Source organism: Kribbella catacumbae DSM 19601 (assembly GCF_000372465.1).
Taxonomy (GTDB): Bacteria; Actinomycetota; Actinomycetes; order Propionibacteriales; family Kribbellaceae; genus Kribbella; species Kribbella catacumbae.
Window position 1 is genome coordinate 1 of the sequence record NZ_AQUZ01000015.1, and the last position, 109,656, is coordinate 109,656.

Consider the following 109,656-nt stretch of genomic DNA (forward strand, 5'->3'; position numbering starts at 1 on the left):
CCCCGCCGCTCCTTCGTCGCGGCTCGCACTCAGGCGCGGGTTTGCCTTGCCGGAGGGTTTACAGCCACATCGGCAGGCGCACCGCGTCGGCCCACGCCTGGCACGGAGAGCAGCACCCACCGGCCCCGCCAGAAACGGCAGAGCCCCCGGGCGTACCCAGGGGCTCTGAAGTACCGGAACCTCGGCAGTGTGGCCTGCCCGCAAAACGGGCTACCAGGGACTGACCCGAGTCTTCACGAGGCAGCTTAGACCCGCCTGGTCAGAGCCCTCGACGTCTCCCACATGCTGCCCCGCGATGCCCCGAAGCTGCCCTCATCCTCAGAGGTCCGAACCTGAGTTGAGGGTCCAGCGGAACCACCCTGCAGCCCACGTCGTCGAGCAGTGACGCGAGGGCTAAAACGGTGTATTTGAGACGAGAACGGTGTTCTATCAGGTTGGTTCGGGTTCGGGAAGCTGCACACTCGGCTACTCAGTGCCCATTCTTCGTGCGAGCCGGTGGAGCCTGGGCGAGGGGCGCGACGTGGGCGGCTTCGGCGAGGTGACTGCGTACGTCGGATTCGACCCAGAGCCTGTCTCGCCAGCTCAGTGGGGGGTGGAGTTGGCGGCGTTTTCACAACTCCAACTCGCCAGCGTAGCGTCGTCATGTCGCTTCGTTCGAGGGTGAGTAGCGCCTTCCGGGTCAGCTGTCTCGATCTCACGGACATGGGCGATGAGTCCGGCCGGCCCGACTTTGTCGAGTAGATCGAGGTACTCCGGCCAGCGGTACAAGCCCATCTGATCAACCGGACGCGTCGCGCCGTCTGAGAAGATTGCCAGCCTACGAACGGCGGAACGTGGATAGCTGTTCGCGACGGCGTGACGCGCGGCCTCCGGGTCCGCTGCGGCAACCCACCAACCGTCAGGGCGGTTGCGGGTTCGGGTCTGGTTGCTGACCAGCGCCGTTAAGGCGGCCTTGTGCTCAGGTGTGTTGAACAGGAGACCGGCGACGGCCTCCGGCTCAGTGCCGGAGATCTCCTCGATTCGGAGATCGCAGGTGATATGCGGGCCGTGGTCGTTCTCAACCATCACGGTTACGTCTGAGAGCGCGAGTGTGTCTACGGTGTCTGTGCCGAGCCGGAGAATTCCGACCGCCGCACAAGGAGTGCCAGGGTCGCTCAGATCGCACGTGTCGGCATGGGATGCGGCCACCGCCGCTAGGGCCTCGTACAGGCCCTCTGTCAGCAGAAGGTCGGGCCGACCGACCAGGGCTGCCAGGGCACCCGCGCCAAGTTGTTGCGCGTACCAGGCGACGCCATGGTGGCAACCACCCATCGGCACACCGGCGCCGTCTACAACGATCGCCAGGTCAGGCGTGGCTACGACGAAGTCTTCGTTCGGCCGGCCTGGTGCTGCGTCCGTGGAGAGTGAGAACACTTAGCTTCCGCCAATCTCTGGTTCGACCGCCGCGAGCATCGCACAAAACCGTCCGACCTCGGGAATGTGGGACCACGGGGCCAGCCCAGAGGGCATGGTCCTGCGGAGGTCTTCGAGGGTACGAGTCGAGCCTGTCGCGATCGCGATTCCGTACGCTTCTTCGGCAGTTGCGGCTGCCAACTCAGGTTGCTCCGCAAGGATGTGTGCGCGTGCCAAAGAGCCGAGGTACTGGCCACGGTCGCGGTGATAGTCACGTGGCAGGCTTTCCAGAACCTCACCACGGTCGCGGAAGTAGCCGAAGCGGTTGCCGCCTGCTGGGTGTCCTTCTACAGCCCGAGCGCCGTCGTCGCCCGGCTCCGGGTCGGAGACGGCGATCCCGGCCCCCGCATTGGAGTGATCGTCCAGCAGATGGTTGCTGCCGACCTGGCCGGGGTCGCCTTCACTCAGGAAGATCGGACTGTGGTCTGCGCAACGGTGGGGACCGGTGAGCACCTGGTTGCCGGCCTGACCGCCACGAGCAGCTACGACATCACCGATCAGACCCTCCCGCCCCCTCCCTACGACCAGATCGCTGCCCTGGCCAGCCGACTACGGATCCACCTAGGACACGAGGTCGACATCGAATGGGCGTGGCAGCCAGACGGGCTACGACTGCTTCAGGTCCGCCCGGTCACCGCCGCCCTGCCCCTCGCCGAGCCAACCGGGCCGGTCTTCACCGCGACCTCGCTTTACTGCAGCGACCGTCTGCCGGACGGCGTCAGATTGGGTGAATGTGCCGAGGTCTACCTGAGCGTCACCACCAAACGCAGCAGCGTCTTCCATCTCGCCTCCCGACACGGCGTGAAGGTCGACGACGGCTGGCTGATCACTCTCAATGGGGCTGGTCTGGCCGAGCCTGGGACAAGACCACAGTGGTGGCAGCAGCTCGACGGCGAGGTCATAGTGGACCTTGGCCCAACTGCCCGCCAGAACATCCTTCCCGCCGCTGACCTGCAGGCGTTCCTGGGAACTGTCCTGAATCTGGACGGCGATCCGCGATCCCGGCACACAATCCTTCTGCGGCCATTCATCCGCGGCAGCGCGGGCGCCGTCACCCGGGCCAACCCAGACGGCACGACCACGATTGAGCACTCCCCGGACGGCCTGCTGGCCATCAACCGAGGCCTGACCAACCCGGGCTCACTCATCTTGCCTTCCTCAACCGACGAGCAATCCTGGGCGGCGCTGCAGGCAGCCGCACCGTGGAGTGCCGAGAACCTGCGGCAGATGGGCGAGTTCACCCAGACACTCACCGACCTTTATCCAGGGACGTTCCTGGAGTGGGTTCTGGAGGCTGGTGTACCGCATTTCCTGGACTACTCGACCACCGAAGCCGGCTTGGTCAGCAGCGGCCGGGGTAGCACCCTCAGCGCAGGAACAGCGCGTGGCCCACTTCTGATCCTGCCGGACGACGCCCCTCTCGCCCGCCTCTCGGTCGCACCCATCGTTTCGATCAGCGGCGACGCCGACGTGCCCGAGAGCCGCTACATCTCCGCCTTGCTGGCCCGGATCGCAACGCTACGTTCGCCACCAATCGTTGCCGCCAGCCGCCCGTACGTGATCTTGTCGCGGCTGATAGGACACGTCGCCGGTTTCGTCTTCACCGGCGGGTCAGACCTATGCCACCTGGCGATCCTGCTGCGCGAGGACCGCGTACCCGCCATCGTCGCCGACCTCACCAGCGGCGCGGACAACGGCGACCTGACCATCATCGACAACGGCCGCCTCCACATCACCGTCCCTGCCCGGATCTGAGGCAGGAGCTTCTGCCGAGGCAGTAAGCAGGCGACGACGGAACTCGCACGGCGAAACCCCAGCCCAAGCGAACCCGCGCGGTCGCGAGGCGCGACGTAGGAGCGGCGGATTTGGGGTGGGTGGGAGCCGCGACGGAGGAGCGGCGTGGGGGCTGCTCCTCCGTCGTACGTGCCTAGAGCTTGAGGGAGGTTTCCACGATGGTGGCTAGGTCGTGGGCTACCTCGTGGGCCGTGTCGGAGGACTCGGCTTCGACCATGACTCGGACGAGGGGTTCTGTGCCGGACGGGCGGAGGAGGACGCGGCCGGTGTCGCCGAGGCGGGTGGTGGCGGCGGCTACTGCTGCCTGTACGGCGGGGTCGGTGCCGGCTCGGGTCTTGTCGACGTTCGGGACGTTGACGAGGACCTGCGGCAGGCGGGTCATCACCGAGGCCAGGTCGGCCAGGGACTTGCCGGTCTGGGCCATGCGGGCCAGCAGCATGACGGCGGTGAGGGTGCCGTCGCCGGTGGTCGCGTGGTCGGAGAGGATGACGTGGCCGGACTGTTCGCCGCCGAGCTTGTGGCCGCCGGCCTTCATCGACTCCAGCACATAGCGGTCGCCGACCTTGGTCTGCTCGACCGCGATCCGCTCCCGCACCATCGCCTGGACGAAGCCCAGGTTGCTCATCACGGTGGCCACCACGGTGTCGTTGGACAGCCGGCCCGAGTCGCGCATCGCCAGGGCGAGCACGGCCAGGATCTGGTCGCCGTCGACGAACTCGCCGTCGGCGTCCACGGCCAGGCAGCGGTCGGCGTCGCCGTCGAGCGCGATGCCGAGGTCGGCGCCGTGGCCGATCACCTCGCGGCGCAGACCCTCCATGTGGGTCGAACCGCAGTTGAGGTTGATGTTCAGGCCGTCGGGGGCGGCGGCGTACGTGATCACCTCGGCGCCCAGCCGGCGCAGCGCTTCCGGTGCCGTCAGCGAAGCCGCGCCGTTGGCGCAGTCGACGACCACCTTCACCCCGTCGAACCGGTTCGGAGCCGAGCGGACCAGGTGCGAGACGTACGTCTCGAAGCCCTGGCCGTCGTCGAGAACGCGGCCGACCTTGGCGCCGGTCGGGCGCTGCCACTCCTCGCCCACCCGGGCCTCGATCGCGTCCTCGATCACGTCGTCGAGCTTGATCCCGCCGCGGGCCAGGAACTTGATACCGTTGTCGGGCATCGGGTTGTGGCTCGCGGACAGCATCACGCCGAGATCGGAACCGGTCGAGCCGGTCAGGTAGGCGACGGCCGGGGTCGGCAGCACGCCGAGCCGGACGACATCGACGCCGGCGCTGGCCAGACCGGCCACCACGGCTGCTTCGAGGAACTCACCGCTGGCACGAGGATCCCGGCCCACAACGGCGCGTGGCCGGTGCCCTTCGAAGGCACCGGCCTCGCCGAGTACGTGAGCTGCCGCGACCGAGAGGTCGAGCGCCAGCTCCGCGGTGAGATCCACGTTCGCCAGACCACGGACTCCGTCCGTGCCGAACAAACGCGACATCAGGTGATCAGCGCTTGCTGTACTGCGGAGCCTTACGGGCCTTCTTGAGACCGGCCTTCTTGCGCTCCTTGATCCGCGCGTCGCGGCTGAGCAGACCGGCCTTCTTCAGACCCGGACGGTTCGCCTCCTCGTCCGCGGCGTTCAGGCAGCGGGCGATCCCGAGCTGCAGCGCACCGGCCTGGCCGGTGATGCCGCCGCCGTTGATCCGGGCGATGACGTCGTAGGAGCCCTCGAGGCCGGCCACCACGAACGGCTCGTTCACGTGCTGCTGGTGAACCTTGTTCGGGAAGTAGACGTCGATCGGCTTGCCGTTGACGGTGATGGTGCCCGTCCCCGGGATGAGCCGGACGCGAGCCACGGCTTCCTTGCGGCGGCCGGTCGCGCCGGCCGGGTTGATCACCGCGACGCGGCCGGACTCGGCACGCTGCTCCGGGCTCGGGTTCGTCTCGGAGGTGTAGGCAACCGGACCCTCGGTGTCGATCGGCACCTCGGTGTCGAGTTCTTCGGTCTCGGTGGTGATGTCGCTCACGCTGTGAATCCTCGTTTACCTGGCTCGGCGATCGCTACTACTGAGCGATCTGGGTGATCTCGAACGGCTTCGGCTGCTGGGCCGTGTGCGGGTGCTCCGGACCGGCGTACACCTTGAGCTTGCCAAGCAGCTGCCGGCTCAGGCGGTTCTTCGGGAGCATGCCCCAGACAGCCTTCTCGACGGCCTTGCGAGGGTCCTTCTCGAGGATCTCGCCGACCGGCGTGGCCGTCAGACCACCCGGGTGACCCGAGTGGCGGTACGCCAGCTTGTCGGTCCGCTTGTTGCCGGACAGGGCGATCTTGGAGGCGTTGATGACGACGACGAAGTCGCCACCGTCCATATGCGGTGCGAACGTCGGCTTGTGCTTGCCACGCAGCAGGGTGGCGATCTGGACGGCGAGCCGACCGAGCACGACGTCGGTGGCGTCGATCACATGCCACTCACGGGTGACGTCAGCAGGTTTCGGGCTGTACGTGCGCACGGTCGTTGACCTTCGTTTCTCAGAGGTTGACAAAACTAGAACTGGTACGTCGGCGAGCGGCCCGCAATCACACCGGCGAGGACCAGGAACGCACAACAGCAGCCCAGAATACCGGCGCGGACGCCTCGGGGTCAAAGCGAGCCCGCACCAGCAGAGCACCCCGGCTTGGAAGCAGCTGAGGACAGCACTAGTTTAGCGGTGAAGATTGCAGTCCGATCCGCGTCCCGCCGGCGACGATAACCCTCAAATCACCGGACGATGACGCCAGCTTCCGAAGAGGGCATTGTGACCGAACAGTCGCTCACCGTCCGGGACAACCGGACCGGCAAGGACTACGACCTTGCCATCACCGATGGCACCATCCGTGCCGCCGACCTCAAGCAGATCAGCGCGTCCGATGGGGACGGTGGCCTGGCCACCTACGACCCCGGCTTCGTCAACACGGCCTCGACCAGGTCGTCCGTCACCTTCATCGACGGTGACAAGGGCATCCTGGAGTACCGCGGCTACCCGATCGAGCAGCTCGCCGAGCAGTCGAACTACCTGGAGGTCGCGTACCTCCTGGTGAACGGCGCGCTGCCGAACAAGGCGGAGTACGAAGCCTGGGTCCATGACGTGACGTATCACACGTTCGTGCACGAGAACCTGAAGACCTTCATGCAGGGCTTCCGGTACGACGCGCACCCGATGGGCATGCTGCTCGCCTCGGTGGGCGCGCTGTCCACGTTCTACCCGGAGTCGCGCGACATCTTCGACGAGGAGTCGCGGGCGCTGCAGATCCGCCGGCTGATCGCCAAGATGCCGACGCTGGGCGCGTTCTCCTTCCGGCACGCGCAGGGCAAGCCGTACGTCTACCCGGACAACGAGCTGAGCTACGCGGCCAACTTCTTGTCGATGCTGTTCAAGATGAGCGAGCCGAAGTACGCGGCCGACGACCGGCTGGTGCGGGCGCTGGAGATCCTGTTCATCCTGCACGCCGACCACGAGCAGAACGCCTCCACCAACGCGGTCCGGGCGATCGGCTCCACCCAGGTCGACCCGTACTCCGCGGTCACCGGCGGCATCGCGGCGCTCTACGGCCCGCTGCACGGCGGCGCCAACGAGGCGGTGCTGAAGATGCTGCGCCGGATCGGCTCGGTCGACAACGTGCCGTCGTTCATCGAGGGCGTGAAGGCCGGCGAAGAGCGGCTGATGGGCTTCGGTCACCGGGTCTACAAGAACTACGACCCGCGCGCCAAGATCATCAAGAAGGCCGCCGACGACGTGTTCGAGGTGACGGGGATCAACCCGCTGCTGAAGATCGCCGTCGAGCTGGAGAAGATCGCGCTGGAGGACGAGTACTTCGTCTCCCGCAAGCTCTACCCGAACGTGGACTTCTACTCCGGCCTGATCTACGAGGCCCTGCAGTTCCCGCCGGAGATGTTCACCGTCCTGTTCGCCATCCCGCGGACGTCGGGCTGGCTGGCGCAGTGGCTGGAGTCGCTCGGCGACACCGACCAGAAGATCGCCCGGCCGAAGCAGATCTACACCGGCGCCCGTGGCGTCCAGTACGTCCCGATGGGCGATCGCTGACCCACCCGCTCCACCTGAACGGCCCTTCGACCGCCATGGTCGGGGGGCCGTTCGCTACTCCCGGCGGCATCAGGGGAACCCCTAGGGCTACGCCGAGCGGCCCAGTCCGGAGTACGGCGTACTACCGCCGCTGCGGTACTGCGAGTGCAGCCGTCGGCCCGACGCGGTAGAGGGGGTGTTCCCGGGAGGCTGAAGGGGTCATCAAGGACCGATCGGGAGAAGCCATCATGAACATGTCAATTGCCCAAGGCAACAAGATCGCCGGCTGGCTGGGCCGGAGCAGCGTCGACATCCTGCGCGTCAGTCTGGGGCTGGTGTTCCTGGCCTTCGGAGCGCTGAAGTTCTTCCCTGGCGCGAGCCCCGCCGAGGCGCTGGTGATCCGGACCATCGACACCCTCACGCTGGGGATGATCGACGGGCAGGCCGCGCTGCTGCTCACGGCGGTGATGGAGTGCTTCATCGGCATCACGCTGGTGACCGGGAAGTTCCTGCGCACCGGGCTGCTGGTGCTGGGAATGTCACTGGTCGGCATCATGTCGCCGCTGGTGCTGTTCTTCGGGGATCTGTTCCCCGGGACGCCGACCCTGGAGGCGCAGTACGTGTTCAAGGACATCGTGCTGGCCGCGGCGGGTCTCGTGATCGCGGCCAAGGCGCTGAGTGTGTCGCCCCTCGGTGCGCGAAGGGTCAACGCTTGAGCTGGGGAGATTGGGAACGACCCCGGTCCGGCTTCGCTGCCTGGGACCGGGGCCGTTTCTGCGCTTCTGGGTACTACGACGCGTCCTGCGCCGGCGCCGGTTCCCGCAGTACCGCGATCAGTTGGTCGAGCTGGCCGCGAGCCCGGGCCATCGCCACATGGTCGATGTAGTCGCGCGACTCGACGATCAGCCCGTCGCGCACCCGCAGGACGAAAACGCACGGCACCCGGAACGACTCCCCCGTCGCGATCACTGTGCCGGCGTAGTCGAACTCCGCGACGATCACCTCCGGATCCTGGGTCTGGTGAACCCGGATCGCGTCCGGCTGGAACCGGATCACCTCCGCCACCCGCGGCCCGGCGCCGTTGAAGTGCTCGCGCAGTGCGTCCCGGCTGAGCAGCGGGTGATCCCCGTACGGCGACATCGGGTGCCGGACGTCGGTTTGCTCGGCGTACAGGGCCGGCAGCGCGGCGAGATCGCGGCCAGCGACGCCTTGCACCAGGCGCCGAAAGACCTCTTCAGGAGTCATCGGGTGTGTTGTCCTCACTGGAGTAAACGGAGTATCGACTCCGAATATAGGGAGTCCTGACTCCGTTTACAACCTCCGGCGGCTTTCGGGCGTCTCCTAGGCTGTCGAGTGCCGACCACAGCTAGGAGTGCGATGAGGCCGTTGCGTGCGGATGCCCGGGACAACCGGGCCCGGATCCTGATCGCCGCCGAGGACGTCTTCGGCCAGGCGCCGAACGCCTCGACCGAGGAGGTCGCCAAACTCGCCGAAGTGGGGATCGCCACGGTCTTCCGGCACTTCCCGACCAAGGTCGAGTTGCTGGAGGCGGTACTGACGGTGCGGCTGGAGCGGCTCCGGGATCGCGCGATCGAGCTGGCCGGGCATGACGACGCCGGGTCCGCGTTCTTCGGCTTCTTCACCCAGGTGGTGTCCGAGTCGGCGTCGAAACTGGCCATCGCCGAGGCGCTCAGCGCTTCCGGATCGGCCGCCGGCGAGGCCGCGAAGGAGGCCGGCGCGGGGATGCGCGCGGCCTTCGGAGTACTGCTCGATCGCGCTCAGCAAGCGGGCGCAGTACGGCGTGATGCGGGGTTCGCTGAGGTCTATGCCCTGCTGGTCGGCGCCTCCCGGGGTGCCACCGCGGCTGGGCTCGAACCGGCCGTCCGCGATCGCATGCTCGAGCTCGTCTACGACGGCCTGCGCTCATGAAGCGCTGGTCGCGACGACGCAAAATCCTGGTCAGCCTCATCCTGGCGTTCGTGCTGCTGATCCCGTTGCCGCTGGGCGCATTGGCGGTCTCGCTGCGGCTGGCGTACACGGGCGAGCCGTCAGCTGAAGCCAAGACCCGCGGGAAGGACGCCATCTGGCTCGGGCATGCCTGGGTCGACGGGCGGAAGACGGACGCCGACATCGCGGCGCTGGCCAAGCAACTGGACGGCACGGGCATCCGCGACCTCTACGTCCACACCGGTCCACTCGAACACGACGGCACCCTGCCGCTGGCGAAGATCTCCCCCAAGGCCCGCTGGTTCACCGATGCCGTGCACAAGGCGATGCCGAAGATCCGCGTGCAGGCGTGGCTCGGTGACGTACTCCAGCCGGAGAAGAATCCCGGCATGGACATCGACGACGCGGAGGTCCGTAGCCGGGTGACCACCACCTCCGAGCAGGTCCTCGCGCAAGGCTTCGACGGCATCCACTTCGACCTGGAACCGGTCCGCTCCGGCTCCAAGGGCTTCCTGGCGTTGCTGGATCAGGTGCACGCGATGACGTCGAAGCGCGGCGTACCGCTCTCGGTCGCCGCCGCGCAGCTCAACCCGGCGCCGGGCATGAACGGAGTAGTGGCGGGCATCAGCGGGATGAGCAAGTGGTGGTCGAAGTCGTACTTCCGCGACGTCGCGAGCCGGGTCGAGCAGATCGCCGTCATGTCCTACGACACCTGGATGCCGCTGGAATCCCTGTACGGCGGTTACCTCGTCCAGCAGACCGAGATGGCCCTGGAGGTCACCCCGGACCATGTCGACCTCCTGATGGGCCTCCCGTTCTACTGGGAGGACAACTTCTCCCACCGCGGCTCAGCCGAAACCGTCGAAGCCGCCGTCCGCGGCGCCCAACTCGGCCTCGGCACCTCGAACCGCCAAAACTTCGGCCTGGCCCTGTACGTCGACTTCGCCGCCACCCCAGACCACTGGACCGCCTACCGCCAGGGCTGGTGCCGCGCCGACTAGCGGGCGCGTTGGACCCGGGTCTCGTCCCAGATCGGTTCTGGGGATTCGTAGACGGTGCCGTCGCTGCCGAAGACCAGGTAGCGGTCGAAGCCGCGGGAGAACCAGCGGTCGTGGGTGACCGCCAGAACCGTTCCGTCGAAGGAGTCCAGGCCTTCCTCGAGGGCCTCGGCGGACTCGACGTCCAGGTTGTCGGTCGGCTCGTCGAGCAGCAGCAGAGTGGCGCCGGACAGCTCCAGCAGGAGGATCTGGAACCGTGCCTGCTGGCCACCCGACAACGAGTCGAAGGTCTGTTCGGCGGCGTGCGCCAGCTCGTACCGGTCGAGTTTGCGCGAGGCCAGCTCGCGGCCCATCCCGTCGCGGTGGTCGTCGCCGCGATGCAGGATCTCCAGCAGCGTGCGGCCGGCCAGCTCAGGGTGCTCGTGCGTCTGCGCGAACCAGCCCGGCCGTACTCGCGCGCCGAGCTTGGCGTTGCCGGTGTGCGCGACCGAGGGGATCACGATCTCGCCGACCGGCTGATGCTCGATGTCGGGATCGGAGCCGCCGTTCGCGAGCAGCCGCAGGAAGTGTGACTTGCCTGAGCCGTTGGAGCCGAGGACGGCCACGCGTTCGCCGTACCAGACCTCGAGGTCGAAGGGCTTCATCAGCCCCGACAGTTCCAGGCCGGTGCAGACGACGGCGCGCTTGCCAGTCCGGCCGCCGGTCAGCCGCATGCTGACCTTCTGCTCGCGCGGGATCGCCTGCGGCGGTCCGGCCTCCTCGAACTTCGCCAGCCGGGTCTGTGCCGCCTTGTAGCGCGACGCGAGTCCGTCGTTGTAGGCCGCCTTGATCTTGTACATCTGCACCAGCGCCTTGAGCTTGGCGTGCTCCTCGTCCCAGCGGCGGCGCAGCTCCTCCAGCCGCTCGAACCGGTGCTTGCGTGCCTCGTGGTACGACGCGAAGCCCCCGCCGTGCGTCCAGATGCTGTTGCCTGCGGCCCCTAATTCGACGGTGACGATCCGGGTCGCGGTGTTGGCCAGCAGCTCCCGGTCGTGGCTGATGTAGAGCACGGTCTTCTGCGTCGTCTTGAGCTGCTCCTCGAGCCAGCGCTTGGCCGGTACGTCGAGGTAGTTGTCCGGCTCGTCCAGCATCAGTACTTCGTCCGGCCCGCGCAGCAGGGCCTCCAGCACCAGGCGCTTCTGCTCTCCACCCGACAGCGTCTTCACCTCACGCCACCGGCAGCTGTCGAACGGGATGCCGATGGCGGCCATCGTGCAGACGTCCCAGAGCACCTCGGCGTCGTAGCCGCCGACCTCGCCCCAGTCGGACACCGCCTGGGCGTAGCGCAGCTGGGTCTTCTCGTCGTCGGCCTCCATCATCGCCAGCTCGGCCTGGTCGAGCTTGGCCGCGGCCGCGCGGATCCGGTCCGGCGCGACGCCGAGCAGCAGGTCGCGCACGGTCGTCTCGTCCCGCACCGACCCGACGAACTGCCGCATCACGCCCAGCCCACCGGACCGCGCGACGCTGCCACTGTGCGCCTTCAGATCCCCCGCGATGATCTTGGTCAGCGTCGTCTTGCCCGAGCCGTTGGCCCCGACCAGGGCGACCTTGGCCCCGTCCCCGACCCGGAACGTGATGTCGTCCAGCAACACCCGTCCGTCCGGCAACTCGAACCCGATCCCCGCAACCTCGACGTGACCCATGCCCCCAGTCTGACCGGCACCCGATCCGGCCGCGAATTGTTATCGCCCGTAAGGTCGTCGCCGTGAGGATCGGATGGTGATCGCGAGAGGTATCCGCCCGGACACCTTCGAGTACCAGTGGGCCGCCGCTGTGGTCGACGCGGTCGCCCGGCGGACCGGCGTACCGTCGCGGTGGAACCGTGAGTTGTTCGAAGAGCCCCTCCCGGGCAACGCCGGATCGGCGTTGGAGAGCGGCGGCCTGACCGTCGACCGCGAGGCGCTCGACCTGGTGGTCAAGGCGTACCAGGGCCAGCAGCTCGACGACGACGAGCTGGAAACGCTGCGCCAGGCGGTCACGACGGTCAGCCACGAGGCCAAGCACCTGACCAGCTGGCCCGGCGATCTGAACGCGCCGGACGCCGTCGGGCTGTACGAGCCGGACAACGTCTCGCTCGAGGAAGGTCTCGTCGAGGACTGGGCGCAGAACAACGTCGACGACGTCATCCGGGACATCGGCATGGACCAGGTGGTCCCCGGTCTCACCGGTCACCAGCCGGACGACACCTCTCCGGCGTACACCGCGGGCACGGACGAGCTGATCAAAGGGGTGTCCGAGCTCACCGGCGCCTCACCCGAGTACCTGCGGCAGAACATCGCCGCCACTGGCCGGGCGCAACGCTGGTCGGCGACCGCGCAGTACCTGGTGGAGCAGCGCCTCGGCGACCTGGTGCCGGCCGAGCACCGCGACGCCGTACGGGGGCAGGTGATGGACGCCATGCGGACGCAGTTCGCTCCGCTGAAGGCGCTGCACGACAGTGAGCAGAGCGACATGAGCAAACTGATCGCCGGTCATCAGATCGGGCAGCAGACCGTTGCCTCGCTGACGACCACGCTCAACGGCATCGAGAACCACTACCGCGAGCACCAGCAGCAGGCGGCTCTGCAGATCGACCCCGAGGTAGCGCAGCTGCGCAAGTTCCTGGACCAGCCGTCCGCCAGCCACGCGCCGGTACAGGCCGTGGACTCGCCCGCGACCACGCCCGACAACGTGCGCCCCCTCCGGGCGAAGCCGGATGCCCAGAAGGGGCAGTCACCATCCCTTTAGGTGGTCGAGGTAGATGCCACCGACCGGCCGGACGCCGCCCTTCATGAAGAGATTGAGCGGCGCGGCGTAGAGCCCGTACGTGCGGGTGCCGGTGAAGAAGCCGGCCGACGCGCAGCCGTCGTACCCGACCCAGATCTCGCGGATGCCGGTCGCGGTGTCGAAGCGCAGCACGATCGCTTCCTTCGGCCGGGCCGTCTCGGCGGTGCACTTGAACACCGGCAGGCTCGGATTGCGCTCCGGCAGCACCTTGATCGCGTCGACGACCTGCCGGGCAGTGGTCGCAGTGAAGGTGGCTGAACCGAGTAGCAGCTGCTCGCCCTCGACCAGTCGGTACCGGCAGGCCTCGAAGCCGAAGACCGGGGTGTCCAGGTCCAGGCCCGTCCCGGGCGCCACTGCCTCGTGGCCGGCGGCCGTGAGGATCGGATGCTGTGCGGGACACGCGCTGGCCGCCGCTTCCGGTTGGTTCTTCGAGTCCGTGCCACCGCCGGAGTCCTGTGCGCTGCTCTGGTTGTCACCGGTACTCGTGGGGATCGGCGACGGAGCTCCGATGGCGCCCCACACCCCACCGATCGCTACTGCGACCACTACGGCCGCAGAGCCGGCGATCAGCGTCTGGCGGCGTTTGTGGACCCGCCTGCGCGCCTCACGGGCCAGGCCGCGGTCTCGCAGGCCCTGCACGGTGTGGGCCTTGCTCTGGAAGGCGTCCGCGAGCTGCGGGCCGAGCTCCTGCTCATCCGGCTCAGGCATCCTCGGCTCCTTCCTTGCTCAGCGTGTTCTTCAAGACTGCCAGGGCCCGGTGCACGTGCGACCTGGCCGTGGCCTCCGCGCAGTGCAGCAGTACTGCGATCTCGGCGTACGACAGCTCCTCGTAGAAGCGGAGCACGACTGCAGCGCGTTGCTTGTCCGGCAAGGTCGCACAGAGCGCCCAGACGGCTTCTGCATCGGCTCTGCTGGCTGTGCCGTCCGGTGCGGCTGCAGCGGTCCTGGTCGGCTCTGCGGCAGGCGCCTCACGGCGACGGAACCGCCGCCACCACGAGATGTGCGCATTGACCACCATCCGCTTCACGTACGCCTCGGGGTCGTCGGCCTGGCTGACCCGGCCCCAACGCGCACAAGCCGTCGTCAACGCGTCCTGGACGGCGTCCTCCGCCAGTTGGTGGTCGCCCGTCAGCACATAGGCGAACCGCAGCAGCGCGTCCGCCTTCTCGGTCACCCACGACTCGAAGTCGATCGCACTGGACTGCGCCTCTGCTTCCGCCAAGGCTGCCTCCATACCCTCAGGACGGCGCTGGATCCTCGTTCGTTGCAGTGACCCGCAATACTCTGAAGCCCTTCGCGCTGGCGGTCCGCTCACAGGGGTAGCCCTGTTCGGTCAGCCAGCGCTGCAGCGAGTCCGCACCGAGGTTCTTGCCGACGACGAACCATCCCACGCCACCGGGGGCAAGCCGGACCAGCCAGCGCAGCAGCATCTTGTGCAGCTCGGGCTTGCCGATGTGGATCGCCGGATTCGACCAGATCTGGTCGAACCGCAGATCCGCCGGTACGTCGTCCACCAGCGCGGGGTGGACCCTGGCGGCGACCCCGGCCGCCTTCGCGTTCTCCGCCGTGAGCTCCAGCGCCCTGGTGTTCACGTCGACCGCCCAGACCTGAGCCTTGGGGTCCTCAACTGCCAGGGCGCACGCGATCGGCCCGTAGCCGGTACCCAGGTCCAGATAGGTGCCGCCACCGGTCGGAGCAGGCGCCTCCCGCAGCAGGATCGACGTACCGCGGTCCAGGCGGTCCCGGGAGAAGACACCGGTCGCCGTGGTGAAGGTGTAGTCCTTCCCCCAGATCCGGCCCTCGACAGTACGCCGTACGTCGGCTGAGGTCGGCTCTGCCGAGAAGTAGTGGTCAGCCACGCGTGTGCACCTCTCCTCTGACATTGCGAGCCTCTATGGCCCGCGCTGCCAGTTGGTCATCTGCTGGGTACCGCACTTCCTCCAGGGTGAGCCCGTGGGCGGGCAGTACGGTAACTGCCGAGTCCCGGACTCGCCCGGCCAGCACAGTGGCCGGCCAATCCACCTGGCGGCGTCCGTCGCCCACCGGGACGATCGACCCCACCAAGGCTCGCACCATCGAGTGGCAGAAGGCGTCGGCGATCACAGTCGCCTCGACCAGCCCCGGCGCAGTACGGCGCCAGCTGAACTCCTGCAGGGCGCGAACCGTGCTCGCCCCCTCACGGCGCCTGCAGAAGGCGGCGAAGTCGTGCTCGCCGAGCAGGCGCGCGGAGGCCTCGTTCATCCGGTCCACGTCGAGCGGCTGGAGGACCCGCAGTACGTGGTTCCTGGTCAGTGGGTCCCGGGCGGCGGGGTCGTCACAGATCCGGTAGACGTAGCGGCGCCACAGCGCCGAGAAGCGGGCGTCGAAGCCCTCAGCGGCTTCCCCGGCACCGCTCACCCAGATGTCGTCCGGCAGTACGCCGTTGAGCCGGTGCACCAGGTTCCGGGCGACCAGGCCCTCGGGCAGCCAGACGTGCACGACCTGCCCCCTGGCGTGGACGCCAGTGTCGGTCCGGCCGGCGCAGGTCACCGTCGGTAGCTCGGGTTGCCGCAGGACGGTGGCCAGTGCCTGCTCAAACACCCCCTGGACGGTCCTGAGGGCCTCCTGACGGGCCCAGCCGTGGAATTCGGTGCCGTCATACCTGAGATCGATCCGCCAGCGCACAGGGCAATCTAACGCAGCAGCGCCCCTCCACCCGAAAGGTGGAGGGGCGCTGGGAGTTGCTGAGTGCTACTTGTCCTCGGTCTCGCCGGCCTTGGCGAAGCCGGCCGCCTCAGCGGCCTCCTCGGTCTTGAACCAGACCTCAGCCTCGGTCTGGTCGTACCAAGGGGACTCGGTGGTGTGGTACTTCATCGAGTTCTCGTTGCCCTTGATGTCGAAGCCCTCGGGCGCGGCGCCGCCGTCCAGAGGAGCCGCGGAGCCTTCGTACTTGCCCGCGACGACATCCTGAACCGCTGCGTCCTCGGCCTCGTCCTTGGCCGCCGCCTTCTTCGCGGGTGCCTTCTTGGCCGGGGCCTTCTTCGCCGCGGCCTTCTTGGCCTTCGGCGAGTCGGTCAGTGCCTCGACCAGCTCGATCCTCACCATCGGGGCGTTGTCGCCCTTGCGCGGGCCGAGCTTGGTGATCCGGGTGTAACCACCCGGACGGTCGGCGTACCGCTCACCGATCTCGGTGAACAGCACGTGCACGACGGACTTGTCGCGGATCCGCTTCATCACCTGACGACGCGAGTTCAGGTCGCCGCGCTTGGCCTTGGTGATCATCGACTCCGCCAGCGGCTGCAGGCGCTTGGCCTTGGTCGCGGTGGTGGTGATGGCACCGTGCTCGAACAGCGAGGTCGCCAGGTTGCTGAGGATCAGCTTCTGGTGCGCCGCGCTGCCACCGAGGCGGTATCCCTTGGTAGGGGTAGGCATCTCTCTTTACTCCAGGAAATTCTCAGGCCCGGGTGAGGGCCTTGGATGGGCCGTGCTAGCTCAGTACTGCTCGGTCTCGGCGAAGCTCTCGTCCTCGTCCTCGGCGTCGTCGCCATACGCCTCGGCGGCGGCGCGCAGGTCGAAGCCGGGGGGCGAGTCCTTCAGCGACAGGCCCATCTCGGCCAGCTTCAGCTTGACCTCGTCGATCGACTTGGAGCCGAAGTTGCGGATGTCCAGCAGGTCCTGCTCGCTGCGCGAGATCAGCTCACCCACGGTGTGGATGCCCTCACGCTTGAGGCAGTTGTAGGACCGGACGGTCAGCTGCAGGTCCTCGACCGGCAGGGCCAGGTCGGCCGCCATCTGCTCGTCGACCGGCGACGGGCCGATGTCGATGCCCTCAGCCTCGACGTTCAGCTCACGGGCCAGGCCGAACAGCTCGACCAGCGTCTTACCGGCCGACGCGACGGCGTCGCGGGGCAGCATCGACGGCTTGGTCTCGACGTCCACGACCAGGCGGTCGAAGTCGGTGCGCTGCTCAACACGGGTCGCCTCGACCTTGTAGGTGACCTTGAGGACCGGGGAGTAGATCGAGTCGACCGGCATCCGGCCGATCTCGGCGTCCGCGGACTTGTTCTGAACGGCGGAGACGTAACCGCGGCCCCGCTCGACGACCAGCTCCATCTCGAGCCGGCCCTTCTCGTTCAGGGTGGCGATCTTCAGGTCCGGGTTGTGCACCTCGACACCGGCCGGCGGCGCGATGTCGGCGGCGGTCACGTCACCGGGGCCCTGCTTGCGCAGGTACATGGTGACGGGCTCGTCGTGCTCGGAGGAGACGACCAGGTCCTTGAGGTTCAGGATCAGCTGGGTGGCGTCTTCCTTCACCCCGGCGACGGTGGAGAACTCGTGCAGTACCCCGTCGACCTTGATGCTGGTCACCGCCGCGCCCGGGATGGACGACAGCAGGGTACGGCGGATGGAGTTGCCGAGGGTGTAACCGAAGCCCGGCTCGAGCGGCTCGATCACGAACCGCGAGCGGTGCTCGTCGACGACCTCTTCGGCCAGGGTGGGACGCTGTGCGATCAGCACTGTTCTTACTTCCTTAACTCTCGCGACGACCACTATTTGAGGCCGCGAACCGTATTTCCTCGAAGCCCAGCCTTACCACCAACCGACTCATCATCGGTCCCTTGTGTCCCTCGAACCCTCATGGTCCACAGCTCGCCAATTGGCTGCGAGGGACACAAGGGACCGATGATGAGTCCGGCTGGGGGTAAAGCCAGCTTGTACTGCTAGTTCTTCGAGTAGAGCTCGACGATCAGGTGCTCTGCGACCTGGGTGTCGATCTGTGCCCGGGTGGGCAGCTGGTGCACGAGGATCCGCAGCCGCTCGGGCAGCGCCTCGAGCCAGGCCGGAACCACTCGCTCGGAGTGGGTCTCCCTGGCGATGATGAACGGCGTCATCTCGACCGACTTCGGCCGGACGTCGATCACGTCGTGCGCCGAAACGCGGTACGACGGGATGTTCACCTTGATGCCGTTCACGGTGAAGTGACCGTGCACGACGAGCTGACGCGCCTGACGACGGGTCCGGGCCAGTCCGGCGCGGTACACGACGTTGTCGAGACGGGACTCGAGGATAATCAGCAGGTTGTCACCGGTCTTACCAGGACGCCGCGAGGCCTCCTTGTAGTACAGGCTGAACTGCTTCTCGAGCACACCGTAGGCGTAACGAGCCTTCTGCTTCTCACGAAGCTGGAGCAGGTACTCGCTCTCCTTGGGACGGCCGCGGCCGTGCATACCCGGCGGGTACGGACGACGCTCGAACGCCTTGTCGCCGCCGACGAGGTCGACCCCGAGACGGCGCGACTTCTTGGTCATGGGTCCGGTGTAACGGGCCATTGTTAGCTACCTGCCTCTCTCTGGGATCAGACCCGGCGCCGCTTGGGCGGGCGGCATCCGTTGTGGGCGGTCGGGGTGACGTCCTGGATGGTGCCGACCTCGAGGCCGACCGCACCCAGCGAACGGATCGCGGTCTCACGGCCGGAGCCGGGGCCCTTGACGAAGACGTCGATCTTGCGCATGCCGTGCTCCATCGCGCGCCGGCCGGCAGCCTCGGCTGCCATCTGCGCGGCGAACGGGGTCGACTTGCGCGAACCCTTGAAGCCGACGGTGCCCGCGGAAGCCCACGAGATGACCGCGCCGGTCGGGTCGGTGATCGTCACGATCGTGTTGTTGAACGTGCTCTTGATGTGCGCGTGGCCGGCGGCCACGTTCTTCTTCTCCTTGCGGCGCACCTTCTTCGCGCCGGCCGCCGTGCGGCTCTTGGGAGGCATAAGTCAGTTACTCCTGGGAAGGTCGAGGCAGTGAATCATCCGGGTCACTTCTTCTTCTTGCCGGCGATCGCCTTGCGACGACCCTTACGGCTGCGGGCGTTGGTCCGCGTGCGCTGACCACGCACCGGCAGGCCGCTGCGGTGCCGGCGACCCTGGTACGACCCGATCTCGATCTTGCGGCGGATGTCCGCGGTCACCTCACGACGGAGGTCACCTTCGATCTTGTAGTTGCCTTCGATGAAGTCCCGGAGCTTGACCAGTTCTTCGTCGCCCAGCTCGTGGACGCGCTTGTCACCGGAGATGCCGGTGGCTTCGAGCGTCTTCAGGGCGCGAGTACGACCTACACCGAAGATGTAGGTGAGAGCGACCTCGATGCGCTTGTCGCGCGGAAGGTCAACTCCTACGAGGCGTGCCATGTGGCGGTGTTCCTTTCGTCGGCAGAGGTGTGGTGGCGCGCCGCGTCCTTGCCCGCCTCGGTGAGTTTGTTGTTCACCGGCAAGGCCCCGGCCTCTGTTCCGGGGGCAGCATCCGGCTTGGTGCGGTGCCGGATGAGCGTGCGCGCTGTGTGGTGCGAAAGTGCAGGAAACGCGAGTGGGGCTGAATCAGCCTTGCCGCTGCTTGTGCCGCGGGTTCTCGCAGATCACCATGACCCGGCCATGACGGCGGATCACCTTGCACTTGTCGCAGATCTTCTTGACGCTCGGATTGACCTTCATCGAGCTTCTTTCTTCGACAGGTGGCTTGGTTACTTGTACCGGTAGACGATGCGACCCCGGGTGAGGTCGTACGGCGACAGCTCCACGACGACCCGGTCCTCGGGGAGGATCCGGATGTAGTGCTGCCTCATCTTGCCGCTGATGTGCGCGAGCACCTTGTGCCCGTTGGACAGCTCAACACGGAACATCGCGTTCGGCAGGGCCTCGACGATGGTGCCCTCGAGTTCGATTACTCCCTCTTTTTTGGGCATGTCCTCGCACTTCTGTAGACGACAACTGAATGGTGGTACTACCGACCCGCACCGCACTGGGCAGCACGAGAAGAGGCCACGAAGGGCCAAGGAAAGAGTCTACGGCACTCACCCACCCAAAACCCAATCGGGCCCCGGTACCGCTCCTCAGCAGGGGCGGGAGGCCTCGATCTCGGTCATGTGGTCGGCGCCCCACTGATCCAGGGGCATCAACGCGATGTTGAGAGATTCACCAAGCTCAGTCAGAGAGTACTCGACCTTCGGCGGAACCTGGTGGAAAACCTCGCGGTGAACGATGTGGCGGCTCTCCAGCTCGCGCAGCTGCTGGATGAGCATCTTCTCGGTGACGCCGGTGACCTCCTTGCGCAACTCACCGAATCGCCGTGGCCCGTGGTGCAGCGCCCAGAGGATGCGCGGTTTCCACTTGCCGCCGATCACGTCCGCGGCGGCGTCGAGCCCGCAGGTGTACGGCCGGACGGCTGCCATCGCTCCACCTCACTGACTTTTTGGTAAGTACCTGACTATTTAGTCGGTACTTGTTCACTCTATAGCTCTCAGGACAGCCTGGACCACATGAAGACTCCTGTCACCGTCCTCGGCCTCGGCGCGATGGGCACCGCCCTCGCCCGGACCTTCCTGGTCGCCGGCCACCCGACCACCGTCTGGAACCGCACCCCCGGCCGCTCCCCCGAACTCGACGACCTCGGCGTCACCCGGGCCAAGACCGTCGGCGACGCGATCGCGGCGAGCCCGCTGATCGTCGCCTGCCTGCTCGACGACGCCTCCGTACGCAGTACCCTCCAGCCCGTCGCGTCCGAGTTGGCCCGGCGGACTCTGGTCAACCTCACCAACGGCACTCCCGAGCAGGCCCGGCGTGCTGCCGACTGGGCCGCGCAGCACGGCGCGCAGTACCTGGACGGCGGCATCATGGCCGTGCCCGCGATGATCGGCGGACCGGCCGCGTTCATCCTCTACAGCGGTTCGCCGGAGGCCATCGCGCAGTACCAGGACGACCTCGCAGTACTGGGCAAGCCGACGTACGTCGGTAGCGACGCCGGGCTTGCGGCGCTGCAGGATCTGGCCTTGCTCAGCGCGATGTACGGCATGTTCGGCGGCGCCGCGCACGCACTGGCGATGATCTCCAGCGAGAAGATCTCACCGACCGCGTTCACCGCCGACCTGCTCGTCCCCTGGCTCACCGCCATGATCGGCTCGGCCAGCGGCATCGCGAACGATCTCGAGTACGGCGCTGCGCCGGGCGCGGCCGCCTCCAACCTCGCCATGCAGGCGGCCGCGTTCGTCAACTTCATCGACGCCTCCGAGGCACAGGGCGTCGACCCGATGGTGCTGCTGCCGATCCGGACCCTCCTCGACCGAGCCGTCGCCGAGGGCCACGGCGACGAGGACATGGCCGTGCTCGTACGGCTACTCGCCAAGAACTAAAGGGGTCTGGTGGCGAGCCACTGCTCGCCGGCTTGCCAGACGTGTTCTGGCATCAGGTCGAGTAGGTCGCAGGCGGCGTCCAGTTGCGCGAGCGCAGTACTGGTGTCGCGGTAGGCGGGCAGGATGACGACGAAGCGCCGTCCTTCACAGCTGAAGCCGAAGGGCGGCACCTGCGCGAGCGCCTCGGCCGCACGCTGATGCAGCACCTCGGCGGCCAGATCCTCGCGACCGTTGAACAGCTGGTACGTGCCGGGAAGGCCGTCGATGGTGAGCCCGATCGGCAGCAGGCTTGCCGCCGCGACCTTGGCCAGCGCGGTCGGCAGTACCTGCAGTGGCGGCAGCGGCCGGTCGACGGCCAGCTCGAGAAAGTCGAAGCCCAGTTGACGTCTGCCGACCTTGTGCCGGAAGCGGCCGGTCAGGAACTCCCGGCCGCGATGCCTGCCCGAGGTGACGTCGACGATCTCGGCCCCAGGGTCAGTGCTGAACGGTGGGAACGGCCAGCGGTCCAGCATTCTGGGATCGTCCGCGTCGACCTGCCAGCCGAGCTGCTCGGCGACGTCACCCCAGGCGCGCCGCAACCGGCCGTCGGCCAGCCGCATCGCCAGTGTGAAGAGCACCAGGACGAGGAACCAGCTCAGTACCACCCAGCCGACCCACCGCGGTTCGAGCAGCAGTCCGGCGATCACCAGCGGGACCGCGACCACGAACCACAGAACGAAAACCAGGGCCGACCCCTGGCGCAGTTGCCACACCCAGTCCGGCCGCAGTCGCGGACGCCGGGTGTGGCGACTGACCGGGGCCGCCGTCAACGTCGCTTTCCGAGTTGGCCCATGACGATGATCGCCCACGGGATCAGCAGCCAGACGGGCCAGAAGTGCGGCCAGTGGCCGCCGTTGCCCAGACCGATGACGAACCAGATGACGACGTTGATCAAGACGACGCCAGTGAAGCCGCCACCCAGGTTGCGCAGCCCGTGCTGTTCGGCCTGCTTGTTCTTCTGCCGCTCGGGGAACTCACCGGGGGCGGGCGTGGGCTTCGTGTTCTGCACTATCGCCGGGGTCTGGTAGGTCCGTACCGGGGGCAGGTCACGCACCAGCGGTTCCAGCTCGCCGTACGTCTGGACGGAGTACAGCTGGTCGAGCCGCGAGCTGAACTCGGGCTGATCCAGCCGCCCGTCGGCGAAGGCGTCCCGCAACCGCCCGGCGATCTTGTCGCGGTCGGCCTCGGTGAAGCGCTGGTGTGGCTGGTACTGACTGGGCATGCCTCAAGTGTGCCTCAGCCCAGGACCCGCTGCGTCCCCCGATGGGCGGACGCCAGCGTCAGTCTGCGAGGGGACCGAAGGTGACGCCGAGCTCCTTGAGCTTGGCTTCGCCGCCGTCGAGGGCGGTCAGCACCCACGGGCCTTGCGGCGTCAGCGTGAAGGTGTGCTCGGTGTGGGCCGCGGCCAGGCCGTCGTCCGTGACGACCGTCCAGTCGTCCTCGAGCGTGTGGTTCTCCTGCTTGCCCAGCGTGAGCATCGGCTCGACCGCGAGCGCGAGACCCTCGATCAGCTTGGGGCCCTTGCCGGCCTTGCCGAAGTTCGGCACGTTCGGCGGCTGGTGCATCGCCGACCCGATCCCGTGCCCGACGAAGTCCTCGACGATCCCGTACGCCGAACTGGCGCGCACGTGACTCTCCACGGCCGCCGAGATGTCGGTCAGCCGGCCACCGAGCTTGGCGGCCGCGAAGCCGCGCCACATCGACTCTTCACAGATCCGGGCCAGCTCGAGCAGCTCCGGAGTGGCTTCGCCGACCGGCACCGTGATCGCCGCGTCGCCGTGCCAGCCGTTGACGATCGCACCGCAGTCGATCGAGATGAGGTCACCGTCGGCCAGCACCCGGCCGCCCGGGATGCCGTGCACGATCTCGTCGTTCACCGACGCGCAGATGGAGCCGGTGAAGCCGTGGTAGCCCTTGAACGAAGGCGTCGCGCCGGCCGACCGGATGGAGTCCTCGGCGATCGCGTCGAGGTCACCGGTGGTGAGGCCGGCCTTGACCTCGCCTCGGAGCAGTTCCAGCGTGCGGCCGACCACCAGGCCGGCCGCACGCATGGAGATGATCTGTTCGCGGGTCTTGATCTCGATCCCGCGGTCCTTAAAGATCACTGACTGCTCTTACCCTTCCAGGGTTTTCAGGGCCGTGAGCACGCGCTCGCTGACCTCTTCGATCTCGCCGACACCGTCCACCTCGACCAGCAGGCCGCGCTGGGCGTACACCCGCAGCAGCGGCTTGGTCTCGGCGGTGTAGACCTCCTGGCGATGCCGGATGACCTCTTCGGAGTCGTCGGATCGCCCGTCCACCTTGGCCCGGCGCAGCATCCGGTCGACCAGGACGTCGGTGTCCGCGACGAGCGCGACCACCGCGTCCAGCTGGTGGCCGTGCTCGGCCAGGATGTCGTCCAGCGTGCCGACCTGCGGCAACGTGCGCGGATACCCGTCGAGCAGGAAGCCCTCGCCCGCGTCCGCCTCCGACAACCGGTCGCGCACCATCGCGTTGGTGACCTCGTCGGGGACGTAGTTGCCCGCGTCCATGTACCGCTTCGCCTCGAGACCCAGCTCGGTCTCGTCCTTCACGTTCGCGCGGAAGATGTCGCCGGTGGATACGGCCGGGATCCCGAGCCGGTCCGCAAGCACCTTTGCCTGCGTACCCTTACCCGCTCCGGGCGGACCCATCAGCAACATTCTCATCAGCGCAGGAACCCTTCGTAATTACGTTGCTGCAGCTGCGACTCGATCTGCTTCACCGTGTCCAGACCAACGCCGACCATGATCAGGATCGACGTACCACCGAACGGGAAGTTCTGGCTGGCGTTGAGCAGAACGAGGGCGACCAGCGGGATCATCGAGACGACCGCCAGGTAGAGCGCGCCGGGCAACGTGATGCGGGACAGAACGTAGGAGAGGTACTCCTCGGTCGGCCGGCCCGCCCGGATCCCGGGGATGAAGCCGCCGTACTTCTTCATGTTGTCTGCAACTTCCTTCGGATTGAAGGTAATCGAGACGTAGAAGTACGTGAAGAAGATGATCAGGGCGACATACGTCACCATGTAGATCGGGTGATCACCCTTGACCAGGTTGCCCTGGATCCACTGCGCCCATTTCTCGTCCTGCCTGAACTGGCTGACCAGCACCGGCAGGTACATCAGGCTGGAGGCGAAGATGACCGGGATCACACCGGCCTGGTTCACCTTCAGCGGGATGTAGGTCGACGTACCGCCGAACATCTTGCGGCCGACCATCCGCTTGGCGTACTGCACCGGGATCCGGCGCTGCGCCTGTTCGATGAAGATGACCGCGGCCATGATCACCAGGCCGATGGCGAGTACGACGATGAAGGTGCCGACGCCCTTGGACTTGCGGATGCTCCACAGCTGCGACGGGAAGGTGGCGACGATCTGGGTGAAGATCAGGATCGACATGCCGTTGCCGACACCGCGATCGGTGATCAGCTCACCCAGCCACATCACTACGCCGGTACCGGCGGTCATGGTCAGCACCATGACGACGACCGGGAACCAGCCGTCCTTGTACAGCAGGGGCTCGTTGCAGCCCTGGAACAGCCGGCCGGGCGTCCGGGCGAGCGCGACGAACGCGGTCGCCTGCAGGACCGCCAGCCCGACGGTCAGGAACCGGGTGTACTGGGTGATCTTGGTCTGACCCGCCTGGCCCTCCTTCTTCAGCGACTCCAGCCGCGGGATGACCACGGTGAGCAGCTGCAGAATGATGCTGGCGGTGATGTACGGCATGATGCCGAGCGCGAAGATCGCGAGCTGCAGCAGTGCCCCGCCGGAGAACAGGTTGATCAGGTTGTAGAGGTTCGCGTTCGCGCCTGACTGGGACAGCTTCAGACAGGTGTCCAGCGACTTGACGTTGACGCCAGGTGCCGGTACGACGGAACCGATCCGGAAGATCACGACAATGAAGAGCACGAACAAGATCTTCCGGCGCAGGTCCGGAGTCTTGAACGCGTTGGCAAAGGCGCCTAACACCCTGTCCTCCCACAAGTTTCCCTCGCCCCGGGCAGGGCAGGGCCTAGCAAAGCAGCTGGGCAAGAGACGAACCAGGGCCCGTCCGACATCCAGCGCTCAATATACAAGCGCTGGCTCGCACGAGCCCTGGTTACTCACACCTCGGTGGTGGTTCCTCCGGCCGCCGCGATCTTCTCCTTGGCGGACTTCGAGAACTTGTGCACCGAAACTTGCAGAGCAACCGTGAGCTCGCCGTCTCCCAGCACCTTCACCGGGAGACTGTCACGGACCGCACCCTTGGCGACCAGGTCGGTGACACCGACCTCGCCTCCTTCGGGGAACAGCTGTCCGAGCTTGTCCAGGTTAACGACCTGGAACTCCACTCGGTTCCTGCTCTTGAAGCCCTTCAGCTTCGGCAGCCGCATGTGCAGCGGCATCTGGCCACCCTCGAAGTTCTCGGGGATGTTGTTGCGGGCCTTGCTGCCCTTGGTACCGCGGCCGGCCGTCTTGCCCTTGGAGCCTTCACCACGACCCACGCGGGTCTTGGCGGTCTTGGCCCCAGGCGCCGGACGCAGGTGATGAACCTTGAGCGCCATGTCAGTCAACCTCTTCGACGGTGATGAGGTGGCGAACCGCACGGACCATACCGCGGACCTCGGGCTTGTCCTCGTGGACGGCGGTGTCGCCGATCCGCTTGACGCCCAAGGTGCGCAGCGTGTCGCGCTGGTTCTGCTTGCCACCGATGCCGGAACGGGTCTGGGTCACCTTCAAGCGTGCCATCAGGAGATTCCCTCCGCCCGCGCCTTCAGCAGCGCCGCCGGGGCGACGTGCTCGACCGGCATGCCACGGCGCGCGGCCACGGCTTCCGGCGTCTCCAGGGCCTGCAGCGCGGCCACCGTGGCGTGAACCACGTTGATCGCGTTGGAGGAACCCAGCGACTTGCTCAGGATGTCGTGGATCCCGGCGCACTCCAGTACTGCGCGCGCCGAGCCACCCGCGATCACACCGGTACCAGGAGCGGCCGGACGCAGCATCACAACGCCTGCGGCCTTCTCGCCCTGCACCGGGTGCGGGATGGTGCCCTGGATCCTCGGCACCTTGAAGAACGACTTCTTGGCCTCCTCGACACCCTTGGCGATCGCCGCGGGCACCTCCTTGGCCTTTCCGTATCCCACACCGACGGTGCCTTCACCGTCGCCGACGACCACGAGGGCGGTGAAGCTGAAGCGACGACCACCCTTCACGACCTTGGCGACACGGTTGATGGCTACCACGCGCTCGATGTAGGCGGTCTTGTCAGCTGCCGCACCACGACCACCGTCGCGGTTACGGCGCTCACCACCGGCGCCGCCTCCGCGACGCTGCTGGCCTCCGCTCATTTCGAACTACCTTCTTCCTTTTGTGTCGCCATGTCAGAAGCCAAGGCCGCCCTCGCGGGCGGCGTCGGCCAGGGCCGCGATGCGGCCGTGGTACTTGTTCCCGGCGCGGTCGAAGACGACCTCGTCGATGCCCGCGGCCTTGGCGCGGTCGGCGATCAAGCCACCCACGGTCTTGGCCTTGTCCGTCTTGTTCGCCTCCGCACCGCGCAGGTCGGCCTCCATGGTGGAAGCAGACACCAGCGTGACGCCGGCGACGTCGTCGATGACCTGAGCGAACAGGTGCTTCGACGACTTGCTGACCACCAGCCGCGGCCGGTCGGCCGTGCCGTTGACCTTCTTGCGGACGCGGATCTGACGACGCAGCCGGGAAGAGGTCTTCTTGGCGGAGTGCTTGTTGTGACGCAATCCGATCGCCATGGTTACTTACCAGCCTTTCCGACCTTGCGGCGCACCTGCTCGCCCGCGTACCGCACACCCTTGCCCTTGTAGGGCTCGGGCTTGCGCAGCTTGCGGATGTTGGCGGCGACCTCGCCGACCGACTGCTTGTCGATTCCCTGCACCGAGAACTTGGTCGGCGCCTCGACCACGAAGGTGATGCCCTCAGGGGCGTCCACCGTGATCGTGTGGCTGTAGCCGAGCGAGAACTCCAGCTGGGTCGGTCCCTTGGCCAGGACGCGGTACCCGACGCCGACGATCTCGAGCTTCTTCTCGTAGCCGTCCGTCACGCCGGTCACCAGGTTGGCGAGCAGAGTGCGGGACAGACCGTGCAGTTCCTTGCTCTTGCGCTGGTCGTCCGGACGGGTGACGGCGATCGTGCCGTCCTCGTCGCGGTTGACCGCGATGGGCTCCGCGACGCTGTGCGTGAGCTGGCCCTTCGGGCCCTTCACGGTGACCGCCTGGCCGTCGATCGTGACGTCGACGCCGGCCGGGACCGTGATCGGGAGCTTACCGATGCGAGACATGAGAGTGGTCCTCCTTCCGGTTCTTCGTCACCAGACGTAGGCGAGGACTTCCCCGCCAACGCCCTTGTTCTTGGCCTGCCGGTCGGTCAGGAGTCCCTGCGACGTCGAGATGATCGCGACGCCGAGGCCACCGAGCACCTTGGGCAGATTGGTCGACTTCGCGTACACCCGCAGGCCGGGCTTGCTGATCCGGCGAACGCCTGCGATCGAGCGCTCCCGGCTCGGGCCGAACTTCAGATCAACGACCAGGGTCTTACCGACGGTGCCCTCTTTGGGCTCCTCCACCTTGTAGGAGGAGATGTAACCCTCCTGCTGGAGGATGTCGGCGATGCCCTGCTTGATCTTGCTGTACGGCATCTGGGTCGACTCGTGATACGCCTGGTTGGCGTTGCGCAGACGAGTAAGCATGTCTGCGATCGGGTCGGTCATCGTCATGGCCTGGGGCCTCTTTCCCGCCGTGGTTTCGCCTCATGGCGACCTACGGTGACTAGATTTTGAGTAGAGAAAAGAACGGTGCTGGCCGTGCGGATGGTCACCAGCTGGACTTGGTGACGCCGGGCAGCTCGCCCCGGTGCGCCATCTCGCGCAGGCAGATCCGGCACAGGCCGAACTTGCGGAAGACGGCCTTGGGCCGGCCGCAGCGCTGGCAGCGCGTGTAGCCACGCACCGCGAACTTCGGCTTGCGGGCCTGCTTGACCTTGAGTGCTGTCTTCGCCACGTCAGTTCTCCTTGAACGGGAAGCCGAGCTGCCGCAGCAGCGCGCGCCCCTCGTCGTCGTTCTTGGCGGTGGTCACCACGGTGATGTCCATCCCGCGAACCCGGTCGATCCGGTCCTGGTTGATCTCGTGGAACATCACCTGCTCGGTCAGGCCGAAGGTGTAGTTCCCGTTGCCGTCGAACTGCTTGGGCGACAGGCCGCGGAAGTCGCGGATCCGGGGCAGCGCGAGCGCCAGCAGCCGGTCCAGGAACTCCCACATCCGGTCACCGCGCAGCGTGACGTGCGCGCCGATCGGCATGCCCTCGCGCAGCTTGAACTGCGCGATCGACTTGCGGGCCTTGGTCACCGACGGCTTCTGGCCGGTGATCGCGGCCAGGTCCTTGATGGCACCGTCGATCAGCTTCGAGTCGCGAGCCGCTTCGCCGACACCCATGTTCACCACGATCTTGGTGAGGCCGGGCACCTGCATGACGTTGTCGAAGTTGAACTCCTCGTTCAGCTTCGCAACGATCTCTTCGCGGTACTTGGTCTTCATCCGCGGCTGAACCGCTTTGGTCACTGCTGTATCTGTGACGCTCATCAGATCTCCTCGCCGGTGCGGCGTGAGATGCGCACGCTGCGGAACCCGGTGTACGTCGAACCGTCGGGACGACGCTTCTGCACCTCGACGCGGTTGTAGCCGACGCGGGTGGTCACCTTCTGCTTCTTGCCGTCTTTCTCGACCTCGACCAGAAGCATCACGTTGGAGACGTGGATCGGGGCTTCCTGGGTGACGATGCCACCCGTGGTGCCGCCGCGCTGGGCCTGCTGCACCTTGGTGTGCTTCTTGACCCGGTTGACGCCTTCGACGATGACCTTCTCGGCCTCGGGCAGGACCGAGATGATCTTGCCCTCGAGGCCCTTGGACTTGCCGGCGATCACGCGAACGAGATCACCCTTCTTGACGTGCAGCGACCGCTGCACCTTCTGCTGGGGCTTGCCTGCCATCTCAGAGCACCTCCGGAGCGAGCGAGATGATCTTCATGAACTTCTTCTCGCGCAGCTCCCGGCCGACCGGCCCGAAGATGCGGGTGCCGCGCGGCTCACCGTCGGCCTTGAGGATCACGGCGGCGTTCTCGTCGAACCGGATGTAGGAGCCGTCCGGACGCCGGCGCTCCTTCACGGTGCGCACGATGACAGCCTTGACGACGTCGCCCTTCTTGACGCCGCCACCCGGGATCGCGTCCTTGACGGTGGCGACGATCGTGTCACCGACACCGGCGTAGCGCCGACCGGAGCCACCGAGAACGCGGATGCACAAGATCTCCTTGGCACCCGTGTTGTCGGCGACCTTCAGTCGCGACTCCTGCTGGATCATCTGTTGATCTCCTGGTTGTCTCGCTGGTTCTCACGCTCGGTGAGCCTTGCGGAACGAGTGATTTCGATTGGGTACTGCGAGGCGAGGCTGGTCACTTCGCCTTTTCGAGGATCTCCACGATGCGCCAGCGCTTCGTCGCCGACAGCGGCCTGGTCTCCATCAGGAGAACCCGGTCGCCGATACCGGCGGCGTTCTGCTCATCGTGGGCCTTGAGCTTGCGAGTGCGACGGATGACCTTGCCGTACAGCTTGTGCTTGACCCGGTCCTCGACCTCGACGGTGACGGTCTTGTCCATCTTGTCGCTCAGCACCAGGCCCTCACGGGTCTTGCGGCTGCTGCGCGCCTGCTGGGTCGTGCTCACGGTCTCGTCCTTCGCTGCGTTCTCGGTCATGCCTTGCTCCCGGCCTTTTCACTGTCGTCCGCGGTCTCGCCATCTGATACAACATCGGCCTCGACCTCGGCTTCAGCAGCGTCAGCTGCGGGTACCTCGACCTCTTCGGTGATGCCGAGCGCACGCTCGGTCAGCACCGTGTAGATGCGGGCGATGTCCTTGCGGACGGCGCGCAGCCGTCCGTGGGACTCCAGCTGACCCGTGGCAGCCTGGAACCGGAGGTTGAACAGCTCCTCCTTGGCGTTACCGAGCTTCTCCAGAAGCTCGTCCTTTCCCAGGTTCCGCAGCTCGGCGGCGGTCAGGGTAGCCATCAGTTCTCACCTGCCTCTCGGGAGATGAAGCGGCACTTCATCGGCAACTTGTGAATCGCGCGGCGCATCGCCTCGCGAGCGGTGTCCTCGTCGACACCGGACAGTTCGAACAACACCCGTCCGGACTTGACGTTCGCGATCCACCACTCGGGCGAACCCTTACCGGAACCCATCCGGGTCTCGGCCGGCTTCTTGGTCAGCGGGCGGTCCGGGTAGATGTTGATCCAGACCTTTCCGCCACGCTTGATGTGCCGGGTCATCGCGATACGAGCGGACTCGATCTGCCGGTTGGTGACGTAGTGGTTCTCCAGCGCCTGGATGCCGAACTCACCGAACGCCAGCGTCGTACCGCCCTTGGCAGCGCCGGAGCGCTTCGGGTGGTGCTGCTTGCGGTGCTTGACCTTACGGGGGATGAGCACGGTTCAGCTCTCCGTTCCGGTCGTCTCGGCCGGCTTGTCAGCGGCCGGGGCGTCGGCCTTGGGGGCCTCGGCCTTCGCGGCCTGCGCGCCACCGTCACGACGGTCGTCACGACGACCACCACGGTCACCGCCACGGCCACCACGATCACCGCGGTCGCCACCACCGTCACGGCGGGCCGGACGGCCACGCTGCTGCGTGGCGGCGCGGGCAGCTGCCTGCGCCTCCCGCTCGGCGCGGGTCCCGGCGACGTCGCCCTTGTAGATCCAGACCTTCACGCCGATCCGGCCGAAGGTCGTACGGGCCTCGTAGAAGCCGTAGTCGATGTCGGCGCGCAGCGTGTGCAGCGGCACCCGACCCTCGCGGTAGAACTCCGACCGCGACATCTCGGCGCCACCCAGACGACCGGAGCACTGGATCCGGATGCCCAGGGCGCCGCCACGCATGGTGGTCTGCATCGCCTTGCGCATCGCGCGGCGGAACGCCACGCGGCCGGACAGCTGCTCGGCCACACCCTGGGCGACCAGCTGAGCGTCGACCTCGGCGTTCTTGACCTCGAGGATGTTCAGCTGCACCTGCTTGCCGGTGAGCTCCTCGAGGCTGCCCCGGATCCGGTCCGCCTCGGCGCCGCGGCGACCGATCACGATGCCCGGACGCGCGGTGTGGATGTCGACGCGGACGCGGTCACGGGTGCGCTCGATCTCCACGCGGGAGATGCCGGCGCGCTCCATGCCCTTGCCCAGCAGGCGACGGATCTTGACGTCCTCGCCCACATAGTCCTTGTAGAGCTTGTCGGCGTACCAACGGCTCTTGTGGTCCGTGCTGATGCCGAGTCGGAACCCGTGCGGGTTAACCTTCTGGCCCACTATCGGGTCTCCTTCTTCTCAGCCTTTTCGGCGGTCGCCTTCTTGGCCGGCGCCTTCTTGGCGGTGGCCTTCTTGGCCGTGCCCGACTTGGCGTCGTCCTTCTTGGCTTCCGCCGTCTTGGCGTCGGCCTTCTTCGCCGGCTGCTCGACCTCGACCTTCGGGCCGACCACGATGGTGATGTGGCTGGTCCGCTTGTCGATCCGGGTGGCCCGGCCCTGTGCACGCGGGCGGTGACGCTTCAGCGTCGGTCCCTCGTCCACGAAGGCCTTCACCACGACCAGGTCGGTCCGGCTCAGGTGCTCGGTGCCCTCGGCGTTCGCCGCGGCGCTGTCGACGACCTTGTACACGGTCGCGGCAGCGGCCTGCGGGGCGAACTTCAGAGTGGCGAGTGCATCGTCGATGCCCATGCCGCGCACCAGGTCGACCACGCGGCGCGCCTTCATAGGCGTCACGCGGACGAAGCGCGCGACCGCGAAGGCCCCGGGCTCCTCGCCCAGCAGGCTCTCGCGACGGGCACTGACGGCCCTACGCTCTTGAACGCTCATGATGTTCGAATCTCTCCGTAGGTTGCTTGCGCGTAATCACTGACCGGGGTCAGCGACGCCGTGCCTTGCGGTCGTCCTTCTCGTGACCCTTGAACGTCCGGGTCGGGGCGAACTCGCCGAGCTTGTGCCCGACCATCGCGTCCGTCACGAACACCGGGACGTGCTTGCGGCCGTCGTGCACCGCGAGCGTGTGGCCGATCATGTCGGGAATGATCATCGATCGGCGCGACCAGGTCTTGATCACGTTCTTGGTGCCCTTTTCGTTCTGCACCTCCACCTTCTTGAGCAGGTGGTGGTCGACGAACGGGCCCTTCTTCAGGCTGCGTGGCATTCTGTCCGGCTCCTATCAGCGCTTCTTGCCGGCCTTGCGGCGCCGGACGATCATGCGGTCGCTTTCCTTGCGGCCGCGGGTGCGGCCCTCAGGCTGGCCCCATGGGGACACCGGGTGACGTCCACCGGAGGTCTTACCCTCACCACCACCGTGCGGGTGGTCAACCGGGTTCATCGCGACACCACGGACGGTCGGGCGCTTGCCCTTCCAGCGCATCCGGCCGGCCTTGCCCCAGTTGATGTTCGACTGCTCGCCGTTGCCGACCTCACCGAGGGTGGCGCGGCATCGCACGTCGACCATCCGGACCTCGCCGGACGGCATCCGCAGGGTGGCCATCCGGCCCTCCTTGGCGACCAGCTGAACGCTGGCACCGGCGGAGCGGGCCATCTTGGCGCCACCACCCGGACGAAGCTCGACCGCGTGGATCGTCGAACCGACCGGGATGTTGCGCAGCGGCAGGTTGTTGCCAACCTTGATGTCCGCCGCCGGGCCGTTCTCGATGATCGTGCCCTGCTCCAGCTTGGCCGGGGCGAGGATGTAGCGCTTTTCGCCGTCGACGTAGTGCAGCAGTGCGATCCGGGCGGTGCGGTTCGGGTCGTACTCGATGTGCGCGACCTTGGCCGGCACGCCGTCCTTGTCGTACCGCTTGAAGTCGATCAGGCGGTACGCCCGCTTGTGACCGCCACCGTGGTGCCGGGTGGTGATCTTGCCGGAGCTGTTCCGGCCGCCCTTCTTGGGCAGCGGACGCAGCAGCGACTTCTCGGGGGTCGAACGGGTGAGCTCGACGAAGTCGGCCACGCTCGAGCCACGACGGCCCGGCGTTGTCGGCTTGTATTTGCGGATACCCATTACGACTGGCCTCCGAAGATGTCGATCCGGTCGTCGCCGGCCAGGCTGACGATCGCGCGCTTGGCGTCAGGACGCTTGCCCCAGCCCGTACGGGTGCGGCGGCGCTTGCCCTTGCGGTTGAGAGTGTTGACAGACGTGACCCGGACCTTGAAGACCTTCTCGACCGCGAGCTTGATCTCGGTCTTGTTGGCGTCCGGGGCGACCTCGAACGTGTACTTCTGCTCGTCCAGCAGGCCGTAGCTCTTCTCGCTCACGACCGGCCGCAGCAGCACGTCCCGCGGGTCTTTGTTGACTCCGTGGCTCATGCTTCTACCTCCTGCTCGGCTTCGGTCGACGTCGCGACAGCCTTGACGGACTTGCCCTTGGGCGTACCGGCGACGAAGGCGTCCAGCGACGCGCTGGTGAAGATCACCGCGTCGTTGCACAGCACGTCGTACGCGTTCAGCTGGTCGGCCGCGATCAGGTGCACGGTCGGCACGTTGCGCAGGCTGAGCAGCGACACGTCGTCGGTCCGCTCGACCACGACGAGCACCTTGAGGAACTCGGTGACCTCGGCGAGGACCAGCTTCGCGGCCTTGGTGGAGGGCACGTCGCCGTCCACGAACTTGTCGACCACGTGGACGCGGCCTTCACGGGCCCGGTCGGAGAGCGCACCGCGCAGGGCGGCGGCGATCATCTTCTTCGGGGTCCGCTGGCTGTAGTCGCGCGGCGTGGGGCCGTGTACGACGCCACCACCGGTGAACTGCGGCGCGCGGGTCGAACCCTGGCGGGCGCGGCCGGTGCCCTTCTGGCGGTACGGCTTGGCGCCACCACCGGACACCTCGCCACGGCGCTTGACCTTGTGCGTGCCCTGACGGGCCGCGGCCAGCTGCGCCACGACGACCTGGTGGATCAACGGGATGTTGACCTGGACGTCGAACAGCTCGGCGGGGAGTTCCGCGGAGCCCTTCTTGCTGACCTTGTCGCCCTTCACGACGACGACGTCAACGGTGCTCATTTGGTAGCTCCCTTCGCGGCGTTGCGGATCAGCACGAGGCCGCCCTTCGGGCCGGGGACGGCGCCCTTGAGCAGGATCAGGCCGCGCTCGGTGTCGATCGCGTGGACCGTCACGTTCTGCGTGGTGACCTTCTCGTGGCCCATCCGGCCCGACATCTTCATTCCCTTGAAGACACGGCCGGGGGTCGCGCAGCCGCCGATGGAACCCGGCGAGCGGTGCTTCTTGTGCACACCGTGGGTGGCGCGGAGGCCGTGGAAGCCGTGCCGCTTCATCACACCGGCGAAGCCCTTGCCCTTGCTGGTGGCGGACACGTCGACGATCTCGCCCGCGGCGAACGCCTCGGCCTTGATCTCCTGGCCGAGCGTGTACTCGCTGGCGTCAGCGGTCCGCAGCTCGAGCAGGTGGCGGCGAGGAGTCACGCCGGCCTTCTCGAAGTGGCCGCGCATCGGCGAGGTCACCTTGCGGGGGTCGATGTCGCCGAAGGCGATCTGGACGCCGTCGTAGCCGTGGCTGTCCGAGGTTCGCACCCCGGTCACCACGCAGGGACCGGCCTGGATCACGGTGACGGGGACGACTCGGTTGTTCTCGTCCCAGGTCTGGGTCATGCCGAGCTTGGTGCCCAGCAGACCGCGCGTGTTCTTCTGGTTGCTCATAAGTTTCGCGTTTCCCTCAGAGCTTGATCTCGATGTCGACACCGGCCGGCAGGTCGAGACGCATCAGCGAGTCAACCGTCTTCGGCGTGGGGTCGATGATGTCGATGAGCCGCTTGTGGGTGCGCATCTCGAAGTGCTCGCGGCTGTCCTTGTACTTGTGCGGCGAGCGGATGACGCAGAACACGTTCTTTTCCGTCGGCAACGGCACCGGGCCAGCAACCTTCGCACCAGTACGCGTCACCGTGTCGACGATCTTGCGCGCCGAACTGTCGATGACCTCGTGGTCGTAGGCCTTCAGCCGGATGCGGATCTTTTGTCCCGCCATCGCTTCGCTACGTCCTTCTCTTCGTCTTCGTCTTTGTCACTCCGACCCCCGCGGTCGGGTGTGTCGCGGACGCGGCACGCGCGTCACCGCACACTTTCGACCCTGGAATGGAGATCGGGGCCCGGTCTCGGACCGGAACCTCGGCATGGTCTCCGGTCCGGCGCACCCTGCCAGAACGTGTCTGGGGCGCGCCCCGGCAACCTCGCCTGAGCAACCTGAATATTGTGCCAGAGATCGGCACCGGAATGCCAATCGGGGTGGCTTCGCACTCTGGGATCCGGAACCGTTCCGGGGTCACCGACCCCGACTTGCCCCGGATCCTGAGTGCAAAGCAGAGGTCCGCGGGGCTCAGCGTGCGAGCCCTCGCGGACCTCGTGACATCACTTGAGGATCTTGGTGACCCGGCCGGCGCCGACGGTGCGGCCACCTTCACGGATCGCGAACTTCAGGCCCTCTTCCATGGCGATCGGCTGAATCAGCTCGACCGACATGTCGGTGTTGTCGCCCGGCATGACCATCTCGGTGCCCTCGGGCAGCGTGACGACGCCGGTGACGTCCGTGGTGCGGAAGTAGAACTGCGGCCGGTAGTTCTGGAAGAACGGCGTGTGACGGCCGCCCTCCTCCTTCGACAGGATGTAGACCGAAGCGTCGAAGTTGGTGTGCGGGGTCGTGGTGCCCGGCTTGATGACGACCATGCCGCGCTCGACGTCCTCGCGCTTGGTGCCACGAAGCAGCAGACCGACGTTCTCGCCGGCCTCACCGGTGTCGAGCAGCTTGCGGAACATCTCGATACCGGTGACCGTGGTGGTCTGCTTCTCCGGGCGGATGCCGATCAGGTCGACAGTCTCGTTGACCTTGACGACACCGCGCTCGATCCGGCCGGTGATGACCGTGCCGCGACCCGTGATGGTGAAGACATCCTCCACCGGCATCAGGAACGGCTTCTCGATCTCGCGGATCGGCTGCGGGATGTACTCGTCGACCGCCTTCATCAGCTCCATGATCGACTCACCCCACTTCGCGTCACCCTGCAGGGCCGGGGCCGCTGCGACGTGCACGACCGGCGCGTTGTCACCGTCGAACTCCTGCTCGGAGAGCAGCTCGCGGACCTCGAGCTCGACGAGCTCCAGGATCTCCTCGTCGTCGACCATGTCGCACTTGTTCAGGGCGACGACCATCGCCGGCACGCCGACCTGGCGGGCGAGCAGCACGTGCTCACGCGTCTGGGGCATCGGGCCGTCGGTGGCGGCGACGACCAGGATCGCACCGTCCATCTGGGCCGCACCGGTGATCATGTTCTTGATGTAGTCCGCGTGCCCGGGGCAGTCGACGTGGGCGTAGTGCCGGGCCTCGGTCTGGTACTCGACGTGCGCGATGGAGATGGTGATACCGCGCTGACGCTCTTCCGGCGCCTTGTCGATCTGATCGAAGGCCGACGCCTCGTTGAGGGTCGGGTACTTGTCGTGCAGCACCTTGGTGATCGCCGCGGTAAGAGTGGTCTTACCGTGGTCGATGTGACCGATGGTGCCGATGTTGACGTGCGGCTTAGTCCGCTCGAACTTCGCCTTAGCCACTGGGGCCCTCCTGGAAAATGTTGACTTACGCCGTACGCCGACGCGCTGTGGGTTGGTTGGTCCGGAGCGAGATTACTCGCCGCGAGCCTTCTTGATGATCTCTTCCGCCACGTTCTTCGGAACCTCGGCGTAGGAATCGAACTGCATCGAGTACGACGCGCGGCCCTGGGTCTTCGACCGCAGGTCACCGACATACCCGAACATCTCGGACAACGGCACCGTGGCTTTGATAGCCCGGCTGCCACCGGGGCCCTCGTCCATCGACTGGATCTGGCCTCGGCGTGAGTTGAGGTCGCCGATCACTTCACCCATGTAGTCCTCGGGTGTGATGACCTCAACCGCGAACATCGGCTCGAGGATGACCGGAGTCGCCCGGCGGGCGGCATCCTTGAAGGCCATCGACCCGGCGATCTTGAACGCGAGCTCGGAGGAGTCGACGTCGTGGTAGGCACCGTCGGTCAGCGTGACCTTGACGTCCACCATCGGGTAGCCGGCCAGGACGCCGAACTCCATCGCTTCCTGTGCGCCCTCGTCCACCGACGGGATGTACTCCCGCGGGATACGGCCGCCGGTGACGGCGTTGACGAACTCGTAACCGCCCTCGCCACCGGCCTCAACCGCGGTCGGCTCGATGGAGATGATCACACGCGCGAACTGACCTGAACCACCGGTCTGCTTCTTGTGCGTGTAGTCGACCTTCTCGACCTTCTTCTTGATGGTCTCGCGGTAGGCGACCTGGGGCTTGCCGACGTTGGCCTCGACGCGGAACTCGCGCTTCATCCGGTCGACCAGGATCTCCAGGTGGAGCTCGCCCATGCCGGCGATGATCGTCTGGCCGGTGTCCTCGTCGGTCCGGACCTGGAAGGTCGGGTCCTCGTCGGCCAGGCGCTGGATCGCGACACCCAGCTTCTCCTGGTCGGCCTTCGACTTCGGCTCGATCGCGACCGAGATCACCGGGGCCGGGAACTGCATCGACTCCAGGATGATCGGCTTGGCCGGGTCACACAGGGTCTCGCCGGTGGTGGTGTCCTTCAGACCCATCACGGCGACGATGTGGCCGGCGCCGACCGACGCGATCTCCTCACGCTTGTTCGCGTGCATCCGGTAGATCTTGCCGATCCGCTCCTTGCGCCCCTTGGTGGGGTTCAGGACCTGGGTGCCGGTCTCGAGCTTGCCCGAGTACACCCGGATAAAGGTCAGCTTGCCCAGGTGCGGGTCGGCCGCGATCTTGTACGCCAGGGCCGAGAACGGCTCGGCGTCAGCCGGCTTGCGGGTGACGACGACCTCGTTGTCCTTGACGTCGTGGCCCTCGATGTCGGGCACGTCGAGCGGGCTCGGCAGGAAGGCGTTGATCGCGTCGAGCAGCGGCTGGACGCCCTTGTTCTTGAACGCCGTACCGGTCAGCACCGGGGTCAGCTTGCTGGCGATGGTCGCCCGCCGGATCGCCGCGACGATCTGCTCCTGGGTCGGGTCTTCACCCTCCAGGTACATCTCCATGATCTCGTCGTCGGCCTCGGCCAGCGTCTCGATCAGCTTGTCGCGCCACTCGGCGGCGATCTCGGTGTGGGTGGCCGGGATCTCCTCGACGGCGTAGTCCTCACCCATCGTGGTCTCGCCACGCCAGGTCAGCGCGCGCATCCCGACCAGGTCGACGACACCGATGAAGTCGGCCTCGGCACCGATCGGCAGCTGCAGCACCAGCGGCACCGCGGCCAGCCGGTCGACGATCATGTCGACGCAGCGCATGAACTCCGCGCCGGTCCGGTCCAGCTTGTTGACGAAGCAGATCCGCGGTACGCCGTACCGGTCCGCCTGACGCCACACGGTCTCGGACTGCGGCTCGACACCGGCGACACCGTCGAACACCGCGACGGCACCGTCGAGGACGCGCAGCGAGCGCTCCACCTCGACGGTGAAGTCGACGTGCCCGGGGGTGTCGATGATGTTGATGGTGTGGTCTTTCCAGGTGCAGGTCGTCGCGGCGGACGTGATGGTGATGCCGCGCTCCTGCTCCTGCTCCATCCAGTCCATCGTGGCGGCGCCGTCGTGGACCTCACCGATCTTGTAAGTGATACCGGTGTAGAAGAGAATCCGCTCGGTCGTCGTCGTCTTGCCGGCGTCGATGTGGGCCATGATGCCGATGTTGCGCACCATGCTCAGGTCGGTGGTGATTTGTACGGCCACCTCGGTGGTCTACCTCTCGCTTCTGTCTAGCTTCAAAAGAGTGAACGCGGGGGCCCTGAGCGGGCCCCGGCTCACCAGCGGTAGTGGGCGAATGCCTTGTTGGCTTCGGCCATCTTGTGCGTGTCCTCGCGGCGCTTGACTGCGGCACCCAGACCGTTCGACGCGTCCAGGATCTCGTTCATCAGGCGCTCGGACATCGTCTTCTCGCGACGCGCACGGGAGTACGACGTCATCCAGCGCAGGGCGAGCGTGGTCGAGCGACCGGGCTTGACCTCGATCGGCACCTGGTAGGTGGCGCCACCGACGCGGCGGCTCTTCACCTCGATGCTGGGCTTCACGTTGTCCAGTGCGCGCTTCAGCGTGATCACGGGATCGGTGCCGGTCTTCGTCCGGGTGCCCTCGAGCGCCGTGTAGACGATGCTCTGAGCGATCTGCTTCTTGCCGTCGACCAGGATCTTGGAGATCAACTGGGTGACGAGCGGCGAGCTGTAGACCGGGTCGACGATGACCGGCCGCTTCGGGGCGGGACCCTTACGCGGCATTAGCTCTTCTCCTTCTTCGCGCCGTACCGGCTGCGAGCCTGCTTCCGGTTCTTCACACCCTGGGTGTCGAGCGAACCGCGGATGATCTTGTACCGGACACCCGGGAGGTCCTTCACACGACCACCACGCACGAGCACGATCGAGTGCTCCTGGAGGTTGTGGCCGACGCCGGGAATGTAGGCGGTGACCTCGATGCCGCTGGTGAGGCGGACGCGAGCGACCTTGCGAAGCGCCGAGTTCGGCTTCTTCGGAGTGGTCGTGTAGACGCGCGTGCACACACCACGACGCTGAGGGGAACCCTTCAGGGCCGGCGTCTTGTTCTTGGACACCTTGTCCTGGCGGCCCTTGCGGACCAACTGCTGGATGGTGGGCACCGCGTAGGTCTCTTTCTGTCGTCCGGTCGGTTGCTGCGCGCCTGACCCCCGCGGTCGGGTGTGTCGCGTAGGCACAGGCACGCCGGAGTCATAAACTTTCTGACTGTCGGCAGAAGCCCGTGCCACGCGCGCTGTCCCGGAGTACGAGGGGCACGCATGACGGCCCAGGATGACCCGGGCACGATCGTTAAGACTAGCGGCTGCCTCATGCACGGTCAAAACGGAACCCCGTGCGACGCAGAGGCGCAGCCGCACTGCCAGTCTACCGGATCCTCGGCGGCACTCTCACCGCGGGCCTGACCGCCGCGGCCATAACCAGGAGAAATGTCTGATCGGGGTAAAAGTCCGGCCGGACCGGACTCCGGCGGCGGAGTTTGCGGCATAGTCACGGCCGTCGGGTGTAACGACCTGATAACGGGGACCCGTCGTAGCCACCGCCCACGCCTGGAGAACCTCTCGTGGAACACGGTCCCGTCCCCCCGAACCGTCCCCGCCTCACTGCGGACGACCAGCCGCCGCCCGGTCCTTCCGCCCCAAGGACCTTGTCGCCGGTGGCCCGCCGGGCGGCCATCGGTGCCGTCGCAGGCACCCTGGCCGCCGGCGGGTTGGCAGCCGAGATCCTCAGCCGCCCGGACACCCTCCGGAACCGCGTCCTGGCCTCCACCACCCCGAAAGACCCAGCCGGTACTACTTCCGTGCAGTCCGGCTGGCTCGACAGAGTCCTCCACGAGCTAGGTCCCGGTACTACGTTCCGTGGGCTGGGGATCGGCGCCCGGATGAGCCGGTCCTTGCTGGGGACCTCCGACCCGGTCATGTTGACCTCACTGAAGGACTTCATCGTCAAGGGCATCGACGGGGTCGCCCCGCAGACGCTGTCGGCTCTGGAGACGCTCTACACCGGGATAGACCATCCGCTAGGTGCGCAGGGGCTTGATGCGTTGCAGGCTGCGGCTTCGGCACAGAGTTACGCCAAGCAGCAGCAGAAGCCGGCCAAGGAGCGCGGCTACCCGGACGGGGAGTTCGGCGCGGCTCTGGCGACGCTGGCACAGCCCATCAAAGCCAAGGCCGGAGTACGGGTCGCCACTGTCGACATGGGTGGCTGGGACATGCACACAGACCTCGGTACGGTCGACGGTGGCGACATGACCAACTCACTGAAGACAGTGGCGGGCGCACTCGCCGCCTTCACCGCTGAGCTCGGGCCCGACCTCGACAACACCACAGTGGTCACCATGAGCGAGTTCGGCCGACGAGTGGGGCAGAACGCCAACAGCGGCACGGACCATGGGCACGGTGGAGTCGCCCTGGTGCTTGGTGGTGGAGTCAAGGGCGGCGTGCACGGGCGCTGGGAGGGGTTGGCGCCCGGAGTACTGGATAAAGGCGATGTCCCGGGCACCAACGACTACCGCGACTTGCTGTCCGAGGTCGTGATGGGTCGGCTCGGGCTCAGTGAAGCTCAAGCGGGCAAGGTGTTCCCGGGGTGGAAGCCGTCGCCGCTCGGCGTCATGGCGTGACCTTGCCGCTGAGGAGTCCTGCTGCCGCTTGAGGGTCGCCGTCGACGGTCAACTGGTCGACGGGTAGGCGTCGCCAGAGGGCTAGCAGGAGGTCTTGCGCAGTACCGGAGACCACTGCGGCGCCTTGTGCTTGACCGCGGTGGATCTGCGGCGGTTGCCCTGGTGTGGTTGGGGTCAGCGTCCACTCGTCGCCGGTGTCGACGGCCCGTACGCCGACCGCTGTGCTGACCGCCGCCGGGAAGCCGCGCTGCAGCATGCGTGGCAGGAAGACGCCGAATACCTCGTCGACTCCGTCTGCCGCGATTGCCGGTGGGATGCCGGGGTCCACGTCGGGTGATCTGGCTTGCCGGGCGTCGACGAGGTGGACGACCGTTTCGTGGAGACGTCTGCGGACCCAGAAGCCGGCGTACTGGCCGACCGGGGCGAAGTTCCAGCAGGGCTCGTCGGGGTCGACCGCTTTGATCGCGGCGACCAGGGCGGCCGACGTGCCGGCGTACCAGTCGGACCAGGAGGCTGTCGTGCGGAGTACCTCCGGGACCTGCTGGGCCGTTCCGCTGAGCAGGATCGAGGCGGCCCAGCGCTGACCGGCGCCGACGTGCAGGGCTAGGTCGGCGACGGTCCAGCCCGGGCAGTTCGGCACCGCGGCCGCTGGGTCGGTGGCCGCGAAGGCCTCCGCCAGGTCGGCCGCGGTGCGCTCGAACTGCTCGAGATGATCGAGGTTGTCAGGCAAGGAAGCGGACCTCGGTGATCAGCCCTTCCTGGACCTGGTAGAGCGAGATCGTCGGCGTCGGTCCGTGGTCGGTGCCGTGGGTGATCCACTGCTCGACCACCCAGTCGCCGACCAGCATCCGCTGCACCAGCTCACGCTTGCCCTGCCCGGCCTCGAACAGCGGCCGGTAGTGCTCCCGCAGCGACCGCCTGCCCCGCATCACCGCACCATCACCCAGCTGAAGCTGAGCCGTCGGCGAGTACATGGCCAGGAAAGCCTCCAGATCATGCGCCTCGTACGCCGCATGCTCCCGCCCCACCACCCGAGAAGCCGCAGTCTCCGCCGGCGCTGCCGCGGAGGTGGACTGCCCCGCTTCGCCGGAGGAGGTCTCAGTGGCGGCCTCGCCCCTGGCGCTCGACGCGGCTGCCGCGCCGTTGGAGGTGGTCTGGCGCGCAGGCGCGGCAAAGCGTCCGGGCTCACCGGCGGTGGACGGGCTGGCTATGCCGCCTGGAGCTGCAGCGCCCCGCGCGGCTTCGCCCGCAACGGCGGCCGTCGCCCGCGGGGCGGCGGTGCCGGTGGTGGCTGCGGCGCCCCGCGCGCTGGCCGGCGCTGCTGTGCCGGCTGCAGCGGAGGCTGGGATTTTTGAGGGTTGGGTGGTGGTGGCTGGGATCGTGGTGGTGGGGATGGGGAGCTGGCTGGGGGTGCTGGGGTCTTCGCCCAGGTGGGCGATGGCCCAGTCGAGGGCCTTGGTCACCGCGGCGCGGGACTCTTCGCTGTGGTCGAGCATGTCGAAGCCGTGTTGCCCTTTCGGTACGTCGATGATGTCCAGCGCGGCGCCACCGGCGGAGACGAACTCCGCCACCGGTCCGGCGAGCTCTTCACGCTCGCGGCCGACCCTCGTCAGCAGCACCGGCAGGTCCTTGTGTTTGCCGATCACTTCGGCGGCGGAAACCAGTTCGTCGACACCGGGCGGGGTGGCGAGCAGGGGATAGCTCAGGGCGATGGCGCGGAGCCAGTCGGGGCGGCTGTCCAGCCACTCCCCCGCCAGCAGTCCGGCACCGGAGAAGAACCACAACACGACCTGCTCGGGATCCACCTGCGGATCGGCGCGCAGCAGGCCGACAGCGGCCTCCACGTCGTCCGCGGCGGTGGTCAGCTGGTCGAGCCCACGGATCAGGCTGTGGTCGAATGTGACGGCCACCTGGCCGCGCTGGGCGATGGCTGCGGCGTACCCCTGGTAGACCGGCCACCCGCGCGGTCGCACCTCGAGATCGGCCGGCCCGGGACCCCCGTGGATCAACAGGATCGCGCCGGTCCGCGCCGTCCCCGCGGGCCGGTGGAAGTCCAGCTCCCCGACCCGGTCGACGCGGTGCTCCGCACCCTGCGCGACGTCCAGCACGAACGGTTGCAGGTAGGGCGGGAGGTCCGTCATACGCGTCATCTTCGCGCATCCCGCCGACACTTCCACGGCGACCCCTCGCAACACTCCGCAGCGACCCGACCACGCTCGGCGTGTCGCCAGCCCGGGCTCGTCCGTAACCCCTTCCGCTACAACGATCCACCCTCCGTAAACCCTTGTTGCCAAGGGCAACAAGGCTCCCTGGGGTGTCCAGTTGCGGCGACCTCGGACACCTTCTGGTGGCCTCGGACAGGGCACACTTTGTTCAAGCCCGCCACTTGGTGTTCAAGCCCACCAGAGGTGGGCTTGGCACCTGAAGCGGGCCCGGAAAGCCGCGAGGGCGGCACCCCTGGTGGGGTGCCGCCCTCGGCAGGTGGTGCGGGACTTCAGTTCTGGTACGAGCCCAGGTCGAAGTCGTCGAGCGGGACCGACTGCCCGGCGGACGGGCCGAAGTCGTAGTCGTACGACTCGTAGCCGACCATCGAGTACATCGCGGCCTTCGCCTCCTCGGTGGGCTCCACCCGGATGTTGCGGTAACGGTCCATGCCGGTACCCGCCGGGATCAGCTTTCCGATGATGACGTTCTCCTTCAGACCGACCAGCGAGTCGGACTTGCCGTGGATCGCGGCCTCGGTCAGGACCCTGGTCGTCTCCTGGAAGGAGGCGGCCGACAGCCACGACTCGGTCGCGAGCGACGCCTTGGTGATCCCCATCAGCACCGGACGACCCGAGGCCGGCGTGCCGCCCTCGGCCACGACGCGACGGTTCTCGGCCTCGAACATCAGCCGGTCCGCCAGCTCACCCGGCAGCAGGTTCGCCTCGCCGGACTCGATCACCGTGACCCGGCGCAGCATCTGCCGGACGATGATCTCGATGTGCTTGTCGTGAATGGCCACACCCTGCGACCGGTACACCTCCTGGACCTCGTCCACCAGGTGCTCCTGCGCCTTGCGGATGCCCAGGATCCGCAGAACCTCCTGCGGGTCCGGCGTACCCTGCGTCAGCTGCTGCCCGACCTCGACGTGCTGACCGTCCTCGATCAGCAGCCGGCCGCGCTTCGACACCGGGTAAGCGACCTCTTCGGCCCCGTCGTCCGGCGTGAGCACCAGCTTCCGGGTCTTGTCGGTGTCCTCGATAGCGATCCGGCCCGCGGCCTCGGCGATCGGCGCCTTGCCCTTGGGCTGACGAGCCTCGAAGAGCTCGACAACACGCGGCAGACCGTGGGTGATGTCATCACCCGCGACGCCACCGGTGTGGAAGGTACGCATGGTCAGCTGCGTACCGGGCTCACCGATGGACTGCGCCGCGATGATGCCGACGGCCTCACCGATGTCGACCGGCTTGCCGGTCGCCAGCGAACGGCCGTAGCACTTAGCGCAGGTACCGGTCTTGGCGTCACAGGTCAGCACGGAGCGGACCTTGACCTCCTCGAGCCCAGCGGCCACCAGAGCGGCGATGGACACGTCGCCCAGGTCGCTACCGGCAGCCAGTACCAGGTTGCCCTTGGCGTCGGACGTGTCCGTCGCCAAGGTGCGCGCGTAGGCGCTGGTCTCCACGTTCTCCGCGTGCACGATCTTGCCGTCCGCGCCCGGCTCGCCGATCTTCTTCGGCAGGCCGCGCTCGGTACCGCAGTCCTCCTCGCGGATGATGACGTCCTGCGAAACGTCCACCAGACGACGGGTCAGGTACCCCGAGTCGGCGGTCCGCAGCGCGGTGTCGGCAAGACCCTTACGAGCACCGTGGGTGGCGATGAAGTACTCGACCACCGACAGGCCCTCGCGGAAGTTGGACTTGATCGGCCGGGCGATGATCTCGCCCTTCGGGTTGGCCACCAGACCACGCATACCGGCGATCTGCCGGATCTGCATCATGTTGCCTCGCGCACCCGAGTGGACCATCATCCAGATCGGGTTGGCCTTGGCGAAGTTCTCCTCCATGGCCTTACCGACCTCGGCGTTCGCGCCGGTCCAGATCTCGATCAGTTCCTGCCGCCGCTCGGACGAGGTGATCAGACCCCGCTCGAACTGCTTCTGGACCTTCTCGGCCTGCGACTCGTAGCGAGCCATGATCTCGGGCTTGCTCGGCGGCGTGCTGAAGTCGTCGATCGACACCGTGACACCCGAGCGGGTGGCCCAGCGGAAACCGAGGTCCTTCAGCGCGTCCAGGCAGTTCGCCACCTGGACCTTGGAGTAGCGCTCGGCCAGATCGTTGACGATCGAGCCCAGCTGCTTCTTGCCGACCTCGGTGTCCACGAAGGTGTAGTCGCTCGGCAGCGCCTCGTTGAACAGCGCGCGACCCAGCGTGGTCTCCAGCGAGAACCCACCGTTCGGGCGCTCGGTCGATCCGGCCGGCGCGCCGGCCTGGTCGAGCCGCACCGTGATCTTCGCCTGCAGCGACAGCTCGCCGCGGTCGAAGGCCATCAGCGCCTCGGCCAGCGAGCTGAACGCGCGACCCTCACCGAGGGCGCCTTCCTTCAGCATGGTCAGGAAGTAGATGCCGATGATCATGTCCTGGGTCGGCATCGTGACCGGACGGCCGTCAGCAGGCTTCAGGATGTTGTTCGTCGACAGCATCAGGATCCGGGCCTCGGCCTGCGCCTCGGCCGACAGCGGCAGGTGCACCGCCATCTGGTCACCGTCGAAGTCCGCGTTGAACGCGGAGCAGACGAGCGGGTGGATCTGGATCGCCTTGCCCTCGATCAGCTGCGGCTCGAACGCCTGGATCCCCAGCCGGTGCAGGGTAGGCGCGCGGTTCAGCAGTACGGGGTGCTCGGTGATGACCTCTTCCAGCACGTCCCAGACCTGGGCGCGCTGACGCTCGACCATCCGCTTGGCGGACTTGATGTTCTGCGCGTGGTTGAGGTCGACCAGCCGCTTCATCACGAACGGCTTGAACAGCTCCAGCGCCATCGCCTTCGGCAGACCGCACTGGTGCAGCTTGAGCTGCGGGCCGACCACGATGACCGAACGGCCGGAGTAGTCGACGCGCTTGCCGAGCAGGTTCTGACGGAACCGGCCCTGCTTGCCCTTGAGCATGTCGGACAGCGACTTCAGCGGCCGGTTGCCCGGGCCGGTGACCGGACGCCCACGGCGGCCGTTGTCGAACAGCGCGTCGACGGCCTCCTGCAGCATCCGCTTCTCGTTGTTGACGATGATCTCCGGCGCACCCAGGTCGAGCAGGCGCTTGAGCCGGTTGTTGCGGTTGATCACCCGGCGGTACAGGTCGTTCAGGTCGGAGGTGGCGAACCGGCCACCGTCGAGCTGGACCATCGGCCGCAGGTCCGGCGGGATCACCGGGACGCAGTCGAGCACCATGCCCATCGGGCTGTTGTTGGTGGCCAGGAACGCGGTGACGACCTTGAGCCGCTTCAGCGCCCGCGTCTTGCGCTGGCCCTTACCGGTCTTGATCGTCTCGCGCAGGCTGGCTGCCTCGGCCTTGAGGTCGAAGGTCTGCAGGCGCCGCTGGATCGCGGCGGCACCCATCGCGCCCTCGAAGTACTTGCCGAACCGCTCCTTCATGGCGCGGTACAGGATCTCGTCGCCCTCCAGGTCCTGGACCTTGAGGTTCTTGAACCGGCTCCAGACCTCGTCGAGGCGGTCGATCTCGCGCTGCGCACGGTCGCGCAGCTGCTTGACCTCACGCTCGGCGCCTTCCTTCACCTTGCGGCGAACGTCGGCCTTCGCGCCCTCGGCCTCGAGCTGGCCGAGGTCCTCCTCGAGCTTCTTCATCCGGGTCTCGATGTCGTTGTCGCGCCGGCCCTCGAGCTGCTTGCGCTCGACGTCGGTCCGGCCCTCCAGGGACGACAGGTCGCGGTGCCGCGCCTCGTCGTCGACATCGGTGATCATGTACGCCGCGAAGTAGATGACCTTCTCGAGGTCCTTCGGGGCGAGGTCGAGCAGGTAGCCGAGTCGCGACGGGACACCCTTGAAGTACCAGATGTGGGTGACCGGCGCGGCCAGCTCGATGTGGCCCATCCGCTCGCGGCGCACCTTGGAGCGGGTGACCTCGACGCCACACCGCTCGCAGATGATGCCCTTGAAGCGAACACGCTTGTACTTACCGCAGTAGCACTCCCAGTCCCGGGTGGGACCGAAGATCTTCTCGCAGAACAGACCGTCACGCTCAGGCTTGAGCGTCCGGTAGTTGATCGTCTCGGGCTTCTTGACCTCGCCGTGCGACCACTGGCGGATCTCATCCGCGGTCGCCAGGCCGATCCGAAGCTCGTCGAAGAAGTTCACGTCGAGCACGATGTGTTATCTCCCGTTACTAAAATGGTCTGAGTGAGTTGGTTGTTGATCGAAAGCGGCAACCCGCTCAGACCTCCTCGACACTGTTCGGCTCACGCCGGGACAGGTCGATGCCCAGTTCCTCCGCTGCGCGGAAGACATCCTCTTCGCTGTCGCGCATCTCGACCCGACTACCGTCGGACGAGAGCACCTCGACGTTCAGACACAGGGACTGCATTTCCTTGACCAGAACCTTGAAGGACTCCGGGATACCCGGCTCCGGGATGTTCTCGCCCTTGACGATCGCTTCGTACACCTTGACGCGACCGACAACGTCATCGGACTTGATCGTGAGCAGCTCCTGCAGCGCGAAGGCGGCACCGTAGGCCTCGAGGGCCCACACCTCCATCTCGCCGAACCGCTGACCACCGAACTGCGCCTTACCACCCAGCGGTTGCTGGGTGATCATCGAGTACGGACCGGTCGAGCGGGCGTGGATCTTGTCGTCCACCAGGTGGTGCAGCTTCAGCATGTACATGTAGCCGACGCCGACCGGCTGCGGGAAAGGCTCACCCGAGCGGCCGTCGAACAGGTTGGCCTTGCCGGTGCTGTCGACCATCCGGTCGCCGTCACGGTTCGGCAGCGTGGAGCCGAGGAGGCCGGTGACCTCTTCTTCCCGCGCGCCGTCGAAGACCGGGGTGGCGACGTTGGTGAACGGCTCGGCTTCGCCGGCGCCGATCTTGATCAGCCGCTGGGCCCAGTCCTCGGTGCTGTCCGGGTCGACCTTCCAGCCGCGGCTGGCCACCCAGCCGAGGTGGGTCTCGAGCACCTGACCGACGTTCATCCGGCCGGGCACGCCCAGCGGGTTCAAGATGATGTCGACCTGGGTGCCGTCTTCCATGAACGGCATGTCCTCGACCGGCAGGATCTTCGAGATGACGCCCTTGTTGCCGTGGCGTCCGGCGAGCTTGTCACCGACGGAGATCTTGCGCTTCTGCGCGACGTACACGCGCACCAGTTGGTTCACGCCCGGCGGCAGTTCGTCGCCGTTGTCGCGGTCGAAGACGCGGACCCCGATGACGGTTCCGTTCTCACCGTGCGGCACCTTCAGCGAGGTGTCGCGCACCTCGCGCGCCTTCTCACCGAAGATCGCGCGCAGCAGCCGCTCCTCCGGGGTCAGCTCGGTCTCACCCTTGGGCGTGACCTTGCCGACCAGGATGTCACCGGTGGTGACCTCGGCGCCGATCCGGATGATGCCCCGCTCGTCCAGGTCCGCCAGCATCTCGTCGGAGACGTTGGGGATGTCGCGGGTGATCTCTTCCGGGCCCAGCTTGGTGTCGCGAGCGTCGACCTCGTGCTCCTCGATGTGGATCGAGGTCAGCAGGTCCTGCTGCACGACCCGCTGGCTGAGGATGATCGCGTCTTCGTAGTTGTGACCCTCCCACGGCATGAATGCCACGAGCAGGTTCCGGCCGAGAGCCATCTCGCCCTCGTCGGTGCACGGACCGTCGGCCAGCGGCGAGCCGACCTCGACCCGCTGCCCGGCGTCGACCAGCGGGCGCTGGTTGATGCAGGTGCCCTGGTTCGAGCGACGGAACTTCTGCAGCCGGTACGTCTGGTACGTGCCGTCGTCGGCGGCGACCTCGATCAGATCGGCCGAGACCTCCTTGATCACACCGGCCTTCTCCGACACCAGCACGTCACCGGCGTCGACCGCTCCGCGGAACTCCATGCCGGTACCGACCAGGGGGGCGTCCGCGGTGATCAGCGGAACGGCCTGGCGCTGCATGTTGGAGCCCATCAGGGCGCGGTTGGCGTCGTCGTGCTCGAGGAACGGGATCATCGCCGTCGCGACCGACACCATCTGGCGCGGCGAGACGTCCATGTAGTCCACGTCGTCGACCAGCACGAGCTCGACCTCACCGTGGCGCCGGCGGACCAGCACCCGGTCCTCGGCGAACACGTCGTCGTCGGTCAGTGCCGCGTTGGCCTGAGCGATGACGAACCGGTCCTCCTCGTCCGCGGTCAGGTAGTCGACCTGATCAGTGACCCGGCCGTCGACGACCTTGCGGTACGGCGTCTCGACGAACCCGAACGGGTTCACCCGGCCGTACGTCGCGAGCGAGCCGATCAGGCCGATGTTCGGGCCTTCCGGGGTCTCGATCGGGCACATCCGGCCGTAGTGGGACGGGTGCACGTCGCGGACCTCGAAGCCGGCCCGCTCACGCGACAGACCACCCGGGCCGAGGGCCGACAGGCGGCGCTTGTGGGTCAGACCCGCGATCGGGTTGGTCTGGTCCATGAACTGCGACAGCTGCGAGGTTCCGAAGAACTCCTTCAGCGCCGCGACCACCGGGCGGATGTTGATCAGCGTCTGCGGCGTGATCGCCTCGACGTCCTGAGTCGTCATCCGCTCGCGAACCACGCGCTCCATCCGGGCCAGGCCGGTGCGGAGCTGGTTCTGGATCAGTTCGCCGACGGTGCGCAGACGACGGTTGCCGAAGTGGTCGATGTCGTCCTCTTCGACGACGATCTCGCCCTGCGGCGCGGCCAGCTCGGTCTTGCCCTCGTGCAGCGCGACCAGGTACTTGATCGTCGCGACGATGTCGTTGATCGTCAGAACGGCGGTGTCGTGCGTCTCGTCACGGCCGAGCTTCTTGTTGATCTTGTACCGGCCGACCTTGGCCAGGTCGTAGCGCTTGCCGTTGAAGTAGTAGTTGTCCAGCAGCGCCTGGGCAGCCTCGCGCGTCGGCGGTTCGCCGGGGCGCAGCTTGCGGTAGATGTCGAGCAACGCGTCGTCCTGGCCGGACGTGTGGTCCTTCTCCAGGGTGAGCCGGATCGACTCGTACTCGCCGAACTCCTCGAGGATCTGCGCGTCGGTCCAGCCGAGCGCCTTGAGCAGCACGGTGACGTTCTGCTTGCGCTTGCGGTCCAGCCGCACGCCCACCATGTCGCGCTTGTCGACCTCGAACTCCAGCCACGCACCGCGCGACGGGATGATCTTGGCGGTGAAGATGTCCTTGTCCGACGTCTTGTCCGGCGTGCGCTCGAAGTACACACCGGGCGAGCGAACCAGCTGGGACACGACGACACGCTCGGTGCCGTTGATCACGAACGTGCCCTTGCGCGTCATCAACGGGAAGTCACCCATGAAGACGGTCTGGCTCTTGATCTCGCCGGTCTCGTTGTTCATGAACTCGGCGGTGACGAACAGCGGCGCCGAATAGGTGACGTCACGCTCCTTGCACTCGTCGACCGTGTTCTTCGGGGGCTCGAACCGGTGGTCGCGGAACGACAGCGACATGGTGCCGCTGAAGTCCTCGATCGGGGAGATCTCTTCGAAGATCTCCTCCAGGCCGGACGGGGAGGACAGATCAGTCCGTCCCTCCGCCTCGGCGGCGGCCACCCTGGCCTGCCAGGTTTCGTTTCCGACCAGCCAGTCGAAACTGTCCACCTGCAGCGCAAGAAGATCCGGAACCTCGAGAGGCTCGGAGATCTTTGCGAAGGAGATGCGGCGTGGTGAGCCGGAAACGTCGGTAATACTGTCGGACTGAGGGTTGCGCGAGGCGACCAAGGGGCGTCCTTCCACGGGCTCGCAAAGTAACTTCGATGCTGGCACTTCGGTGCTGGGAGCGCACGCCAAACGACCCTAGTCAAGTTTTGAGCCGAACCAGGGGTGGTTAAAGGCAGCGCAAAGCAATAGGCTACCCGATCAGGGCAAGCCTGTCCAATGGGGTCCGATACTATGCCTTCGGACCGCCCACTCCGTCAAGGATCGACCCGGGTTCTCCAGCGGGTAGATCACCCGCGAGCCGCCCGGCACGTCCTGTCCGGAGTCACAAAGAGACTACAGTCCGGCGATCTCCTGGACCAGCCATTGATCCCCGTTTCGGACCATCGTGAATCTGGTCCGGTTCAGATCGATCCGGGGCTTACCCTGCGTGATCGTGCTGGTGGTGGTCTGGTTGACGAAGATGATCAGCGTGACCCGGTCGGCGTCCCCGTCCCGTACGCCGACCTCGCGTACCTCGGCCCGGACGGTCGCCTTGGTCTTGGTGGCCAGTTCGCCGGCCACCTTGGCGGTGGCGTCGAACTTGCCGGCGAAGTCGGGCGTCATCGTCGCCCGGGCGTCCGCGAAGCTCTTGTCGAGCGTGCGGTAGTCGTAACTGAGCGCCGTCTCGGCCGCTTTCCGCCCGGCCGCGGCCGCCTGCCCGCGGGCATCTTCGGCCTCCTTGCCCTTCCAGGCCTTCACCCCGAGCACACCCGCCAGCGCCATGATCAGCACCAGCAGGATCCCGAGCGCCGACGCGAGTACGACGCTGACGCGAGAGCGGGAGCCCGCCGGCAGGTCGTCCGACTTCGCCTCCGGCTCTGCCTGCTCGGAGGCCTGATCAGCGGCGGGCTCGACCCGCTTCGAGACTGGCTGCTCGTCGCTCTGCGTAATAGTCGGCGTGTCGCCGGGGAGCTCCGAGGCCTGCTCTGAAGCCTCCGGTGTGGCCTGAGTCACTTCAAATGACTCCGCAGTACCCTCGTGATCCCGCTTGGGGCGGCGCTGGCCGGCGATCCGGCGGGGCATCAGCCGACCACCTGGAAGTCGGCGGTCAGCCAGCGGTTCTTCTCGCGGATCAGGTCGAGTTTGATCCGGTAGCGCCGCTCGACGCCGTCCTTGGACGCGGTATTGGTGACGACCGCGTTCACGATCACCAGGACCTGCGCCGAGTCCTTGTCGTTCGACACCACCGCGGCCTCCTTCACATCGCCCTTGGAGGTCGCCTTGTTCGCCACCACCTCGGTCTTCACCGAGTCCGATCCCGACTTGAACTCCTCCTTGAACTGCCCGGTGGAGTCGTCCAGCACCCGCTGCGCGTCGGCATCCCAGCTCTCGTAGTCGTACGTCGTGAAGTCCAGCGCCAACTGCCGGGCCGCCTTCATCGCACCCTCGCGATCACTCTTGCGCGTGTCCTGGCCGCGCAACGCGACCACGGACAGCGTCGCGCCGACGAGAGCGACCAGCACGAGCACGCTGAGCGCCCACGCCAGGATCACCGGGCCTTTCCGGGTGGCGGTCACTTCTCAGTCACCGGTCCGAGGATGAGGGCCTTCCAGGAGTCCTTGCCGAGCATCTCCTCCTGGCCACCGGTCGAGCCGAGCACCAGTTCGGGCATCCCGTCCTTGCCGCCGGCCGCACCCGTGGCTGGGTCGTACCCGACGCCGTACCCGATCCTGTTCGCGTCCGACCGCGTCGACGGGGTCGGCTTGTTCTGGGCACCTCGGACGTTGACACCGGACCCCGGCGGCGCGGTACAGCCGGCTTTGGTGTTCGCCGGGATGCCCTTGGTGTCCTGCGGAACGCGCTTGTCCGTGCCGTTGTAGCCGGCCCGGCAGGCAGGCGGGCTGAAGCCGAGCACCAGCCCGAAGTGCGCGTCGTAATGCCCGGTCCCCGGATCCTTGCCCGGTACGACGTACCCGCCCATCGCCACCGCCGGATAGACCACCAGCAGCTGCTCGACGGCATCCAGCCGTACTGCGGTCAGCTCGCTCACCGTCAGCAGGTTACCGAGCAGCACCGCGATGTCGGCGCGGTTCTCCGAGATCAGCGCGGTCAGCTGGGTCGACGCCCCTGAGCCGTTGTCGATCACCGAGCGCAGGTTCGAATCGGAGTTGACCAGGGTGTCGGACAGCAGCGCCAGGTTCTTCGCCCAGGTCTTGATCGCGTCCCCGCTGGCCACCTGGGTGGCGAGCACGGTGTTGCCGTCGTTGATCAGCTTGATCGTCTGCAGGATGTTCGCGTCGGCGTCGTCGATCAGCGTGCCGGAGCTGTCGATGATCTTCTGCAGGTCGGTACCCCGGCCGCGGAGCGCGTCGCCGAGCTCCTTGACGGTGGTCTTCAGGCTGTTCTTGTCGACCGAATTCACCAGCTGGTCCAGGTTCAGCAGCAGCTCGGTGGTGTCGATCGGCAGGACCGTGTTCTCCCGGGAGATCTTCGAGCGGTCCTGCAGGTACGGAGCGCCGTCGCGACGCGGCTGCAGGTCGACGTACTGCTCGCCAATCGCGGACCGGTTCGCGACCACCGCGAGCAGGTCGTTCGGGATCTTGGTCTTTTTCTCGATGTCCAGGTTGACCTCGACACCGTCGGACAGCAGCTTGAGCTCGCCGACCCGGCCGACCGGCTGGCCGCGGTACGTCACCTCGGCGCCGGAGAAAATGCCGCCGGACTCGGCGAAGCTGGCGCTGACGGTGTAGTCGTCGTCGAACACCAGCTGGTCGACCTGGGCGTACTTGCCGCCGACATAGGCGACGCCGACCAGGGTGATCAGCAGGAAGATCATCAGCTGGATCCGGACGGTTCTGGTGATCACTTGGCCACCCCCGGCATCAGGACCTTCGCGAGTTCGGGGTCGAACGCGGACCGGTTCAGCTTCTGCGTACAGACTGGCAGCCCGAGCAGGGTGATGCAGCTGGTCGCCGTCCCGGTCGGGACCGGCAGCGGCGGCAGCCCGCCGGTCTTCGGCGGATTGCTGAAGGGCACGTTGACCGGGATCGTCGGGATGGTCAGGCCGGTGGTCGGCAGGTTCAGCCCGAGCAGGCCTTTCAGCGCCTTCTGCGTGTTCACGTCGAGGGTGATGTTCAGGTTGGTGAAGTCACCCTTGACCGCCTTGGCCGCGGCGTCCGGGAACGGGTAGGTGAACAGCAGCTCGAGCGCCTTCGGCAGGTTCTCGCCGGCCTCGACGAGCTTGGTCAGCACTGGGTAGAGCGACTGCAGGTTGGCGACCAGGTCCTTCTGCGACGCGGTGATCACCCTGGTCGCGGTGTTGCCGAGTCCGGCCAGCGCCTGCAGCGTCTTGACCAGCGCGGCCCGCTGCTTGTCCAGGGTGGCGATTGACTTCGGCAACGAGTCGATCGCGGTCGCGAGTGTCGTCTTCTGCGCGTTCAGCTTCTTCGCCAGCTGGTCGACGGCGGCGATCGCGGTGACGATCTTCTGCTTGTTCTGGTCCAGCGTGCCGACGAACGTGTTCAGCTGGGTCAGCACGCTGCGGATGGCCGGCTCGTTCCCGGTCAGGGCCTTGTTCAGCTCCTGGGTGATGATCTGCAGCTGCGCCACGCCACCGCCGTTCAGCAGCAGCGAGAGCGCCGACAGGACTTCCTCGACCTCGACGTTGCTGGTCGTCCGCGAGAGCGGGATCAGCTCGCCGTTCTCCAGCTTGCCGTGCGGCTTCTCGAGGCCCGACGGCGGCGCGAGCGAGACGAACTTCTCGCCCAGCAGGCTGGTCTGCCGGATCGTCGCCCGCGCGTTGTCCGGCAGCTCCAGGCTCTTCGGCAGCTTGACCCGGACCTTGGCGACGTACCCCTCCAGCCAGACCTTCTCGACCGTGCCGACGGTGACGTCGTCGACCTTCACCGAGGACTTCGGCACCAGGTCCAGGACGTCGGTGAACTCCACCGTCACCGTGTACGCCGGTCCCTTGATCTTGGCGCCACCCGGCAACGGCAACGAGTAGACGCTGAAGTCGCAGCCGCTCAGGAGAGTCGCCATCGCGACAACGCCGGCGACCACCGCAGTACGGCGAAGGCGCTTCATCGGGCAGCTCCCGGGACCAGGCCGCCGAGCGTCTCGTCGACTGGGTCAGGGCTGGGCAACTTGGGCAGCGGGGCGCGCGCCCACGGCGTACCGGCTGGTCCGCCTGAGCCGGTGATGCTGCTCAGCAACGGGAGCTTCGGCAGCGCGCTGAGGACCGGCTTGAGCGCCGAGCAGGTCGACAGCGGCTGGTTGGCCTGGAGCAGCAGCGAGCAGATGAAGGTCGCCGGGTCGTCCAGCTGGGCCATATTCATCCGCTGGTCCAGCGTGCCGTACTGCGGGTTGTAGACGCGGGCCAGGTTGCCCAAGCCGAGCGGCGCGGTGTCGATGATCTCGGCCAGCGCCGCCTTCTCCTTGACCAGGATCTGGGAGATGTCGGTGGCACCGGAGATGGTGGTCTTCAACAGCGCGCGGTTGTCCTTGACGAACGAGGCGACCTCGCCGAGCGCCGTCGCGAGCGTGGACAGCGCAAGCGCGAGATCCTTCCGTTCGCCGGCCAGCGTGGTCGAGGTGGCGGCGAAGTTCATGTTGAACTGCTTCACCAGGGTGTCGTTGGCGGCCAGCGCGGAGACGAACGTCTGCAACTGCCGGACCGTGCTGAACAGGCTCTTGGAGTTGCCGGCCAGCGTCTGGGTCAGCGTCGACACGTCGGTGATGGTCTGGTTCAGCTTGGCGCCTTGGCCGTTCAGGTTGGCTGCGGACACGTCGAGCAGCCGCGACAGTGCGCCCTGGTCGTTGGCACCCTTCGGACCGAGCGCGACGGACAGGTCGTTGAGGCTTTGATAGATCTGGTCGAGCTCCAGCGGTACGGCGGTCCGATCCAGCGGGATCTGCGCGCCGTCGGCCATCACGTCACCCTTGGAGTACGCCGGGGTGAGCTGGACGTACCGGTCCGCGACGATCGACGGTGACGCGATCACCGCCTTCGCGTTCGCGGGGACCTTGTGCTTGGCCTCCCACCAGAACTTCACCCGGACCGCGCGCCCGGCCGGCGTCACGCTCTCGATCTCGCCGACCTTGATGCCGAGGATCCGGACGTCGGAGCCCGGGTAGACGCTGACCGCGCGCGGGAAGTACGCCGTCGCCGAGACCCGCTCGGGATTCGGCCACAACGAGATCACGCTGACGGCGAGCACGATCAGCACGACACCGATGGCGATCAGCCGGGACAAGGATGCGAGCTTCATCGGCCCCCACCCCCAAGGATCGGCGGCAGCCCGGGGATGGGGACCTGAGGCAATGGGATCTCCGGTACAGGCACCAGGTTCTGCACGTACGTGTCGAACCACGGCCCGGTACCGAGGGTGTTGGTGAAGACCCGCGCGAACGGCGCAAGCCCGCGGATGCTGGCGTCCAGCGCGTTCTGGTTCTTCAGCAGGGTGGCCAGCACCGCGTTCACCTTCTGCAGCGTCGGCGCCAGGTCCTTGCGGTTCTCCCGGACCAGCGCGGTGATCTGCGCGGACAACTTCTGGGTCGAGACGAGCAGCTGGTGGATCAGCACCCGGCGCGCCTGCACCGCCTGGAACACGGTGTTGCCGTCCTTCATCAGCTTGATCAGCTGCTGGTTGCGGTCGGCAAGGACCTTGGTGACCACGTTGGAGTGCTGGAGCAGCTTCTTCAGCTCCTCGTCGCGCTTGGCGACGTTGCGGGACAGCCGGGACAGCCCGGTCAGCGACGCCTGCACCTCTTCGGGGGTGTTCTTGAAGGTCGACGACAAGGTGTCCAGGGCCTTCGCGAGCTGCGCGGTGTCGATCCGCTCGGTGGTGTTGGCCAGATCGGTGAACGCGTCGACGACGTCGTACGCCGAGATCGTCCGGGCCAGCGGGATCTCGGAGCCCTCTTTGAGCTCGCCCTCCCCCGCCGGATCGAGCTTCAGGTACTTCTGCCCGAGCAGCGTCTTGATCTTCATCTCGGCGCCGGTCTTGTCGCCGAGCTTGACGCCGCGGTCGACGACGAAGTCGACCCGGACGTGAGTGCCGTCCAGCTCGACCTTGCGCACCTGGCCGACCCGGACGCCGGCTACCCGGATCTCGTCGTTCGGCTTCAGCCCACCGGCCTCGGAGAACTGCGCGGAGTACTTGGTCCCGCCGCCGATCAGCGGCAGGTCCTGGGCCTTGAACGCGGCCAGCATGATCAGCCCGATCACGGTCAGGCCGACCACGCCGATGGTGACCTGGTTCTGCTCGCGGAACGGCTTCACAAGTGGCCCCCATCGGAAGTCAGGTGCGTAGCTCCGGTGTCCAGGCGGGTGCATCGCAAGGCGGAGGAGGGTCTCGATGCGGGGTTCATCGTGACCCTCCGACAACGCAGCGAGGTGCCCGTCTGGGCGCCGGAGATGCGTGCCTGGCATTCGATGGGGGTCACTTGGCACACCTCGCGGAGTTCACGTCATGGCTGATCGGGATCCGGGTGCCCAGCGGCAGCGTGACGTTGCCGTCGAAGCCGCACAGGTAGAAGTTGAACCACGACCCGTACGACGCGGTCCGGGTCATCGTCTCGAGCTTGCCTGGCATGTTCTGCAGCGTCTTCACCCAGATCCCCTGAGTGTCGTCGAGCGTGGTGGACACCTGCCGCAGCCGGTCCAGGTCCGCCTTCAGCGGCACCCGGGTCTGTTGCAGCAGGCCCGCGGTCTTGGTGTTCAGCGAGTTGATCGAGCCGAGCGAACCGAGGATCGGGTTGATGTCCTGGCTCAGTCCGGTGATGAACTGCTGCAGGTTGACCAGCAGCTGGGAGAAGTTCTGCTGCCGCTGCGAGACGATCTGCAGGGTCGAGGTCAGGTTGGTGATCAGGTCGCCGATCACCTGGTCGGAGTCGGCCAGCGTGGTGGTCAGCGAGGCCGTCCGGGCCAGCAGGCTCTCGATCGTGCCGCCTTCGCCCTGCAGCACCTTGATCACCTCGAACGCGAACTGGTTCACGTCCTTGGGCGTCAGCGCGGTGAACAGCGGCTTGAACCCGTTGAACAGCACCGACAGGTCCAGCGCGGGCGCCGTCCGGTCCTTGTCGATGATCCCGTTCTTCTTCATCCGGGTCCCGCCACCGACGCCCTCGGCGAGCGCGATGTACCGGTTGCCGACGAGGTTGCGGTAGCGCATGGTCGCGCGGGTGCTGGTGTCGAGCACCTGGTCGGAGTCGACGCTGAAGCTGACCATCGCCAGCTTGTCCTGATAGATCGCGATCTTGTCGACCTGCCCGACCTTCACGCCGGCCACCCGGATGTCGTCACCCTTGTTCAGCCCGACCACGTCGGTGAACACGGCCCGGTACTTCGTCGTCGCGTTGAAGCTGATATTGCCGATGGTGACGGCCAGCAGCGCGGTCGCGATGGTGGTGACGACGACGAAGATCGCCAGCCGCACGGTGTCGATCGAGGTCTTCTTGTCGAGCAGCTTCATTTGAGGTTCACCTGCCCTCCGCGGACCAAGGGGCCGATCATCAGCGTGGTCAGATCCGGTACTTCGCTGGCCGGGATCCCCATCGCGGGTCCGGCGAAAGAGTCGATCACCTTCTGCTCCGCGGGTGTGCCCGCGCCACCGGTGTCCATCGCGAAGCCGGGCATCGCCCGGTTCAGCTGCAGGTTGACCGGGAAGCGGGTGTTCTTGTGGTGGTCGCCGATCACGCCGTCCGCACCGGTGATGTACGGCGCCGGGTTGTCCTGCGTGTACGGGCCCGGATGCGCGCCCGGGTGGCTGTAGTTCTTGCCGACGCAGGTCGGGCCGCGGCGATCCTTGTACGTCGGCAGCTCGTTCGGCTGGTACGGCGTGGGCTGGTTGGTGATCAGCTCGAGGTTGATGTTCAGCGCACCGTTCCGGAACGTGTCGTTCAGGATCGGCGCGGTGTCCGTCATCACCTTGAGGAAGCAGGGGAACTCCGGCGAGTACCGCTCGAGCAGGTCGAGCACCGGCCGGCTCACCTCGCCGAGCCGGATCACCCGGTCCTCGTTCTCCTTGAGGAAGGTGTTCGCGGTCGTCGACACGGTCTGGACGTCGGTGAAGAAGGTCTGCAACTGCTTCTCCTTCTCCACCACCGTGTTGCCGGTGATGGTCAGGTTGCGCAGCGCCCGGACCAGGTCGGGCGTGACATCGCCGTAGATCGCGGACACCTGGGTCAGCTTGGTCAGCGCCGCGATCAGGTTCGGCACGTTCGGGTTCAGCTTCTTCAGGTAGCCATCGAGCTGGGTGAGCGTCTCGCCGATCTCACTGCCGCGACCCTCCAGCGCCGTCGCCAGCGAGTTCAGGGTGGCGTTCAGATCGGCCGGGTCGACTGCCTGCAGCAACGGCAGCGCGTCGTTGAGTACCTTCTCGATCTCGATGCCGACCGCGGTCTTGTCGCGTGCGATCACGTCACCGGCACGGATGGCCCGGCCGGCCGGTGCGGGCGGCGGCACCAGGGCGACGTACTTCTCGCCGAACAGCGTCTTGGGCAGGATCCGCGCGCTGACCTGGCTGGAGATCTCCTTCACCTGGTCCGGCTTCAGCGACAGGTGCACGGTCGCGAAGTCGCCGTCGGTGGAGACCTCGCGGACCTCGCCGACGATGATGCCGCGCAGCTTCACGTCCGCCTGCCGGTTCAGCTGCAGGCCGATGTGGCTGGTCTGCAGCTTCACCTCGACGGTGTCGGTGAAGACCTTCGCGTAGAAGGCGTAGGTGAGCCAGAGCAGGAAGCAGAGCAACCCGATGAAGGCTGTGCCGAGGAGTCGTCTGGTCATCGCGCTACCCCGCCAGCCTGACCGTGGTCGTAGTACCCCAGATCGCCATCGACATCAGCAGGTCGACGACGTTGATGACGACGATCGAGGTCCGTACTGCGCGCCCGACGGCGACGCCCACTCCCGCCGGACCGCCGGTCGCGTGGTAGCCGTGGTAGCAGTGCACCAGGATCACCAGGACGGCGAAGACGAGCACCTTGGCGAACGACCAGAGCACATCGCCCGGTGGTAAGAACAGATGGAAATAATGGTCATAGGTCCCCGTACTCTGACCGTAGAATTTCGTCACGGTCAGACGGGTGGCGAAGTACGACGAAAGCAACCCGACGACGTACAGCGGGATGACCGCTATCAGCCCGGCGATGATCCGGGTGGTGACCAGGTACGGCAGGGACGGGATCGCCATCACCTCGAGGGCGTCGATCTCCTCGCTGATCCGCATCGCTCCGAGCTGGGCGGTGAAGCCGCAGCCGACGGTCGCGGCCAGCGCGATGCCGGCGATCAGCGGGCCGATCTCGCGGGTGTTGATGTAGGCGCTGACGAAGCCGGCGAAGGCCGACGTACCGATCTGGTTCAGCGCCGAGTAGCCCTGCAGGCCGACCTCCGTGCCGGTGAAGAAGGCCAGGAAGGTGATCACGCCGACGGTGCCGCCGATCACGGCGAGCGCGCCGGTGCCGAGCGTCACCTCGGCCAGCAGCCGCAGGATCTCCTTGCGGTAGCGGGTGATCGACTTACCGGACCAGGCCAGCGCCTTGAGGTAGAAGGCGAGTTGCTCACCCAGCCGGTCCAGCGAGTTGAGCGGCTTCTTCACCAGGGTGTCGACAAGGGCGGACATCAGGCCCCCTTCGGCGGTACGAGCTGGAAGTAGATCGCCGTCATCGCGAAGTTCGCGACGAACAGCAGCATGAAGGTGATCACGACGGACTGGTTCACAGCGTCGCCGACGCCCTTCGGGCCACCACCGGCGTTCATGCCCTTGTAGGAGGCGACCACCGCGGCGATGAAGCCGAACACCAGCGCCTTCGCCTGGCCCTGCCACAGGTCGGGCAGATGGGCGAGCGCCGTGAACGAGGCTATATAGCTACCGGGCGTACCGTCCTGCAGGACCACGTTGAAGACGTAGCCGCCCATCACGCCGACCACGCTGACGAAACCGTTCAGGAAGAACGCGACCAGCATGGTGGCCAGCACCCGCGGGACGACCAGGCGCTGGATCGGGTCGATGCCGAGCACCATCATCGCGTCGAGCTCTTCGCGGATCTTGCGCGCGCCCAGATCGGCGCAGATGGCCGAGCCGCCGGCGCCCGCGATCAGCAGCGCGGTCGCGATCGGCGACGCCTCCCGGACCACGGCCAGTACCGCAGCCGACCCGGTGAAGGCCTGCGCGCCGAACTGCTTGATCAGCCCACCGACCTGCAACGCGATCACCGCGCCGAACGGGATCGCGACCAGGGCGGTCGGGATGATCGTCACGCTGGCGACGAACCAGGCCTGCTGGAGGAACTCGCGCAGCTGGAACGGCCGGCGGACCGAGGCCCGGGCGGTGTCGAGCGCGAAAGCGAACAGCGAGCCGGCGTGCTTCAGCGGGGCGGTAGCGCTAGCGGTCACGTAGCCCCCACGACTTCACCGGCGAAGGAGCCCGGCGGCGGGGTCACGCCGTTGTCCTCGCACCATTGGCCGGGTGGGCGCTGGGTCGGCCGCAGTACGCCGCTGCTCGGCAGTTGCTGGATCGGGATCGGCGGCAGCGGCGGCAGCTCCTGATCCGCCTCGGCCGCGAGCTCGTCGGCATCCTTCTCCTCCGACATCCCGATCGGGCCGATCCGCTGGGCGTTCAGGAACTGGCGGACCACCGGCTCCTCGCTGGACAGCAGCATCTCCCGCGGGCCGAACATCGCCAGGTGCCGGTGGTACAGCAGGCCGATGTTGTCCGGAACCGTGCGCGCGGTGTTGATGTCGTGCGTGACGATCAGGCAGGTCGCCTGCGTCATCTCGTTCAGGTCGATGATCAGCTGATTCAGGAACGCGGTCCGGACCGGGTCGAGGCCGGAGTCGGGCTCGTCGAAGAGCAGGATCTCCGGCTCCAGGACGAGCGCGCGGGCCAGCCCGGCCCGCTTGCGCATCCCGCCGGAGATCTCGCCGGGCAGCTTCTTCTCCGCGCCGACCAGACCGACCATCTCCATCTTCTCCATCACGATGGAGCGGATCTCGGACTCGGACTTCTTGGTGTGCTCGCGCAGCGGGAAGGCGACGTTGTCGTACAGGTTCATCGAGCCGAACATCGCGCCGTCCTGGAACAGCACGCCGAACAGCTTGCGGACCTCGTAGAGCTGGCGCTCCGAGCAGGTCGCGATGTCGACGCCCTCGATGTGCACGTGACCCCGGTCCGGCTTGAGCAGACCGATCAGCGTCTTCAGGAATACGGACTTCCCGGTGCCGGAAGGGCCGAGCATGACGCAGATCTCACCGGCGGGCAGCGTCAGGGACACGTCGCCCCAGATCAGCTGGCTTCCGAAGGACTTCGTCAGTCCCTCGACACGGACCTCTACGCCCACCGGTCCTCCTCACGGGTTCGTCGTGACAGCCCCGACCGACGTGCTTTCGTCGATACAACGAGGGCGCGGTTGCTTAGGTTACGCACGAGTACCTTTTTGCGTAACCCCTCTGTGTCAAGTGTTGGATGACCGATTCGTCACGCTCCGGTCACGCCCGGATCACGTTCCGTACGATCGTTGCCCGGCCCCAGCGCGGCGGGGAACTCCAGGACTGTCAGCAGGCCGGTCTGAAGGCTAGCGTCAAATTCGGGCCGTTCGCGCGAGAGGGGTAACTGATGAGCATCGAACGACGCACCTTCCTCAGGGGCAGCGTGGCCGTCGCCGGCGGCGTCCTCGCCGCGGGGCCGTTCCAGGGGTTCGTGGCCCGGGAGGCGGGGGCGGAGCCGAAGGGCAACGCGCCCTTCCGGGCCCTGCGCGCGATCCCGGACAAGCGCGACGGCAAGGTCCGGCTGCACCTGCCGGAGGGTTTCTCCTACCGGTCGTTCCACGACACGGAGTTCCCGGTGGTACTGCGGGACGGCACCACGCTGCCCGGGCGGCACGACGGGATGGGCGCGTTCCGGCTGGCCGGAGGAAACGTGCTTCTGGTCCGCAACCATGAACTGAACAACCCGGGCGCGCCGTTCGGCCCCGGTACGCCGTACGACGCCAATGCCCAGGGCGGTACGACGACGGTCGAGGTGACACCCTTCGGCGAGGTGGGCGACGCGTACACCAGCCTGAACGGCACGATGATGAACTGCAGCGGCGGAATCATGCCGTGGGGTAGCTGGATCACCTGCGAGGAAACGGTGAACGGCCCCGACGTCGGCCCGGACTTCACCGGCAGACCGAACGTGCCCCTGACCAAGCCGCACGGATTCATCTTCGAGGTACCGGCGGGCGGCCAGTCGGACCGGCAGCCGATCACCCGGGCCGGCCGCTTCGCGCACGAGGCGGTCGCGTTCGACCCGGCCGACGGGATCCTCTACCTGACCGAGGACAACTTCGCGTTCCCCTCCGGGTTCTACCGCTACCGCCCGGCATCGAACCCCCTGCGTTCCGGCGGGCTGGACAACGACGGCCGGCTGCAGATGCTCGCTGTCCGCGGTCGCCCGAACCTGAACCTGGCCGCGGAGCAGCCGCGGCGGGCGACGTACGACGTGGAGTGGGTGGACATCGACGACCCGGCACCGACGTTCCCGTACACGCCGGGGCAGACCGCTCCGACGACGAACGACCAGGCGCTGGTGTACGTCGGCGACCAGGGCCGCTCCCAGGGTGCGGCGTACTTCTCCCGGCTGGAGGGCACGGTTTACGACGACAACGTCGTGTACTTCTGCTCGACCCAAGGTGGCGGACCGGCCGAGACCGGGCCGGACTCGGTGACCGGCTACGGCAACGGTTTCGGCCAGATCTGGGGCTACCACACCCGCGCGCGGAAGCTGCAGCTGCTGTACCAGTCGCCGAACCGCTCGACGCTGGACTTCCCGGACAACGTGACGACCAGCCGGCGGGGAACACTGGTGCTCTGCGAGGACAGCACGCAGGACAACTACCTGCGCGGCCTGTCCCGCGGCGGTCAGCTCTGGGACATCGCGCTGAACCGCCTCACCAGCAGTACCGGGGTGGACCGGTCCGGCGACGAGTTCGCCGGTACGACGTTCAGCCCGGACGGGCACACCCTGTTCGTCAACATCCAGGCGAGCCGCGGCATGTCCTTCGCGATTTGGGGCCCCTGGCAACGGATCGGCGTCTGACGAACCGGCCGGCTCTGGGCCTCACAGTGGTGTCGATGGGCGCCGCTGTGGCACTCGGCGCTTGGGTCCTCGCCGTGGATACGGTACCGGGCGAGCGGCGAGTGCTGATCCGGGTTCACGACGCCGGCCTGTCGATCGATCAGGCCATGCTCGCCATCAGCAGGGCCACCGAACTGCTGCCGCTGGGAGCCGTCGCGGTCGGCGTCCTCGTCGTACTGCTTGTCCTGCATCGGCCGAGTGACGCGATGCTGTTCGGCGCGGGAGTAGCTGTCGTCTGGGCGGTCAACCCTTTGCTGAAGGAGCTGGTCGGCCGGTCTCGTCCCGACCTCTGGCCACTGCCGGACTCAGTCTCGGAGTACAGCTTCCCGAGTGGGCATGCCGCGAACACCGCGGCCTTGGCCGGTGGCCTGCTGTTGATCCTGCACAGCCGGCACTGGCGGGTTGTCGGTGCCCTGCTCGCTGCGGTCGGGCTCGCGATCGTTGGGTTCTCCCAACTGGTACTCGGCCGGCACTACCCGTCCGACATCCTCGCCGGCTGGTTCTGGGCGGGAGCCTGGATCAGCTTGCTCGCCTGGGTGAGAAGCCGCCGGTCAGAGGGGTGAGACGCACCGAAGGGCGGCCCCTTGCGGGACCGCCCTTCGTTGGTACAGCTGGTGTGCGGCTAGGCCGCACAGGTCACTTGAGGGTGACGGTGGCGCCGGCGCCCTCGAGGGCCTCCTTGGCCTTCTCCGCGGCAGCCTTGTCGACCTTCTCCAGGATGGCCTTCGGCGCGCTCTCGACGAGGTCCTTGGCCTCCTTCAGGCCGAGGCTGGTGAGGCCACGCACCTCCTTGATGACCTGGATCTTCTTGTCGCCGGCCGACTCCAGGACGACGTCGAACTCGTCCTGCTCGACAGCCTCTTCGGCCGGGGCGCCAGGACCCGCGGCGGCGGCGACGGCCACCGGAGCAGCGGCGGTCACGCCGAACTCCTCTTCGAAGGCCTTCACGAACTCAGAGAGCTCGAGCAGGGTGAGGTCCTTGAACTGACCGAGCAGCTCTTCGGTGCTGAGCTTCGCCATTTTGGCGGTCCTTCCGTAAGTGTGTTGCTAGGTGATTACTACTGACTGGGGTCCTGCGTGAGTCGATCGGTCAGCTGTCGGCTGACGCGGTCTCCTCGGTGCTCGCGCTCTCGGCAGGTGCTTCGGCCGAATCTTGCAGAGCCTCCGCGGCCGGAGCCTCGTCCGCCACGGGGGCGGCCACGGCCGGCAGCTTGTCCTGCAGCGCCGCGAACAGGCGCGCGGCCTGCGACAGCGGAGCAGCGAACAGCGACACCGCTTGCTGCGGGGCCGCCTTCATCGCACCTGCGAGCTTTGCGAGGAGAACCTCACGCGACTCCAGGTCAGCGAGTTTGTTGATCTCGTCCGAGCCGAGTGCCTTGCCGTCCAGCACACCGCCCTTGATGACGAGAAGGGGATTGGCCTTGGCGAAGTCACGCAGCCCCTTGGCCGCGACCACCGGGTCGCCCTTGATGAAGGCGATGGCCGACGGACCCTCGAGCAGCGAGTCGAACGACTCCACACCCGCGTCCTTGGCAGCGATCTTGGTCAGCGTGTTCTTCACCACGGCGTAGTTCACGTCGTCACCGAGCGTAGTGCGCAACTGCCGCAACTGCGCCACGGTGAGTCCGCGGTACTCGGTCAGCACGGCGCCGTTGGAGCTCTTGAAGCTATCCGTGAGCTCTGCGACGGCGGCTGCCTTGTCCGGCCTCGCCATGGGTCTCCTTCCGCCCTGTTACCAGGGTTGGGCTTCTCTTGCCGCACCGGCCAGACCCACACAAAACGAAACGCCCCTGCGCAGGCGCAAGGGCGTGAAGAAACTAGTCTCACTTACTTGTCACCTACGCGGGCCGCCCACGAGCTTGTGGGACTTTCAGTTGCTCCGGGAGCAACGACCAGCGGTCTTCGGCAGCCTCAAGAGTAACCGCCGGTGACTCGACCACCAAATCGGTTCCGGGGGCTGCGGTGATTTGGGGGCTCTCCCGCGGTGAGCCGCTCCGCGTGAAGGAAATTGGTCACAGAGCGGCAAATTTCCTTCACGCGGTGGGATTGGACTCGGGCCGGGACGGGATCCAGCGATTCATGGCGGCCGCGGCTGCCCAGCCGGTTAGGCCCATGGCTAGGACTGCTGGGCCAAGGCTGGTCAGGGCGGTGACCGCGGCGATGAGGAACGGGCCGGCGCAGATGCCGGTGTCGGCACAGAGGCGGAAGGCGCCGAGGAACTGGGCTCGGGCGCCTGGTGGTGCGGCGTCGGCGCCGAGCGTCATGATCACGCCGGCGCCCAGCCCGTTGCCGACTCCCATCAGCAGGGCGACCGCGGTCAGCGTGGTGGCCGAGTGGGTCAGCGGGAGCAGCAGGTGCGCCAGGCCGAGCACGAACATCGACGGTACTGCGACCCACTTGCGGCCGAAGCGGTCCATCACTGAGCCGGCTGGATAGAAGAGCAGCATGTCCACCGCGCCGGACACTCCGAAGATGATGCTGGTGGTCTGCGGATCCAGGCCGAGGTGCTCGGCCCAGAGCGGGATCACCACCTGCCGGGACGCCCGTACTGCGCCGACGAGGAGCGCGCCGAGACCGAGCGTACGTAGTACGGGGAGGTGTTCGCGGATCACCGCGCGAGTGGATTGCACGACGACGGGGTTGGCGGCACGGCTTCGGCGTACGGACTCGAGGTCGGGGAGGCTGAGCAGGACCACGCAGGCGAGCACGGCGGCGCCGAGGTGGACCCAGTAGGCGCCGTCGGTGCCGAGGAACTTCATCGCGAAGGCGCCGAGGAACGGGCCGATGAAGGACCCGATCCGCTGGACCCCGCCGAGGGTCGACAGGGCGCGGGCGCGCATCTGCAGCGGTACGGCCTCGCTGAGGTATGCCTGGCGAGCAAGCCCCCAGACGGCCCCGGCGAGGCCGGTCGCCCCGATCGCAAGAGCCAGGCCCCAAACGTTCGGCACCACCAAGCAGGCCACCAACGCAACCGACACGAGCCCTGTGGCCAGCAACATCGCCCGGCGCTCGCCGATGCGGCTGGTCAGTGACCCGGCCGGAATGGCCCCGACCACCTGCCCGACACCGGCAGCGGCGACCACCAAACTGGCAACAGCGATCGACGCACCAAGCTCCCGCGCAGACAACGCGACAACTGGAGCAATCGCCCCCTGGCCGATGCCGTACAACAACGCCGGCAGATAAACCGAGGGAGCAATCCTCCAAAGACTGACGGACTCGACCATCCCCGTCATCGTCCCATCCTCAACTACCTGATGAGACGCCAATCCCAAGCCTCAGGACAGCTACGCGTCGATCGGGTGGGCGACCGGTACGACGGTGAGGAGGTTCTCGAGCCCCTTGAAGTGAGCGGGGTTCGTGGTGAACAGAGGCAGTTCCTCCGCCACCGCGATGCTGGCGATCATCAGATCGGCAACCCGGCCCCGTGGCGTCCGGCCCACAGCTACGACAGCTGCGCAGATCCGGCCGTAGATCCTGGCTGCCTCCGCGTCGAAGGGAATCGGATCAAACTCGTTCTCGGCGCGCTGGAGGACGTCCATCCGCCGGGCTCGCTCGGCGTGTTCGTCATAGTCGGCCGTACCGCGCACCTGATGCGGTCCCGCCGAGAGCTCAGCCAAGGTGATGGCTGAGATGGCCATCTCAGCGGGCAGCAACGCAGGCTCGATCCACTTCCGCAGAATCATGACGTTCGTATCGAGCAAGCCCTGCTGATACTCATCGGGCATAGGGATCGTCCAGTTCCTGGTCGATGTCGGCGGCCTGATGGGCGCGGAAGTCTTCCAGGCGGATGTCCGGGGCGGTACGGGACATCGCGGCGAACTCTCCGCGCGGAACGAAGCGACGCCGGCGACGCAGCGGGATCAGTTCGCCGATCCGGTGCCCGTCTCTGGTGACCGTGAAGGACTGACCGCTCTGAACGGCATCCATGATCTCTTTGGACCGGATCCGAAGGTCGCGTTGGGTGATCTCTGGCTGCGCACTCATGGAAACATCATAGCCGCGACGTGGCACATGGTGCTACCGCGTAGCACCGTGCCGTAGCGGTCAGGACAGGACGGCGAGGGCGTCGATTTCTACCAGCATTTGTTCTAGGGGGAGGCCGGTGAAGACGGTGGTGCGGGAGGGGAGGACGCCGCTGGGGGTGCGGGTGCTGACGAATTCGGCGTAGGCCTCGTTCATCGGGGTGAAGTTGTCGCGGGTGGTCAGGTAGACGCGGAACATCACCACGTCGTCGAGGCTGCCGCCGCCGGCCTTCAGGATCGCCTCGATGTTCTGCAGGACCCGGGTGGTCTGCGCCTTCACGTCACCCTCGAAGACGAACGCGCCGCTGTCGGGGTCGACCGAGCCCTGGCCGGACACCTGCAGGACGTTGCCCTTGCGGACTCCCTGGGAGAACACGGGCATCGGCGCGGGGGCGTCGGGGGTGGAGACGGCGGTCTTGTCGGACATTCGCGGTTCCTCTCGGTCAGTTGTTGTAGTCGGCGCCGATGGCTGCCGTGGTGGCGAGCAGGTCGGGCAGCAGCTCCAGCACCTGCTCATAGTTGAGCAGAACGTCCGGCACCGACACCGAGACGGCCCCCACCACCCGGCCGGTGCGCTCGGTGATCGGCGCCCCGATGCAGTTGATGAAGGACTCGTGCTCGGCCCGGTCGTGCGCCCAGCCCTGCGAGCGGACCAGGTCGAGCTCGTCGCGCAGCTCGTCCGGCCCGGTGATCGTGTTCGGCGTGAACCGGTGGTACTCGATGGTGTTCAGCAAGCCTTCCCGCTGCCGCTTCGGCTGTGCCGCCAGCAGCACCTTGCCGACAGCAGTGCAATGCAGCGCCGCCGGTACGCCGACCTGGCTGTACATCCGCACCGACTGCACACTGTCGAGCTTGTCGATGTAGATGACCTGCCCGTTCTCGTACGCCGCCAAGTGCACCGTCTGCCCGGTCTTCTGGTTGAGCTGCCGCAGATGCGGAGCAGCAACAGCCCGTACTACGTGCTGCTCGCGCGCAGCGTCAGCCAGGGAGAACATGCGCGAGCCCAACCGGTAGCGGTGCGCCTCGTCGCGTCGTACGAACCGCTCGACCTCCATGGTCCGCAGTAGCCGCAGCACTGTCGTCTTGTGCACGTCGAGCTCGGTCGCCAGCTGGTCGAGCGAACGGTCGCCCTCCCCCAGGCTGACCAGGATCTGGAGGGCTCTAGCCAGACTCTGACTCACACCACACCTCCCACCCTGATACCAGCCGGACCGACCTGGGCGCCGGCCCACACCGCTTCGGAGCAATCAAGCAACGCCTGCCGGGTCGCGGCATCAGGAGGCGTCGCATGGTCGTCCGGCACAGCCAGCACAGCCGCGGCACTCAGGTGCCCTTGCCGCAGCCGCTGCTCCATCGACAGTCCCTGCAGCGTCCCGGCCAAGTAGCCGGCGGCGAAAGCGTCGCCGGCGCCCACAGGCTCTACTACTTCGACAGTGAGCGCCGGGACCTCCGTACGACGTCCGTCCGGCTCCAGCGCGAGCGCTACGTGAGCATCCGACTTCACCACGATCGTCGAGCGCGGTCCAAGCAGTTCCCGCAGCTCAGCAGGGTCACTAGTCCCAGCAAACGCTGCCGCCTCATCCGCACCGATCAGTACTACGTCAGCCGCGCGCAGCAGTCGCCACAGCGGTGCCGTGTCGGCGTCACGCCACAGAGCTGGACGCCAGTTGAGGTCCACACTCAAGGTGAAGCCCAACGTGTCCCGCAGAGCCGTCAACCGATCCAGCAGCTCAGCAGCAGTCGTAGAAATGGCCGCCGTGATCCCAGTGGTGTGCACAAGCTCAGCACCAACCAGCCGGTTGCGTACTGCGGGCCGATCCAAGAAGGCAGCATCCATAGCTGCCGCTGCCGAGCCAGAGCGGTAGTAGTGCATCCGCGTCCGGCCGTTGATCGTGTGCTTCACGTAGAGCCCGGTCGGCCGGGTCGGGTCGTCCTCGACTCCCCCGACCTCGACGCCGCGACCCTCCAGGTCACGCAGTACGTGCCGACCGAAGCCGTCGGTGCCGAGCCGCGAGATCCAGCCGGTCGGAACCCCCAGCGCGGCCAGTCCGCCCGCGACGTTGCACTCGGCGCCGCCGACCGATCGGCGGAACGTCTCGACGTCCTCCAGCGGGGCACCGGTCTCGGCGGCGAGCATGATCATCGCCTCGCCCAGACAGACCGCCCGAAGTACCAGATCGGCCATCGATGAGTCCTCTCGGGCGGCTTGTCGTTGACGGGAGTTCTGGCGCGATGCTACAACCGATACGTCAGAATGCGCAACGAGCGTTGCGCAGTACGCAATCCAGCGCAGAGGACGTCATGTCAGCTTCGTACGATGCCGCCGCCGTCGCAGCCCTGGCCGACCAGCCACTGAGCTGGCAGGACAAGGCGCTACCGCCCGCCTTCTGGGGCCGGACCGTCACCGAAGTACTGGCCGGCAAGCCACGCCTGTCCGACCTACCGACTCCACTGCTCACATTGTCCGCGCAGGGCCTTCAGCACAACGTGGAGACCCTCGCCCGCTGGTGCACGAAGCACGGGGTCGAGCTGGCGCCGCACGGCAAGACCACGATGGCTCCGGCGCTCTGGGCGAAGCAGCTGGACGCCGGTGCCTGGGCGATCACGCTGGCGAACGCCTTCCAGCTCAGTGTCGCCAGGGCGTACGGGGTGAGCCGGGTGATAGTCGCCAACTCGGTCATCTCTCCACTGCAGCTGCGGTGGATCGCAGACGAGCTTGCGGCCGACCCGTCGTTCGAGGTGATGGTGTGGGCCGACTCTGTGCGCACAGTGGAGCTGCTGGAGGCCGCCAGGTCGGCGTACGTCGACGCAGGCGCGCGGCAGCTCGACGTACTGGTTGAGGTCGGCGGAGACAGTGGGCGGACTGGCGCACGTGATGTCGAGACGGGACTCGCTGTAGGCGCCGCCATCGCCGCTGCACCGACACTGCGGCTTGCTGGCGTCGCTGGCTACGAAGGGGCGATCGCACACGGTGCAGACGAGGCAGGGCTTGAGCATGTCCGCTCCTACCTCCGTGACCTCGCTGCCGTCCACAACGGCTTGCAGTACGACGCCGACGTCGTACCGGTGGTCAGTGCGGGCGGCAGCGCGTACTTCGAGCAGGTGGCCCAGGTGCTCGCTCCGCTCGGCAAGGACGGCGCCCGGGTGGTACTGCGGTCCGGTGCGTACATCGCGCATGACGACGGCTACTACCGGGAGATCTCGCCACTCGGTTCCGTGCCTCGGACGGACGGCGACCGGCTGATGCCGGCTATGCACGGCTGGGTCCGGGTCACGTCTCAACCCGAAGCGGGGTTGGCGATCTTCGATGCGGGCAAGCGCGATCTGCCCTTCGACGAAGGGATGCCCGAGCCGCAACTGCTCCGGCCGCGCTCCGCCGGCGAGGCCGTGCGCAAGGTCGAGGGCATGACCGTGACGAAGCTGAACGATCAGCACGGCTTCCTGCGCTTCTCCCCCGACGGCGAGCCGCCACTGGTGATCGGCGACGAACTGCGGGTGGGGCTGTCACACCCCTGTACTGCGTTCGACAAGTGGGGCCTGATCCCCGTCATCGACGATGCGGACGCCGACGACCCGGTGGTCGTCGACCTGATCCGCACCTTCTTCTGATGGCTGCTCTCAATTCCTTCCCCGCCCCACCTCCCCGGTCTCTGCTGATCACCGGCGCCACCGTCATCGACGGCACCGGCGCTGCCGGCTTCCGTGCCGACGTCGCCGTCGACGCGGGCCGGATCGTGGCTGTCGGCAACGACTTGCCCGGGTTTCTCCGCGCAGAGCGGACCATCGATGCAGCAGGACTGGTCGTCGCGCCCGGGTTCATCGACATGCACGCGCACTCGGATCTGCAGATCCTGGCGAATCCGGACCACACGGCCAAGGTCAGCCAGGGCGTGACGCTGGAGGTGCTCGGCCAGGACGGGTTGTCGTTCGCGCCGATCGACGAGGCCACCCGGATCGCCGTACGGCGCCAGATCGCCGGGTGGAACGGGGAGCCGGACGACTTCGACTTCTCCTGGTCCACGGTCGCCGGGTATCTCGATCGGCTCGACCAGGGGATCGCGTGCAACGCGGCGTACCTGGTCCCGCAGGGCACGCTGCGGATGATGGTGGTCGGCACGGCCAACCGCCCGGCCACGGCAGCCGAGCTCGCCGAGATGAAGCGGTTGCTGGCCGAAGGGCTCGCGCAGGGCGCGGTGGGGATGAGCAGTGGGCTGACCTACACGCCCGGCATGTTCGCCGGCACCACGGAACTCGTCGAGCTGTGCAAGGTGGTCGCGGAGTACGGCGGCTACTACAGCCCGCATCAGCGCTCGTACGGGAAGGGCGCGCTCGAGGCGTACGCCGAGATGGTCGAGATCGCGCGGCGGTCGGGGTGCGCGCTGCACCTGACCCACGCGACGATGAACTTCGAGCCGAACAAGGGCCGTGGCGTCGACCTGATCGCGATGATCGACGAGGCGCTCGCGGACGGCGTCGACATCACCACCGACACCTATCCTTACTTGCCTGGAGCAACGACTCTGTCGGCGATCCTGCCGAGCTGGAGCGCCGAGGGTGGCGCGGACGCCTTGCTCGCCAGGTTGGCCGATCCCGCCGATCGCGAGCGGATCACCTACGAGCTGGAGCAGGTCGGCACGGACGGCTGCCACGGCTGCGTGACGGACTGGAACACCATCGAGATCGGTGGCGTGAAGAACCCGGAACTCGGCAGCGCGGTCGGCCGTACCGTCGCGGAACTGGCGGCGGGGAGCGGTCGGGCGCCCGCCGAGGTGTTCTTCGACGTACTGATCCGGGACAACCTGGCGACGACGATCCTGCAGCACGTCGGCCACGAGGAGAACGTGCAGGCGATCATGAAGCACCCGACCCACACGGGCGGTTCGGATGCGATCCTGGTCGGCGGCAAGCCGCATCCGCGGGCGTGGGGGACGTTCCCGCGGTACCTCGCGCACTACGTCCGCAAGCTTGGTGTGCTTGAGCTCGCCGACTGCATTCACCACCTGACCGGCCGTCCCGCCGCGCGACTGCGGCTGGTCGATCGAGGGCTGGTCCGCGAGGGGTACCACGCGGATCTGGTGCTCTTCGATCCCGCCGGCGTGCGGGACACCGCGACCTTCGACAACCCCCGTCAGCAGGCCGAAGGCATCCCCTGGGTGCTGGTCGGCGGTGTTCCCGTCATCGAGGACGGGCACCGCACCGGCGCCATGCCCGGCCGCGCCGTCCGCCGTACTTTTTTGAAAGGAAACTAGATGACCACGCTGGACCTGCTCCGCGCCGATCGCGTGCTGAGCGTCGTACGGGCGCCTGCCCTCGACGACGCGCGCGACCTGTGTTCCGCGCTTGTTGCCGGTGGCATCCATGTCATCGAGCTGACGTTCACCACGCCGGAACTGCCGCGGCACCTGGAGCGGGCCGCCTCCGGTGATACCGGTGCCGTGGTCGGTGCGGGGACCGTGCAGACCGCTGCCCAGGCACGCTCGGCCGTTGACGCGGGCGCGGCGTTCCTGGTCACCCCGGGACAAGGGCCCGAGGCGGCGGCGATCGTGGCGGCCGCGCACGACGCCGGAATTCCCGTCATTCTGGGCTCTTTCACCCCTTCCGAGGTGATGACGGCGCTGGCGCTTGGCGCGGACGCGGTCAAGATCTTCCCCGCGCACCACCTCGGACCGAAGTACCTGAAGGATCTGAACGGCCCGTTCCCCGGCGTCCCGCTGGTGCCCTCCGGTGGCGTCAACGCCGGCAATGCGCGGCAGTTCCTCGACGCCGGTGCGCTCGCGGTCAGCGCCGGTACCGATGTGGTGTCCCCTGCCGACATCAGCGCCGCCAACTGGTCCCAGATCACCAACAACGCGAAGGCTTTCTGCGCCGTACTGAGCTGAGCTGAGCTGAGCTCACCCGGGCTCAAGCGCACTTTGTGCACCGGCTAGGCGCCTACTCGCCAGTAGAATGGCTAGCCGGTGCACAAAGTGGCATCGAGGGCGGCAGTTAGCGGCCGATCAGCTCCAGGACTGGGCCCTCGTGGAGGGTTGTGTAGAGCTGGTCTCGGAGGTGGTTGGCTTCGGGGTCGGTCAGGGTGCGGCCCAGGGGTCTGAGGGTCAGTCGGATAAGGATGTTGCGCTGGCCCGGTTGGAGTTGAAGCCGTTCCCGGGCGGCTGCGGGCAGGTCGGCGTACGGCGTATCGCTGCGGACCTCGACGGACTCCGCGACGTCGGCATCCGCGCCGAGGGCCTGGCGGACGCGGTCGCCCAGCACCTCGTCCGACATGTCGACGTCCGGCCCGACCACGACCGACAGATCGCGTCGAATCGCGGGCATAGCAGACACCGGCCGGTACGGCGTCAGATCCAGCAGCTGCTCGGCCACTCGCGGATCCGTTGACCGGAGCAACCGAATGTCCCGGATCCCCTTGCGGAGCATGAGAAGCCGGTCGAGGCCTGGACCCATCGCTAGGCCCGTCCAGGTCTCGTCGAGGCCGGCCTTGCGGAGTACGGCGGGTGCGGCGACTCCGCATTCGCCGATCTCGATCCACTGATCGTCAAGCAGTACGTCGATCTGGCGGCCGTGGATCGTGTACGGGTGCACCGCCGGGACCGTCCGATACGTCTGCCAGGGCAGCACGGTCGTGACGAGCCGGTCGATCATCTCCTCCAGCTCGGGCTCGCCGAGCGTGACGTTGCGGCTGATTCGCCACAGGTCCAGCTGATGCGGGGTACCGGTGTGCTGCCAGTCGACGGAATCGCGTCGGTAGCAGATCCCCGCGCACACCATCAGCACGTCGGACGACTCGGACGCGGCCAGCTCGCGCAGGGCCGGTGGGATCATCGCTGAGGTGTGGCTGCGCAGCACCTCCCCCGCCGAGGCGTACCGCGTGTAGCGCTCCTCGCGGGTGACCGCGCCGGCGGCGTACCCGAGGTTGTCGTAGTTGTCGGCCAGCGAGACGACTGGATGATCGCGCCGGGTCCAGATCTCCGTGTACGGCCAGGCCAGGCCGAGCGCAGTACGGAGTTGGTCGACGATCAGCTGGATCGCGTGCGGGCCCTGAGCCGGGTCGGCCAGGTCGCGGAGGGCGAGGGCAGAGTTGAGTTCTTCAGCGGTGAGTACAGCCATGGGATATCTCTCCTGTGAGCAACGGGTCCGGGGAACAGACACCCCGACCGGCCGCGGTCACCTCAGGAGAGAGCGCAGCAGCAGCTCACCCCGTCGGCACCATCGTGCCGGCCGGGGCGCAGAAATCGCTGCCCATGCTGCTTCATGCGACCGATAGTACCTTGTTGGATGGAAGGATCGACGGCATGCGATGGATCGACAGTCTGGAAGCGGCCGCCGCCGAGAAGTTGCCGGAGGCGGTGCATCGGTACTTCCGCCAGGGTTCCGCCGGTGGGATCAGCGTTGCGGAGGCGACGGCGGCCTGGAGCCAGTACCGGTTCCGGCCGCACGTCCTGACCGATGTGAGCACGGTCGACCTCAAGACGACCGTGCTCGGTACGCCGGTCGACGTACCGGTGCTCGTGGCCCCGACAAGCCTGCAGCGGCAGGCCGATTCCGACGGCGAGCTGGCGATGGCTGCCGGCGTCGGTGCGGCCCACTCGGCACTCGCAGTCTCCAGCAACGCCGGTACCACGTTCGCCGAGCTCGGGGCAGTCGGTACGCCGTGGTGGTTGCAGATCTACGTGGTGAAGAACCGCGACATCACCCTGAAGATGCTGGACGCCGCAGTCGCGGGCGGCGCGCGAGCCGTCGTACTGACTGCTGACACGCCTGTAGTGGGCCGCAAGGAGAACGACGGGCCGAGCGTCTGGGAGGTGATTCCGCCGGGTCAGTTGCTGGCAAACCTCGACGAGGGCGAGTACGGCGAAGACGACCTCAGCAAGGCCGACGACCTCACCCCGGACGTGATTGGCTGGCTGGCCGAGCGGACCGGGCTCCCGGTGCTAGTGAAGGGTGTACTCCGCGGCGACGACGCCAAGCGTTGCTCCGACGCGGGCGCGGCCGGTGTGATCGTCTCCAACCACGGCGGTCGCCAGCTCGACGGCGCGATCCCCACCGCACAAGCCCTGCCGGAGGTCGCCGCTGCCCTCGCCGGTACCGGCACAGAGGTGTACGTCGACGGCGGGATCCGGCGCGGGGAGCACGTGATGACCGCGCTCGCGCTCGGCGCCCGCGCAGTACTGGTCGGCCGCCCGGCCCTGTGGGCGCTGACCGTCGGCGGCTCAGCAGGCGTCACTCGCCTACTCACCGACCTGAGCGAAGAGCTGGAACACGCCATGCGCCTAGCCGGCGCATCCGCCCTGGATGACCTAACGCCAGACCTGTGTGTGTCGATCGACAGGTAGTGCACCCCCGAGACGCCGTACGCGGCGCTCAGCTCACGCTCGACCGACCTACCTGGCGACGACTATGTCCTGTCCATCGGCACGCGAGGCCTTCTTCACTGGCGAGGTTTGACTCGTTTGGTGGGGGCGGCCGTCAGGGGGTCTTCCGGCCAGGGGTGGCGTGGGTAGCGGGCCCGCAGGTCGGCGCGGACCTGCGGATAGCCCTGGCTCCAGAACGACGCGAGATCGCTGGTGATCCCGACCGGACGTCTCGCGGGCGAGAGCAGATGCAGCACGACCGGAACGCGGCCGTCCGCGACCATTGGGGTCGTGGTCCAGCCGAACACCTCCTGCAGTTTCACCGCCAGCACCGGCGGCTCGGCCCCGTCGTACACGAGCCGCACCTGAGAGCCGGACGGTACCGGAAGCCACTCCGGCGCAAGCTCAGCGAACCGGGTGGCAGCGGGCCACGGCAGCAGCCGTCGCAGCGCGGACGCCATCTCGATCCGGGCGAGGTCACGCGCACCACGGACCGACGCGAGTTCCGGGCCGAGCCAGTCGTCGAGACTCGCCAGCAGGGCAGCGTCGTCGACCGCCGGCCACGGGGCTCCGAGGTGCGCATGACAGAACGCGAGCCGGGAACGCAAGGCGAGAGCGGCGTCGGACCAGCGCAGTACGGCGAGACCGCTGCGGCGCAGACCATCGCGGACGGCGGCTTGAACAAGCAGCGGGTCAGGTTTGGCGAGCGGTACGTCGTTCAGCACGATCGCTCCGAGCGCCTCCACGCGACGCGTCACGATTCGCCCGTCCTGCCAGCGGATCTGATCCGTGGACGAGACGAGCTCGCCGGCCACCTCCCGGGCAGTCGCCTCGTCGATCGGCGCGGCGGAGCGAATCCTGGCATCGGCGCGGCCAGGCGCCCGGTCGGCGACCGCGATCGCGAGCCACTGCGTGGTCCGCAACACCGACTGTGGATCCAGCGCCGCCCCGGTGCCGCCGGACATCTGATACGTGGCCGAGTCGGCCCCACGAGCTCGCGCGATCCGATCCGGATACGCCAGCCCCACCACGATCCCAGCCGCCAGATCATCAGGGACCGTCCCACCAGCCGCCCGTGGCTCACCCCTGTTGTCCGGTACTACGCCGCCCGCCGCCCGCGATTCCTGCCCAGCTCGGGTGCCCGGTACGCGGTCCGCCGCACGCGACTCCTGCACACCTCGGGTGCCGGGTGTTGCGCCGCCCGGCGCCCGCGTGATGTTGTCCGGTTGCGGCTCAGCGCCTCGGGCGAGGCGCTTCGTTTCTTCTCGCCAGCGAGTGGTGGCTGCACGGTCGTTGCCTCGGCGTAGTGCTCGCCATCGCGCCGGCAGATCGTCGCCGGAGTCGCGACTGGAGTCGTCCGAGAGCATCGCGACGATCTCGCGGGCTCGCTCGGCGCCGACCCACGGCGTACCGTCCAGCAGCGCGCGAGCCAGCCTCGGATGGGCGCCGATCGCCGCCATCTGCCTTCCCCGCTCAGTGATCCGGCCACTGTCATCGATCGCGTCAAGTCGGCGCAGCAACTCGGTCGCCGCAGTCATCGCCACCACCGGCGGCGCCTCCAGCAAGGTGAGACCGTCGCCACCGGGCGCACCCCACGCGGCTAGGTCAAGCGCGAAGGCAGCAAGGTCCGCGGTAGCGATCTCCGGCGCCGCATGATCGTCGAGATGCGCGTGGTCAGTGGCAGACCAGCACCGATAGACACGACCAGGTGCCTCACGTCCCGCCCGGCCAGCCCGCTGATCGGCAGACGACTTCGAGACCCGGCAGCTGACCAGCGCGCCAAGACCGCGGGACTGATCGGTACGCGGTTCGCGGGCAAGACCTGAGTCGACCACAACCCTCACTCCCGGCACAGTCAGCGAACTCTCCGCGACCGAGGTCGTCACCACGATCCGCCGCTCAGCGCCCGGCGCCAGCGCGCGATCCTGCTCCGCCCGCGTCTGCCGGCCGAACAATGGCAACACATTCAGGCCCGCCAGCCGGCGCGTCACTCCGTTGATCTCGGCCTCCCCCGGAACGAACACGAGGATGTCACCGTCGTTCTCGGCCACCCCACGCCGGACCACCGCAGCGAGGTGATCCAGCAGCCGCGGGTCGACGCGCCCGCCGGGCAGCAACGGCACCGGGACCGGCGGCGGTGCCCACTCGATCGCCACGTCGAACATCGCGGCCGACGCGGTGACAACAGGCGCCAGGCTGTCAGCGGCCAGTGCGCGGCTCAGCGTCAGCGTGTCCGCGGTAGCCGACGTGGCGACGATCGCGAGGTCCTCGCGAAGGTTCGCCCGGATGTCGACGCAGAAGGCGAGCAGCAGATCGGCATCCAGATGTCGTTCGTGGCATTCGTCGATCACCACCGCGGCGACGCCAGGAAGCTCGGGGTTCTGCTGCAAGCGTCGTACGAGAAGCCCTGTCGTCACCACCTCGACCCGCAGGTTCCGCCCGCCAGCGCGTTCGCCCCGCATCGCGTATCCGATGCGCTGGCCGAGCGGTTCGCCGATCAAGGTCGCCAATCGACTCGCGGCGGCGCGGGTCGCCATCCTGCGGGGTTCGGCGACGATGATCGTGCCGTCGAGCGCATCGGCCAGAGCGAGCGGCAGCAGAGAGGTCTTACCTGATCCGGGCGGCGCGACGAGGATCGCAGTACCGCGGAGGCGAACCGCATCGACGGTGGCAGGCAGAGCGGCCCGGACAGGCAGGTCCGCCCCCGGCACGGACGGATCGGGAAGTAGCACGAGGCCGACGCTAGCCGACCCGCGACGCCAACCCCGATCTATTGGGTGGCCCGGTCAGGATCGCTGAACGAGACTTGGGCGATGGTGACAACGCCTCGCCCGATCATCGACTCGGTGGTGCGGTCAGTCTGCGGCCGCGACGTCGAGTGCCTCGTTCCCCTCGCCGGTGGCGGGATGAACGAGACCTACCGCGCCGAGTTTGCCGGCGATGTCGCTGTGGTCGTCCGGATCGCGCGTCAGCCGACGCCGTGGTTCATCGACGAGGCGCACCTCATGACGCAGGCACGTGACGTCGGCGTACCGACAGCAGAGGTGCTCGGCCTGGAGCATCAGGAGCACAACGGCGAACTGTTGTCCTTCTCCGTCCAGCAGTTCCTACCGGGCAGCTCCCTCGCCGAGCTGGTCGGCGAACTGCCTGGCACTGATCTCGAGCGGTTGGTCATGGACGCCGGTGAGATTTTGGCACGGGTGCACAGCGTGGTCCCGGACGACGAGCGAGGTATCCGGCACGACCTGCGGTTGCCCGAAGAGCGCGAAGTCACCCGGGTCGCACGCATCGTCGAGGAGGCGCTTGGCCCAGCGGCAGCTGTGGTCGTCGAGCGGGGTGCTGAGTTCCTGCGCCACGAGGTGACGACCCGTACGGCGCCCCAGTTCTCGCTCGCCCAGGGCGACTTCTGTCCCAAGAATATCCTGGTTCACGACAAGACGGTCGTCGGCGTCATCGACTGGGAGTTCGCCGGCCCTGCTCCGCCGGCCTACGACCTCGCCCAATGGGAGGTCGATGCCGGCGACCCTCTGCATGACCGATTGGACCTGGTGCGCCGCGGGTACGCGCGGGTCGCTGATCCCGAGTCGGCCGATGCCGGGTGGTCGCCGGCCTTCGCCATCGACTGGACACTCGAAAAGCTCGGTTGGAAGAACCCTGCTTCGCCGGCGCAGTTCCAGCGCTGCGTGGACGTGATCGCCCGCTACACGGGCTGTTGACCGGCTCAAGCAGCATTCGCCAACGAGTACTTCGCCGCCTTGCGGACCGCCACCACTCATGAACCGCGAAAGCCCCCGCCGCTCTGGCACCCACGCAGGCGTGGGAAGTGGCGCTCGCCCCGGCCCGCCGCACCTTTGTGGGTGGTGGCGGTCCGCGAGCTCGCCTTAGCACCCCTCACCACCCCACCCAGCCACCCAACGGCTGCACCTCACCAGCCCGCCTTCACCAAGCAGGCGACGGAAAAGCCTGCGCGCACTCGCAGAAGGCGGGCGGGAGCGACCGGAGCAGCGAGCGACGCAGGAGCGAGCGGCGGAGAGTGGGTGGGGAATACGAACGGCCCCGGTCAGCAGACCGGGGCCGTTCGGAAGAAGAGGCTGAGGCTCAGGCCTCGTTCTCCTCGAGGAGGTTGCGGGTGGCGTTAGGGTCGACCTGAACGCCCGGACCCATCGTCGTCGAGAAGACGGTCTTCTTGATGTAGCGGCCCTTCGAGCTGGAGGGCTTCAGCCGGAGAATCTCCTCCAGTGCGGCGCTGTAGTTCTCCACCAGCTGGGCCTCGTCGAAGGAGACCTTGCCGATGATGAAGTGCAGGTTCGCGTGCCGGTCGACCCGGAACTCGATCTTGCCGCCCTTGATGTCGGTGACAGCCTTCGTCACGTCCGGGGTGACCGTACCGGTCTTCGGGTTCGGCATCAGACCACGCGGGCCGAGCACGCGACCCAGCCGGCCGACCTTGCCCATCATGTCGGGCGTGGCGACGACGGCGTCGAAGTCGAGCCAGCCGTCGGTGACCTTCTTGATCATGTCGTCGTCACCGACGAAGTCGGCGCCGGCGGCCAGTGCGGCCTCGGCCTTCTCACCGGTGGCGAAGACGAGGACCCGTGCCGTCTTGCCGGTACCGTGCGGAAGGTTGACGGTGCCGCGCACCATCTGGTCGGCCTTGCGGGGGTCGACCCCGAGCCGCATCGCGACGTCGATGGTCGAGTTGAACTTCTTGCCCGTCGCGCCCTGCTTGGCGAACTTGATCGCCTCGAGCGGGGTGTACAGGTGGTCGAAGTCGATCTTCTCCGCGATCGCGCGGTAGCTCTTGCTGCGTTGTGCCATTTCTGATCTCCTGTTTCGGACGGTACTTCGTCGTCCGTTGTGGTCTTGACGGGCGAACCTCTCGCCCTTCCACTCCTGCCGGCTCACCGAGGTGAACCAAAAAGAGGTACTACTTCTCGATCGTGACGCCCATCGAGCGCGCGGTGCCCTCGATGATCTTCATCGCGGCGTCGATGTCGCGCGCGTTCAGGTCGGGCATCTTGGTGGTGGCGATCTCGCGGACCTGGTCCTTGGTGATCTTGCCGACCTTGTCCTTCTGCGGGACGGCCGACCCCTTCTGCAGGCCCGCGGCCTTCTTGATCATCTCCGGCGCCGGCGGCGTCTTGGTGATGAACGTGAAGGAGCGGTCTTCGTAGATGGTGATCTCGACCGGCACGACGTTTCCGCGCATGGACTCCGTCTGGGCGTTGTACGCCTTGCAGAACTCCATGATGTTGACGCCGTGCGGACCGAGCGCGGTACCGACCGGCGGGGCCGGAGTCGCGGCGCCGGCCTGGAGCTGCACCTTCACGAGGGCAGCGATCTTCTTCTTGGGAGGCATTGTCTCGGGTCCTTAGACTTTCTGGATCTGGCTGAAGCTGAGTTCCACCGGGGTCTCCCGGCCGAAGATCTCCACCAGCGCCTTGATCCGCTGGGCGTCGGCATTGATCTCCGTGATCGTGGCGTGCAGGGTCGCGAACGGCCCGTCGACGACCATGACCGAGTCGCCCACACCGAAGTCGGCGACCTCGACCTTCTTCTTGGCCGCGGTCTTGGTGGGTGCGGCACCGGTCTCGGCTGCCGCCGCCTCGGCCGCCGCCACGACGGCCGGAGCGAGCATCTTCTCGACCTCTTCGAGGCTGAGCGGGACGGGCTTTTGGCTGTTCCCGACGAAGCCGGTCACCGACGGCGTGTGCCGCACGGTCGACCAGGACTCGTCCGTCAGGTCCATCCGGACCAGCACGTAGCCGGGAAGCACGGTGCGCTTGACCATCCGGCGCTGCCCGTTCTTGATCTCGGCGACCTCTTCGGTCGGCACGACGATCTCGAAGATGAAGTCCTCCATGTTCAGGGAGTTGATCCGGTTCTCGAGGTTGCCCTTGACCCGGTTCTCCATCCCTGAGTACGTGTGCACCACGTACCAGTCGCCGATCTGGGAGCGCAGCGTGGCGCGCAGCTCCTCCAGCGGGTCGCCCGGCTCTTCCGGCTCGACCTCTTCGGCTTCGACCTCTTCGGCTTCGTCTTCGGCTTCGTCTTCGTCGGCGGAGTCATCGGCGGAGGAGAAGACGACCTCGTCCACCTCGGCCGGAGCCGGCTCGGCGGTCTCCTCGGTCAGCTCTTCCGCGGCTTCGTCGACGTCGGCGGCGGTGACCACCTCGTCGTCCTCCGCGGCGTCGGCGGCCGCTACGACCACCACCGGCTCGGCGTCGGAGTCGTCCTCGTCGGCGTTGCCCTCTTCGGCGTCGTCGTCGGCGGAGTACTCGCTGTCGGCCGCCACCGGGACGTCGTCCTCGTCGTCGGCGACCTCTACCTCGAGGTCGGCGAACAGGTCGTCGTCGTCATCATCGTCGTCGGAGTCGTCGAAACCCAAGTCGAGATCGAGGTCGCCGTCGGAGTCAGCGGATACGTCGAACTCGTCCTTGTCGAGGACCTCGTCGTCGCGCTGGTCGGACACGTTGTACTCCGTCATCTGTGCATCGGGTGGTGGAACCGGTGAGCTCCGGCAGGTGGTCCAGGGCGGCTGGATCGTCAGCCAAAGATCTTGAACATCGCCCAGCCGAAGGCGAGGTCGAGCACCGACACGATCGCGATGACGAACACCACGAAGGTCAGGACGACCACGAAGTAGGTGGAAAGCTGCTTGCGGGTCGGCCAGACCACCTTGCGGAGCTCGGCGACCACCTGGCGGTAGAAACGCAGCAGCCGGTTACCCGACTTGCTTTCCGCAGGCTTGCCGGCGCCGGACGGTGCCGGCGTGCGCGTCTCCGTCACGACCTACCTCTTTCGCTAGCGGCGGCCTGGCCGGCGTTGTGCCGGTCAGGATTTGCAGGGCACGAGGGACTTGAACCCCCAACCTTCGGTTTTGGAGACCGATGCTCTGCCAGTTGAGCTAGTGCCCTCTGCAAAGTTCCAGACGCCGCTGGACCTGATCTCGGGCATGCCGAGTCAGGGCCATCTACGCCCGGACTAGAAGAGTGTACGGGGTCGGGGCCACCTGGTCGAACTGAGCCCCAGGCTGCTCCGGGTCCCCGCCACGGGCGAAAACTCCCGCGGACTTCGGGCCGGACGTCGTACTGCGGGCAGAACCTTACCGTCTCCACGCACCTGCCAACGCAGGGGGCCCGGTGACAGTTCCTCCTCACCAGGCGATACCCGGATGTCAGCGGCGGCCGGGCAGTGCCAGGATGGGAGCCATGGTCTCCCGCATCTCCGCACGTATCGGTGCTATCAGTGAATCGGCCACCCTCGCTGTCGACGCGAAGGCGAAGGCCCTCAAGGCGGCCGGGCGCCCGGTGATCGGCTTCGGCGCCGGTGAGCCGGACTTCCCGACCCCCGACTACATCGTCGAGGCCGCCGTCGAGGCGGCCCGCGATCCCAAGAACCACCGCTACAGCCCGGCGGGTGGTCTGCCCGAGCTGAAGCAGGCCATCGTCGCCAAGACGAAGCGGGATTCGGGGTACGAGATCGAGGCGAGCCAGGTGCTCGTCACCAACGGCGGCAAGCACGCCGTCTACAACACGTTCGCGACGCTGCTCGACCCGGGCGACGAGGTGCTGCTGCCGGCGCCGTACTGGACCACCTACCCGGAGACGATCCGGCTGGCCGGCGGTGTGCCGGTCGAGGTGCTCGCCGACGAGAGCCAGAACTACCTGGTCACCGTCGAGCAGCTCGAGTCGGCCCGGACCGAGAAGACCAAGGCGCTGCTGTTCTGCTCGCCGTCGAACCCGACCGGCGCGGTGGACACCCCGGAGGCGGTCGAGGCGATCGGCCGCTGGGCGCTGGAGCACGACATCTGGGTGATCACCGACGAGATCTACGAGCACCTCACCTACGGGGACACCAAGTCGACCTCGCTGCCGGTCGTCGTACCGGAGCTGGCCGACCGGACCGTGGTCCTGAACGGTGTCGCCAAGACGTACGCGATGACCGGCTGGCGGGTCGGCTGGATGATCGGCCCGAAGGACGTCATCAAGGCCGCGACGAACCTGCAGTCGCACCAGACCTCCAACGTCTGCAACGTCGCCCAGCGCGCCGCGATCGCCGCCCTGACCGGTGACCTGAGCGCGGTCGACGAGATGAAGGTGGCCTTCGACCGGCGCCGCAAGACGATGGTGCAGATGCTGAACGAGATCCCCGGCGTCGAGTGCCCGGTGCCGACCGGCGCGTTCTACGCGTACCCGTCGGTCAAGGGTCTGCTCGGCAAGGAGATCAACGGCAAGGTCGCGAACACCTCGACCGAGCTGGCCGCCATCATCCTGGACGAGGCCGAGGTCGCGGTCGTACCCGGCGAGGCCTTCGGCGCTCCCGGTTACCTCCGGTTGTCGTACGCCCTGGGCGACGCCGACCTGACCGAAGGCGTCTCCCGGATCGCCAAGCTGCTCAGCTGAACCCCTCTCCCCGTTCATTCGCCCCTTTTTCACCCTCACGAGCCGCTGTCTAAGAAGGCACCTCGCAGAGAGGGTGAAAAAGGGGCGAATGAACGGATGGTTAGACCGCCCGGTTTCCATCCCTGGGCGGTCTGTCGGTAACCTTCTGTAATGACGGATCGGGACCTGCGGCTGCTGCCGAAGACCCACCTGCACCTGCACTTCTCCGGCTCGATGCGGCACCTCACCCTGGTCGAGCTGGCCGACACGCACGGGGTCCGGCTGCCGGACGCGCTGCGCACCGACTGGCCGCCCGAGCTGTCCGCCGCCGACGAGCGCGGCTGGTTCCGCTTCCAGCGGCTCTACGACGTGGCCCGCTCCGTACTGCGAACCGAGGACGACGTCCGCCGGCTGGTCCGCGAAGCCGCCGAGGACGACCGTGCCGACGGCTCCCGCTGGCTCGAGATCCAGGTCGACCCGTCGGGCTACGCGAGCCGCTTCCACGGCATCACCGAGTTCACCGACCTGGTCCTGGACGCCGCGCGCGACGCCGCCGCGAGCACCGGGATCGCCGTCCAGGTCGTGATCGCCGCCAACCGCACCCGGCACCCGCTCGACGCCCGGACCCTGGCCCGCCTCGCGGCGCAGTACGCCGGACGTGGAGTGGTCGGCTTCGGCCTGTCCAACGACGAGCGACGCGGTACTACGTCCGAGTTCGCCCCGGCGTTCCGGATCGCCCGTCACGCCGGTCTGCTTGCCGCACCCCACGGCGGAGAGCTGTGCGGACCAGCAACCGTGCGCACGTGCCTCGACGAGCTGGGCGCCGGCCGGATCGGCCATGGGGTGCGCTCTGTCGAAGACCCGGAGCTACTGAAGCGAGTAGTCGACGCACAGGTCGCCCTGGAAGTCTGCCCGGCCTCCAACGTGTCACTGGGCGTCTACCGGCGAGCAGAGGACGTCCCACTGCGCCAGCTGTACGACGCGGGCGCCCGGATCGCGCTAGGCGCCGACGACCCGCTGCTGTTCGGGTCCCGCCTGGCCGAGCAGTACGAGACGGCCCGCAACGTGCACGGTTTCAACGACGACGAGCTGGCCAACCTCGCCCGGGGCTCGGTGCTCGCCTCGACCGCGCCGGCCGAAGTACAGAAGAGCCTCCTGGGCGACATCGACGACTGGCTCGGAGTAGCTGAGAAGGCGACTGCGCCGACACCTGCGCCGACGTACTAGACCAGAGGTCGGCTGCGGCCTTACTTTGCGTAAATGACGCTGACGAAGATCCTGCTGCCCGAGGACGAGCTGCCGACTCGCTGGTACAACGTGCTGCACGATCTGCCGACGCCACCGCCGCCGGTGCTGCATCCCGGCACGCTGCAGCCGGTCGGGCCCGATGACCTCGCTCCCCTGTTCCCGATGGACCTGATCCTGCAGGAGGTGTCGCAGGAGCAGTACATCGACATCCCGGGTGAGGTGCTCGACGTCTACCGGCTGTGGCGGCCCAGTCCGCTCTACCGGGCGCACCGGCTGGAGAAGGCGCTCGATACGCCGGCGCGGATCTACTACAAGTACGAGGGCGTCTCCCCGGCCGGCTCACACAAGCCGAACACCGCAGTACCGCAGGCGTACTACAACGCGAAGTCCGGCGTGCGGAAGCTCACCACCGAGACGGGTGCCGGACAGTGGGGTACTGCGCTCGCGTTCGCGTGTGCGCAGTACGGGCTGGAGTGCGAGGTCTGGCAGGTGCGGGCGTCGTACGACCAGAAGCCGTACCGGCGGACGATGATGGAGGTCTTCGGCGCGACCGTGCACCCCAGCCCGTCGGACCTCACCGAGGCCGGGCGGAAGATCCTCTCCGAGAACCCCGACTCCCCCGGGTCACTCGGGATCGCGATCAGTGAAGCGGTCGAGATGGCGGTGCAGGCCCCAGACGTGCACTACGCGCTCGGCAGCGTGCTCAATCACGTACTGCTGCACCAGACGATCATCGGCGAGGAGGCGCTGATCCAGCTCGCGATGGTCGGCGAGACGCCCGACATCCTGGTCGGCTGCACCGGCGGCGGCTCGAACTTCGGCGGCCTCGCCTTCCCCTTCCTGCGGGAGAAGTGGGCGGGACGGATGGCGCCCGTCATCCGGGCGGTGGAGCCGGAGGCATGCCCGTCGCTGACCCAGGGCACCTATGCCTACGACTTCGGCGACACCCTCGGAATGACGCCGTTGATGAAGATGCACACGCTCGGGCACGACTTCGTGCCGGACCCGATCCACGCCGGCGGGCTGCGGTACCACGGGATGAGCCCGCTGATCAGCCACCTCTACGAGACGGGTGAGATCGAGGCGATCGCCAAGCCGCAGTCGGAGTGCTTCGCGGCCGGGGTGCTGTTCGCGCGGGCGGAAGGCATCGTGCCGGCGCCCGAACCGACCCATGCGCTCGCGGCGGCGATCGAGGAAGCCCTGCGCTGCAAGGAGTCCGGCGAGGAGAAGGTCATCCTCACCGCGCTCTGCGGGCACGGCCACCTGGATCTGGCCGCGTACGACGCCTACCTGGGCGGCACGATGACGGACCGGGCCTGGGACGACGCCGAACTGCAGGCCTCGGTCGCGCAGGCGCTGGGCCGGCTGCCAACCGTCTAGCGCTAGAACCGCCGCCACCAGGGCTTAGGCGTCTTCGAGACGGCAGTCAGCCAGTCTGCGGGGATTGCCCAGCCCTTGGCGGTGATGGCGTCGAAGTACTGCGTCTTGAGGGAGTCCGGCAGCCAGTACGTCGCGGAGGTCTGGTCGGCGACCTCGAAGTACGTGGTGCGGCTGCCCTCGCTCCAGACGGTCGCCAAGAGGGAGCAGTAGGCAAGGCGGCTGTAGTCCCAGCGGGCCTGGTCGTCCGCAAGGTCGTAGGCGCGCTCGGTGCTGACCAGTACCCGCCGCTTCCGCGGGGGCTCGTTGTCGATGGCATCGATGAGGCCCTGCACGACAACGCGGTCGTCGGTCATCTCGTCGGGCAGTCCGAGCAGAACAGGATCGAGCACCGCAGAACCCATCCAGGGCCGGGCAACCTCCAGAAAAGTCTCCAGCAACGCGAAGGCCTCCTCCGCCCGACCGAACAACGCCAGCTCGGCATGCAGGGTGGTGACTGCTTCAGGGGCCATTCGGCAAAGCCTAAGCGGGGCAGGGAATCGGGGCATCTCGGGGCAACCTGGGGCAGCTCGTCCACAGCGGCCCTGACGGCCGTCGCAGAGGGTGTCCGGGCACTTACAGTTACCGCCATGTCAGAGGCGAACGAGTTGTTGCGAGCCGCCCGGGAACGGACCCCGTCGCCCAGCGCGCCGGGTACCCACATGTCCCGCGCGGAACTTGCCGAGGCGGTCTGTGCCTGGCTCTGGGCGACCACCGGTACGAAGTACGAGCTGGACGGGCACTACATCGCCAAGCTCGAACGCGGCGCGGTGCGCTGGCCGGGCGCCGCGTACCGGTCGGGGCTGCGGACGGTGCTCGACGTCGCCACCGACAGCGAGCTGGGCTTCACCCCGACCGGTACGGCGGGCCCGCTGTCCCCCGAGCTGATCAGCTGCTCGATGGCCGGGATGGAGGACGAGCTGATCGACGCGGGCGACCAGTCGATCTCGCTGCTCGCGCTGGCCGAGGAGTCGAACGTGGGCGGCCTCACCGTCGAGCAGTTGCACGCCGACATCCAGCGGATCGCCCAGAACTACCTCAAGGTGCCGACCAAGCCACTGTTCCAGCGCAGCCTCGCCGTACGGGACCGCGCCTTCCGGCTGCTCTCCGGCCGCCAGTCGCCGCAGCAGACCCGCGACCTGTACGCCGCGGCCGGCTGGGCGCTGACGCTGCTCGGCTGGATGTCGGTGGACCTCGGCCGGCCGGACGTCGCCGAGAGCCACACCCGGACGGCCTGGGCCTGTGCCGAAGCCTCCGGCTACGACGAGCTCCGCGCCTGGGTCCGGGCCACCCAGCACACCGCCGCCTTCTGGCAGGACGACGTCGCCGGCGCGGCCGACTTCGCTCTGGACGGACTCCGGTACGCCAACGGCACGTCCGCGCTGTTCCTGGCGTCCGCTGCGGCCATGGATCTGGCCCGGGCAGGCCGGACCGATGAGGCCCGGACTGCCCTCGACCAGGCCGAGCGCACCACGGCCGACCCGGCCATGCCCGAGCTCGGCGGCCTCTTCCTCTGTACGCCGGAACGCGCGGCGGGCCTCTGGTCGGACACCTACCTGACGCTAGGCGAGCCGCACCGGACGCTGGAGCACGCAGACCGTGGTGTCGCCCTGTTCGAGGCGGCACCGCACGCACTGCGCAACCCCGGCTCAGAGCGGATGATCCGGCTGCAGCAGGTGAAGGCGCATCTCCTGCTGGGCGAGCTCGACGGCGCCATGGAATGTCTGACACCGGTGCTGTCCACCAGGACGGAGTACAGGGTGCGGCCGCTGATCCATCGGGTCTGCGAGGTCGCCGCCCTCACCAGGACAGAGCCCTACGCCGAGGATCCCAAGGCACAGCTCCTCCACCAGGCCATCCGCGAGTTCATCCGCTTCCCGGCCACCATCCGCGACTCTCTGCGTGTCTGAGCGCAACGACAGGCAGTAGTAGGCCGTCGCCCCTCTCCGACCGCTCAGCCTGCCGCCGGATAGGGCTGATCAAGGCACTACTTCCTGTCCTTCGGTCCGCCGACCCTCTGTGCCAGGGCCGCGCGAACCATCCTCACCACACAGTTCTGCTCGGCCAGGACCTGCTGGTAGGTGAATCTCAGGACGATCCACCCAATCGCCACCAGTTCGTCGTATCGGCGGCAATCGGCGGCGAAGTCGCCGCTCGACCCGTGGAAGGCGTACCCCTCCGCCTCCAGCGCGACACGGGCTGCTCGGTGACCGAGATCGACCCGCACCGGGAACGACTCCGTCTCGACTTCGACCTGTGGTTCGAAACCTTCGATCTGCTCGGTCAGCAACAAAGCGCGCAGCATCGACTCGAGGAAGCTGGCGGAGCCCGCGTGCATGTTGGCGGCGACCCGGCGAGCATTCGGCCGGCCCGGACCGCGCATCGCGTCCGCCGCTCTGGCGAACTCCTCCTGCCCCATCAGACCTTTGGCCAAGGCGCCATCGGCAACAGCCAGCGCCTCGTCGAACGGGAGGATCCGCGTACAGTCGAGAACCGTGCGCAGCACCGAGGTGACCCGTTCCCGCAGGTCATCGCGAGCGATCGGCGCCCAGTGCACGACCGCGGGCGGCCCTTTCTTCGGGCGGCGTTTGCGCGGGACGGTGATGTGCGGCTTGTCCGGCCGGGCCAAGACCGGGAGTCCCCAGGCGACCGCCGCGCTCAGGTGCGAGACGACCCCGTCGTAGGCGATCGCGACTGCCTCGTCCGTCGGCCGGACCGGGAGGGTATAGAGCCCGCGCGCGAGCCGCTCGACCGCTCCGCTCTGCACGGCGGAGGCGAGTTCGCGACGCGAGCTGGCGGCGACCAGTTGACCGTAGGTGCCTCGGCCCTGGTTGCCGGCCAGGATCTCCGGGACCGATTCCACCCGCAGATGATGCCTTGGTCAGGGGTGTGCGTGCTTTGCGTTGTCCACAGGCGTACCGAGCGACAGGAAGTAGTGGGGTCCGCAGCGGTTGGCTAAGCGGGCGGCTCCTTGCGGGAGGCCGCTACTGCCTGCCGTTACGTTCAGAGGCTGCAGTTCACCAGGACTGGCTCGTTGACCAGGGTGATGCCGAAAGCCTGGTGGACCTGGTTGCGGACGTGGGTGGCCAGGGCCAGGAGTTCCTTGGAGGTGGCGTTGCCGCGGTTGGTCAGGGCGAGCGTGTGCTTGCTGGAGACCGCGGCGTCGCCGATCGCGAAGCCCTTGTCGACGCCCGCGTGCTCGATCAGCCAGGCCGCGCTGGTCTTCACGCGACCATCCGGTTGCGGCCACTGCGGAGCACCAGCCGGTACTTCGGCTGTGGTGTCGAGCATTGGATTGGTGAAGAACGACCCGGCGCTCCAGGTGTCGTGGTCGGACTCGTTCAGCACCATGCCCTTGCTCCTGCGCAACCCGAGCACGGCCTCGCGGACCTCGGTCATCGGGGCGCGTGAGCCGGGCTCGACGTCGAGTACGCGGGCCAGTTCGGCGTACCCGATCGGGGCGGACAGGTTGCCGAGGGGGAGCTGGAAGGCGACCTCCAGTACGGCGTACCGGCTGGGGTCTTCCTTGAAGCGTGAGTTGCGGTAGGTGAAGCCGCAGTCGGCGGCGAAGATCGTCCGGACGGCGTTGTCGACGCGGTCCCAGACGCGGACCGAGGCGATCGACTCGGCGACCTCGTGGCCGTAGGCGCCGACGTTCTGCACCGGCGTCGAGCCGGCCAGGCCGGGGATGCCGGACATCGATTCGAGGCCGCTCCACTCGTCGGCGATCGCGCGCTGGACGACGGCGTCCCAGTCCTCGCCGGCCTGGACGTGCACCATCGCGCCGGAACAGGCGTCCGCGTCGACCCGGATGCCGCGGGTGGCGATCTTGATCACCGTGCCGCGGAAGCCCTCGTCGCCGATCACTACGTTGCTTCCGCCGGACAGCAGGAGGACCGGCTGGGCTGCCGCGTCTGCTTCGTGGATGGCGTCGATCAGGTCCTGCTCGGAGGTCACCTCGATCAGCCGGTCAGCGGGACCGCCGATTCGCAGGGTGGTGAAGTCCGCCAACCGGAGATCTTCGGTAACGGTGGTTTGGGGATGCTGGGTGCTCACGGGATGCGCACGACCGCCCGGGCCCGGCCGAGGACCTTTTCCTCGCCGGCGATCGCGGTGATGTCGATCTCGGCCCGGCCGTCGGTGAGCTTGTCGACCTTCGCCGAGAAGGTGACCGTGACGCCCTTGTCGTCATCCGGTACGACGACGGGCTTGGTGAAGCGGACGCCGTACTCGACCAGGTCAGCCGGGTCGTCCAGCCAGTCGGTGACGACGCGGACCGCGCTGGCCATCGTGAGCATGCCGTGCGCGATCACGCCGGGCAGCCCGAGAGCGGCCGCCATCCGGTCGCTCCAGTGGATCGGGTTGAAGTCGCCACTCGCACCGGCGTACCGGACCAGGTCGTCGCGACGCAGGGTGACGGTCAGCGGCGGCAGTTCGGTGCCGACCTCGACGCTGATCATGCGTCCGCCCGGTTGTGCGAGATGGTCGACGTGGAGGTGGCGATCGGGTCGCCGTCGACGGTGGTCAGGGCGGTCTCGTACATGATCACCTCGACGTCACCGGCCTTGCGCACGGTGGTGATGGTGGCGGTCGCGGCGATGTCGTCGCCGGCCTTGATCGGGCGGGTGTAGCTGAACTTCTGCGCGCCGTGCACGATCCGGTCCAGCCGCAGGCCGAGCTCCTCGTCGTTCAGCAACTGCTCGAGCGCCAGGCTGCCGACCATGAAGGCGAAGGTCGGCGGCGCGACAGCGTCAACACCCCGGTACGCCGGGTTAGGGTCACCGATCGCGTCGGCGAACTCCCGGATCTTCTCCCGGCCGACCTGGTAGGACTCGGCGGCCGCATAGCTCCGGCCGACCATCGTGGCGTCGATCGTCATGTCCAGTAACCCTAGGGCATGTCCCCCGAGTCCCTGCAGTCGCGAGCAGGTGCGCGAGGTGCCGTGCCGCGTGCCGCGCAGCACGCAGGGGCTCGGGGGACATGCCCTCGTGGCAGACTTGGGAGCGAGTGCCGCCACCCACTCTTCCCGAGATGGAAAGGTTGGACGCGTGACGGCAGGACGTGGGGGTGTGGCCGCCTTGGCTCGGTACGCCCCGAGGTACGGGCTGGAGATCGGTGAGCCCACTGGAGCCGAGTGGCTCAGGGTCGACCGGCTGCTCGACCCGGACGGCCCCGAACTGACCGAGCTACTCAAGCGTGACCACGATGCGAGCGGTCACGTCTCGGCCCACGCGAACGCCCTCAGCCTGATGTCGTTCTACGCAGGGCGCGCTCCCGCAACCGCCCTGCTGCTCTGGGCGCTGGAGGGCCGGGTGCTCGACATCCGCCCGCACAACCTGTGGGTGAAGCCGCATGACGGCCACGGCATCGCCAGCGTCGCCATCCGCTCGGCCCGCTTCCTGCCCGGCGGCCTAGAGACCCTGTACGACGTGGTGCTGACGCAGCACCTGCTCCCCCTGTCGGCCGAGCTCCACCGCCGCACCCGAGCCGGCCTGCGCCAACTCCACGGCGGCGCCGCCGCAGGCTGCGCGATGGCCTTCTGCGCCGCCACCCGCGAGGAGGAGACGATTCCCCCGTCGTACCTCCTGGAACGCTGGCAAACCTTCATCTCCAAGGCCCCCGCCGACCTCGCCCGCCTAGGCGAAGTCACCGAAGCCGCCGGAAAACTCGTCTACCTCCGCAACACCTGCTGCCTCTACTACACCAGCGAAAACTCCCCCAGCACCCTCTGCGGCTCCTGCTGCCTAACCCCACGCCCAGACCGCCTAGCAGCCTACGAAGCGGGCAAACCCATCCTCACGGTTTGAGAACTGTCGGTAGAGATAGCTGACAGTGATCGCGAACAGGATCCTCGGCGCAAAAAAAACGGCCCCCGCGAGAGGGCCATTCCAGCCGGCCGAACCGGCATCGATGACGCAAGGCTACCCCGAACCGAGCTACTGTCCCGTCATTTGAAGACTCCACTGGCGGGTTGGTGATGGCGCGGCGGGGGTTGGGGAGGATCTTGACAGGAGTCGAGGAGGATTTTCGCCGGATCCGGGGGCAATAGTCTCCCCAGATCGTCCGGCGGGACGGTGGCCGGGCGGGTGGATCTGAGGATGTTTGAGGGCACAGCGAAAGGGCCGCTCGCGGTGCGGGCGGCCCTTTGCGGAAACTGCTGGGGTCAGCGGGTTTCGCGGTGGTCGGTGTGGTCGTTGCAGCGGGCGCAGTACTTCTTCAGCTCAAGACGGTCCGGGTCATTGCGCCGGTTCTTCTTGGTGATGTAGTTGCGCTCCTTGCAGACCGTGCACGCAAGGGTGATCTTCGGGCGGACGTCGCTTGCCTTTGCCACTACTGCCTCTTTTTGTCTGGAACACGCAACTGGAGTGATCGTGTTCTCGAAGTAGCGGGGGCGGGAGTCGAACCCGCGACACCACGATTATGAGCCGTGTGCTCTAACCACCTGAGCTACCCCGCCAGAGAGTCCGTCGCTCCACCCGGCGGACCGGGTGGTGCAGCGTTTCTCAGAGCCCCTTTACGGAATCGAACCGTAGACCTTCTCCTTACCATGGAGACGCTCTGCCGACTGAGCTAAAGGGGCGGACCGAGGAGAGAGATTACACGGTCTCCCGCCCCGATGTGAAATCGAGGAGGAAGCGCCCCGCAGGACCCCTCGTCCGACCAGAGAAGCATACCGGTTCCCGAGAGCACTTCCGACCAGATTTAGCCCCCACCTGGGTACGCCGCCCGTACCCGCTTCTCGCCCGCGGTGACGCGCAATGCCAACTGGTTGCCAACCACCGGCGCCGGGCAGGTTCCGAACGCTGTGAAGGCGAACGGCAGGTTGATGGCTCGGTTGAAGTCCACGACGACTGTCCGGTCGCCCTGCACCCGCTCAGTGGTCACCGTGCGCCAGAGAGCGGTCTCCTTCCCGTTTGTCTCGTCATGGAACGACAGCGACAGCCTCCCGTCCCCCGCCGCCGTCGCAACCAGCTCGTACGCCGAACCGCCGAGCGCCAGGTGGACCGTGCCGATCGCGGTGACGTGTTGCCGGAGATCTGCCCGGGCAGTTGCCACCTCGAATCGCACAGGCTCGCCGTACGGGCTGTAGTGCCCGGTGACGACCCAGGCAGGGTCCACCTCAAACGTGGGCACTCCACGGAAGCCGACCCGGCTAGGAGCACGCGGGTCGCGCTGGCGGATCGCGTAGCGGCCTCCGCGTAGTACTAGCTCGACCAGCCTGTCGCCGTGTAGCAGCCAGCTCAGGGAGCCGGCCTCGGCCACGCTCGCTGACGTAGTGCCTTCCACGACGTCTCCGTTGAGTGTCAGGCCGCCAGTGGCCCTAACGTGCGCCAGGCCGTCGGCAGCCCACCAGCGACCCGGCAGCCCGGGGATCTCCTCAGCGTCCGCAGTCAGCCAGTCGAAGGCGACCACGGTGAGCCAGCCGTAGTCGGTGTCGAGGTCCTGCTCGCGCAACGCGTGCCATGTCTGCCAGTCCTGCTCTCGCTCAGTGGTGACAGTCATGAGGCCAGCTCCTCTCTGGTGGCGTGCTCGCGGTGTGCGACTTCCTCGCGGACCAGCGGGATGACGTAGCGGCCGAAGTCGACGGCGTCGTCGTAGATGTCGTAGCCGCGCGCCGAGAAGATGCGTACGCCGAGGTCGTAGTAGTCGAGCAGCGCGGCGGCGACCGTTTCCGGCGTACCGACCAGTGCGGTGGAGTTGCCGCCGCCACCGGTCAGGCCGGTCGGCGCCGTCCACAGCGCCCGGTCGTGCCGCTCGCCGGCCTCGACGGCCTGCAGGAGCCGCTGGGATCCCGCGTTCTCCGGCGTCTTCCGCGGATCGCGGAACCGTGGCGCCGCAGTACCGGAGGCCTGGACCGTCTTGATCCGGCCGAGGATGCTCTCCGCCTTCGCCCAGGCGAGTTCCTCGGTCGGCGCCAGGATCGGGCGGAAGGCGATCTGGATGACCGGTCGATCCGCGCGCCCGGCCTTGGCCGCTTCGGCGTCGATCGTGGCCAACTGCTTCTTCGTACCCGCGAGCGGCTCACCCCACAACGCGAAGATGTCCGCCTCCGCCGCACCGACCGCGTAGGCCGCCGCCGACGACCCGCCGAACGAGATCCTGGGCCGCGGCTGCTGCAAGGGCTTGATGTCCGCCACGAACCTCTCGAACTGATAGTGCTGCCCCGAGAAGTCGATCCGCTCCTCAGAAGTCCAAGCCTGCTTGAGGATCTGGATGAACTCCCGGGTCCGCCCGTACCGGTCGTCCTTGGCCAGGAAATCCCCCTCGGCCGCCTGATCCGCGGTCGATCCACCAGTGATCACATGTACTTCGAACCGCGCGCCGCTGAGGTGGTCGAGCGTCGCGAAGGTCTTCGCGGTCAGCGTCGGATACGCCACGTTGGGCCGGTGGGCGACGACCAGGTTGATCCGGTCCGTCTTGCCCGCGACGTACGCCGCCACCTGCGACGGATCGGGTGAGCCCGAGTGGTAAGCGAAGAGGATCCGGTCCCACCCGTTGTCCTCGTGGGCTCTGGCGAGCTTGGCTGTGTAGTCCAGATCGAGGGCGGCACCGGTTCGTGGTGTGACCTCGCTGGCGGGGTTCGTCCCGGCGATGCCGAGGAACTCAACTGGCATGGCGTTGACCTGCTTTCTGCGATGAGACAGCAACTACCTGGAGAAGACGCCGGGCGACCGCGTCGTTCTGGCGGAAGCCCGGGCCGTTGAAGTACGGCCGGGAGAATCCCGACGAGCCTGCGGACCCCGACACCGACGGCCCGAGGAGGAACAGCGATGGGTGGACCCTGCCGTCGGCCTTGATCGCACGACAGTCGCCGTCGGCTTTGAGCTGGCCACCACCGAGGCCGGTGCCGTCCGAGGCGACCAACTGATCCGCCGCGAGCAGCCCCGACTCGAGCAGCCCGGTCAGCAGCGGATCCGTGGTCGCGAGCACGTCCGGCCGCGGCAATCGAGCCTCCACGAAGGCGCGAGCCTCGATCTCCCCCGGCAAAGCGGGGCTGGAGGCAACAAAGCGATCGTTGCTCAGCGCAACTTGCAACGAGGGTCCGGCGAACCGCACCAGACCGGCCCGATGCAGCGCGAGCAACTCCTCCAGCCGGCGCGGCGGCGGACCACTGGCCACGAAGGAGAAGAACCCGTGCCACTCGGTCTCGACATGCCGGACCCGATCCTCGTCGGACAGCCGGCCGGCCGTGATCGCCGCCGAGAGCACGCTGTAGACACTCAGCAACGCGTTGAAAACCGCCAGATCAGCCGAGTACTCCGAATCGGCGCGGCGCAGCAGATCGGTCTCGACCAAGCGCACCAACTCACGATCCAGCTGGTCGCGATCCGCGAAGAACGCCCCGGCCAGCGGCCGATCGACCTCCGCCAGCACGAACCGGTCCTCCCGCGCGGGCACCGCCGCTTCCACCGCCGCGGCGAATTCAGGTGCTGTAGGCAACGTCTTGTCGAGTACTTCGAAGAATTGTTGCCACGGCCACCTGCTTCGCTCTGGATGCGCCAGGAACAGTTGCTGGTAGTGAGCGAAGGTGAGCTCCTTGTCCACCAACGGCCGCACCTGCGTCTGGAAGTCGAGCACCCCGTCGCCCAACGCGTCCAAGGCCGCGACCGTCAGATACCGCGTGGGAACGGGAGTCGTTCCGGCCACGGTGTAGCCGAGCTTCGCGTGGTACGGGACGCCGCGCCGCGACCCGACGTACAGGATCGGTTCGTTGCCGGAGCGGTTGTACTCGAGCCGCCCGGTGCAGTCGTCGTACCAGCCGCCGCGGCCCTCGGTGAGCAGGACCATCAGGTCGATGAACGCCTGCCCGAAACCGCGGACGATGACCGGTTCGCCCGGCCGCAGCTCGCTGAGGTCGACGTCGGCGGTGTACCCGGGCGGGATGTAGGTGAGGCCGGCCGACGAGGCGGAGTCCGCCATCGCCGCCTCGTCGGCCGTCGGCGCCCGATCGAGGTACCCGAGGGCGAGCACGACAGCGTCGGCCTCCAGCACCTCCCCCGACGCCAGTACTACGCGGTGGCCCGCTCCCCAGTCCGGGGTGAGCGACACCGCACGTTCGAGGTGAGTCGTGACGCTGACGCCGGGCGGGAGCGACCGGAGTACGCGATCCCAGACCCAGCTCAGGTACTCCGCCTGCAGCAACCGCGGCGGGAAGGCCATCGGCCCGGGCGGCTCCAGCCCGGCCTCCTCCAGCAGCGTCGCGCCGGCGCCGTTCGCCCAGGTGGCGAGGTCCGGCCCGGGCACGATCGGCCCGCCGCAGGTGACCGACTCATCGGTGAAGATCGTGACGTCGGAGGCCATCGAGTTCATCCAGAGCAGCCGCGACTGCTCCCGGCGCCAGATCCGCCCGCCACCGGCCGGGTAGGGATCGACCACGTGGATCCGCACCTCGCGATCCCCGAGCAACTCCTCCGCACTGGCGGCGAATCGCTCAAGCAGCCCAACCGTCCGCGGGCCGCCGCCGACGAACACGATCGTGGTCGGGTTCGGGCCGGGGTACTGGGCGGTCCGGCCGGATCCATCGATTGTCGTCAGTCGCCGGCTCACGACGCCACCTGCAACCTGGCCGACAACACCCGCCGGCCAAGCCCCTGCCGCCGATGTAGATGCGAAGTCCACATCCGCTTCACCTCGGCGGTCTGGTCGTCGTACCGGCGAAGGGCGCCACCGGCAACGGTCTGCCCACCGTGTCGCAGCAGCACGAAGGCGCCACCACGCTCCGCATGGAAGTCCGACGGCGGAACTTCGGTCAGCAGCGTGTTCTCGTTGCTCCGCCCGTACCGCGTGCTGTACTCGACCACCAGATCGGCCAGCAGTGGCGCCGCCTCCGGATCCTCCGGCCGAGCCCGCACGACTTCAAGCGCAGCCGTCTGAACGGGCACACTCTCCACCACCTGCTCGCCTTCCACCGTGGACAAGAACGCCTCGGTCACCTCGTAGAGCGGCACCGAAGCGGCCGGATCCAACAGCAGCCCGCCTCCGTCGTACAGGCGGATGTGCGACGACAACACGAACCAGCCCTGCCCGATCGAGCCGGCCCCAAGGCTCGTAAGGACAGGCCGTAGCGCGTAGTCGATCACCAGCACATGCGCCGGCGTCCCACCCGTTGCCAATGGCAACACTGGCTTGCCCCGCAATGCGTACTGCGGCAGCAGATCGAGGAAAACCTTCAGCAATCCCGCGTACGCCGCCTTGTAGACCGGCGTCGTCACCACGACCGCATCGGCCGCGGCGAGCACCGAGACCGCCTGCGCGATCGCCGGATCGTCCGCCTGCCCACGCAGTAGCGGCGAGGCAGGCAGGTCGCGCAGGACGATCGGCGTGACCCGATGGCCGTGGCTGAGCAGCCGCTTGGTCAGATAGGAGCGCACGGCGTCGGTCCTGGACACCTCGGACGGACTACTGGAGATGGTCGCGATAGTTGCCATTAGCCCCTTACTCCTCTCACTTCTGCTTGTTCTTGGGCAGGCCGGGCGGATTGATCTCGGACTTGCCGACTGCTTCGTTCGCGACGTTCCAGCGGGCCAGCACCTTGGCGTAGCTGCCATCGGCGATCACCGCGTTCAGCGCTGCCTGGTAGGCCTTCACCAGGCCGCTGTCCTTCTTGGTGGTGGCCGCGATCAGCCCTTGCAGCGTCGCTCCGGCGCCGGAGAACTTGCCGATCGTCTCCGTCTGGCCGCCCACCTTGACGTGGTAGGCGACGTTCGGGTTCGGCCCGAAGTAGGCGTCGATCCGGCCCGACGACAGCGCCAGATAGGTGTCAGACGGGCTCTGGAAGTACTTGATCGAGGCGGCCGGCAGGCCGGCCTTGACGTTCTCCTCGTCCCAGTCGACCAGGATCTTCTCCTGGTTGGTCCCGGTACCGACCGCGATCGTCTTGCCGGCCACGTCCTTGCCGCCGGTGATCTTCCAGTCGCCCCCCTTCTTCGCCTCGAACGCGATGTCGTCCTTGCGGTAGGTGGCGAAGTCGTACTTCTGCTTGCGCTTCTCGGTCACCGTGATGTTCGCGAAGCCGACGTCGTACTTCGCCGAGTCGAGCCCGACGAACAGGTTCTCCCAGCTGGTCACCTGGTAGTCGGGTTTCAGCCCGAGCGCGCTCGCCACCAAGGTGGCGAGGTCGATCTCGATCCCGATCGGGGTCTTGTTGTCGTCGGCGACGAAGCCGAGCGGCGGACTGCCGATGGTGCCGCCGACGACGAGGGTGCCGCGGTCGCGGACCTTGGCCGGCAACAGCGCGGCAGCCGCCTCGTTCCTGCTTGTCGTCACCCGGTTCTGCTCGGGCGACGTGTTGACCCCACCGAGCTCGGCGCTGGTGTTCTGGGTAGCAGTTGGATCGGCGCCGCATCCCACCAGCTGGAGGGCTGCGATGGCGAGCAAAGATCTTTTCATCAGAGGACCTTGGAGATGAAGGCGCGAGTGCGCTCGTGGGCAGGGTTGTCCAGTACTTCGTGCGGCGGGCCGGACTCGACGATCACGCCGCCATCCATGAAGACCACGGTGTCGGCGATCTCCCGGGCGAACCCGATCTCATGGCTGACGACGACCATCGTCGAGCCGTCCCGGGCGAGCTCCTTGATCACGTCGAGCACCTCGCCGACCAGCTCCGGGTCGAGCGCGCTGGTCGGTTCGTCGAACAACAGCACCTTTGGTCGCAAGGCCAGTGCCCTCGCGATGGCTACTCGTTGCTGTTGCCCGCCGGACAGCCGGCGCGGGTACACGTCGGCCTTGTCGCCGACGCCGACCCGTTCCAGCAGTTGACGCGCGATCGGCTCGACGTCGCGGCGCTTACGGCGCTGCGCCGAGACCGGTGCCTCCACGACGTTCTGCAAGGCGGCCAGATGACCGAACAGATTGAAGTTCTGGAAGACGAACCCGACCTGCGACCGCTGGCGCAGGATCTCTCGTTCACGCAGCTCGTAGAGCTTGTCGCCGCGGCGCCGATAGCCGATCAGCTCGCCGTCGATCCGGACCAGACCGCGATCGACCTTCTCCAGATGGTTGATCGACCTGAGCAGCGTGGACTTGCCGGAGCCGGACGGCCCGAGGATCACCGTCACGGTACCGGCCCGGACCTGCAGGTCCACGCCCCTCAGGACTTCAAGTGTCCCGAAGCTCTTGTGGACACCTTGAAGATCGAGCATCACGGCCGTCATGACGCGGCCTTTGCCGTCAGCGCGCGCCAGGTTCGGCGTACCCGCTCGATCGGGGTCGGTGGCAACTCGCGGCTGGTGCCGCGAGCGAAGTACCGCTCCAGATAGAACTGTGCGATCGACAGCAGGGTGGTCAGCACGATGTACCAGACCGTTGCCACCATCAACAACGGAACCACCCGGCTGTTCCGGCCGTAGATCACCTGAACCTGATAGAAGAGCTCGGGGATCGCCATCACCGAGACGATCGAGGTGCCCTTGAACAGGCTGATCACCTCGTTCGCGCCGTTCGGCAGGATCGAGCGCATCGCCTGCGGCAGTACGATCCGGAAGAACTGCCGCAATCGTGGGATCCCGAGTGCGGCAGCGGCCTCCAACTGCCCCTGGTCGACCGAGATGATGCCGCCACGGATGATCTCGGCGGCGTACGCGGCCTGGTGCAACGCCAACCCCAGTACTGCGGCGCCCAGCGGCCCGAACAGGCTGTTCGTACTGAAGTGCACGAACTCCGGACCGAACGGGATCCCCAGGCTCAGCTCCTGGTAGAGATAGGCCAGGTTGAACCAGAACAGCAACTGGACGATCAACGGGATCGAGCGGAACGCCCAGATGTAGCCCCAGGCAACTACTTGCAGGAACGGGCTGCCGGCCAGCCGCATCGAGGCGATCACCGCACCGAGCGCAAAGCCTAGAACCGTTCCGTACAAGGTCAGTTGCAGGGTCACCGCGAGCGCGGAGAAGATCGTCCGGGTGGTGAAGAACTGGAAGAACGTCGGCCAGTCCCAGCCGGGGTTGGTGATCAGACCGTGCGCGAACATCGCCAGCAGTACCAGGACGACGGCGACGCCGACCCAGCGCCACGGGTGCCGTCGACCGATCACTGGCAGATCGGCGTCGGGCGGCGTGGTGCTGTGGGGTGGATCGGCGGCGGCAGTGGCCGAGGTCAGCGAAGTGGTCGTCACAGAAGGCTCCCGGGCGGACGGGCAGGCGGGGGGTGACGCGGCACCCGCTCAATCCGCGGGCACGGCGCTGCGGACGGACCCGTTGACGGGCCGTCATGACAGGGGTGCTTCAGAGAGCAGTCAGAGCAGACAGAGGGCGCTGGAAACGCGCTGCAGATCGATGTGGAGACGGTAGTAGGCGAGTTCGCGTCGCGCTGGTTCTGACATCACCGTCTCCCTTCCTCGGACCTGATGGTTCCAGTATGGGAGGGCGGTGAATGTTTAGTAAGTCGGTCGACAAACCTCTCATATTCTGGACGTTTCATCACGGCTTCCAGGGCCGCAGGTCGCTGCGACTCGGGTGATCCCGATCACGTCCGCTTTCAACTACCCACGAGTCCCAGCCACGCCTGACGATCGACGGGCGGGAGTACGAAGATCACCGTGGGTAGTGAGATTCGGTGATCTGGTCGCAATGCGCGTTTGAGGTGTTCGTTACCTCCCCGTTATGGTCATTGGGCCGCTGGGGAGGACCCCGGCGGCAACTCGACTCTGGAAGGCTCTCGTGTCCCCTCACCATGACGTGTCGGAAGCAGGACGTGCGGCACCTCGTCGTACTCCGGCCGGCGCGCGTCGGGTGGCGAAGCACCGCCTGACCCGTCGCTCCTCCTCCCGTGGCGTCCAGCTGGTCGGCCTGACCGCGGCCCTCGCGGCCGCCGCCGGCACCAGCGCCGTCGCAGTCTCCCCGTCCTCCGGTCCGGCCAATGCCGGCACCAGCGCCACCTCCAGCCAGCTCGACGCGATGACCATCGCCCGAATCGAGCGCCGTGAACTCGCCTCGCGAGACGCGTCGCGCTTCGACCTGTCGCTCGAGTCGACCCGCAAGGCAGAGGCCGCCGCGGCCGCCGTGGCCAAGGCCCGCGCCGCCAAGCTGGCCGCGAACGCGACCTTGACCAAGCGCCGCGCCCTGGCGCTGGCGGCGGCGAAGGCACTCGCGGCCCGCAAGGCGGCCGCCGTCGCCAAGGCAGCAGCAGCCGCGAAGGCCGCTGCGATCGCCAAGGCAGCGGCAGAGGCCAAGGCAGCGCCCAAGGTCGTGCTGCCGACCACCGGCTACCGCCTGACCGCCACCTTCGGTCAGGCAGGCGGACGCTGGGCACGCAACCACACCGGCCTCGACTTCGCGGCCCCGCTCGGTACGCCGATCCGCTCCGTGATGGCCGGCGAAGTGATCCAGGCAGCCTACGAAGGCGCCTACGGTCGACAGGTGAAGGTCCGCCACGCCGACGGCACCGTCACGTCGTACAGCCACATGTCCGAGTTCACCGTCTCCGTCGGCGACACGGTCCAGGCCGGCAGCCAGGTCGGATCGATCGGCGTCACCGGCAACACGACCGGCCCGCACCTGCACTTCGAAGTACTGCCCGGCGGCGACGGCTCGATCAACCCGGCGCCCTGGCTTCGCGAGCACGGTGTCAATCCGTAGCTCTAGAGAAACTTGGCTAGATCGAGGCTGTCGACGTACTGGCCCTCGATCAGGAACTCGCGTGGGTGGGTTCCTTCGACGACGTAACCGTGGCGCTCGTAGAGTCGCCTTGCGACGGCGTTCGTGCCGTGGACCTCGGCGACCAGATGCGCGTCCGGGCCACTGCGCTCGCTGAATAACGTGGTCTTGTCGGGCGCCGTCAGCGACGGGAAACCCGAGGACCCATCCCACGCCGTCAACTCGATCTGCAGCAACGCCGCCTCATCCGCCTCGACCGCCCGCCGCACAGGCACTTCACCCATCTCCCCTCCTCACCCGATACCGGGGGCACCCGGACCGCCACCACATGCCAAGCCGGCGACCAGCTGGGTCGAGAGGCTCAGCCACGCCTGACCCACCGAGGCAATGGCACGCGCCAGCGGGGTTGGTGTGTGATGGCGGTCCGGAGTGGCAAGTGCAAGTGGTTCAGTTGCGGACGCGGAAGCGCAGGTGCAGGACTCGGTCGCCCTGGACGACCTCGTCGGGGTCCTCGAGCATGACCTGCTTCGAGAGCGAGCCGAAGTACCGCTTGCCCGTGCCGAACACCACCGGCACCACGTCGAGCGCAACCTCGTCGACGAGCCCGGCCGCGAAGATCTGCCCGCCGACGTCACCGGCCGCGATCGAGACGGTCCGGTCCCCGGCGAGTTCCTTGGCCAGGCGGACGGCATCGGTCACGTTGTCGACGAAGTGGAACGGCGCGTCCGCATCCCAGCCCTCGGGCGCAGTGCGATGCGACACGACCACGCAGTGTTCCCCGGCGGGCGGCTTGCCTCCCCAGCCATTGGTCATGTCGAAGACGTGCCGGCCGACGATCAGCGCGCCGATCGCGTCCAGCTTCGGCCGGTAGTAGTCGTGGGACTGCTTGGTGACTAGCACCGACTCGTTCTCGTACAGCGGCGTGTCGCCGGTCCCGAACCAGTCGAACAGCGGTCCCACCTGGTCGTCGTCTGTCGCGATGAATCCGTCAACCGACACGATTGTCTGCATGATCACCTTGGTCATGCCCCCATCGTGACCTGTCATCGCGTGAGCTGGCTTGTAGAAAATCAAACCCCTGCGATCAGACGGTCGGCAGCGGCCCGACGTCGAGCGCGCTGTCGGGATGCTCCGCGGCGAACCGGCGACGCAGCTCGAGGTACGCCGTTGGCGTGAGCCCAGTGAACTGCCGCAACTCATGGTTGAAATGCGGCTGGTCGTGATACCCGGCCCGATGCGCGACCTCGGCCCAGTCGACGTCGCAGCCCGGGTTGATCGACTTGACGACCTCGGCGAAGCGATACGTCCGCGCGAGACGCTTCGGCGTAATCCCCACCAAGTGCTTGAACCGCCCGGCGAGATGCGTGCTGCTGACACCGGCCGCCTCGGTCAGCCTCGCGACCGAGAGGCTGCCCGCACTCCGGAGGATCTGGCTGCTCGTCTCCCGCACCAGCCCAAGCCCAGCCACCGGCCTCAACTGATCCACGAGCGCGGCTTCGAAGATGTCCAGCATGGCCCCAACCGTCGCGGCACCATCGAGCCGATCAGCCAACTCCTTGGCAGCAACACCCCAAACCGCCTCAACCGAAACCGGCACCCCAAGCAACGCCGCCGGTACGCCGGTCAGCGGCGCCAACCCCCATGGCTTGAGATGCACGCCGACCGACCTGGTGTACCGCGGGTACTCGAAGGTCGTCCAACTCGTCGGCGTTGCCCAAACGCACCCATCCGCAAAGTCCTCAGTCCCACCCGGATGAGTGACCCGAAACGGATCCCCGAGATTGATGATCACCAACGCCGAAGGCATCGGCGGAAGGGTGAACCGCGGATACGGCGGCGTACCGGCAAGGTAATAGAGGTCATCCACAATGGCCGCCAACGAAGGCCGCGGCGCCCGCGCGACATACTCCATCCGCCAAGTATCACGGCACCACCACGCGAGCGTCGATGGCGCACAGCCCGCCCAAGGCCGATCCCGCCTCGCCGGTTGAGGAGGAAAAGCTCTTAGGTGGGTTCGACCGGTGGGTCTTCGGCGGTGGCGAGGGGGAGTTGGGACCAGGCGACGTCGTGCCAGGCGTTGTGTTTCCAGCCGATTTTTCGGTACGTGCCGATGGGTTCGAAGCCGAGCGCCGCGTGCAGGCCCTCGCTGGCTGGGTTGGGGAGGGTCATGCCGGCGACTGCTGTGCGATAGCCACGCGCCGTCAGCCGTTCGAAGAGGGCTTCATAAAGCGCGCGCCCTCCACCCGTACGCCGACGCCCCGGCTCCAGATAGATGCTGACCTCACACGACCACCGGTACGCCGCCCGCGGTTTCATCTGTCCGCCGTACGCGTACCCGATGACGCACCCCTCGTCATCCTCGAGCACCAGCCACGCGTGCGTCCGTACCGATCGCGCGATGCGCTCGGCCATCTCGTCGACCGTCGGCGGGTCGAGTTCGAAGGTGATGGCGGTGTCGCGCACGTACGGCGCGTAGATCGCTGCGCAGGCCTCGGCATCCAGTTCCGAGGCATCCCGAATCTTTCCCATGCCACGATAGTAGCCACACATGCCGCTATAGTGGCAACCATGCAAGATCCGCTCTCCGCCTCGCTCGCCGCAACCCTGCAGTCCGCCCGGCTCGGCCGCGACCTGTCGGTCAACGCGCTCGCCGACCGCTCCGGCGTCTCCCGGGCGATGATCGGCAAGATCGAACGCGGCGAGGCCCAGCCGACCGCAGTGCTGCTCGGCCGGCTGTCCGGCGCGCTCGGGTTGACCCTGTCGGAGCTGGTCGCGCGCGCCGAAGGAGGCACCGGCGAGCTCCTCCGTCGCACTGTGGACCAGCCCAGCTGGACCGACCCAGCGACCGGCTACCGGCGCCGCGCGATCTCGCCCGCCGCCGAAGGTCCGCTGGAGCTCGTCGAGGTCGAGCTCCCACCAGGCGCCTCGGTCTCCTACCCGGCCGACGCCTATATCTTCAAATATCAGCAGATCTGGGTCCTCGAAGGCGACCTGCATTTCCGCGAGGGCGAAGTACTGCACCAACTAGCCACCGGCGACTGCCTCCAACTCGGCGCCCCCGCACCCTGCACCTTCATCAACCCGACAGCCACCGCCTGCCGCTATCTGGTCGCACTGGTCAAAGGCCGCTGAGCCGGTACTCCGAACCAACGGCCGGCAGCAGCTCGCAATCCCTCCCGCTCCGCGGCACCAACTCCCTCCGCAGCCCAGGCGACATACCCATCCGGCCTGAGCAACAACGCCATCGGCACCCCGGCGGTTTCGGTGCTCCCGGCAACCACCTCGATGCGATCAGCAAACTCATCGCCGAACTGGGCAGCAAACGACGAGTCCGGCGAGAAGTCGAGCAGCAACGGACGTGCCGCCCGCGTCACCGAGGCCAGCCGCACCGGCCCGGCGCCGCGATCGAGCACCAGGTCCGGCGCCCACCGCCCGACCAGCGGATGCGCGCCCTCGTAGTACCGGATGTCGGCGCCCGACATCAGGTCGGCGAGGTGCTGCACGTTCCGCGGATTCCCGAGCAGCTCCGTGAACAGCTCGCGCAAAGCCGTCACCTCGCTGCCGGGTGCGATGAGCGCGGACTGCGCCTGCGTGTGCATGACGACCCGCTGCCCGACCGGCCGGCGTTCAGCCTCATAGCTGTCGAGCAACCCGGCCGGCGCCCAGCCCTGGATCTCGGCCGCGAGCTTCCAGCCGAGGTTGACGACGTCCTGCAGGCCGAGGTTCAGCCCGGGTCCGCCGACCGCCGAGTGCACGTGCGCCGCGTCCCCGACCAGCAAGACCCTGCCCTCGCGGAACCGGTCGGCCAGCCGACTGTTGCCTCCGGCAACTCGCCTGAGCACGTGCGGACCACTTCCTTCGGCAGGCGAGAGCGGCAGTTCCACTCCGAGCACGCGCTGAGCGCTCGCCTGGACCTCTGCCAAGGTCACCGGCCCTTCCGAAGGCTCGTCCCACTCCATGGTGCTCACCGCCGGCGCCCGACCGGGGAAGGGCGCGAAGACGAACACCCCATGCTCGGTGCGTTGATGACTGAACGGCGGGATCGTTCCGTAGCCGGGTACGGTCAACGCGAGCGTCGCCGGGTCGACCCAACCGTCCGGCACGGTCACGCTCGCAGTACGGGAGACCAGGTTGTCTCGAGTGACGCCGGGGAAGTCGATGCCGACGAGTTTGCGGGTTAAGCTGCGGCCACCGTCGGCGCCGACGAAGTACCGGGCCTGCAGTTCGTAGCTGCCGTCCGGTCCGGCGATCTGAGCAGTGATCGCGTCGGAGGTTTGCGAGAGTCCGGTCAGCTCGTGCCCGCGGCGGATCTCGACGCCGAGTTCGAGAGCGCGCTCCTGGAGCACTTCCTCGATCCGGACCTGCGGCACTCCGAGCAGGTAGAGCGGATTGTCATCGAGTAGATCGAGGCGCAGCGGCAATGCCCCGAAGACGAACCCAGCAGCAGGTTCAGGCGGACCAGCCTTGCCTGCCAGCGGCTCGTACAGTCCGCGGCGGTCGAGCATCCGGACGACCTGGCCGACCAGGCCATTGGCCCGCGGTTCCGTACTGCGCTCCGGCAGCTTCTCCAGCACGATCGGGCGCAAGCCGGCCAGCCGAAGCTCGCAGGCAAGCATCAGCCCATTCGGTCCAGCACCGGCGATCACGACGTCTTGCAGCATGAGCAGTGTCCTTCCAGTCGGTTTTCGGGCGTGACTCATCGCCCCGGGAACTTCCCGGGGATTCGTTCAAGGGGAGATCAGCCGGGCTCGGGCAGCCCGGCCTCGACCCGGTCGAGCGCTTCGGCCAGCAGGTCCTGCATCGATCGGGGCGGATCCGCCCGGAGCCACTCCGCCATCGCCGCCTCGGTCGCCGCCCCGACGACGGCTGCGACCAGTTGGGGATACAGGCCTTGGGTCTTCGTCCGATCGGCGATCGCCGCGACCAGTTCCTCGCCGGCGGCTGCGTTCGCCTTGGCCAGCGCACCCTGCAGCGCGGGCTCGGTGATCATCAACTGGACACCGGCAAGCCACTGCCCATCCGGCTTCTGCTTCCCGCCATGCCCTTCCTCGCCGAGCGGGAACTGACCCTCGATCGCGGCGCGGATCGCCTCCCAAAGCGACTCCTCGGCCGGGCGGGCGCGGAGCTCGCCGGCGACTCGCAGTACGCGTTCGACGTGCCGGGCGGCGATCGCCTCGGCCTTGCTGGAGAAGTAGTTCCGGAACGTGCGCAGCGAGACCCCGGCCTCGGCGGCGATGTCCTCCACCCGCACGTTGTCGAATCCACGCTCGACCGTCAGCCGGACCGCCGCCCAGCTCAGCGCGATCCGGGTCTCCTGCTTCTTGCGCTCCCGCAGCCCTGCCGTCTCCATGACCACGACGGTAGCAAAAATTGCCCAAAGTGCAAAGATGCCTTTTCGGCAAATTCTCAGCTGATGTCGTTCGGCGACACGGCCGGGCAGCCGTGGTTGGCTGGGCGACGACGCTCAGCCCCTCGCGATCGGAACCGCTGATGACCGTGTCCCCGCTGGTCTGGATCCTGACGGTGGCGGGAATCCTCGCCCTGCTCGCCTTCGACTACTTCTTCCACGTCCGCAGCGCGCACGTACCGACGCTGCGCGAGGCGGCCCTGTGGTCCAGCGTGTACGTCGGGATCGCGCTGCTCTTCGGGCTCGGCACGTTGATCATCGGCGGCGGCGCGATGGGTTCGGAGTACTTCGCGGGCTACATCACCGAGAAGGCCCTGTCGGTCGACAACCTGTTCGTCTTCCTGATCATCATCACGAGCTTCCGGGTCCCGCGGGAGAACCAGCAGAAGGTGCTGCTGGCCGGCATCGTCATGTCGTTGATCGCCCGGGCCGGCTTCATCTTCCTCGGCTCGGCACTGCTCAACACCTTCGCCTGGGTCTTCTACCTGTTCGGGGTGGCCCTGCTGCTGACCGCCGGCAACATGCTCAAGCCGTCGACCGAGGAGTCGCACTCGGCGCAGAACGTGGTGGTCCGGCTGGCCCGGCGACTGTTCCCGACCACCGAGAACTTCGACGGCGACCGGCTGATCACCGTCCAGGACGGCCGCCGGATGATGACCCCGATGTTGCTGGTGATGGTGGCGATCGGCGGTACCGACCTGATGTTCGCGCTGGACTCGATCCCGGCCATCTTCGGGCTGACCCAGAACGTCTTCATCGTCTTCACCGCGACCGCGTTCAGTCTGCTCGGCCTGCGCCAGCT

At 67.3% G+C, this 109,656-nt stretch carries 119 protein-coding genes, 3 tRNA genes and 1 pseudogene (1 of these 123 only partly in view); 23 read left to right on the forward strand and 100 right to left on the reverse strand.

Features of this window, described 5'->3' with window-relative positions:
- Positions 1-582: 582 nt before the first annotated feature.
- Positions 583-1,065, reverse strand: a complete 483-nt coding sequence (locus tag A3ES_RS54075; RefSeq protein ID WP_157630575.1) for a hypothetical protein — start codon at positions 1,063-1,065, stop codon at positions 583-585.
- Positions 1,066-1,656: 591 nt separating this feature from the next.
- Here A3ES_RS54075 and A3ES_RS0117120 point away from each other — a divergent pair.
- Positions 1,657-3,207 (forward strand): PEP/pyruvate-binding domain-containing protein, encoded by a 1,551-nt coding sequence (locus A3ES_RS0117120; RefSeq protein ID WP_157630576.1) that lies wholly within the window; start codon positions 1,657-1,659, stop codon positions 3,205-3,207.
- A gap of 172 nt (positions 3,208-3,379) precedes the next feature.
- Here the strand turns inward: A3ES_RS0117120 and glmM are convergent, their stop codons facing one another.
- The 3 genes from glmM to rplM are packed head-to-tail and all read right to left on the reverse strand — an operon-like array spanning position 3,380 to position 5,736.
- Entirely contained in the window at positions 3,380-4,726 is a 1,347-nt protein-coding gene (glmM, locus tag A3ES_RS0117125) for a phosphoglucosamine mutase (protein WP_020388066.1), read from the reverse strand.
- A gap of 7 nt (positions 4,727-4,733) precedes the next feature.
- Positions 4,734-5,255 (reverse strand): 30S ribosomal protein S9, encoded by a 522-nt coding sequence (gene rpsI / locus A3ES_RS0117130; RefSeq protein ID WP_020388067.1) that lies wholly within the window; start codon positions 5,253-5,255, stop codon positions 4,734-4,736.
- Between the two features lie 37 nt (positions 5,256-5,292).
- Positions 5,293-5,736, reverse strand: a complete 444-nt coding sequence (gene rplM / locus A3ES_RS0117135; protein WP_020388068.1) for a 50S ribosomal protein L13 — start codon at positions 5,734-5,736, stop codon at positions 5,293-5,295.
- A 285-nt stretch (positions 5,737-6,021) separates the two neighbouring features.
- On the opposite strand from rplM, the gene A3ES_RS0117140 reads away from it, so the two are divergent.
- A complete protein-coding gene (locus A3ES_RS0117140) occupies positions 6,022-7,308 on the forward strand; it encodes a citrate synthase (protein WP_020388069.1) in 1,287 nt (428 codons plus the stop codon).
- Positions 7,309-7,535: 227 nt separating this feature from the next.
- The gene (locus A3ES_RS0117145; protein WP_020388070.1) at positions 7,536-8,003 is read left to right on the forward strand and encodes a DoxX family membrane protein; all 468 of its coding nucleotides are present in this window, start codon (positions 7,536-7,538) and stop codon (positions 8,001-8,003) included.
- A 73-nt stretch (positions 8,004-8,076) separates the two neighbouring features.
- Here A3ES_RS0117145 and A3ES_RS0117150 read toward each other — a convergent pair whose 3' ends face one another.
- On the reverse strand, positions 8,077-8,532 hold the full coding sequence (locus A3ES_RS0117150) for a nuclear transport factor 2 family protein (RefSeq protein ID WP_020388071.1): 456 nt from the start codon (positions 8,530-8,532) through the stop codon (positions 8,077-8,079).
- Positions 8,533-8,664: 132 nt separating this feature from the next.
- Between A3ES_RS0117150 and A3ES_RS0117155 the strand changes: the two genes are divergently transcribed.
- Together A3ES_RS0117155 and A3ES_RS0117160 are read left to right on the forward strand one after the other, a co-directional pair.
- Positions 8,665-9,216, forward strand: a complete 552-nt coding sequence (locus tag A3ES_RS0117155; protein ID WP_020388072.1) for a TetR/AcrR family transcriptional regulator — start codon at positions 8,665-8,667, stop codon at positions 9,214-9,216.
- Positions 9,213-10,235: a glycoside hydrolase family 18 protein gene (locus A3ES_RS0117160; protein WP_020388073.1), complete on the forward strand. Its 1,023-nt coding sequence runs from the start codon at positions 9,213-9,215 to the stop codon at positions 10,233-10,235. Before A3ES_RS0117155 ends, A3ES_RS0117160 begins: the two co-directional genes overlap by 4 nt.
- Here the strand turns inward: A3ES_RS0117160 and A3ES_RS0117165 are convergent.
- Entirely contained in the window at positions 10,232-11,914 is a 1,683-nt protein-coding gene (locus tag A3ES_RS0117165) for an ABC-F family ATP-binding cassette domain-containing protein (RefSeq protein WP_020388074.1), read from the reverse strand. The two genes, A3ES_RS0117160 and A3ES_RS0117165, sit on opposite strands and share 4 nt — an antisense overlap.
- Positions 11,915-11,990: 76 nt before the next feature.
- Between A3ES_RS0117165 and A3ES_RS0117170 the strand changes: the two genes are divergently transcribed.
- Entirely contained in the window at positions 11,991-12,998 is a 1,008-nt protein-coding gene (locus tag A3ES_RS0117170; protein ID WP_157630577.1) for a hypothetical protein, read from the forward strand.
- On the opposite strand, the gene A3ES_RS0117175 is transcribed toward A3ES_RS0117170, so the two are convergent.
- The 12 genes from A3ES_RS0117175 to A3ES_RS0117230 all read right to left on the reverse strand — a co-directional run bounded on the left by A3ES_RS0117175 (position 12,984) and on the right by A3ES_RS0117230 (position 20,233).
- The gene (locus tag A3ES_RS0117175) at positions 12,984-13,745 is read right to left on the reverse strand and encodes a hypothetical protein (protein ID WP_020388076.1); all 762 of its coding nucleotides are present in this window, start codon (positions 13,743-13,745) and stop codon (positions 12,984-12,986) included. The genes A3ES_RS0117170 and A3ES_RS0117175 overlap by 15 nt on opposite strands.
- Positions 13,738-14,259 (reverse strand): SigE family RNA polymerase sigma factor, encoded by a 522-nt coding sequence (locus A3ES_RS0117180; RefSeq protein ID WP_237744980.1) that lies wholly within the window; start codon positions 14,257-14,259, stop codon positions 13,738-13,740. The genes A3ES_RS0117175 and A3ES_RS0117180 overlap by 8 nt, the downstream gene beginning before the upstream one ends.
- 16 nt (positions 14,260-14,275) lie before the next feature.
- The gene (locus tag A3ES_RS0117185; protein ID WP_020388078.1) at positions 14,276-14,896 is read right to left on the reverse strand and encodes a class I SAM-dependent methyltransferase; all 621 of its coding nucleotides are present in this window, start codon (positions 14,894-14,896) and stop codon (positions 14,276-14,278) included.
- A complete protein-coding gene (gene truA, locus A3ES_RS0117190) occupies positions 14,889-15,701 on the reverse strand; it encodes a tRNA pseudouridine(38-40) synthase TruA (RefSeq protein ID WP_020388079.1) in 813 nt (270 codons plus the stop codon). The genes A3ES_RS0117185 and truA overlap by 8 nt, the downstream gene beginning before the upstream one ends.
- A gap of 66 nt (positions 15,702-15,767) precedes the next feature.
- Complete coding sequence (gene rplQ, locus A3ES_RS57090) at positions 15,768-16,448, reverse strand: 50S ribosomal protein L17, sunset domain variant (protein ID WP_020388080.1); 681 nt, start codon at positions 16,446-16,448, stop codon at positions 15,768-15,770.
- A gap of 60 nt (positions 16,449-16,508) precedes the next feature.
- Complete coding sequence (locus tag A3ES_RS0117200; protein WP_020388081.1) at positions 16,509-17,534, reverse strand: DNA-directed RNA polymerase subunit alpha; 1,026 nt, start codon at positions 17,532-17,534, stop codon at positions 16,509-16,511.
- 203 nt (positions 17,535-17,737) lie between these two features.
- Positions 17,738-18,346, reverse strand: a complete 609-nt coding sequence (gene rpsD / locus A3ES_RS0117205) for a 30S ribosomal protein S4 (protein ID WP_020388082.1) — start codon at positions 18,344-18,346, stop codon at positions 17,738-17,740.
- Between the two features lie 26 nt (positions 18,347-18,372).
- Positions 18,373-18,780, reverse strand: a complete 408-nt coding sequence (gene rpsK / locus A3ES_RS0117210; protein ID WP_012923659.1) for a 30S ribosomal protein S11 — start codon at positions 18,778-18,780, stop codon at positions 18,373-18,375.
- Between the two features lie 44 nt (positions 18,781-18,824).
- Entirely contained in the window at positions 18,825-19,196 is a 372-nt protein-coding gene (gene rpsM / locus A3ES_RS0117215; protein WP_020388083.1) for a 30S ribosomal protein S13, read from the reverse strand.
- A gap of 186 nt (positions 19,197-19,382) precedes the next feature.
- Positions 19,383-19,496, reverse strand: a complete 114-nt coding sequence (gene rpmJ / locus A3ES_RS0117220) for a 50S ribosomal protein L36 (RefSeq protein ID WP_008361054.1) — start codon at positions 19,494-19,496, stop codon at positions 19,383-19,385.
- A 29-nt stretch (positions 19,497-19,525) separates the two neighbouring features.
- Entirely contained in the window at positions 19,526-19,747 is a 222-nt protein-coding gene (infA, locus tag A3ES_RS0117225; protein ID WP_012923661.1) for a translation initiation factor IF-1, read from the reverse strand.
- Between the two features lie 147 nt (positions 19,748-19,894).
- Positions 19,895-20,233 carry a winged helix-turn-helix transcriptional regulator gene (locus A3ES_RS0117230; RefSeq protein ID WP_020388084.1) on the reverse strand — a complete coding sequence of 113 codons (339 nt, stop codon included), beginning with the start codon at positions 20,231-20,233 and terminating at the stop codon, positions 19,895-19,897.
- Positions 20,234-20,320: 87 nt separating this feature from the next.
- On the opposite strand from A3ES_RS0117230, the gene A3ES_RS0117235 reads away from it, so the two are divergent.
- Complete coding sequence (locus A3ES_RS0117235; RefSeq protein ID WP_020388085.1) at positions 20,321-21,190, forward strand: NAD(P)-dependent oxidoreductase; 870 nt, start codon at positions 20,321-20,323, stop codon at positions 21,188-21,190.
- Here the strand turns inward: A3ES_RS0117235 and A3ES_RS0117240 are convergent.
- The 30 genes and pseudogenes from A3ES_RS0117240 to rpsL all read right to left on the reverse strand — a co-directional run bounded on the left by A3ES_RS0117240 (position 21,187) and on the right by rpsL (position 39,971).
- Complete coding sequence (locus tag A3ES_RS0117240) at positions 21,187-21,999, reverse strand: type III secretion system chaperone family protein (RefSeq protein WP_157630578.1); 813 nt, start codon at positions 21,997-21,999, stop codon at positions 21,187-21,189. The genes A3ES_RS0117235 and A3ES_RS0117240 overlap by 4 nt on opposite strands.
- Complete coding sequence (locus A3ES_RS0117245) at positions 21,996-22,451, reverse strand: DUF1707 SHOCT-like domain-containing protein (protein WP_020388087.1); 456 nt, start codon at positions 22,449-22,451, stop codon at positions 21,996-21,998. Before A3ES_RS0117245 ends, A3ES_RS0117240 begins: the two co-directional genes overlap by 4 nt.
- A 58-nt stretch (positions 22,452-22,509) precedes the next feature.
- Positions 22,510-23,334 (reverse strand): type I methionyl aminopeptidase, encoded by an 825-nt coding sequence (gene map, locus A3ES_RS0117250; protein ID WP_020388088.1) that lies wholly within the window; start codon positions 23,332-23,334, stop codon positions 22,510-22,512.
- 9 nt (positions 23,335-23,343) lie between these two features.
- Positions 23,344-23,916 carry an adenylate kinase gene (locus A3ES_RS0117255; protein ID WP_026162950.1) on the reverse strand — a complete coding sequence of 191 codons (573 nt, stop codon included), beginning with the start codon at positions 23,914-23,916 and terminating at the stop codon, positions 23,344-23,346.
- Entirely contained in the window at positions 23,916-25,217 is a 1,302-nt protein-coding gene (secY, locus tag A3ES_RS0117260; RefSeq protein WP_020388090.1) for a preprotein translocase subunit SecY, read from the reverse strand. The genes A3ES_RS0117255 and secY overlap by 1 nt, the downstream gene beginning before the upstream one ends.
- Positions 25,218-25,351: 134 nt before the next feature.
- Positions 25,352-25,792: a 50S ribosomal protein L15 gene (gene rplO / locus A3ES_RS0117265; RefSeq protein ID WP_020388091.1), complete on the reverse strand. Its 441-nt coding sequence runs from the start codon at positions 25,790-25,792 to the stop codon at positions 25,352-25,354.
- Position 25,793: 1 nt separating this feature from the next.
- Entirely contained in the window at positions 25,794-25,976 is a 183-nt protein-coding gene (rpmD, locus tag A3ES_RS0117270) for a 50S ribosomal protein L30 (RefSeq protein WP_020388092.1), read from the reverse strand.
- Positions 25,976-26,575 (reverse strand): 30S ribosomal protein S5, encoded by a 600-nt coding sequence (rpsE, locus tag A3ES_RS0117275; protein WP_020388093.1) that lies wholly within the window; start codon positions 26,573-26,575, stop codon positions 25,976-25,978. Before rpsE ends, rpmD begins: the two co-directional genes overlap by 1 nt.
- 33 nt (positions 26,576-26,608) lie before the next feature.
- A complete protein-coding gene (gene rplR / locus A3ES_RS0117280; protein WP_020388094.1) occupies positions 26,609-26,992 on the reverse strand; it encodes a 50S ribosomal protein L18 in 384 nt (127 codons plus the stop codon).
- 2 nt (positions 26,993-26,994) lie between these two features.
- Positions 26,995-27,537 (reverse strand): 50S ribosomal protein L6, encoded by a 543-nt coding sequence (gene rplF / locus A3ES_RS0117285; RefSeq protein WP_020388095.1) that lies wholly within the window; start codon positions 27,535-27,537, stop codon positions 26,995-26,997.
- Between the two features lie 27 nt (positions 27,538-27,564).
- Positions 27,565-27,972, reverse strand: a complete 408-nt coding sequence (gene rpsH, locus A3ES_RS0117290; protein ID WP_020388096.1) for a 30S ribosomal protein S8 — start codon at positions 27,970-27,972, stop codon at positions 27,565-27,567.
- 97 nt (positions 27,973-28,069) lie between these two features.
- Positions 28,070-28,255 (reverse strand): type Z 30S ribosomal protein S14, encoded by a 186-nt coding sequence (locus tag A3ES_RS0117295; protein ID WP_012923674.1) that lies wholly within the window; start codon positions 28,253-28,255, stop codon positions 28,070-28,072.
- A 1-nt stretch (position 28,256) separates the two neighbouring features.
- Positions 28,257-28,835: a 50S ribosomal protein L5 gene (rplE, locus tag A3ES_RS0117300; protein ID WP_020388097.1), complete on the reverse strand. Its 579-nt coding sequence runs from the start codon at positions 28,833-28,835 to the stop codon at positions 28,257-28,259.
- Positions 28,835-29,242, reverse strand: a complete 408-nt coding sequence (gene rplX / locus A3ES_RS0117305; protein WP_020388098.1) for a 50S ribosomal protein L24 — start codon at positions 29,240-29,242, stop codon at positions 28,835-28,837. The genes rplE and rplX overlap by 1 nt, the downstream gene beginning before the upstream one ends.
- 1 nt (position 29,243) lies before the next feature.
- Complete coding sequence (gene rplN / locus A3ES_RS0117310) at positions 29,244-29,612, reverse strand: 50S ribosomal protein L14 (RefSeq protein WP_020388099.1); 369 nt, start codon at positions 29,610-29,612, stop codon at positions 29,244-29,246.
- A gap of 91 nt (positions 29,613-29,703) precedes the next feature.
- The gene (gene rpsQ, locus A3ES_RS0117320; protein WP_020388100.1) at positions 29,704-30,003 is read right to left on the reverse strand and encodes a 30S ribosomal protein S17; all 300 of its coding nucleotides are present in this window, start codon (positions 30,001-30,003) and stop codon (positions 29,704-29,706) included.
- A complete protein-coding gene (rpmC, locus tag A3ES_RS0117325) occupies positions 30,000-30,314 on the reverse strand; it encodes a 50S ribosomal protein L29 (protein ID WP_020388101.1) in 315 nt (104 codons plus the stop codon). The genes rpsQ and rpmC overlap by 4 nt, the downstream gene beginning before the upstream one ends.
- Positions 30,314-30,733 carry a 50S ribosomal protein L16 gene (gene rplP / locus A3ES_RS0117330; protein WP_020388102.1) on the reverse strand — a complete coding sequence of 140 codons (420 nt, stop codon included), beginning with the start codon at positions 30,731-30,733 and terminating at the stop codon, positions 30,314-30,316. Before rplP ends, rpmC begins: the two co-directional genes overlap by 1 nt.
- A 3-nt stretch (positions 30,734-30,736) precedes the next feature.
- Positions 30,737-31,597: a 30S ribosomal protein S3 gene (rpsC, locus tag A3ES_RS0117335; RefSeq protein ID WP_020388103.1), complete on the reverse strand. Its 861-nt coding sequence runs from the start codon at positions 31,595-31,597 to the stop codon at positions 30,737-30,739.
- 80 nt (positions 31,598-31,677) lie between these two features.
- Positions 31,678-32,142, reverse strand: a pseudogene (gene rplV / locus A3ES_RS0117340) (50S ribosomal protein L22); the annotation flags it as partial.
- Between the two features lie 49 nt (positions 32,143-32,191).
- Positions 32,192-32,473, reverse strand: a complete 282-nt coding sequence (gene rpsS / locus A3ES_RS0117345) for a 30S ribosomal protein S19 (RefSeq protein ID WP_020388105.1) — start codon at positions 32,471-32,473, stop codon at positions 32,192-32,194.
- A gap of 15 nt (positions 32,474-32,488) precedes the next feature.
- Complete coding sequence (gene rplB / locus A3ES_RS0117350; protein WP_020388106.1) at positions 32,489-33,322, reverse strand: 50S ribosomal protein L2; 834 nt, start codon at positions 33,320-33,322, stop codon at positions 32,489-32,491.
- Positions 33,322-33,627 (reverse strand): 50S ribosomal protein L23, encoded by a 306-nt coding sequence (gene rplW / locus A3ES_RS0117355; protein ID WP_020388107.1) that lies wholly within the window; start codon positions 33,625-33,627, stop codon positions 33,322-33,324. Before rplW ends, rplB begins: the two co-directional genes overlap by 1 nt.
- On the reverse strand, positions 33,624-34,319 hold the full coding sequence (rplD, locus tag A3ES_RS0117360) for a 50S ribosomal protein L4 (RefSeq protein ID WP_020388108.1): 696 nt from the start codon (positions 34,317-34,319) through the stop codon (positions 33,624-33,626). Before rplD ends, rplW begins: the two co-directional genes overlap by 4 nt.
- Entirely contained in the window at positions 34,316-34,972 is a 657-nt protein-coding gene (rplC, locus tag A3ES_RS0117365) for a 50S ribosomal protein L3 (RefSeq protein ID WP_020388109.1), read from the reverse strand. The genes rplD and rplC overlap by 4 nt, the downstream gene beginning before the upstream one ends.
- A gap of 16 nt (positions 34,973-34,988) precedes the next feature.
- Complete coding sequence (rpsJ, locus tag A3ES_RS0117370) at positions 34,989-35,297, reverse strand: 30S ribosomal protein S10 (RefSeq protein ID WP_012923688.1); 309 nt, start codon at positions 35,295-35,297, stop codon at positions 34,989-34,991.
- 380 nt (positions 35,298-35,677) lie between these two features.
- Positions 35,678-36,871 carry an elongation factor Tu gene (gene tuf / locus A3ES_RS0117375; RefSeq protein WP_020388110.1) on the reverse strand — a complete coding sequence of 398 codons (1,194 nt, stop codon included), beginning with the start codon at positions 36,869-36,871 and terminating at the stop codon, positions 35,678-35,680.
- A 72-nt stretch (positions 36,872-36,943) separates the two neighbouring features.
- On the reverse strand, positions 36,944-39,025 hold the full coding sequence (fusA, locus tag A3ES_RS0117380; RefSeq protein WP_040454908.1) for an elongation factor G: 2,082 nt from the start codon (positions 39,023-39,025) through the stop codon (positions 36,944-36,946).
- Positions 39,026-39,126: 101 nt separating this feature from the next.
- Positions 39,127-39,597, reverse strand: a complete 471-nt coding sequence (rpsG, locus tag A3ES_RS0117385; RefSeq protein WP_020388112.1) for a 30S ribosomal protein S7 — start codon at positions 39,595-39,597, stop codon at positions 39,127-39,129.
- Positions 39,597-39,971, reverse strand: a complete 375-nt coding sequence (gene rpsL, locus A3ES_RS0117390; RefSeq protein WP_012923692.1) for a 30S ribosomal protein S12 — start codon at positions 39,969-39,971, stop codon at positions 39,597-39,599. The genes rpsG and rpsL overlap by 1 nt, the downstream gene beginning before the upstream one ends.
- Positions 39,972-40,522: 551 nt before the next feature.
- Between rpsL and A3ES_RS47465 the strand changes: the two genes are divergently transcribed.
- On the forward strand, positions 40,523-41,485 hold the full coding sequence (locus tag A3ES_RS47465) for a DUF1501 domain-containing protein (protein WP_020388113.1): 963 nt from the start codon (positions 40,523-40,525) through the stop codon (positions 41,483-41,485).
- Here A3ES_RS47465 and A3ES_RS0117400 read toward each other — a convergent pair.
- The 15 genes from A3ES_RS0117400 to A3ES_RS0117470 all read right to left on the reverse strand — a co-directional run bounded on the left by A3ES_RS0117400 (position 41,475) and on the right by A3ES_RS0117470 (position 62,652).
- Positions 41,475-42,215 (reverse strand): maleylpyruvate isomerase family mycothiol-dependent enzyme, encoded by a 741-nt coding sequence (locus tag A3ES_RS0117400; RefSeq protein ID WP_020388114.1) that lies wholly within the window; start codon positions 42,213-42,215, stop codon positions 41,475-41,477. The two genes, A3ES_RS47465 and A3ES_RS0117400, sit on opposite strands and share 11 nt — an antisense overlap.
- Positions 42,208-43,626: a nuclear transport factor 2 family protein gene (locus A3ES_RS0117405; RefSeq protein WP_020388115.1), complete on the reverse strand. Its 1,419-nt coding sequence runs from the start codon at positions 43,624-43,626 to the stop codon at positions 42,208-42,210. The genes A3ES_RS0117400 and A3ES_RS0117405 overlap by 8 nt, the downstream gene beginning before the upstream one ends.
- A gap of 353 nt (positions 43,627-43,979) precedes the next feature.
- Positions 43,980-47,840 (reverse strand): DNA-directed RNA polymerase subunit beta', encoded by a 3,861-nt coding sequence (locus A3ES_RS0117410; protein WP_020388116.1) that lies wholly within the window; start codon positions 47,838-47,840, stop codon positions 43,980-43,982.
- Positions 47,841-47,907: 67 nt separating this feature from the next.
- The gene (gene rpoB, locus A3ES_RS0117415) at positions 47,908-51,393 is read right to left on the reverse strand and encodes a DNA-directed RNA polymerase subunit beta (protein WP_020388117.1); all 3,486 of its coding nucleotides are present in this window, start codon (positions 51,391-51,393) and stop codon (positions 47,908-47,910) included.
- Between the two features lie 273 nt (positions 51,394-51,666).
- Positions 51,667-52,395, reverse strand: a complete 729-nt coding sequence (locus A3ES_RS0117420; protein ID WP_020388118.1) for a hypothetical protein — start codon at positions 52,393-52,395, stop codon at positions 51,667-51,669.
- Positions 52,395-52,889, reverse strand: a complete 495-nt coding sequence (locus A3ES_RS0117425) for a hypothetical protein (protein WP_020388119.1) — start codon at positions 52,887-52,889, stop codon at positions 52,395-52,397. Before A3ES_RS0117425 ends, A3ES_RS0117420 begins: the two co-directional genes overlap by 1 nt.
- The gene (locus A3ES_RS0117430; RefSeq protein WP_020388120.1) at positions 52,886-54,178 is read right to left on the reverse strand and encodes an MCE family protein; all 1,293 of its coding nucleotides are present in this window, start codon (positions 54,176-54,178) and stop codon (positions 52,886-52,888) included. The genes A3ES_RS0117425 and A3ES_RS0117430 overlap by 4 nt, the downstream gene beginning before the upstream one ends.
- Positions 54,175-55,398 (reverse strand): MCE family protein, encoded by a 1,224-nt coding sequence (locus A3ES_RS0117435; protein WP_020388121.1) that lies wholly within the window; start codon positions 55,396-55,398, stop codon positions 54,175-54,177. Before A3ES_RS0117435 ends, A3ES_RS0117430 begins: the two co-directional genes overlap by 4 nt.
- Positions 55,395-56,582 carry an MCE family protein gene (locus A3ES_RS0117440; protein WP_020388122.1) on the reverse strand — a complete coding sequence of 396 codons (1,188 nt, stop codon included), beginning with the start codon at positions 56,580-56,582 and terminating at the stop codon, positions 55,395-55,397. The genes A3ES_RS0117435 and A3ES_RS0117440 overlap by 4 nt, the downstream gene beginning before the upstream one ends.
- Positions 56,579-57,595 carry an MCE family protein gene (locus tag A3ES_RS0117445; protein ID WP_020388123.1) on the reverse strand — a complete coding sequence of 339 codons (1,017 nt, stop codon included), beginning with the start codon at positions 57,593-57,595 and terminating at the stop codon, positions 56,579-56,581. Before A3ES_RS0117445 ends, A3ES_RS0117440 begins: the two co-directional genes overlap by 4 nt.
- A 160-nt stretch (positions 57,596-57,755) precedes the next feature.
- Positions 57,756-58,787, reverse strand: a complete 1,032-nt coding sequence (locus A3ES_RS0117450) for an MCE family protein (protein WP_020388124.1) — start codon at positions 58,785-58,787, stop codon at positions 57,756-57,758.
- Positions 58,784-60,100 (reverse strand): MCE family protein, encoded by a 1,317-nt coding sequence (locus A3ES_RS0117455; RefSeq protein ID WP_020388125.1) that lies wholly within the window; start codon positions 60,098-60,100, stop codon positions 58,784-58,786. The genes A3ES_RS0117450 and A3ES_RS0117455 overlap by 4 nt, the downstream gene beginning before the upstream one ends.
- 4 nt (positions 60,101-60,104) lie before the next feature.
- Positions 60,105-60,935, reverse strand: coding sequence for an MlaE family ABC transporter permease (locus A3ES_RS0117460; RefSeq protein ID WP_020388126.1), 831 nt, complete (start codon positions 60,933-60,935; stop codon positions 60,105-60,107).
- A complete protein-coding gene (locus A3ES_RS0117465; RefSeq protein WP_020388127.1) occupies positions 60,935-61,708 on the reverse strand; it encodes an MlaE family ABC transporter permease in 774 nt (257 codons plus the stop codon). Before A3ES_RS0117465 ends, A3ES_RS0117460 begins: the two co-directional genes overlap by 1 nt.
- Positions 61,705-62,652, reverse strand: coding sequence for an ABC transporter ATP-binding protein (locus A3ES_RS0117470; protein WP_020388128.1), 948 nt, complete (start codon positions 62,650-62,652; stop codon positions 61,705-61,707). The genes A3ES_RS0117465 and A3ES_RS0117470 overlap by 4 nt, the downstream gene beginning before the upstream one ends.
- Positions 62,653-62,927: 275 nt before the next feature.
- Here A3ES_RS0117470 and A3ES_RS0117475 point away from each other — a divergent pair, with 275 nt between their 5' ends.
- Together A3ES_RS0117475 and A3ES_RS51305 are read left to right on the forward strand one after the other, a co-directional pair.
- Positions 62,928-64,391 (forward strand): PhoX family protein, encoded by a 1,464-nt coding sequence (locus tag A3ES_RS0117475; protein WP_020388129.1) that lies wholly within the window; start codon positions 62,928-62,930, stop codon positions 64,389-64,391.
- A 35-nt stretch (positions 64,392-64,426) separates the two neighbouring features.
- Positions 64,427-64,993: a phosphatase PAP2 family protein gene (locus A3ES_RS51305; RefSeq protein WP_020388130.1), complete on the forward strand. Its 567-nt coding sequence runs from the start codon at positions 64,427-64,429 to the stop codon at positions 64,991-64,993.
- Between the two features lie 73 nt (positions 64,994-65,066).
- Here the strand turns inward: A3ES_RS51305 and rplL are convergent, their stop codons facing one another.
- The 8 genes from rplL to A3ES_RS0117520 all read right to left on the reverse strand — a co-directional run bounded on the left by rplL (position 65,067) and on the right by A3ES_RS0117520 (position 70,640).
- The gene (gene rplL, locus A3ES_RS0117485; RefSeq protein ID WP_020388131.1) at positions 65,067-65,450 is read right to left on the reverse strand and encodes a 50S ribosomal protein L7/L12; all 384 of its coding nucleotides are present in this window, start codon (positions 65,448-65,450) and stop codon (positions 65,067-65,069) included.
- A 70-nt stretch (positions 65,451-65,520) separates the two neighbouring features.
- A complete protein-coding gene (gene rplJ, locus A3ES_RS0117490) occupies positions 65,521-66,144 on the reverse strand; it encodes a 50S ribosomal protein L10 (RefSeq protein WP_020388132.1) in 624 nt (207 codons plus the stop codon).
- A gap of 319 nt (positions 66,145-66,463) precedes the next feature.
- Positions 66,464-67,666: an MFS transporter gene (locus A3ES_RS0117495; RefSeq protein ID WP_020388133.1), complete on the reverse strand. Its 1,203-nt coding sequence runs from the start codon at positions 67,664-67,666 to the stop codon at positions 66,464-66,466.
- A 51-nt stretch (positions 67,667-67,717) separates the two neighbouring features.
- Positions 67,718-68,158, reverse strand: a complete 441-nt coding sequence (locus A3ES_RS0117500) for a type II toxin-antitoxin system VapC family toxin (RefSeq protein WP_020388134.1) — start codon at positions 68,156-68,158, stop codon at positions 67,718-67,720.
- On the reverse strand, positions 68,148-68,417 hold the full coding sequence (locus A3ES_RS0117505; protein ID WP_020388135.1) for a type II toxin-antitoxin system Phd/YefM family antitoxin: 270 nt from the start codon (positions 68,415-68,417) through the stop codon (positions 68,148-68,150). Before A3ES_RS0117505 ends, A3ES_RS0117500 begins: the two co-directional genes overlap by 11 nt.
- Positions 68,418-68,477: 60 nt before the next feature.
- The gene (locus A3ES_RS0117510; RefSeq protein ID WP_020388136.1) at positions 68,478-68,882 is read right to left on the reverse strand and encodes a RidA family protein; all 405 of its coding nucleotides are present in this window, start codon (positions 68,880-68,882) and stop codon (positions 68,478-68,480) included.
- A 16-nt stretch (positions 68,883-68,898) separates the two neighbouring features.
- Positions 68,899-69,636 carry an IclR family transcriptional regulator gene (locus A3ES_RS0117515; protein WP_020388137.1) on the reverse strand — a complete coding sequence of 246 codons (738 nt, stop codon included), beginning with the start codon at positions 69,634-69,636 and terminating at the stop codon, positions 68,899-68,901.
- A complete protein-coding gene (locus A3ES_RS0117520; RefSeq protein WP_020388138.1) occupies positions 69,633-70,640 on the reverse strand; it encodes a sugar kinase in 1,008 nt (335 codons plus the stop codon). Before A3ES_RS0117520 ends, A3ES_RS0117515 begins: the two co-directional genes overlap by 4 nt.
- Before the next feature lie 116 nt (positions 70,641-70,756).
- On the opposite strand from A3ES_RS0117520, the gene A3ES_RS0117525 reads away from it, so the two are divergent.
- Genes A3ES_RS0117525 through A3ES_RS0117535 form a run of 3 tightly spaced genes read left to right on the forward strand, consistent with a single transcriptional unit; the run spans position 70,757 to position 74,334 of the window.
- Positions 70,757-72,064, forward strand: a complete 1,308-nt coding sequence (locus tag A3ES_RS0117525) for an alanine racemase (RefSeq protein WP_020388139.1) — start codon at positions 70,757-70,759, stop codon at positions 72,062-72,064.
- Positions 72,064-73,704 (forward strand): N-acyl-D-amino-acid deacylase family protein, encoded by a 1,641-nt coding sequence (locus tag A3ES_RS0117530; RefSeq protein ID WP_020388140.1) that lies wholly within the window; start codon positions 72,064-72,066, stop codon positions 73,702-73,704. The genes A3ES_RS0117525 and A3ES_RS0117530 overlap by 1 nt, the downstream gene beginning before the upstream one ends.
- Positions 73,705-74,334, forward strand: a complete 630-nt coding sequence (locus tag A3ES_RS0117535) for a bifunctional 4-hydroxy-2-oxoglutarate aldolase/2-dehydro-3-deoxy-phosphogluconate aldolase (RefSeq protein ID WP_020388141.1) — start codon at positions 73,705-73,707, stop codon at positions 74,332-74,334.
- A 106-nt stretch (positions 74,335-74,440) separates the two neighbouring features.
- Here A3ES_RS0117535 and srmL read toward each other — a convergent pair whose 3' ends face one another.
- A complete protein-coding gene (gene srmL / locus A3ES_RS0117540; protein ID WP_020388142.1) occupies positions 74,441-75,562 on the reverse strand; it encodes a PheS-related mystery ligase SrmL in 1,122 nt (373 codons plus the stop codon).
- A 185-nt stretch (positions 75,563-75,747) separates the two neighbouring features.
- On the opposite strand from srmL, the gene A3ES_RS0117545 reads away from it, so the two are divergent.
- Positions 75,748-76,788 carry an alpha-hydroxy acid oxidase gene (locus tag A3ES_RS0117545; protein ID WP_020388143.1) on the forward strand — a complete coding sequence of 347 codons (1,041 nt, stop codon included), beginning with the start codon at positions 75,748-75,750 and terminating at the stop codon, positions 76,786-76,788.
- Positions 76,789-76,883: 95 nt separating this feature from the next.
- Here the strand turns inward: A3ES_RS0117545 and A3ES_RS0117550 are convergent, their stop codons facing one another.
- Positions 76,884-79,538, reverse strand: coding sequence for an ATP-dependent RNA helicase (locus A3ES_RS0117550; RefSeq protein ID WP_040454892.1), 2,655 nt, complete (start codon positions 79,536-79,538; stop codon positions 76,884-76,886).
- An 81-nt stretch (positions 79,539-79,619) separates the two neighbouring features.
- On the opposite strand from A3ES_RS0117550, the gene A3ES_RS0117555 reads away from it, so the two are divergent.
- Positions 79,620-80,522, forward strand: a complete 903-nt coding sequence (locus A3ES_RS0117555; protein ID WP_020388145.1) for a phosphotransferase family protein — start codon at positions 79,620-79,622, stop codon at positions 80,520-80,522.
- Between the two features lie 382 nt (positions 80,523-80,904).
- On the opposite strand, the gene rplA is transcribed toward A3ES_RS0117555, so the two are convergent.
- The 5 genes from rplA to A3ES_RS0117580 all read right to left on the reverse strand — a co-directional run bounded on the left by rplA (position 80,905) and on the right by A3ES_RS0117580 (position 83,723).
- Positions 80,905-81,624 carry a 50S ribosomal protein L1 gene (gene rplA / locus A3ES_RS0117560; protein WP_020388146.1) on the reverse strand — a complete coding sequence of 240 codons (720 nt, stop codon included), beginning with the start codon at positions 81,622-81,624 and terminating at the stop codon, positions 80,905-80,907.
- A gap of 109 nt (positions 81,625-81,733) precedes the next feature.
- Complete coding sequence (gene rplK / locus A3ES_RS0117565) at positions 81,734-82,165, reverse strand: 50S ribosomal protein L11 (protein ID WP_020388147.1); 432 nt, start codon at positions 82,163-82,165, stop codon at positions 81,734-81,736.
- A 12-nt stretch (positions 82,166-82,177) separates the two neighbouring features.
- A complete protein-coding gene (gene nusG / locus A3ES_RS0117570; RefSeq protein WP_020388148.1) occupies positions 82,178-83,293 on the reverse strand; it encodes a transcription termination/antitermination protein NusG in 1,116 nt (371 codons plus the stop codon).
- A 59-nt stretch (positions 83,294-83,352) separates the two neighbouring features.
- Positions 83,353-83,595, reverse strand: a complete 243-nt coding sequence (gene secE / locus A3ES_RS0117575; RefSeq protein ID WP_020388149.1) for a preprotein translocase subunit SecE — start codon at positions 83,593-83,595, stop codon at positions 83,353-83,355.
- Between the two features lie 55 nt (positions 83,596-83,650).
- Positions 83,651-83,723, reverse strand: a tRNA-Trp gene (locus A3ES_RS0117580).
- A gap of 294 nt (positions 83,724-84,017) precedes the next feature.
- Between A3ES_RS0117580 and A3ES_RS0117585 the strand changes: the two genes are divergently transcribed.
- From A3ES_RS0117585 to A3ES_RS0117595, 3 genes are all read left to right on the forward strand, one after another.
- Positions 84,018-85,211, forward strand: a complete 1,194-nt coding sequence (locus A3ES_RS0117585; RefSeq protein ID WP_020388150.1) for a pyridoxal phosphate-dependent aminotransferase — start codon at positions 84,018-84,020, stop codon at positions 85,209-85,211.
- Positions 85,212-85,361: 150 nt separating this feature from the next.
- On the forward strand, positions 85,362-86,417 hold the full coding sequence (locus A3ES_RS0117590) for an adenosine deaminase (RefSeq protein ID WP_020388151.1): 1,056 nt from the start codon (positions 85,362-85,364) through the stop codon (positions 86,415-86,417).
- A gap of 33 nt (positions 86,418-86,450) precedes the next feature.
- Positions 86,451-87,818, forward strand: a complete 1,368-nt coding sequence (locus A3ES_RS0117595; protein WP_020388152.1) for a TrpB-like pyridoxal phosphate-dependent enzyme — start codon at positions 86,451-86,453, stop codon at positions 87,816-87,818.
- Positions 87,819-87,820: 2 nt separating this feature from the next.
- On the opposite strand, the gene A3ES_RS0117600 is transcribed toward A3ES_RS0117595, so the two are convergent.
- Positions 87,821-88,327, reverse strand: coding sequence for a hypothetical protein (locus A3ES_RS0117600; protein ID WP_020388153.1), 507 nt, complete (start codon positions 88,325-88,327; stop codon positions 87,821-87,823).
- Positions 88,328-88,444: 117 nt separating this feature from the next.
- On the opposite strand from A3ES_RS0117600, the gene A3ES_RS0117605 reads away from it, so the two are divergent.
- Entirely contained in the window at positions 88,445-89,764 is a 1,320-nt protein-coding gene (locus A3ES_RS0117605; RefSeq protein WP_026162955.1) for an NsdA family TPR-like regulatory protein, read from the forward strand.
- Positions 89,765-89,841: 77 nt separating this feature from the next.
- On the opposite strand, the gene A3ES_RS0117610 is transcribed toward A3ES_RS0117605, so the two are convergent.
- The 4 genes from A3ES_RS0117610 to A3ES_RS0117625 all read right to left on the reverse strand — a co-directional run bounded on the left by A3ES_RS0117610 (position 89,842) and on the right by A3ES_RS0117625 (position 92,733).
- Positions 89,842-90,717: a DUF559 domain-containing protein gene (locus A3ES_RS0117610; RefSeq protein WP_020388155.1), complete on the reverse strand. Its 876-nt coding sequence runs from the start codon at positions 90,715-90,717 to the stop codon at positions 89,842-89,844.
- Between the two features lie 140 nt (positions 90,718-90,857).
- Positions 90,858-91,910: a UDP-N-acetylmuramate dehydrogenase gene (locus tag A3ES_RS0117615; RefSeq protein WP_020388156.1), complete on the reverse strand. Its 1,053-nt coding sequence runs from the start codon at positions 91,908-91,910 to the stop codon at positions 90,858-90,860.
- Positions 91,907-92,314 (reverse strand): MaoC family dehydratase, encoded by a 408-nt coding sequence (locus tag A3ES_RS0117620; RefSeq protein ID WP_020388157.1) that lies wholly within the window; start codon positions 92,312-92,314, stop codon positions 91,907-91,909. The genes A3ES_RS0117615 and A3ES_RS0117620 overlap by 4 nt, the downstream gene beginning before the upstream one ends.
- Positions 92,311-92,733, reverse strand: coding sequence for an FAS1-like dehydratase domain-containing protein (locus tag A3ES_RS0117625; RefSeq protein ID WP_020388158.1), 423 nt, complete (start codon positions 92,731-92,733; stop codon positions 92,311-92,313). The genes A3ES_RS0117620 and A3ES_RS0117625 overlap by 4 nt, the downstream gene beginning before the upstream one ends.
- Positions 92,734-92,902: 169 nt before the next feature.
- Between A3ES_RS0117625 and A3ES_RS0117630 the strand changes: the two genes are divergently transcribed.
- Entirely contained in the window at positions 92,903-93,661 is a 759-nt protein-coding gene (locus A3ES_RS0117630) for a (2Fe-2S)-binding protein (protein ID WP_026162957.1), read from the forward strand.
- A gap of 356 nt (positions 93,662-94,017) precedes the next feature.
- On the opposite strand, the gene rpmG is transcribed toward A3ES_RS0117630, so the two are convergent.
- From rpmG to A3ES_RS57095, 11 genes are all read right to left on the reverse strand, one after another.
- The gene (rpmG, locus tag A3ES_RS0117635; RefSeq protein ID WP_020388160.1) at positions 94,018-94,185 is read right to left on the reverse strand and encodes a 50S ribosomal protein L33; all 168 of its coding nucleotides are present in this window, start codon (positions 94,183-94,185) and stop codon (positions 94,018-94,020) included.
- Between the two features lie 52 nt (positions 94,186-94,237).
- Positions 94,238-94,311: transfer RNA gene (locus A3ES_RS0117640), tRNA-Met, on the reverse strand.
- Between the two features lie 50 nt (positions 94,312-94,361).
- Positions 94,362-94,434, reverse strand: a tRNA-Thr gene (locus A3ES_RS0117645).
- 122 nt (positions 94,435-94,556) lie between these two features.
- Complete coding sequence (locus A3ES_RS0117650) at positions 94,557-95,357, reverse strand: DUF1684 domain-containing protein (RefSeq protein ID WP_020388161.1); 801 nt, start codon at positions 95,355-95,357, stop codon at positions 94,557-94,559.
- Positions 95,354-96,469 (reverse strand): LLM class flavin-dependent oxidoreductase, encoded by a 1,116-nt coding sequence (locus A3ES_RS0117655; RefSeq protein WP_020388162.1) that lies wholly within the window; start codon positions 96,467-96,469, stop codon positions 95,354-95,356. Before A3ES_RS0117655 ends, A3ES_RS0117650 begins: the two co-directional genes overlap by 4 nt.
- Positions 96,459-98,402, reverse strand: a complete 1,944-nt coding sequence (locus A3ES_RS0117660) for an FAD/NAD(P)-binding protein (RefSeq protein ID WP_020388163.1) — start codon at positions 98,400-98,402, stop codon at positions 96,459-96,461. The genes A3ES_RS0117655 and A3ES_RS0117660 overlap by 11 nt, the downstream gene beginning before the upstream one ends.
- Complete coding sequence (gene ssuE / locus A3ES_RS52150; protein ID WP_020388164.1) at positions 98,399-99,283, reverse strand: NADPH-dependent FMN reductase; 885 nt, start codon at positions 99,281-99,283, stop codon at positions 98,399-98,401. Before ssuE ends, A3ES_RS0117660 begins: the two co-directional genes overlap by 4 nt.
- A 16-nt stretch (positions 99,284-99,299) precedes the next feature.
- On the reverse strand, positions 99,300-100,244 hold the full coding sequence (locus A3ES_RS0117670; protein ID WP_026162959.1) for an ABC transporter substrate-binding protein: 945 nt from the start codon (positions 100,242-100,244) through the stop codon (positions 99,300-99,302).
- Positions 100,244-101,008, reverse strand: coding sequence for an amino acid ABC transporter ATP-binding protein (locus A3ES_RS0117675; RefSeq protein WP_026162960.1), 765 nt, complete (start codon positions 101,006-101,008; stop codon positions 100,244-100,246). The genes A3ES_RS0117670 and A3ES_RS0117675 overlap by 1 nt, the downstream gene beginning before the upstream one ends.
- Positions 101,005-101,967, reverse strand: a complete 963-nt coding sequence (locus tag A3ES_RS0117680; RefSeq protein ID WP_020388167.1) for an amino acid ABC transporter permease — start codon at positions 101,965-101,967, stop codon at positions 101,005-101,007. Before A3ES_RS0117680 ends, A3ES_RS0117675 begins: the two co-directional genes overlap by 4 nt.
- 120 nt (positions 101,968-102,087) lie before the next feature.
- Positions 102,088-102,174 carry a putative leader peptide gene (locus tag A3ES_RS57095; RefSeq protein WP_420323146.1) on the reverse strand — a complete coding sequence of 29 codons (87 nt, stop codon included), beginning with the start codon at positions 102,172-102,174 and terminating at the stop codon, positions 102,088-102,090.
- Between the two features lie 337 nt (positions 102,175-102,511).
- Here A3ES_RS57095 and A3ES_RS0117685 point away from each other — a divergent pair, with 337 nt between their 5' ends.
- Positions 102,512-103,429, forward strand: a complete 918-nt coding sequence (locus A3ES_RS0117685) for a M23 family metallopeptidase (protein ID WP_237744981.1) — start codon at positions 102,512-102,514, stop codon at positions 103,427-103,429.
- Between the two features lie 2 nt (positions 103,430-103,431).
- Here A3ES_RS0117685 and A3ES_RS0117690 read toward each other — a convergent pair whose 3' ends face one another.
- From A3ES_RS0117690 to A3ES_RS0117705, 4 genes are all read right to left on the reverse strand, one after another.
- Positions 103,432-103,731, reverse strand: a complete 300-nt coding sequence (locus tag A3ES_RS0117690) for a GNAT family N-acetyltransferase (protein WP_020388169.1) — start codon at positions 103,729-103,731, stop codon at positions 103,432-103,434.
- A gap of 163 nt (positions 103,732-103,894) precedes the next feature.
- Positions 103,895-104,473, reverse strand: a complete 579-nt coding sequence (locus A3ES_RS0117695; RefSeq protein WP_020388170.1) for a dihydrofolate reductase family protein — start codon at positions 104,471-104,473, stop codon at positions 103,895-103,897.
- A gap of 58 nt (positions 104,474-104,531) precedes the next feature.
- A complete protein-coding gene (locus A3ES_RS0117700) occupies positions 104,532-105,359 on the reverse strand; it encodes a helix-turn-helix domain-containing protein (RefSeq protein WP_020388171.1) in 828 nt (275 codons plus the stop codon).
- Positions 105,360-105,451: 92 nt separating this feature from the next.
- A complete protein-coding gene (locus A3ES_RS0117705) occupies positions 105,452-105,976 on the reverse strand; it encodes a GNAT family N-acetyltransferase (protein WP_040454920.1) in 525 nt (174 codons plus the stop codon).
- Positions 105,977-106,015: 39 nt separating this feature from the next.
- Here A3ES_RS0117705 and A3ES_RS0117710 point away from each other — a divergent pair, with 39 nt between their 5' ends.
- Positions 106,016-106,579, forward strand: a complete 564-nt coding sequence (locus A3ES_RS0117710) for a helix-turn-helix domain-containing protein (RefSeq protein WP_020388173.1) — start codon at positions 106,016-106,018, stop codon at positions 106,577-106,579.
- Here the strand turns inward: A3ES_RS0117710 and A3ES_RS0117715 are convergent.
- The gene (locus A3ES_RS0117715; protein ID WP_020388174.1) at positions 106,549-108,108 is read right to left on the reverse strand and encodes an FAD-dependent monooxygenase; all 1,560 of its coding nucleotides are present in this window, start codon (positions 108,106-108,108) and stop codon (positions 106,549-106,551) included. The two genes, A3ES_RS0117710 and A3ES_RS0117715, sit on opposite strands and share 31 nt — an antisense overlap.
- A gap of 77 nt (positions 108,109-108,185) precedes the next feature.
- Entirely contained in the window at positions 108,186-108,797 is a 612-nt protein-coding gene (locus tag A3ES_RS0117720) for an acyl-CoA-like ligand-binding transcription factor (protein WP_020388175.1), read from the reverse strand.
- Between the two features lie 140 nt (positions 108,798-108,937).
- Between A3ES_RS0117720 and A3ES_RS47480 the strand changes: the two genes are divergently transcribed.
- On the forward strand, positions 108,938-109,656 hold the 5' portion of the coding sequence (locus tag A3ES_RS47480) for a TerC family protein (protein WP_051084743.1). It continues 469 nt past the right edge of the window; only the first 719 of its 1,188 coding nucleotides appear in the window; its start codon is at positions 108,938-108,940; the stop codon falls past the right edge of the window.

Bases quoted from the DNA above. Each gene is read 5' to 3' on its own strand.
- A3ES_RS0117145 (WP_020388070.1), top strand. From the start codon at position 7,536: ATGAACATGTCAATTGCCCAAGGCAACAAGATCGCCGGCTGGCTGGGC.
- rplK (WP_020388147.1), bottom strand. From the start codon at position 82,165: ATGCCTCCCAAGAAGAAGATCGCTGCCCTCGTGAAGGTGCAGCTCCAG.
- A3ES_RS0117255 (WP_026162950.1), bottom strand. From the start codon at position 23,916: ATGAGAATGTTGCTGATGGGTCCGCCCGGAGCGGGTAAGGGTACGCAG.
- A3ES_RS0117245 (WP_020388087.1), bottom strand. From the start codon at position 22,451: ATGCCCAGTCAGTACCAGCCACACCAGCGCTTCACCGAGGCCGACCGC.
- ssuE (WP_020388164.1), bottom strand. From the start codon at position 99,283: ATGGCAACTATCGCGACCATCTCCAGTAGTCCGTCCGAGGTGTCCAGG.
- A3ES_RS0117545 (WP_020388143.1), top strand. From the start codon at position 75,748: ATGCGATGGATCGACAGTCTGGAAGCGGCCGCCGCCGAGAAGTTGCCG.
- rpsQ (WP_020388100.1), bottom strand. From the start codon at position 30,003: ATGACCGAGAACGCAGCGAAGGACGAGACCGTGAGCACGACCCAGCAG.
- A3ES_RS0117420 (WP_020388118.1), bottom strand. From the start codon at position 52,395: ATGCCCCGCCGGATCGCCGGCCAGCGCCGCCCCAAGCGGGATCACGAG.
- A3ES_RS0117525 (WP_020388139.1), top strand. From the start codon at position 70,757: ATGTCAGCTTCGTACGATGCCGCCGCCGTCGCAGCCCTGGCCGACCAG.
- A3ES_RS0117495 (WP_020388133.1), bottom strand. From the start codon at position 67,666: ATGACGGGGATGGTCGAGTCCGTCAGTCTTTGGAGGATTGCTCCCTCG.
- srmL (WP_020388142.1), bottom strand. From the start codon at position 75,562: ATGGCTGTACTCACCGCTGAAGAACTCAACTCTGCCCTCGCCCTCCGC.
- fusA (WP_040454908.1), bottom strand. From the start codon at position 39,025: ATGGTGCGCAACATCGGCATCATGGCCCACATCGACGCCGGCAAGACG.
- rplE (WP_020388097.1), bottom strand. From the start codon at position 28,835: ATGAGCGTCACAGATACAGCAGTGACCAAAGCGGTTCAGCCGCGGATG.
- A3ES_RS0117690 (WP_020388169.1), bottom strand. From the start codon at position 103,731: ATGGGTGAAGTGCCTGTGCGGCGGGCGGTCGAGGCGGATGAGGCGGCG.
- rplN (WP_020388099.1), bottom strand. From the start codon at position 29,612: ATGATCCAGCAGGAGTCGCGACTGAAGGTCGCCGACAACACGGGTGCC.
- A3ES_RS0117500 (WP_020388134.1), bottom strand. From the start codon at position 68,158: ATGCCCGATGAGTATCAGCAGGGCTTGCTCGATACGAACGTCATGATT.
- A3ES_RS0117475 (WP_020388129.1), top strand. From the start codon at position 62,928: ATGAGCATCGAACGACGCACCTTCCTCAGGGGCAGCGTGGCCGTCGCC.
- A3ES_RS0117230 (WP_020388084.1), bottom strand. From the start codon at position 20,233: ATGGCAGCCGTCCGGCCGTACACCTGCGGGCTCGACGCCGCCGCGGAC.
- rplF (WP_020388095.1), bottom strand. From the start codon at position 27,537: ATGTCTCGCATCGGTAAGCTCCCGATCACGGTCCCGGCCGGCGTCGAC.
- rpmC (WP_020388101.1), bottom strand. From the start codon at position 30,314: ATGGCTACCCTGACCGCCGCCGAGCTGCGGAACCTGGGAAAGGACGAG.
- A3ES_RS0117555 (WP_020388145.1), top strand. From the start codon at position 79,620: ATGGTGACAACGCCTCGCCCGATCATCGACTCGGTGGTGCGGTCAGTC.
- A3ES_RS0117650 (WP_020388161.1), bottom strand. From the start codon at position 95,357: ATGACTGTCACCACTGAGCGAGAGCAGGACTGGCAGACATGGCACGCG.
- glmM (WP_020388066.1), bottom strand. From the start codon at position 4,726: ATGTCGCGTTTGTTCGGCACGGACGGAGTCCGTGGTCTGGCGAACGTG.
- A3ES_RS0117590 (WP_020388151.1), top strand. From the start codon at position 85,362: ATGACGGATCGGGACCTGCGGCTGCTGCCGAAGACCCACCTGCACCTG.
- A3ES_RS0117695 (WP_020388170.1), bottom strand. From the start codon at position 104,473: ATGACCAAGGTGATCATGCAGACAATCGTGTCGGTTGACGGATTCATC.
- A3ES_RS0117625 (WP_020388158.1), bottom strand. From the start codon at position 92,733: ATGACGATCGACGCCACGATGGTCGGCCGGAGCTATGCGGCCGCCGAG.
- A3ES_RS0117605 (WP_026162955.1), top strand. From the start codon at position 88,445: ATGTCAGAGGCGAACGAGTTGTTGCGAGCCGCCCGGGAACGGACCCCG.
- rplQ (WP_020388080.1), bottom strand. From the start codon at position 16,448: ATGCCTACCCCTACCAAGGGATACCGCCTCGGTGGCAGCGCGGCGCAC.
- A3ES_RS0117585 (WP_020388150.1), top strand. From the start codon at position 84,018: ATGGTCTCCCGCATCTCCGCACGTATCGGTGCTATCAGTGAATCGGCC.
- A3ES_RS0117705 (WP_040454920.1), bottom strand. From the start codon at position 105,976: ATGGGAAAGATTCGGGATGCCTCGGAACTGGATGCCGAGGCCTGCGCA.
- A3ES_RS54075 (WP_157630575.1), bottom strand. From the start codon at position 1,065: ATGGTTGAGAACGACCACGGCCCGCATATCACCTGCGATCTCCGAATC.
- A3ES_RS0117670 (WP_026162959.1), bottom strand. From the start codon at position 100,244: ATGAAAAGATCTTTGCTCGCCATCGCAGCCCTCCAGCTGGTGGGATGC.
- A3ES_RS0117155 (WP_020388072.1), top strand. From the start codon at position 8,665: ATGAGGCCGTTGCGTGCGGATGCCCGGGACAACCGGGCCCGGATCCTG.
- A3ES_RS0117235 (WP_020388085.1), top strand. From the start codon at position 20,321: ATGAAGACTCCTGTCACCGTCCTCGGCCTCGGCGCGATGGGCACCGCC.
- rplJ (WP_020388132.1), bottom strand. From the start codon at position 66,144: ATGGCGAGGCCGGACAAGGCAGCCGCCGTCGCAGAGCTCACGGATAGC.
- A3ES_RS0117440 (WP_020388122.1), bottom strand. From the start codon at position 56,582: ATGAAGCTCGCATCCTTGTCCCGGCTGATCGCCATCGGTGTCGTGCTG.
- A3ES_RS0117700 (WP_020388171.1), bottom strand. From the start codon at position 105,359: ATGGAGTATGTCGCGCGGGCGCCGCGGCCTTCGTTGGCGGCCATTGTG.
- rplD (WP_020388108.1), bottom strand. From the start codon at position 34,319: ATGAGCACCGTTGACGTCGTCGTCGTGAAGGGCGACAAGGTCAGCAAG.
- A3ES_RS0117150 (WP_020388071.1), bottom strand. From the start codon at position 8,532: ATGACTCCTGAAGAGGTCTTTCGGCGCCTGGTGCAAGGCGTCGCTGGC.
- rpsM (WP_020388083.1), bottom strand. From the start codon at position 19,196: ATGGCACGCCTCGTAGGAGTTGACCTTCCGCGCGACAAGCGCATCGAG.
- A3ES_RS0117675 (WP_026162960.1), bottom strand. From the start codon at position 101,008: ATGACGGCCGTGATGCTCGATCTTCAAGGTGTCCACAAGAGCTTCGGG.
- A3ES_RS0117715 (WP_020388174.1), bottom strand. From the start codon at position 108,108: ATGCTGCAAGACGTCGTGATCGCCGGTGCTGGACCGAATGGGCTGATG.
- infA (WP_012923661.1), bottom strand. From the start codon at position 19,747: ATGCCCAAAAAAGAGGGAGTAATCGAACTCGAGGGCACCATCGTCGAG.
- A3ES_RS0117620 (WP_020388157.1), bottom strand. From the start codon at position 92,314: ATGATCAGCGTCGAGGTCGGCACCGAACTGCCGCCGCTGACCGTCACC.
- rplR (WP_020388094.1), bottom strand. From the start codon at position 26,992: ATGGCGATCGGATTGCGTCACAACAAGCACTCCGCCAAGAAGACCTCT.
- A3ES_RS0117720 (WP_020388175.1), bottom strand. From the start codon at position 108,797: ATGGAGACGGCAGGGCTGCGGGAGCGCAAGAAGCAGGAGACCCGGATC.
- rpsJ (WP_012923688.1), bottom strand. From the start codon at position 35,297: ATGGCGGGACAAAAGATCCGCATCCGGCTGAAGGCCTACGACCACGAG.
- rplO (WP_020388091.1), bottom strand. From the start codon at position 25,792: ATGGCGCTCAAGGTTCATCACCTGCGTCCGGCGCCTGGGGCCAAGACC.
- rpsD (WP_020388082.1), bottom strand. From the start codon at position 18,346: ATGGCCCGTTACACCGGACCCATGACCAAGAAGTCGCGCCGTCTCGGG.
- A3ES_RS0117520 (WP_020388138.1), bottom strand. From the start codon at position 70,640: ATGGCCGATCTGGTACTTCGGGCGGTCTGTCTGGGCGAGGCGATGATC.
- A3ES_RS0117510 (WP_020388136.1), bottom strand. From the start codon at position 68,882: ATGTCCGACAAGACCGCCGTCTCCACCCCCGACGCCCCCGCGCCGATG.
- A3ES_RS0117405 (WP_020388115.1), bottom strand. From the start codon at position 43,626: ATGACGGACCTCCCGCCCTACCTGCAACCGTTCGTGCTGGACGTCGCG.
- A3ES_RS0117450 (WP_020388124.1), bottom strand. From the start codon at position 58,787: ATGAAGCTGCTCGACAAGAAGACCTCGATCGACACCGTGCGGCTGGCG.
- rpsG (WP_020388112.1), bottom strand. From the start codon at position 39,597: ATGCCGCGTAAGGGTCCCGCCCCGAAGCGGCCGGTCATCGTCGACCCG.
- rplC (WP_020388109.1), bottom strand. From the start codon at position 34,972: ATGAGCAACCAGAAGAACACGCGCGGTCTGCTGGGCACCAAGCTCGGC.
- A3ES_RS0117455 (WP_020388125.1), bottom strand. From the start codon at position 60,100: ATGACCAGACGACTCCTCGGCACAGCCTTCATCGGGTTGCTCTGCTTC.
- A3ES_RS0117175 (WP_020388076.1), bottom strand. From the start codon at position 13,745: ATGCCTGAGCCGGATGAGCAGGAGCTCGGCCCGCAGCTCGCGGACGCC.
- rplX (WP_020388098.1), bottom strand. From the start codon at position 29,242: ATGGCAGGCAAGCCCCAGCAGAAGGTGCAGCGGTCGCTGCACGTCAAG.
- A3ES_RS0117710 (WP_020388173.1), top strand. From the start codon at position 106,016: ATGCAAGATCCGCTCTCCGCCTCGCTCGCCGCAACCCTGCAGTCCGCC.
- rplA (WP_020388146.1), bottom strand. From the start codon at position 81,624: ATGGCACAACGCAGCAAGAGCTACCGCGCGATCGCGGAGAAGATCGAC.
- rpsE (WP_020388093.1), bottom strand. From the start codon at position 26,575: ATGAGCGGAGGCCAGCAGCGTCGCGGAGGCGGCGCCGGTGGTGAGCGC.
- rpsH (WP_020388096.1), bottom strand. From the start codon at position 27,972: ATGACGATGACCGACCCGATCGCAGACATGCTTACTCGTCTGCGCAAC.
- rpmJ (WP_008361054.1), bottom strand. From the start codon at position 19,496: ATGAAGGTCAATCCGAGCGTCAAGAAGATCTGCGACAAGTGCAAGGTG.
- A3ES_RS0117530 (WP_020388140.1), top strand. From the start codon at position 72,064: ATGGCTGCTCTCAATTCCTTCCCCGCCCCACCTCCCCGGTCTCTGCTG.
- A3ES_RS0117160 (WP_020388073.1), top strand. From the start codon at position 9,213: ATGAAGCGCTGGTCGCGACGACGCAAAATCCTGGTCAGCCTCATCCTG.
- A3ES_RS0117505 (WP_020388135.1), bottom strand. From the start codon at position 68,417: ATGAGTGCGCAGCCAGAGATCACCCAACGCGACCTTCGGATCCGGTCC.
- A3ES_RS0117535 (WP_020388141.1), top strand. From the start codon at position 73,705: ATGACCACGCTGGACCTGCTCCGCGCCGATCGCGTGCTGAGCGTCGTA.
- A3ES_RS0117600 (WP_020388153.1), bottom strand. From the start codon at position 88,327: ATGGCCCCTGAAGCAGTCACCACCCTGCATGCCGAGCTGGCGTTGTTC.
- A3ES_RS0117595 (WP_020388152.1), top strand. From the start codon at position 86,451: ATGACGCTGACGAAGATCCTGCTGCCCGAGGACGAGCTGCCGACTCGC.
- rplW (WP_020388107.1), bottom strand. From the start codon at position 33,627: ATGAGCCACGGAGTCAACAAAGACCCGCGGGACGTGCTGCTGCGGCCG.
- A3ES_RS0117460 (WP_020388126.1), bottom strand. From the start codon at position 60,935: ATGTCCGCCCTTGTCGACACCCTGGTGAAGAAGCCGCTCAACTCGCTG.
- A3ES_RS0117435 (WP_020388121.1), bottom strand. From the start codon at position 55,398: ATGAAGCGCCTTCGCCGTACTGCGGTGGTCGCCGGCGTTGTCGCGATG.
- rplB (WP_020388106.1), bottom strand. From the start codon at position 33,322: ATGGGTATCCGCAAATACAAGCCGACAACGCCGGGCCGTCGTGGCTCG.
- A3ES_RS0117655 (WP_020388162.1), bottom strand. From the start codon at position 96,469: ATGCCAGTTGAGTTCCTCGGCATCGCCGGGACGAACCCCGCCAGCGAG.
- rplL (WP_020388131.1), bottom strand. From the start codon at position 65,450: ATGGCGAAGCTCAGCACCGAAGAGCTGCTCGGTCAGTTCAAGGACCTC.
- rpsK (WP_012923659.1), bottom strand. From the start codon at position 18,780: ATGCCTCCCAAGAGCCGCACGGCGGCCGGCGCGAAGAAGGTGCGCCGC.
- nusG (WP_020388148.1), bottom strand. From the start codon at position 83,293: ATGACGGAGTACAACGTGTCCGACCAGCGCGACGACGAGGTCCTCGAC.
- rpsS (WP_020388105.1), bottom strand. From the start codon at position 32,473: ATGCCACGCAGCCTGAAGAAGGGCCCGTTCGTCGACCACCACCTGCTC.
- rpmD (WP_020388092.1), bottom strand. From the start codon at position 25,976: ATGGCACGCTTGAAGGTGACCCAGACCCGTTCCGGCATCGGTGGCAAG.
- A3ES_RS57095 (WP_420323146.1), bottom strand. From the start codon at position 102,174: ATGTCAGAACCAGCGCGACGCGAACTCGCCTACTACCGTCTCCACATC.
- A3ES_RS51305 (WP_020388130.1), top strand. From the start codon at position 64,427: ATGGGCGCCGCTGTGGCACTCGGCGCTTGGGTCCTCGCCGTGGATACG.
- A3ES_RS0117165 (WP_020388074.1), bottom strand. From the start codon at position 11,914: ATGGGTCACGTCGAGGTTGCGGGGATCGGGTTCGAGTTGCCGGACGGA.